Genomic DNA, 113,211 nt, shown 5'->3' with positions numbered 1-113,211 from the left:
AATAGCGCATCGCCACCTGATCGTTTTCGGTCAGGGCGCGATATTGCGCCAGCAGTTCAGCTTCATCCGAACTCAGCCTTCGGCCACGCAAAGACACCCTGCGGGCCAGAAATGACGCCACCACACCCGCTACACCATAGGAACTGGCCATGGACTGCTTCTCCTGATATCCATCAAATACTCCCGTTGCCCATAACTGCCTCCCATGAAGCGCAATGCCTCAGTGAGCAAACCGACTGACTTCCTGGGCCAGAAATCAGACTTACCCTAAGCGTAGAAACCTTCTTGCCGAGCGTGCGACTTTTTTAGAGTAATCACTTAAATATTTTCTTCGGTAACAAATACCTACAGTCATTTCCCACTGTGCAGTCGTAAAAAAACCCACCGGATCAGGGTGGGTTCTGGTGCGACGGTCTAATCCCTCAAGTCAGACTCATGGATCGGCTGATCCCGGTGCGTAGCTCGCTGGTACTGCGCCGGCCAGATAGCCTTGCGTCCGCCCAGGTCATCGTCGGCATGCAGCGGCCAGTACGGATCACGCAACAGTTCTCGGGCCAGGAAGATGATATCGGCCTGGCAGGTACGCAGGATGTGCTCGGCCTGGGCCGGCTCGGTGATCATGCCAACGGTGCCGGTGGCCATGCCCGACTCTTTGCGCACGCGCTCGGCGAAGCGGGTCTGGTAACCGGGGCCGGTGGGGATCTCGGCGTTGGCGGCGGTGCCACCGGAGGAGACGTCGATCAGGTCTACCCCCAAGTCCTTCAGGCGACGCGCCAGCTCCACGGTTTCATCGGGGTTCCAGCCGTCTTCCACCCAATCGGTGGCCGACACCCGCACAAACAGCGGCAGCTCCTGGGGCCAGACTTCACGCACGGCCTGGGTCACTTGCAGCACCAGGCGGATGCGGTTTTCGAACGAGCCGCCGTACTGGTCCTGACGCTGGTTGCTGATAGGAGAGAGAAATTGATGCAACAGGTAACCATGGGCCGCGTGGATTTCCACCACTTCGAAGCCTGCGGTCAACGCGCGCTTGGCGGCGGCGACAAAATCGGCGATCACTTGCTGAATCTGGCCCTCGTCCAATGGCTTGGGCTGGGTGTGCTGAGGGTCGAAGGCAATCGGCGATGGCCCTACCGGCGTCCAGCCGCCATCCTCCGGTTTGACGCTGCCGTGCTTGCCGATCCAAGGCCGATGAGTGCTGGCCTTGCGCCCGGCATGGGCCAGCTGAATGCCGGCCACCGCGCCTTGGGCCGCAATGAAACGTGTGATGCGTTGCAGCGGTTCGATTTGTGCGTCATTCCACAAGCCCAGGTCCTGGGCGGTGATGCGGCCATCGGCAGTCACGGCGGTGGCTTCAGTGAAAATCAACCCGGCGCCGCCGACGGCACGGCTGCCGAGGTGTACCAGGTGCCAGTCATTAGCCAGGCCATCGACGCTTGAGTATTGGCACATGGGCGACACGGCGATGCGGTTGAGCAGGGTCAATTGACGGAGGGTATAAGGTTCGAGCAGCTGACTCATGGCGCACCTCTTCTGGGTTCTGTGGGCACTATTCAAACAGTGCTTAGAGCCTAGTCGACAACGCTGGATTGCACAGGGTTCAGAACGAAAAGCGGGAGCCGATTGCCGGCCCCCGTGTTGCAACAGCTTACATTTCGACCTGGGTGCCCAGCTCGATCACCCGGTTTACCGGGAGTTTGAAGAAGCGCAGGTTGCCGTTGGCGTTCTTCAACATAAAGGCGAACAAGGCTTCGCGCCAACGGGCCATACCCTTGATCCGCGAAGCGATGACCGTTTCGCGGCTGAGGAAGTAGGTGGTGCGCATCGGGCTGAAGTCCAGGTCATCCAGGTGGCACAATTTCAGCGCCTCCGGCACGTCCGGCTCATCGGTGAAACCGAAGTGCAGGATCACGCGGAAGAAACCTTCGCCGTAGGCATCCACCTCGAAACGCCGAGCGGCCGGCACGCGCGGAATATCCTCGTAGACCACCGTCAGCAGCACCACTTGTTCATGCAACACCTGGTTGTGCAGCAGGTTGTGCAACAGCGCGTGGGGCACGGCATCCGGGCGCGCGGTGAGGAACACGGCGGTGCCCTGCACGCGATGAGGCGGCTGCACGCGGATACTGCTGATGAAGATCGGCAGCGGCAGGCCGCCTTCGTCGAGGCGTTCCACCAGCAACTGCTTGCCGCGCTTCCAGGTAGTCATCAACACGAACAGCACGATGCCCGCCAGTACCGGGAAGGCGCCGCCCTGGATGATCTTCGGCACGTTGGCGGCGAAGTACAGGCCGTCCACCAACAGGCAGCAGACCAGGACCGGAACGGCCAGGATCGGCGGCCATTTCCACAGCAACAGCATCACTGCCGACACCAGAATAGTGGTCATCAACATGGTGCCAGTCACCGCCACGCCGTAGGCCGATGCCAAAGCGTTGGACGATTCGAAGCCCAGCACCAGCAGGATTACGCCCACCATCAGCGACCAGTTCACCGCGCCGATGTAGATCTGGCCCTGCTCGGCGCTCGAAGTGTGCTGAATGTGCATGCGCGGGATGTAACCCAACTGGATCGCCTGGCGCGTCAACGAGAACGCACCGGAAATCACCGCCTGGGAGGCAATCACCGTGGCCAGTGTGGACAACACCACCAGCGGGATCAGCGCCCAGCTCGGCGCCAACAGGTAAAACGGGTTGCGCGCGGCTTCCGGGTCACCGAGCAGCATGGCGCCCTGGCCGAAATAATTGAGCACCAGCGCCGGCAGCACTAGCATGAACCAGGCGCGAGCGATGGGTTTACGGCCGAAGTGGCCCATGTCGGCATACAGCGCTTCGGCGCCGGTCAGTGCCAGCACCACCGCGCCCAGGATGGCCACGCCAATGCCAGGATGCGCCTCGAAGAAGCGCACCGCCCACATCGGGTTCATCGCACTGAGTACTTCAGGGTGCAGGGTGATGCCATACACACCGAGGCCCCCCAGCACCAGGAACCAGGTCACCATCACTGGCCCGAAGAGCTTGCCGATGTGGTCGGTACCATGTTTCTGGATCAGGAACAGCGCCACCAGCACCACCAAGGCGATGGGCACGACCCATTTTTCCAGGCCGTCGAAGGCCAGTTCCAGGCCTTCAACCGCAGACAACACGGAAATCGCCGGGGTGATCATGCTGTCGCCGTAGAACAGTGCCGCGCCGCACAGGCCACACACCACCAGGAAACTGCGCAACTTCTTGCGCTCCCCCGCCGCCCGTCGTGCCAGTGCCGTGAGCGCCATGATGCCGCCCTCGCCCTGGTTATCGGCGCGCAGCACGAACAGCATGTACTTGATCGACACCACCCAGATCAGCGACCAGAAGATCAGCGCCAGGATCCCCAGCACGCCGTCATGATTTACTTGAACCCCATAACCGCCGTTGAACACCTCTTTAAGGGTGTAGAGCGGGCTGGTCCCGATATCGCCGTAAACCACCCCGACCGCCGCCACCAGCATGCCAATCGGCTTGGCGTTTGACTGCTCGGCACCTGCTGCCTGATTACTCGCGTGACCCATCAACCACTCCTGCCCTTTGACCTGCGGTCTTTTATTAACAACGCGTCTAAGCTGACCCTAGCATGCGCTGTTTTACTTCTCGTAACAGACGTTTTGTTGACCTTAGGACTTTACCTACGCGCAACGGCGCGAAGCATAGCGCAGCACTCGTCGTATTTCCCTGCTCAAGTGATTCGGGTTAGGTTTTCTGATGCCATTAAAAGAGATCAGGGCATTTTGGCGCCTATTTGCCTGCATTGATCACATCACGGCTGGCCGTATATTTTCTCCCGGCTCAATGTTGCTGCCTTAGCGGCACATGCAGGCAGTCCCCGCTGGCTTATCCGATCAATAAACCATGCTCCTGCATGGCCCGCCCAGTCGATATAGAAACTCAATCATCGACTTGTCTCTTTTAAGGTACAGTCCTCATGTACGAAGTGAAACACGTACTCTCCGTCAATGGCGTGGATATCTACCAAGCTTGGCTAGATACCGTGCAAGACACGCGTTCAAAAGCAAGAATCACCACGAGAGTGGACCGAGCGGCGCTTGGACACTTTGGCATTGCCGAGCCGGTGGGTGATGGGGTGTTTGAGATGAAGCTCGACTTCGGTCCCGGGTTTCGCGTGTATTACGCAATCCAGGATCGAAAAATTGTTTTCCTATTGGGCGGTGGCTCAAAGGCCAGACAGCAGAACGACATCGATCAGGCCAAGGCCCTCTGGAAATCTTACAAGGTGCAGCAAAAATGACTATTCGCACTCGTTCTCATGAAGACAGCGTGCTTGAAATGCTTCGAAACGACGAAGCCTTCGCCCTCGAATACCTTTCTGTCGCGCTTGAGGAAATCGATGAGGCAGGGGGGGAGGATGCATTCCTGGTCGCTGTCCGTCGTGTGGCAGAAGCGCGCGGCGGGATGCTCAGCTTGTCGCAGAATACGGGGCTCAATCGAGCAAATCTCTACAGATCCATCGCCGTTGGCGGCGACCCTAAGCTCTCCACCCTTCTGAAAGTGCTTCAGGCGTTAGGTGTAGGCATGTCTAAAGTTGTATCGCACCGCACGGAGCAAGACGTTCGGGCTTAAGAGCGGAGCAGCGGTTGTGGGAATGCGTCCATGCAGCACTCGTCGCATTTCCCTGCATAAAGCTGGTCAAGTGCGTTGCCCGTCGCTAGAATTGCGCACTTTTTGATCAGAGGCGCACCAAGCGCCCGTCCGCAGCCTTGTCGTGCCCGACTGGCGGCGTCATTCAATACCGAGGTTAGACATGTCCACCACCATCGCAAAAGCCAACCCCAAGGTTGGCTTTGTTTCCCTGGGTTGCCCGAAGGCGCTTGTCGACTCCGAGCGCATCCTTACGCAACTGCGTATGGAAGGCTACGACGTTGTGTCCACTTACCAGGACGCTGACGTGGTGGTGGTCAACACCTGCGGCTTCATCGATTCGGCCAAGGCGGAATCCCTGGAAGTGATCGGCGAAGCGATCAAGGAAAACGGCAAGGTCATCGTGACCGGCTGCATGGGCGTGGAAGAAGGCAATATCCGCAACGTGCACCCGAGCGTGCTGGCGGTAACCGGTCCGCAGCAGTACGAGCAGGTGGTCAATGCCGTGCACGAAGTGGTGCCACCGCGCCAGGACCACAACCCGCTGATCGACCTGGTGCCGCCGCAAGGCATCAAGCTGACCCCGCGCCACTACGCGTACCTGAAGATTTCCGAAGGCTGCAACCACAGCTGCAGCTTCTGCATCATCCCGTCGATGCGCGGCAAGCTGGTCAGCCGTCCGGTCGGCGACGTGCTCGACGAGGCCCAGCGCCTGGTCAAGTCCGGCGTCAAAGAGCTGCTGGTGATCTCCCAGGACACCAGCGCTTATGGCGTCGATGTGAAATACCGCACCGGCTTCTGGAACGGCGCGCCGGTGAAAACCCGCATGACCGAACTGTGCGAAGCCCTCAGCAGCCTGGGCGTGTGGGTGCGCCTGCACTACGTCTACCCGTACCCGCACGTGGACGAGCTGATCCCGCTGATGGCCGCCGGCAAGATCCTGCCGTACCTGGACATCCCGTTCCAGCACGCCAGCCCCAAAGTGCTCAAGGCCATGAAGCGCCCGGCGTTCGAAGACAAGACCCTGGCGCGCATCAAGAACTGGCGTGAGATCTGCCCCGAGCTGATCATCCGCTCGACCTTCATCGTCGGCTTCCCCGGCGAAACCGAAGAAGACTTCCAGTACCTGCTGGACTGGCTGACCGAAGCCCAACTGGACCGCGTCGGCTGCTTCCAATACTCGCCGGTGGAAGGCGCCCCAGCCAACCTGCTGGACCTGGCCGTAGTGCCGGACGACGTCAAGCAGGACCGTTGGGAGCGTTTCATGGCGCACCAGCAGGCCATCAGCTCGGCGCGCCTGCAACTGCGCATCGGCAAGGAAATCGAAGTGCTGATCGACGAAGTCGACGAGCAAGGTGCAGTCGGCCGTTGCTTCTTCGATGCGCCGGAAATCGACGGTAACGTATTTATCGACGATGCCAGCGGGTTGAAGCCGGGCGACAAGGTCTGGTGCACCGTGACCGATGCCGACGAATACGACTTGTGGGCTGAAAAGCGCGACTAAGCCGTAAATAAACCGAAAAAGCCCCGCCTCTGGACAAGATGCGGGGCTTTTTTAGGTCTATCGTTTTGCCCATCGGCGCCAATCATCGGCAAGGGGCAGCGGGCATGCGTCAGCATTCGGTTATCCACACACCTAAAACCAGCGACTACACGCAATTGGCACAAATCTGGGAAGACTCGGTCCGTGCGACCCATGATTTTCTACCGGACAGTTACATCGTATTGCTGAAGAACCTGGTGCTGACGCGTTACTTGGACGCTGTGATGTTGATCTGCACCAAAGACCCGCGTCAGCGTATCACCGGGTTTGCCGGCGTGGCGTCGGGCAAGGTGGAGATGCTGTTCATCGCCCCCAAGCACCGGGGAGAAGGCCTGGGTCGGCAACTGCTGCGCTATGCGATCGAGCACCTGAACGCCGATCAGCTGGACGTCAACGAACAAAACCCCCAGGCCTTGGGTTTTTACTTCAAACAGGGTTTCGAAGTGATCGGACGCACGGAGCATGACGGCTTGGGGCAGCCCTATCCGTTGTTGCATATGCGTTTGCGCCAGGTGCAGCATCAAGCCAGTCAAGGCTAAATGAAATGGGGCCGGGATTAACCGCGCCCACACAGGTACAATAGCCGCCCCCTTTTGCTACGGCCCTTGTCATGACTGACCCCATACGCCTCTCCAAACGCCTTATCGAACTGGTCGGTTGCTCCCGTCGGGAGGCTGAGTTGTTCATCGAAGGCGGCTGGGTCTCGGTGGACGGTGAAGTGATCGACGAACCGCAGTTCAAGGTCACCACCCAGAAGGTCCAACTCGACCCGGACGCCAAGGCCACCGCGCCCGAGCCCGTGACCATCCTGCTGCACGCCCCGGCTGGGGTAGATGCCGAAACGGCCATGGCGTCGATCAGCGCCGATACCCTCTCGGAAGAACACCGCTTCGGCAAGCGCCCGCTCAAGGGCCACTTCCTGCGCCTCACCGCCAGCGCCGACCTGCAAGCCAAGGCCAGCGGCCTGCTGGTGTTTACCCAGGACTGGAAGATCCTGCGCAAGTTGACCGCCGATGCCGCCAAGATCGAGCAGGAGTACGTGGTGGAAGTGGAAGGCGACATGGTTGCCCACGGCCTCAATCGCCTGAACCACGGCCTGACCTACAAAGGCAAAGAGCTGCCGGCGGTCAAAGCCAGCTGGCAGAACGAAAACCGCCTGCGTTTTGCAATGAAAAACCCGCAGCCAGGCGTGATCGCGCTGTTCTGTGAAGCGGTTGGCCTCAAAGTCGTCGCCATCCGTCGTATCCGCATCGGCGGCGTGTCCATCGGCAAGGTACCGGTTGGCCAATGGCGTTACCTGTCCGGCAAAGAGAAGTTCTAAGCCGCTACCCTATTTCCCGACACCGCCTCTATTGCGCGGTGTCCTCAGTTGAATACCAGGATTGCCCACCATGATTCACAACGACGTACTGCGCAGCGTGCGCTACATGCTCGACATCAGCGACAACAAGATGGTCGAGATCATAAAGCTCGGCGGCATGGACGTGACCAAGGACGACCTGCTGACCTACCTCAAGAAAGACGAGGAAGAAGGCTTCGTGTTCTGCCCGGATGAAGTCATGGCTCACTTCCTCGACGGTTTGGTGATCTTCAAGCGCGGCAAGGACGAAAGCCGTCCGCCACAGCCGATCGAGACCCCGGTGACCAACAACATCATCCTCAAGAAGCTGCGCGTGGCCTTCGAGCTGAAAGAAGACGACATGCACGCCATCCTCAAGGCCGCCGAATTCCCGGTGTCCAAGCCTGAGCTGAGCGCGCTGTTCCGCAAGTTCGGCCACACCAACTACCGCACCTGTGGCGATCAGTTGCTGCGCAACTTCCTCAAGGGGCTGACCCTGCGGGTGCGTGCTTAAGCCATGAGCTACAACGTTTCGCCCGTCGGCTTCGTGCGCTCCTGTTTCAAGGAGAAGTTCGCCATCCCACGCCAACCGCAACTGGCGCCTGCCGCCCGTGGTGTGCTGGAACTGGTGGCGCCGTTCGACGGCGGCGAGGCTGTACAGGGCCTGGAGCAGGTCAGCCATGTGTGGCTGTTGTTCCTGTTCCATCAGGCGCTGGAAGACAAGCCACGCCTGAAAGTGCGCCCACCCCGCCTGGGCGGCAACACCTCCATGGGCGTGTTTGCTACCCGTGCGACTCATCGCCCGAATGGCATTGGCCAATCAGTGGTGAAGCTGGACAAAGTGGAGCCGGGACGGCTGTGGATCTCCGGGATTGATCTGCTCGATGGCACACCGGTGCTGGATATCAAGCCCTATGTCCCGTATGCCGACATTCTCGACACGGCGATCAACGACATCGCCAGCGCCGCGCCGCAGCTGATTCCAGTGCAGTGGCTGAAGACCGCCCTGCAACAGGCACAAGGCCATGCGCAGCGCCTGGGCGAGCCGTTGGTGGAACTGATTGATCAGTGCCTGGCACAGGATCCACGGCCGGCGTATCAGACGCCGGGGCCGGAGCGGGAATACGGGGCGCAGTTCTGGGATGTGGACGTGCGCTGGCACTATCCCGAGGCGGGGGTGATTTGTGTGCTGGAAGTGCTTCCCGCCCACTGAAGAAACCGGAAACAAAATGTGGGAGCGGGCAAGCCCGATCCCACATTTTTTAGATCAGTGTTGTTACTGACCCAGCATTACTTCTCGACGAACGCACGCTCGATCAAGTAATCACCCGGCTCACGCATCCGTGGCGAAACTTTCAGGCCGAAGCTGTTCAACACTTCGCTGGTTTCGTCCAGCATGCTTGGGCTACCGCACAGCATGGCGCGGTCGTCCTCGGGGTTGATCGGTGGCAGGCCGATGTCGCTGAACAGCTTGCCGCTGCGCATCAGGTCGGTCAGGCGGCCTTCGTTTTCGAACGGCTCGCGGGTCACGGTCGGGTAGTAGATCAACTTGTCACGCAGGGCCTCGCCGAAGAATTCGTTCTGCGGCAGGTGCTCGGTGATGAATTCGCGGTAGGCGACTTCGTTGACGTAACGCACGCCGTGGCACAGGATCACCTTTTCAAAGCGCTCGTAGGTTTCCGGGTCCTGGATCACGCTCATGAACGGCGCCAGGCCAGTACCGGTGCTGAGCAGGTACAGGTGTTTGCCCGGTTTCAAATCGTCAAGCACCAGGGTGCCTGTCGGTTTTTTGCTGATGATGATCTCGTCGCCTTCCTTCAAGTGCTGCAATTGGGAAGTCAGCGGGCCATCCGGCACCTTGATGCTGAAGAACTCCAGATGCTCTTCCCAGTTCGGGCTGGCAATGGAGTAAGCGCGCATGAGCGGGCGGCCGTTGGGCTGTTGCAGGCCGATCATCACGAACTGACCGTTCTCGAAGCGCAGGCCCGGATCGCGGGTGCACTTGAAGCTGAACAGAGTGTCGTTCCAGTGATGAACACTGAGGACACGCTCGTGGTTCATGTTGCTCATGTACGGGGGACTCCTGGAAATGGGTCTGCGCCAAATGTAGTTGCGCAATTGCACAGCATTCTAATGGCGGCGACAATATCTGTTAACTGGATTATTAAGATAAGGGTTATCGGTTATATCGATATGCGATTTACTCTCCGTCAACTGCAAGTCTTCGTCGCCGTCGCCCAGCAGGAAAGCGTCTCGCGCGCTGCTGGCCTTCTGGCCTTATCTCAATCCGCCGCCAGCACCTCGATTACCGAGCTGGAGCGCCAATCCAGCTGCCAATTATTCGACCGCGCGGGCAAGCGCCTGAGCCTCAACGCCCTCGGTCATCAGCTGTTGCCCCAGGCAGTGGCGCTGTTGGACCAGGCCAAGGAGATCGAGGACCTGCTCAACGGCAAGTCCGGCTTCGGTTCCCTGGCGGTCGGCGCCACCCTCACCATCGGCAATTACCTGGCCACGTTGCTGATCGGCAGCTTCATGCAGCAACACCCCGAGAGCCAGGTGAAACTGCATGTGCAGAACACTGCCCATATCGTGCATCAGGTGGCGCACTACGAAATTGACCTGGGTCTAATCGAAGGCGACTGCAGCCACCCGGATATCGAGGTGCAAACCTGGGTGGAGGATGAACTGGTGGTGTTTTGCGCACCGCAACATCATTTAGCCAAGCGCGGCGTGGCAACCATGGACGAGTTGACCCATGAGGCGTGGATCCTGCGGGAACAAGGCTCAGGCACACGCCTGACCTTTGACCAAGCCATGCGCCATCACCGTAGCGCGCTGAATATTCGCCTGGAGTTGGAGCACACCGAAGCAATCAAGCGCGCGGTGGAGTCGGGGCTGGGGATTGGCTGTATTTCGCGACTGGCCCTGCGCGACGCATTCCGGCGTGGCAGCCTGGTGCCGGTGGAAACCCCAGACCTGGACCTGGCCCGGCAGTTCTACTTCATCTGGCATAAGCAGAAGTACCAGACCTCGGCGATGCGCGAGTTCCTGGAACTGTGCCGCGCCTTCACCGCCGGGGTTCAGCGCAGCGACGAGATCGTGCTGCCGAGCATTGCCTGAGGGTTAGATCAGGATCACGGCCCAGACCAGGGTGATCATGGTCAGCGCAACGAATTGCGCGGCGCTGCCCATGTCCTTGGCGTTTTTCGACAGCGGGTGGCGGTCAAGGGAGATGCGGTCGATTGCCGCTTCGACTGCAGAGTTGAGCAACTCGACGATCAACGCCAGCAGGCACACGGCGATGAGCAAAGCACGCTCGACCCGGCTCACATTCAGGAAAAAGCTCAATGGGATCAGGATCACGTTGAGCAACACCAACTGACGGAATGCCGCCTCGCCGGTGAAAGCCGCACGCAGGCCATCCAGGGAATAGCCCCCAGCATTGAAGATACGTTTGATACCGGTTTGACCCTTGAAAGGCGACATAGACGTAGGCAACTGAACCAAAGAAGTGGGGAAACTAGATCACGCCAAGTCAAAAAAGCGTGAATCGATGACAGCTTAATGCTGCGAAATTGACTCAAGTTGTTGCAAGAGCAACGCCGCCTGGGTGCGGGTACGCACGCCGAGTTTGCGGAAGATCGCCGTGACGTGGGCCTTGATGGTGGCCTCCGATACGCTCAACTCGTAGGCAATCTGCTTGTTCAACAAGCCTTCGCAGACCATGGTCAGCACCCGGAACTGCTGCGGTGTCAGGCTGGCAAGGCCATCGCGGGCGGCCTTGGCTTCGTCGGACACGTTGATTTCTTCAAACGCTTGCGGCGGCCAGGACACATCGCCATCCAGCACAGTGCGTACGGCTTTCTGGATATCTTCCATCGCACTGGACTTGGGAATGAAACCGCTAGCGCCAAACTCCTTGGAGCGCACCACCACGTCGGCTTCTTCCTGGGCCGAGACCATCACCACGGGGATCTGCGGGTACTGCCCGCGCAACAGCACCAAACCGGAGAAACCGTAGGCACCGGGCATGTTCAGGTCGAGCAGCACCAGGTCCCAGTCGGATTTCTCGGTAAGGCGGGCTTCCAGCTCGGCAATGCTGGCCACTTCAACCAGACGGACGTCCGGGCCAAGGCCCAAGGTCACGGCCTGGTGCAACGCACTGCGAAACAGCGGGTGGTCATCGGCTATCAGGATTTCGTATGTGGCCATTGATTAAATGATCCTGTTTTTTAGGGGTGCCCTGATCGGCGCCCAGCATGCCCAGCGTAGCCTGGGGGGTCAAGCGCTACGCCCGTGGGCATTTTAGCGGGTTGCGGGGTTGGGGTGCCATCATGCAAACGTCGTCTGGTTATACCGTCGCAATATAGGGAGCAAGGCGCGTATGAACAGTATCCGTCGGATCCAGCGGCATCTGGAACTTGGCGGCCAGGTAATGGGTGCTGAACACATCCAGGTAGGCGTCCAGGACCTCACTGGCCACCAGGTCATCGGCCAGCTCAAGGCACAGAGCAGCGACTTCGGCGGTGCAGAAGTGGTCGTCGCGTTTGGAACGGCGCAGTTTGTAGCGCGACAGCTGCTCGGGCGCCAGGCTGAGCACCGGCAAATGCTCCAGGTAGGGGCTTTTGCGGAACATTTTGCGCGCTTCGCTCCAAGTGCCGTCCAGCAGGATGAACAGTGGACGCTTGCCCTCCTCTACCTTCACCTCGCTGACGACGCGCTCCGGAGCGACGAATTCGCCGGGGAACACGATATAGGGCTGCCATTGCGGGTCGGCCAGCAGTGTGAGCAGTTCAGGATCGACCTCGGTACGTGACCAGGCGAACGCGGTGGTGTCGTCGATCACATCGGCGATCAGCCAGCCTGTATTGCTGGGTTTCATGGGTTCCACATCATGCATCAGCAGGCACATCGCTGAAGTGGCGGCGACGTTGGGCCGCCAGGCACACAGGCAGTACTCAGGAATGACCCGGCACCCAGGGCAGCGTTCGGCACGCGAACCACGGTTGAGGAACGGCCGGACGGCACGGGCCAGACGCTGGGTACGCAGGCGGGAAACGGCGTGGCTCATCGGATGCGCCGGTGGGACGGGTAGATCGACACGGTGAAAACTCGTGGACGGCTGAAGTGGCGGCAGTTTACCAGCGATACGCCTGGCTGTAGTGGCAAGGGCTCACCTATAATTGCGCGCCACTGAACGCACAGCGCAGTGGCTGGTCTATGCACCAGTAACCGAATCAGGAGAGTTTCATGCTGCGTTCCATGCTGCGCCTTGTCGCCCCATCCGTCGCCCTCGCGCTGGTATTGCCCGTGTGCGCCCAGGCGGCCTCGCTGCTGGAGGCCCAAATGAACCGCAAGCTGCAAAGCGTCGCGGCTGAGAGCAACAAGGACCTGCCCCGGGAAATCGACGAAAAGACCCTGGAAGTGGCCTACACCGTTGAAGGCATGCAACTGATCGATCACCTGAGTGTCCTGCCCGACCGCGCCGAACAGATGCGCGCCAACCCCAAGGCGGTGTACTTCCAGCTCGGTCAGAGCGTGTGTCTGAACAAGGGCTACCGCGAGCTGATGGCCAAGGGCGCGGTGATGCGCTACGAAATCACTGAGAATAAAACCAACCGTCCTGTGGCCTCGGTGAAGTTCGCGGAAGCGGATTGCCCGGCACCGGCTGCGGCAAAAAAGAAAAAGTAACGGCTTGACCTTCGCGTGCTGCCGTTCGGTGGCGCGCACTCCCTCCGCTTCAAGTGCTTCCAGACAGCTAGACTCCGTATTGAGCGACCAATAAGTGGTTGCCAGCCAACGGTTTTCCGGCCCATGATCAAGTCATCCCAACCGTTCATCCACAGCGTTTTTCATGCTGTTCTGTAACATTTTCAGGGCAAAAGAAGGTTGCCCCCTGCGGCGAACAGCGACACAAGCAGTGTCGTCGCCTGCGGCGAAGGTGCCCTGCAAGAAGGAGAAGTTGAATGCCTTACGAACCGAATGACCGCCTGCTCCGACACTTCGAAGAACACGGCACCGACCTCACCCAGCAGGTCGACGCACAACTCCAGCTGATCGCCCCCAACAGCCCGAATATTCCCCTGTATCGCGACATGATCCTCACCGTGCTGCGCATGGCCCAGGACGACCGCAACCGCTGGAACGCCAAGATCACCCTGCAAGCCATTCGCGAGCTGGACAATGCCTTCCGCGTGCTCGAACTGTTCAAGGGCCGCCGCAAGGTCACGGTGTTCGGCTCGGCTCGCACACCGATAGAAAGCCCATTGTATGCACTGGCCCGCGAAGTCGGCGCGGCACTGGCACGTTCGGACCTGATGGTGATCACCGGCGGCGGCGGCGGCATCATGGCCGCCGCCCACGAAGGCGCGGGCCTGGAACACAGCCTGGGGTTCAACATCACCCTGCCGTTTGAACAGCATGCCAACCCGACCATTGATGGCACCGAGAACCTGCTGTCCTTCCACTTCTTCTTTACCCGCAAGCTGTTCTTCGTCAAGGAGGCCGATGCCCTGGTGCTGTGCCCAGGCGGTTTCGGCACCCTGGATGAAGCATTGGAAGTGCTGACCCTGATCCAGACCGGTAAGAGTCCGCTGGTCCCAGTGGTGCTGCTGGACGCGCCGGGTGGCGGATTCTGGCAAGGCGCCCTGGATTTTATCCGCAGCCAATTGGAAGCCAATCGCTACATCCTGCCCACCGACCTCAAGCTGGTACGCCTGGTGTACAGCGCCGAAGAGGCAGTGGAAGAGATCAACCAGTTTTATGCCAACTTCCACTCCACCCGCTGGCTGAAGCGCGTGTTTGTGGTGCGCATGAATCACCCGCTCAGTGAACGGGCATTGGCCCATTTGCAAGGCGAATTCGCCAGCCTGCGATTGAGTGGAGAGTTCCAGCAGCTCGCGTATACCGGCGAGGAACATGATGAACCGAGGTTCAGCCATTTGACGCGGCTGGTGTTCAACTTCAACGGGCGCGATCAGGGCCGGTTGCGGGAGTTGGTGGACTACATCAATTTACCGGAGAACTGGGCACAGGCTCAGGGCAAGGCGCAGCAGCGAGTGGCGCCGGAGCCGGCGTGATTTTCTGAGGGCAAAAAAAAAGACCCACTATTTTCATAGTGGGTCTTTTTGTTTGTTCAGAAGATCAATCATCCATGTCACGGCCGCTCAACAAGCGGCTGATCATTTCCATCGAAAACCCGCGATAGCTGAGGAATCGTCCCTGCTTCGCCCGTTCCTTGGCATCAATCGGCAGATGGCCAGAGAACTTGCGCCGCCAGGTGTCTTCCAACTGCGCCTGCCAACTGATCCCGCACTCACGCAGGGCAAGGTCGATATCCACTCGTTGCAGGCCTCGCTGACTCAGCTCTTCGCGAATACGCGCCGGGCCATAGCCCGAACGAGCTCGGTACGAGACAAAACTTTCGAGATAACGGGCTTCGGAAAGCAGCCCCTCTTCCGTCAAGCGGTCGAGGGCGCTTTCGATCATCTCGGGCTCTGCGCCGCGTTGACGCAATTTACGCGTCAGCTCGACTCGACCATGCTCGCGGCGAGCGAGCAGGTCCATTGCAGTGCGCCGAACGGCAACGAGTGTATCCAATACAACCGTCATCGTTAGATGTCAGTGTCAGCTTCTTCCACTTCTTCAACCGGCTCGCGGTTGGCGGCAGCTTTCACGTCTGGAGCGGCAGTCAGCAGCTTGTCGCGAATCTGCTTTTCAAGCGTGGCAGCGATGTCCGGGTTGTCTGCCAGGAACTTGGCCGAGTTGGCCTTGCCTTGACCGATCTTGCTGCCGTTGTAGGCATACCAGGCACCAGACTTCTCGACGAAACCGTGCAGCACGCCCAGGTCGATCATCTCGCCGTTCAGGTAGATACCCTTGCCGTAGAGAATCTGGAATTCGGCCTGACGGAAAGGCGGGGCCACTTTGTTCTTCACGACTTTAACGCGGGTTTCGCTACCGACAACCTCGTCACCTTCTTTCACCGCGCCGGTACGGCGGATGTCCAGGCGGACCGAAGCGTAGAACTTCAGCGCGTTACCACCGGTGGTGGTTTCCGGGCTGCCGAACATCACGCCGATCTTCATACGGATCTGGTTGATGAAGATCACCAGGCAGTTGGCGTTCTTGATGTTGCCGGTGATTTTACGCAGCGCCTGGGACATCAGACGGGCTTGCAGGCCCACGTGCATGTCACCCATTTCGCCTTCGATTTCAGCCTTGGGCACCAGGGCCGCCACGGAGTCGACCACGATCACGTCGATGGCGTTGGAGCGCACCAGCATGTCGGTGATTTCCAGGGCTTGCTCACCGGTATCCGGCTGGGAAACCAGCAGGTCGTCAACGTTGACGCCCAGTTTGCCGGCGTATTCAGGGTCCAGGGCGTGCTCGGCGTCGACGAACGCACAGGTGGCGCCCATTTTCTGCGCCTGGGCAATCACCGACAAAGTCAGGGTAGTTTTACCGGAAGATTCAGGACCGTAGATTTCAACGATACGGCCTTTTGGCAGGCCGCCAATACCGAGCGCGATGTCCAGACCCAGAGAGCCCGTGGAAATAGCTGGGATCGCCTGACGGTCGTGATCGCCCATACGCATTACGGCACCCTTGCCGAATTGACGTTCGATCTGACCCAGGGCCGCAGCCAAGGCTTTCTTCTTGTTGTCGTCCATTAAAGTCCTCACGTAATCAATAAGGCCGGGGCGGCCAACACCTGTATAAGTAGACAGTATTGTTCCACAAAGATCGGAGATCGCCTACCCCTGATTTTCTATTTCTGCTGCAGCTCGTCGCAACAAGCCCTCTAGCGCGGCCTTTACCGTTTGTCGGCGGACCTCGTCGCGGTTGCCGGTGAAGTGCTCAAGCTCGGCCGTGACCTCCTCGCCGACGCCGAAAGCCAGCCATACCGTGCCCACTGGTTTGTCCGGCGAACCGCCATCCGGTCCCGCCACACCGCTGACCGCAACGGCAAAACGCGCCAGGCTTTTTTCCTGTGCACCACGCACCATTGCCTCCACCACTTCCTGGCTGACGGCGCCGACTTTTGGAAACAACGTTTCCGGCACATTCAACTGGCGGGTCTTCTGGCGGTTGGAATAGGTGACATACCCCGCCTCGAACCAGGCCGAGCTTCCCGGAATCCGCGTGATGGCTTCCGCGATTCCGCCGCCGGTGCAGGACTCGGCAGTGGTGACGTGGGCATTGAGCACCTGCAAACGGCGCCCCAGTTCAGCAGCCAGTTGAGTGATTTCCTTCACGGTCGTCTCCAGTCGTGGGCGGGGGTTCGCCTACCCTACAGGAGCCAATCGCACGCGCAAGTGACGGACTGTCTCAAGACGCAAACGGGCGAAGGCACGCCTGTACAGTTCTCACACGTTTAAGAAACGCAAAACGCCGCCTTCGCCCGTGCCCACAGCCGCAAGCGATCCTCCAGCCCATTGAGCCCACCGTTGATACGCCGCGTGATGGTGGTGAACTGATCCTTGTCAGCCAGTTCATTCAGGCCGTTGCTCTGCCAGAACCAGGCCGCCGACTCGGCCGCCCATTGCGGTTGCTCCAGCAACGTCGGTTCTCGCAACAAACGCTCATCACCGAACAGGGCCTGGCTGCAGGCCAGGTAATTACGGCGCCCGGTAATCTGGATCAGCCCCCTGCCCCGGTACGTCTGGCCGTCGCCGTCCGCTTCGGGGGTGTTACCCAGGCGCACGGCCAATGCGCCGGTGTCGTACTTGCTCAAATAGGCATCACTGCCCAGTTCACGCACGTAGCGCAACTCGCCGGACTCATGACCGACCTGGGCGAGAAACGCCGCGACGCGCTTGGGTTGACCGATCTCAAACCTGGACATCGCCGTGTTCAGCGCGGGCAAAAAAACGCCCGCGCCAAGACGGGCTCCCGGCAGGATTTGAAGCAGTTGAGGCAGTGTTATCAGCATGGTTCCTCACTCGGCCGGGGACAAACCGCTGGCCTTGATCGCACATCGATAGCTCTCTTTGCGCTTGCCACTGGCAATCACACTCTTGATCGACCAACGCCCCTGCATAAAGCCAGGCCAAGACTCGTCCAACAGCAACAACCCTTCGGCGCCGAATGAGGGATTGCCAGGGCAGATCACATTGACCTGCATCCCTTCACGCCCCACCCGACGCATCTCGCCCTCAGCAGCAGTCCTGGCTTCAGCCTCGCTCTGGTAACGCTGCGTCATCACCTTGAACGGCGCGATACCCACGTCTACCACCTGTTGTTTACCGGCAGCGGCATCCCACCAGCGTGCTTGCGCGCCGGAGTAGGTCCCGCGGCTGGATTCAGTGAAGCTGGCAGAAATAAACGCACGATCCCCAGGATGGTTGTCGCGGGTGATCGACAACTGCACATCCGGCAAAACCTTGCCCGACAGCGATTTAATCTGCCCTTTACGACCCAGCACATACAGCTCGTCGACGGGCTTGGCCACCGCATCGAACCGCTTGGCCAACCGCGTCAAAAACGCCATGTCACTTTCGTTGGTCTGGTCGATATGCTGGATCTGCACGTCTTCCAAATCATGTGCCACACGCGGTGAGAAGCCATAGCGCGTGGTCAATTGGCGAAACAGCGCCCCCAGGCTGATAGGCCCGTGGCTGGCGGTTCGTCGTTTCTTGAACTCGGGCTCATCAAAAGGTGCGGCTGTCGCCACCAGCACCACGCGCAGCGGAAACAGCGATGGCGTTCGCTGAGTGATCTTGAACCGCCCTTTATCCACTAGCCCGGATTCCAGGTAGCCAACGCGCAGGCCGATCTGGCCGCCCAGGCTGGGCAGCCCTTCAAGGCCTTCGATGTCGAGGGTCAGCTTCAACTGATCGGACGCAAAACCCGCCAAATCGGTGTGCTCCCATTCCAATAACCGCTCATTGAGCAGCGCGGCATTGGCGCCGTAAATTTCCACCACCGGTGTAAATCCAAGTGTCATGGTGACTCCTTAGTCCCAGGCCGAAACCGGCTGCTTGGCAATAGGTTGTACCGACAGCTCGGGCACCACCACGGTGACGCCTGCCGGCAATACCACGCCCTGCTCGGCGAGTTGAGGGTTCAAGCGCCAGAGCACTTCCTCGGCCGCATCATCACAGCGACCCAGCTCGCGGTAGAGCAACAGGTTCACCGAATCCCCGGCAATACTTCTCACCCTACGCATTGACGAACTCCTCCAGCACCACGGACCAATTGATCACCATCGCCGTCCCGTCATCGATGACGCTGGACTGTTTTTCGTCCACCGACTTGAGGGTCCACAGACCCCAGCTAAGGCCCACGCCGTCGACCAGAGGCAACGGCACACGCAGGGTCTGCAGCGCACGCAATTCGTCCAGCCGCGCCATGCCCTGTGCCCGGGCGGCCTTACCCCCGAAGGTGAGCGTTTCGAGCGCCTGGCCGACCTGGCTGGATTTGGGTTTGCCGGCAATGATCTCCAGGCTGACCCAGCCACCGCTGCTCGCACGGTCAAGGGTGTCGTAGGCAAAACCCCGGGACAGCCCAAAAATAAACGAGCCCAATGCCATCTGTTGTCGCATCACGCCACTCCTGTATCGGTCAGCGCCGAGTCACGTCGCGTCGCCAACAGGCTGTCCATCGACAACGGCGTGAATTGGGCTTCAATCTGTTGCACCACCAGCGCCGCCAGTTGCTGATAGCTGGCCTGCTCAGGTGCGTTGATGGTGATTTGCGGGGCGAATGTCAGTTGGCGATTGTCAGCCTGGGCGTTGCTCAGTTGCTTGCTGACATCGGCGGGCGCGGCCAGGCGGTCGCTTGGCCCGAACAGCTTGTCACCCAGCCAGGCGCCCGCCTCACTGCCCAGCAATCCACCGATCGCGCCGCCGACAGCCGTGCCGACACCGGGTAAAACCAGGGTGCCGATGGCGGCCCCGGCAGAGGCGCCGGCCCAGGCACCACCCGCCGTGCTGAGGCCAGTGCCGACGGCCTTGACGTCACCGTCGCGTACGCCCTGGATCACGCCCAAGGTGGCTTCAGCGGTTCTCAAGGGCGCGAGCCGCCGAATGCCGACGGATCCAAGTGTGACAAATGCATCGGCCAAGGCACCCGCCGGAATGTCTGGCCGGTTGGGCGCTGGCGTTGCGGTGCTCGCCCCCGTAAAGGACTGAAAGCCTTGCGAGGTCGCCCCGCCCTGAAAACTTGCTGACGAGCCGCCCAACGCCTGGCGGCCTGGTTCGATCAGGTTGCGTACTCCTGCAGTTCGCCCGCCGATTTTTTTGCGACCTTTTATTTTTTTTGCAGCCGTATCTATGACTAGATCAATGGCTTTTTCTGCGGCCTTGCTTTTCAGCGCATCCCACAGCTCGCTCCAAACCGCCTTGATGGTACTCACCACCGCACCATCAGCCGGTTCCTTGGGTTCATCCTTCGGCGCGCTCGCGGCAACATCCGCTACCTTGGGCATCAGCGCATCGCTGTTGATGAACAACGTCGTGTTGAGCGTCTCCAACGTCTCGCGCAGTCGCACTTGTTCCTGGGTCAAGGCGTTGATATCCACACTGAGCGTGGCCAACGTGCCGTTCAACGCCCACTGCGGCTGCGAGGCAGCCTCCAGGCTTACAGGTGCCGCAGCGCTGGCGGAAAACGGTGCCAGTACATTGCCAAGGTCTGCGTCGCCGATCATCCAGCGCAAATCCTCCTGGGCGAGTCGGATCCCATAGTTAGTCTCTTGCATCCCGCTCTACTCCTGTTTTACGCCAAGGCGAGTGATCGCAATGTCGTAGCGGCGCAATGCTTTTGCGGCATCCCAATCCAGGATCTCCGCCTCATTGACCGAGTAAACCAGCGGCACCACATCGAGGATCACGTCGATGTCGCGTTGCGAAAGAAGTCCGCCGGTTGATTTAAAAAATCGTCGATGCGCTCCTGCAGCTCGGTCCAGTCAGGCACGGTGAGGTGGGCAAGATCGGGGATCATCAGGCCTGTGCAATGAGCGGTGATGAACTCGGCACGCTCTTTATTAGTGGCGAGTTTTTTCATCACCTTGGTGGCCCGCAGGGCGGGCATTTCCAGGGAAAACTCGGTGAAGACACGGCCGGCAGCGTCGAAAGGCTGCAGCAGTTGGATGGGCTGGTCGTGGGTCGATGCCGCTGGCTTATCGAGGAAGAACGACGCAGGACGTGTCGACATCTCATGTACGTATTGGGCGATGGTCACGTAGTCCGGGCGCTTGAGTTGGTCGAGCTCTTTTTCCGACAGGCCGGTGGCGAGTTTCGCCAGTTCGAAGAACTGGTCGTCCTCGTCCTCACCGGCCCGGGCCAGCGCGTCTTTTTGCGCGGCGTAGTACAGCGGCTTGAGTTGAACCTGCTCGATCGTCGCACCGGTATCGGCAGTGACTGGCGAGAGCAGGCGGTGCAGCGGTGGCATCCAGGCCATGGTGCAGCTCCTTGGTGAAGTATGGGGCGAGCGAACCCGCCCCGGGGGATCACGGCATCAGCACGGCGCGACGCGCATCGCCGAGGATGTCGAGGCCGTTGAGCACGAATTTCTGGGTGCGCACGTCGATGTCGATCACCGGAATGCCGTTTTCCAGGCGGTTGTAGGTGCGGCAGGAGAGTTCCAGGGTGGTAGTGGGCTTATCGCCCATTTTCAGCTTCGCTTCCTCCAGGGATTTGAGCTTGCCGCCCACGGTGTGGTAGGTGAAATAGGTCTTGCCGTCCTGGTCCTGACCGGCCTCGCGCACGTTGAGCAGAATGTCGTCCCCCAGGCGCACGCCCAACGCCAGCATGATTTCCGGGCCCGCACCTTGCAGGATCAACTTGGCACCCAGAACCTTGCCGCTCTTGGCCATTTCCTCGGCAATGAACCGCCCGCCGGACATGGGTTCCATGTCGAATTCAATTTTCGGCGGGGTGAACTCCTCAACCGTCGCGGACAACGGCAGGCCTTGAAGAGTGGCCGCAATGGCCTGTCTGACTCGGTTGATAAACATTAGAGAACGTCCTCCAGGAACTGCTCGATGATTTCATCGCGGGCATTGAGTTGATAAATCATGTGTTCGTTCGGCGCGTAGCGGCCGTAGTCGATGACGATGAACCAGGTGCCGTTCTTGTACTTCTCGACACTGTTCAATTCCGGGTGCAGGTACACGCTGCCGCCGGGGATGGTTTCATCGGCGACCAGGGTTTGCAGCCAGTCGTTGATGCGCTTGACCTCCTGATCCATGAAGGACTTGGTGAGGTTCTTGGCCATGGCTTTCTGCCCGGCCTTGACCAGCTTGCGGCTGATGGCATCTTCCAGGCCGACGTAGCTGATGAACTTGCCGGTGATGGAGCGGTTGCCCAGCAGCGAGAAGCCACCGAGGATGGTGCGGGCGTAGTAGGTCACGCCGTAGCGGTTGAGCAGGTCGCCTTCGGTGGAGGTGTCGAGGATGTTGTACTCGACGACGCGGGAAACGTCCTCGGCGAACGTCACCTGATTGCCTGGGCTTTCCCACTGCTTGACCTTGGCCAAGGCAGCGATAGCCAGGGAAGATGGCGCGAGGAACACGTTTTTCTTCGCCGCCTTGGAGTACACCGACGGCATGTTGTGCACCAGCAGGCAACGGTCAAAACCCAGATCGGCCCCGCCCAGTTCACCGCTGTAGGTCACTTGGTCAGCGACGCTTGCGTCTTTGCCGTCCAGCACCACACGGGCCTTGATGCGCTTGCCGAACGAGGCGAACTCACCAGCCACCGCCTTGGTGCCGGTGAAGCCTGGAGCGCCGATGATAGTCAGGTCTTCCGGCACGCTGGCTAGCGCCGCCAGGCCCAGTTTGCGACCGGTCACCGGCTCGTCGCCGCCGATCACGTTATTGAGCGTGTCCGCCGGGGTAGCGCCCTCTTCCACGATCACCACATAGACCGGCACCTTCACCACTTTGAGGATCTGGTACACCGCCTGGAACAGCGTGCCCGACTCCGTACCGGTCGGGTCCAGCAGCGCCTGGGTGGTGAAGCTGTTGATGCGGAACGGCGCATTCTTCGGGATCGACGCATGGGCCTTCGGCGCAGTGCCGACCAGGCCGATCACGTTATCGCCCAGGCCACCCATGGCCTCGGGGGATTCGGTGGCATTCACGGTGATGCCGTTGTGCTCGAAGTTCAATACCTCAGCCATGGTTAGTCAGCCTTCTTTGGGGTGGAGTTGAGGACGCTGGTCAGTTCCAGGCGGCCGGCGGTGCGCAGGGCGGATGCTTCGACGTCCAGCAGGTCAAGCTCCTCGCCGACGGAGGACCAATGGCCGCCTCCGGTGGGGAATGGGATGAGGACGGTGTAGGTTTGGCGGGTGGGCATGAGAGAGAATCTCCAGGCGAAAAAAAACCGCGGTGAGCGGTTTTGGGTGGGGTTGAAGCTATAAAAACGCCCCGGTGGGCGGGGTGTTTATGGTTTGTGTATTTGAGTGTTGACCGGGCTCGTCAGCGTTGCTTCTGGCCATCCTTCAAGGAGCAATGCTGCGTCAAAATCGCCTTCGGCCAAGATAGTTAGCAGCGCCTTTTCACGCGAATAACAGGCCTGAACATAGTCATCAACAGCCTCCGCAACGCCAAGTATTTGATTGGCTGAAAGTTTTACAAATGTACCGTCGGCCAACTTCCAATCAACGGAGTAATCGTTACTTCGTTGAGCCCTCAAAGCGGAGGCCGTGAGTTTCCCCTGAGTGTCCCGATCAGTCAGGATTTCCATTCCTTGAGTAGTAACTCCAGACACTTCATGACTATAGCGGGCCAATGCTATTTCAGATGGCCAATCGCGTTCTTTCGCTAGAGGATCAGACAATTGCAGCGTTCCAGATGAACTCAAAGTGATCAACTTTCCGAGCGATAGCCCTTCAAGCAGCGCCTCATATTCATTTTGTGAAACCTCAATCGAGTCCTTGGGGATATCTACATGCACGGCGGTGTTATAAAAGCCTTTTGTGCCCGAACTGTAAAAAACCTTCATGTGCTACCTCCCTATCGCAAACCAGCGTGCAGTGGCGAGCGAATCATACGACCCCGAAATTGCATCGAACCAACATACAAACGATGTCAGTGATTGCGTGAAAGAAGTACTGAAAAAGTGGTTAGGATCGCCTACCGCGCCACTGGATCCACGAATGCTTCCACTTATGTGATAAATCTCCTTCGTAAACGCAAGTGGAAAACTGATAGTTGCGGCAGCATCCGCCGGGGACGCTGCGCGAGCGGCTACTCCCCACTGGAGGATGATCCCGCCCAGCCAAGTGGGTAGAGCTAGGTAACCGTTGGCAGCCGCCAAATATGCAACTCCCATTCTGAGCTTCTTAGGCGTGATAAAAGCAGTATCGTCCGCTCCGGTATCTACCTGAGTTTGAGTAGCGACTTTGGCTGTGCCTTGGGTCATTTCAGTCGCCTGAGCAGCCAGTAATGCAAGTGCGGCAACATCGACGTTTCCTTGATTGATCGGCGCGTTCCAAGCCTTGATGCACCACATAACCGCCAGGTTTCGTGCACGCGTTTCCGTCGAAGTTCTTGCCACTCTGGACGCATCAAAAGACAAAGAACTTGCCTGTTTATCCATAACAGGGCCGTCGGCGAATGAGTTTGCGGTACGCTCAACAAGGGCAAATGCGCCACTGGCAGTTACTCCTTCACCGAGGAACTGATAAGCGGGAGATGGACTCGAGTCCATCCGCCCCGAGATATTTTGCAGGGCATCGAGTTGCAACGTTCCAAGCAGCCGGTTGGCATCCACTCCTCGCCCATGATCCCAGCCTCGAAAGAACTCACCACGCGACTCAGGTAACCGGGTATAGCCGGCAGCATCACCAGGCTCGTTGAATTTCTTCGCCAGATACTTCGCAAGGTCAGGATAGACATCGTCCTTGAACAAGCTGTTATCGACTTCCAGAAAACCGGGTGGAACTACGCCCATCGGAAACGGAACCATCACCCCAACGGGAAGTGCCGACGCCTTGGCAATCATCGCTGCGATCTCGGTCTTCGTGTAAGTACTTTTGGCAAGTGCATCAGCGACGTACCCCATCACCCAAGCCCGAGTCGCCTTCACCACCGTGTCATCAATCAACAACGTCACGATTGCAGCATTACTCGTCTCAAAGATCGAGCGAATATAAAACTCCTTCCCTGACCCCGACGTCGCCAGCACCGGCTTATACGACTCCGGATATTTGATGATGGCGTACAAAATCCCGGTATCCGTCCACAGCCCGGCCTCGCGCACGTACCAGCCGCCCACATCCGAGGGGATGGTGACTTCGGCCATCAGCCAGTTGGCGTTTTTCTCATCTTGAAACAACGCATTCAAAGGCCCGCGCCAGACTTCGCGTTTCAGCGCTTTTGCGCTGGCATCAGGGTTATAGACAGCGCCGTTGCCGTCGCCGACGGAAATCTGCGCCAGTTTGATCGGTACGCCCGCGGCCTTGCAGGCGGTTTCGTAGGCGATCCCCGCGTTGGTGAGCAGGGTGTAATAGTCAGCCATTTAGTGCTCCTGTGGATAAAGGGTGGTGGTTTCGACGGTGTAGAGGGCGGCCGCCATAAAGGCGCGACCGGAGGCCTCGACGCCTGCCAGCACGTTGGGGTAGATCGTGGTGAGTTCGCCGCACAGCGTGGCGGCGCCGATGCTGTGGCTTCCAGAAGCGCTAAGGCCGACGGAGATCGAGAGAATGTCGCGCTCGCTTTTGGCGTCGGCCAGGCGGCGGTCGAGTCGGGCATCGATGGTTTCGCTGTAGGGCAATTCGGTCCAGGCCCGCACGGCAAAGCTGTAGGGCACGCCCTTGGGTTTTTGCTCGTACCAGGCGCGTACTTCGGGGCTGAGTTGCAGACCTTTGGCGGCGTTCTCCAGGGCTTGGCGGGTGCCGGCCTGGCGTGCGGTGGGCCAGGCAAGTTTGACGGTCAGGCGCTTCTCGGCCTCGGGGGCCGTGGTGCTCCATTCGTTCACCGCGCGGTCCGCTGCCAGGTAGGGCAAGAAAGCAGCCGGTGTGCGATCCGGATCCATCAACTGTGGGAAAGGAGGCGTTACGCGCTCCAGCAACTGGCCGAAGCCTAGGTCCAGCGCCTTTTCCAGCGGTGAGCTATTGGCCGGCAACAGGCTCGCTTTAGGCTCACTCATAGCGTACGTACCTCCACCTCGACACCCATACAATACGGGGCCTGGAACGCCGTGCTGATGATCGGTTCCAGCGGTTCGAGGATCTGCAGTTGCGCGGCGCCGGCGCTGTGGATGGCATAGTCGATCCAGCTGGGGTCGACACGGCCTTCCAGGCGATGGCAGGAGTCGGCGTAGGTTTGCAGCAATTTTTGCGCTGCGACTTGGGTGAGTCCTGAATCCGGGCCGGCGTTGATCTTGGCGACCACGCGAATCTTGTAGCGCTGAATCTGCGCGCCTTGGACGCTGACCAGATCAGTCTCCGGTCGTACATCCGGCCGTGTGAAATGTCGCCGTACGCCGTCAAGCAAATCGGCGGAAGCCGTGCCATCACCTTCCCTTGAAAGCACGGTGACCATCACTTCGCCGGGGGCGGTGCGGCGACCGTTGCCGTCCTTGACCTGGGCTGCATAGCCGTCCGGGTCAAAGGTGTAGCTGACGGTCACCACACCGGGTGTGGCGCTTTGCACCTTGACCGACGGTCGCTCGCCAAGGGTGAATACCTCACGGCGATATTGCATGCGTGAGCCCGCCGCCGGAGCGTGTGGTGCCAGGTAGTAACGCAGGCGGGCGTCGTCGTCGCTTTCCAGAACAGGTGGCACGGGGGGAAAAGCGGCCGGGTCGCCGGGGTCGAGTACCTGGCGCTCCAGGCCCATGTCAGCCAGCCGCGCGTCCAGGTTACTGCCGGTGGCCCACCATGCCAGCATTTGTTTGATGCGAGCGTTGTACTTGCGTTCGTGGGTTTGCAGGCGCACGCAAAACGCTTCCAGGGCCAGGGTCAGCAGTTCGCTTTCATTGTCGAGGCTGACCTTGAGTTTGGCCGCGCTTTGCGGCGCGCGGGTGGCAACGTAATCAACGACGAAGGCCTTGAACTCGGCCAACAGCGGTTCGAACTCATCGACGGCAATGATGGCCGGTTCCGCCAGTTGGTTCTGGCCTGGGATCAACATGCTCATGTCACGACCTCGAAGGTTTGTTGGCGGTTTTTCCAGGTGCCGGCAAAACGCAGCAACAAACCCGCGCCCTGGCGGGTAGCGACGATGACCTGGGGTTGAAAGTCGGCGATGCCGTTCTGGGTGTTGTAGAACGCCTGGGCGGCGTGGCTTTGGGCGAGGATCAGCACGTCATCGCCCAGGTTCTGGCCGAGCAATTGCGGGATCAACGAGCCGTACAGCGGGCGTTTCTGGCGAGTGCCCACGGGGGTGGTCAGCGCTCGGGTGGCGCGCTGCACGAATTGCAGCCAGTCGTCGACGGCGGCCCCGGTGTTCCTATCGATTCCGATCATGGCAAATCCTTATGCGCTACTGATCACACGGCCCTGGTGATCCACCACCGGGCCGCTCAAATGCACGCCGGCGGCATCCAGCAGCACGCCGGTGGCGCCAAGTTGCAGCGTGATGCTCTGGGCGTTCAGGGTGAGGCTGGCGGCGCCGACGTTGACGTCAACCTGCTCGCGAGAGCCGCTGAACATCGTCGGGCCGTTGACCCAGTTGAAAATGTGGCTGGCGTCGTCGTACTCGCTTTGGGTGCCGTCCTGATGGCGACGCCGTGTCAGTGAAGCGACGCCGGACACAGGCGGAAAAAGACTACTGTTGAGCCCGAATAAGGCGACGGACTGAGCGCCCCCTTCCCCGCCACCGTAATTGAGCAGCAAGCATTGTTCGCCCACGGAGGGAATGCGGGTTTCGGTCTGCGCCCCCGCACTTGGGTTGAAAAACTTGATCGCCGGGCTGAGCAAATCACCGTGGCTGACCTTGCAGGTATTACTCGCGGCGTCGACCTCCTGGCACACGCCAATCCGGCAGAAGCTTTCGGCACGCCGATACAGGTCTTCCAGCTGGGCTTCCATTTCTGCCAGGCGCTCGACAATCGGCCCCAGTTGCATGCGTAGCAATGCATCGAACATGGACTACTCCTGCAGCGGGCGATATTGATCCGGATCGTTGATGTCGGAGACTTCCCAAGTGCGGGCAAACAAGGGCTTGCCTGTGGGATCTTCGAGCAGCAATGGTCCGAGATAGAGGTTTTGGGTGAAGGAAACCATCCAGGTGTCGTAGTCCGTTTCTACACCGCTGAGTGCGGAAGGCGCTGCGACAATCGCGTTGGGCAAATCGCACTGATCAGGCGGCAGGCCCCAGCGGTTATCCAAGGCCAGGTCCATCAATTGGCTGGCCAGGTCGCAGGCATCAAAGGCTGCCGACCCGCTGGCAACCATGGCCTTGAGTGAAACCGACAAGGCGTGCGCCTTGCGCCCTGCAAAAGAGCGCACGCCGGGGCCATTGCGCTCCACGCTGATCAAAATGCCAGCTTTATCGCCTGTTCCGGGAAAGTCATGGTGATTGCCTACGTGCAGCTGTGGGAAAGCGCTCTTCAGCACGTCCCCAATTGCCGCAGGTAGCTGGGAAGGTTTTTCGAGAAGTGTCATCTGCTTGCATCCTTGCAGCGGTTACTGCTGATCCGGGCGAGAGGTTGGGGTCTCGTTGACCCCGATGCGCCTGGCCGCCCAGCGTTCATAAAGGCCGATGGCCACGTCCGCACCGGCCATGGCCGTCAGGCAGCCAATGGCGCCAGCGGTCCAGATCGACATGCCGGCGGCGTAGCACAGCATCAATGCCGAGACTCCGCAGACCATGCATGCCCCGGACCGCAGCGCCAGGCGCCGGATCAGTGACCAACCACGGGCGCCCTCCTTGTCGGCGCGCCACATTTCGCCGGATACACCGCCAATCAGCGCCAGTACGATCACCAGCCAGATAGGCATTTCCGCTAACGCTTGCTGCTCGTTTGTCATGTCACGCCTCCTGGCTGAGCACTACCGGCACGGGGCCGGCTCTTGGGTAAATCCATGGGTAGGTAGGCATTCCAAAAAGCCCGGTTGCCCGGGCTTTTCAGTAATGCGGTCCTCAGTCGATCTTTCGGCGCTACTGGCGCGGTACGGATCTTTCCTCGATGTTTTTCCGACCACGATCCCTGTCTGCCGGATAACTGCTTCTGGTGCTTTACGCTGCACACCCGGGTCAGTTGCCAACCCTCTGAACCGTTAAGGCCGGTTCATCGCTGCCTGTTTGTTAAGCGGTGAAACTAAAGAGCGTCGGCATCCTTGCCGGTGTTGCTGGCGTCCTTGCCATCGCTCGGATGGCGTCCTTGCCGGTGTTGCGTGCCTTCCTTGTGTTGACTGGCAGCATCCTTGCCGCCTCCACCAGGCCTTGTTGGCTGGCTTGAGATGGAGAATATGCATGTATGCATATACAGTCAATGCACAAATGCATTTATTTTCAGCATGCAAATGCACGAATGCATTTTCGTCCTTGTGGACAGCGGGTTTGGTGGTTTTTTCCAGGCGAAAAAAAGCCCGCTCGTTGGCGGGCTTTTTCTTACAGAAGAAGGCTAACGGGCGTACATGCCCCACCAGAACACATGGCCCAGGATGCTGATCTGCTCATCCTGGATATCCTGGAAGCTGTAGTCCTCATCCGGGTGTTCATCGCGATTGAAACTGCGCAGGCGAATCCCGGAAGGCAGGCGGTAGAGCTGTTTCACCCGCAATTGGCCGTTGTGGTTGATGGCATACAAGTCACCATCGACGATATCACCAATGCCGCTTTTGCCCGCGTTCACCCCGACCGTCGCGCCATCACGCAGCACCGGCAACATGCTGTTGCCACGCACCGTCACACACTTGGCCTGGTCGAACTGCACACCGTTATGCCGCAGGCTGCGCTTGCCGAACCGCAGACTGGCCTTCTCGCTTTCCTCGATGACGAATCTTCCTGATCCAGCAGCCAATTCAACCTCGCGCAGAAAGGGGATCGACACCTCGTCGTCATTAACGGGCGTGTCGTCGTCCCACAGGCTTATGTCCTTGAGTTCCGAATGCATCGGGTCGCGCCCGTCCTCCCGCGAAACACCCACCGCCGCGCGCCCGCGCAGTTGGTCGGTGCTCACACGGAAGTACTCGGCGATGCGGGAAATGTGCTTGTCCGACGGATCAACGATCTTGCCGCTGAGGATCCGGGACAACGTGGATTGAGGCACGCCGGTACGCCGGTGAAGCTCCGTGGGGGAGATCCGGTCGCGGTCCAGCAGTTCGCGTAAGACGATAGAAACGTTGCGTTTTTGCATAACGGGGATAGTGACGGGAGATTTTGGGGTTGGCAAATGCTAATTTGCATTATTTATGCAAACTCGATGCATTTCCTGGGCTATTTCAAGTGGGGTGATGTGGACTGCGAACGGCAGACCTCGCGTGTTAACCTTGCGCCCATCGCAAAATCGCAGGGCGGAATGCCCCACCTTTGCCCCACTCCTTTCAACGAATTTGCCTACGACCCAATGAGTAAAACCACTTCAGACCTATCCTCCCACACTCCAATGATGCAGCAATACTGGCGCCTCAAGAACCAGCACCCTGATCAGTTGATGTTCTACCGCATGGGCGACTTCTACGAGATCTTCTACGAAGACGCGAAGAAGGCCGCCAAGCTGCTGGACATCACCCTGACGGCGCGCGGGCAGTCGGCGGGACAGTCGATTCCGATGTGTGGGATTCCTTACCATTCATTGGAAGGTTACCTGGTCAAGCTGGTGAAGCTGGGCGAGTCGGTGGTGATCTGTGAGCAGATCGGCGACCCGGCCACCAGCAAGGGGCCGGTGGAACGTCAGGTGGTGCGCATTATTACGCCGGGGACGGTGAGTGATGAGGCGCTGCTGGATGAGCGTCGTGACAACCTGATTGCAGCAGTGCTGGGCGATGAGCGTCTGTTTGGCCTGTCGGTGCTGGATATCACCAGCGGCAACTTCAGCGTGCTGGAGATCAAAGGCTGGGAGAACCTGCTGGCCGAGCTGGAGCGTATCAACCCGGTTGAGCTGTTGATCCCGGACGATTGGCCGAAGGATCTGCCGGCGGAAAAACGCCGTGGGGCCAAGCGTCGTGCGCCCTGGGATTTTGAGCGTGACTCGGCGCTGAAAAGTCTGTGCCAACAGTTCTCGGTGCAAGACCTTAAAGGCTTCGGTTGCGAAACCCTGACCCTGGCCATCGGCGCCGCCGGTTGCTTGCTGGGCTATGCCAAGGAAACCCAGCGCACCGCCCTGCCGCATTTGCGCAGCCTACGCCATGAGCGTCTGGACGATACCGTGGTGTTGGATGGCGCGAGCCGGCGCAACCTGGAATTGGACACCAACCTGGCCGGCGGGCGTGATAACACCCTGCAATCGGTGGTCGACCGTTGCCAGACCGCCATGGGCAGCCGTTTGCTGACCCGTTGGCTGAACCGCCCGTTGCGCGACTTGAGCGTGCTGCAGGCGCGTCAGACTTCTATTACTTGCCTGCTGGACGGCTATCGCTTTGAAAAGCTGCAGCCACAGCTCAAGGAAATCGGTGATATCGAGCGTATCCTGGCGCGGATCGGCCTGCGCAATGCGCGGCCGCGTGACTTGGCGCGCCTGCGTGACGCCCTCGGTGCCTTGCCACAATTGCAAGCGGCGATGACCGAACTGGACACGCCGCACCTGCAACAGCTCGCGGTCACCGCCGGTACTTACCCGGAGCTGGCGGCGTTGCTGGAAAAAGCCATCATCGACAACCCGCCCGCGATCATCCGCGACGGCGGCGTCTTGAAGACCGGTTACGACAGCGAGTTGGACGAACTCCAAGCCCTGAGCGAAAACGCCGGGCAGTTCCTGATTGACCTGGAAGCTCGCGAAAAAGCCCGTACCGGCCTGGCCAACCTGAAAGTCGGCTACAACCGTGTGCACGGCTACTTCATTGAGTTGCCGAGCAAGCAGGCCGAGTCGGCCCCCATCGACTATCAACGTCGCCAGACACTGAAAGGCGCCGAACGGTTTATCACCCCAGAGCTGAAAGAATTCGAAGACAAGGCACTGTCGGCCAAGAGCCGTGCCCTGGCTCGGGAAAAGATGCTCTATGAAAACCTGCTGGAAGACCTGATCAGCCAGTTGGCACCGCTGCAGGACACCGCCGCCGCCTTGGCTGAGCTGGATGTGCTGAGCAACCTGGCCGAGCGCGCGCTGAACCTTGACCTGAACTGCCCGCGTTTTGTCAGCGAGCCGTGCATGCGCATCGTGCAAGGTCGCCACCCGGTTGTAGAGCAGGTATTGACCACGCCGTTCGTCGCCAATGACCTGTCACTGGACGACGATACCCGCATGCTGGTGATCACCGGTCCGAACATGGGCGGTAAATCCACCTACATGCGTCAGACCGCTTTGATTGTGCTGTTGGCGCACATCGGCAGCTTTGTGCCGGCGGCCAGTTGCGAGCTGTCCCTGGTGGATCGCATTTTCACCCGGATCGGCTCCAGCGATGACCTGGCCGGTGGCCGTTCGACCTTTATGGTGGAAATGAGCGAGACCGCCAACATCTTGCACAATGCCACTGAACGCAGCCTGGTGCTGATGGACGAAGTGGGTCGCGGCACCAGCACTTTCGACGGGCTGTCCCTGGCCTGGGCGGCGGCCGAGCGCCTGGCGCATCTGCGCGCCTACACGCTGTTTGCCACCCACTATTTCGAGCTGACCGTACTGCCGGAAAGCGAACCGCTGGTGGCCAACGTGCACCTGAACGCCACTGAGCACAACGAGCGTATCGTGTTCCTGCACCACGTGCTGCCGGGGCCGGCCAGCCAGAGTTACGGTCTGGCCGTGGCCCAACTGGCCGGTGTGCCGAATGACGTGATCACCCGTGCCCGCGAACACCTCAGCCGCCTAGAAACCACGGCCCTGCCCCATGAAACCGTGGTCGCCAGCCCAGCCAAAGCCTCCAGCAAACCGGCCGCGCCGCATCAGAGTGATATGTTCGCCAGTCTGCCTCACCCGGTGCTGGATGAGTTGGCAAAGCTTGACCTGGATGACTTGACGCCGCGAAAAGCGCTCGAAATGTTATATGCACTGAAGACTCGGATATAACGCTGAGGCTTGCAAGCTGGTAGACTCTCGCGCGGTTTGGGATGCTGCAGGCTATTAGCCTGGCCTGCAGACTATCGCTCCCGAACCTCGCGAGCCCTGCCACAAAGGGTTTCGCTGCCGCCGCCTGAGGAGAAAATTAGAAATGACCTTCGTCGTCACCGACAACTGCATCAAGTGCAAGTACACCGACTGCGTGGAAGTATGTCCGGTGGACTGCTTCTACGAAGGCCCGAACTTCCTGGTCATCCACCCGGACGAGTGCATTGATTGCGCCCTGTGTGAACCTGAATGCCCGGCCGTCGCTATTTTCTCCGAGGATGAAGTCCCGGCAGGTATGGAGCAGTTCATTCAGCTGAACGTCGAGCTGGCTGAAATCTGGCCGAATATCACTGAGCGCAAAGACCCGATGCCGGATGCTGCGGAATGGGATGGCAAGACGGGTAAAATTGCTGACCTCGAACGCTGATAGCGTCGCGTCCAAAAAGGCCCCTTGCGGGCCTTTTTGCGTTTCTGGAAAGTCGGTTTCACTTTCCTACAGGCAAAAAAAGGGGCGGTATGACCCGCCCACATTTTTTCCCTAGTCCCTGTATTCCTTTTCATCATCCTGATGAATCGCATCCTGCGATATTCCCTTAACCATCGTTCCTTGATGGCTGTGTCAATCCGTGGACACAGGGCTGATGTTAGAGAGTTCCAAGGGAAGTTCAACGGGATCCATTTCTGTGGCTGACAGGCTTCGACGCTCAACAGACAATAATTAATTGTTATTTTTCAACAAGATACAAAACCCTTTCACCTAACCGGGACGGACTTGGCGGGTAAAAAACCCAAACGCTTACGAAAAAGTAAGCGAATGCTTACACGACCCATTGCGTAAATGAGAAATAAACCCGCCTTGACCACTGCCCAGACATGAAAAAGCCCCGACAACGTCGAGGCTTTTTCCCTTCAATGCCCTCAGTCGTCGCTGACGGTGATGGTCGGCATCGCTGGCGCAGCGGCTTCCTGCAGCACAATACGCGCGCCTACATGGCGAGCCAGTTCCTGGTAAACCATGGCGATCTGGCCATCAGGGTCCGCCGCGACCGTCGGCTTGCCGCCGTCAGCCTGTTCACGAATAACCATCGACAGTGGCAATGAGGCCAGCAGTTCCACGCCATATTGGGAGGCCAGCTTCTCGCCACCGCCTTCGCCGAACAGGTGCTCGGCGTGGCCGCAGTTGGAGCAGATGTGCACTGCCATGTTCTCCACCACGCCCAATACCGGGATATTGACCTTGCGGAACATCTCCACGCCTTTTCTCGCGTCGAGCAGCGCCAGGTCCTGGGGCGTGGTGACGATCACAGAGCCGGCCACCGGGACTTTCTGTGCCAGGGTCAGTTGGATATCGCCCGTGCCTGGTGGCATGTCGATCACCAGGTAGTCCAAATCGCCCCAGGCGGTCTGGGTGACCAGTTGCAGCAAGGCGCCGGAGACCATTGGCCCGCGCCAGACCATCGGCGTGTTGTCATCGGTCAGGAAAGCCATGGACATCACTTCCACGCCCAAGGACTCAATTGGCACGAACCACTTCTGGTCCTTGACCTTCGGCCGTGTGCCCTCGGCGATGCCGAACATCACGCCTTGGCTCGGGCCGTAGATGTCCGCATCAAGGATGCCCACGCGCGCACCTTCGCGCGCCAGGGCCAGGGCCAGGTTGGCCGCCGTGGTGGATTTGCCTACGCCGCCCTTGCCCGAGGCCACGGCCACCACGTTCTTGACATTGGCCAGGCCCGGGATCTGCGCCTGGGCCTTGTGCGCGGCGATCACACACTGGATGTCGACCTTGGCCGAACGCACGCCGTCGAGGCCTTCAATGGCCATCTGCAGCATCTGCGCCCAACCGCTCTTGAACAGGCCGGCGGCGTAACCCAGTTCCAATTGAACCGACACCTGGTCGCCCTGGACGTCGATGGCACGCACACAGCCGGCACTGACCGGGTCCTGGTTCAAATAAGGGTCGGTGTACTGGCGAAGCACGGCTTCCACCGCTGCGCGATTGACGGCGCTCATGGGCTACTCCCGAAAAAGACTGACTGAAACAGGCGGCTATCCTAACCGTTCCAGCGGCGTTACGGCATGCTTTCGCAGGTTCGGGAGATTCTGAAACAGCGCCACGGGGTGAAATATATTTCCCGGCGCTTTATAGTGGCCGACCTCCGTTTCATCAAGTAGCCGAGCCCCATGTCCGAGCCACGCAAGATCCTCGTCACCAGCGCCCTGCCCTATGCCAATGGTTCCATCCATCTTGGCCATATGCTTGAGTACATCCAGACCGATATGTGGGTGCGCTTCCAGAAGCATCGCGGCAATCAATGCATTTATGTCTGCGCAGACGACGCCCACGGTTCGGCCATCATGTTGCGCGCCGAAAAGGAAGGGATCACCCCGGAACAACTGATCGCCAACGTACAGGCTGAACACAGCGCCGACTTTGCCGATTTCCTGGTGGACTTCGATAACTTCCACTCGACCCACTCCGAAGAAAACCGTGAGCTGTCGAGCCAGATCTACCTGCGCTTGAAAGAAGCCGGGCATATCGACCAGCGTTCGGTGACCCAGTATTTCGACCCGGAAAAGAAAATGTTCCTGGCCGACCGCTTCATCAAGGGCACCTGCCCGAAATGCGGCACCGAAGACCAATACGGCGACAACTGCGAGAAATGCGGTGCGACCTACGCGCCCACCGAGCTGAAGAACCCTAAGTCGGCAATCTCTGGCGCGACCCCGGTGCTCAAGGATTCCCAGCATTTCTTCTTCAAGCTCCCGGATTTCCAGCAGATGCTGCAAACCTGGACCCGCAGCGGCACCCTGCAGGACGCCGTGGCCAACAAGCTCTCCGAATGGCTCGACAGCGGCCTGCAGCAGTGGGACATCTCCCGCGATGCGCCGTACTTCGGCTTCGAGATCCCAGGCGAGCCGGGCAAGTATTTCTACGTGTGGCTGGATGCGCCGATCGGCTACATGGCCAGCTTCAAGAACCTGTGCGACCGCACGCCGGAACTGGACTTCGACGCGTTCTGGAACAAGGATTCCACCGCCGAGCTGTACCACTTCATCGGCAAGGACATCGTCAACTTCCACGCGCTGTTCTGGCCGGCCATGCTTGAGGGGTCGGGCTACCGCAAGCCGACCGCCATCGCGGTGCACGGCTACCTGACGGTCAACGGCCAGAAGATGTCCAAGTCCCGTGGCACCTTTATCAAGGCGCGCACCTACCTGGACCACTTGTCGCCGGAATACCTGCGCTACTACTACGCCTCCAAGCTGGGCCGTGGCGTCGATGACTTGGACCTGAACCTGGAAGACTTCGTACAGAAGGTCAACTCGGACCTGGTCGGCAAGGTCGTCAACATTGCCAGCCGTTGTGCCGGGTTTATCCACAAGGGCAACGCGGGCCTGCTGGTGGCCGAGAACGCCGCTCCGGAACTGACCGACGCGTTCCTGGCCGCTGCGCCAAGCATCGCCGATGCCTATGAAGCCCGCGACTTTGCCCGCGCCATGCGCGAGATCATGGGCCTGGCCGACCGTGCCAACGCCTGGATCGCCGACAAGGCACCGTGGTCGCTGAACAAGCAGGAAGGCAAGCAGGCGGAAGTTCAGGCGATCTGCGCCACGGGCGTCAACCTGTTCCGCCAACTGGTGATCTTCCTCAAGCCGGTGCTGCCGTTGCTGGCCGCCGACGCCGAGGCGTTCCTCAACGTGGCGCCGCTGACCTGGAACGATCACACCACCTTGCTCAGCAACCATCAGTTGAACGAGTTCAAGCCGCTGATGACGCGTATCGACCCGGTCAAAGTCCAGGCCATGACCGACGCTTCGAAAGAAGACCTGGTTGCCAGCCAGACCGATACCGGTTCGGCTGCACCTACAGGCAATGGTGAGTTGGTCAAAGACCCGATCTCCGCAGAAATCGAGTTTGACGCTTTCGCTGCCGTGGACCTGCGTGTCGCGCTGATCGTCAAGGCCGAAGCCGTGGAGGGTGCCGACAAGCTGCTGCGTCTGACCCTGGACCTCGGTGGCGAGCAACGCAACGTGTTCTCCGGGATCAAGAGCGCTTATCCGGACCCGTCCAAGCTTGATGGTCGCCTGACCATGATGATCGCCAACCTCAAGCCTCGGAAAATGAAGTTCGGCGTTTCCGAAGGCATGGTGATGGCGGCCGGCCCTGGTGGGGAAGAGATCTACCTGCTCAGCCCTGACAGCGGCGCCAAGCCGGGCCAACGTATCAAGTAAGCCTGTGAGAAAGCCCTGTCGTTTCGGCGGCAGGGCTTTTCAGCTGGTCCCCTCTTTTCGCTTGCCGGATAATCAGCCTCTGTTTGTTAACCGGCATCCCCATGATCACCCCATGAACCTCATTCAACGTATCGACGCGCTGCTGCCGCAGACCCAATGCGGCAAATGCGGGCATCCAGGCTGCAAGCCTTACGCCGAGGGTATTGCTCAGGGCGAAGCGATCAACAAGTGCCCGCCTGGTGGACAGGAAACCATTGCTGGCCTTGCGCAATTGTTGCGCGTTCCGGTGCTGGAACTGGAGATCAGTCAAGGGGAAGCCCCAGCCCAGATTGCCTATATCCGCGAGGCCGAGTGCATCGGTTGCACCAAGTGCATCCAGGCCTGCCCGGTAGACGCCATTGTCGGCGCCGCCAAGCTGATGCACACGATCATCGTCGATGAGTGCACCGGTTGCGACCTCTGCGTCGCGCCCTGCCCCGTTGACTGCATTGAAATGCGCCCGACAGCCACGATCTTGCCAATCGTCGGTGGCCTGGCGACAAATGATCAGCAACGCCATGAACGCCACCTCAAGCGCGACCGGGCAAGGCGGCGGTATGAGCAACGCAACGCGCGGCTGCAACGAGAGGAAGCGCAAAAAGTCGCCGAACGCCAGGCGCGGGCCAAACGCTCAGTGCCGGTTTTACCCATGCAAGCCGATGCAGCACAGGATGGCGCGATCAAGAAAGCCAAAATCACGGTCGCCATGAGCCGCGCCCAACTGCATAAATCCTTGAAGGCCTTCGGTCACCCGCCAACCTTTGAACAGCAGTCGCAGTTGATCGTCTTGCAGCAGCAGTTCGAAGCGGCAGAACAAGCGCTGACGACGCTAGAGCTGGGCACCGCGCCGAAGACAATGGCAGCAACCGGTAATACTGCCGACCTGAAACGCGCCAAAATCCAGCTGGCGATGCGCCGCGCAGCGTTGAAGAAAGCCCAGGACTTGAACGCCAACCCGCAGCAACTGGCCGAAGCGCAACACAACCTCGACGAGGCGCAACGCCAAGTGGATGCCCACGGCAACGCCTGACCTGCAAAGCCTGTATTGCTACAATCCCGCCGATCGACTGCCAGGAAAAACCCACCGCATGAACGCCGCAAAACGCCTGGAAATTTTCCGTAGGCTCCACGAAGACAATCCAGAACCCAAGACCGAACTGGCCTACACCACGCCGTTCGAGTTGCTGATTGCGGTGATCCTGTCGGCCCAATCCACGGACGTCGGCGTGAACAAGGCCACGGCCAAGCTGTACCCCGTGGCGAATACGCCCGAGGCGATCTATGCCCTGGGTGTGGAGGGGTTGTCGGAATACATCAAGACCATCGGCCTGTACAACAGCAAGGCCAAGAACGTCATCGAAACCTGCCGCCTGCTGGTGGAACTGCACGGCAGTGAAGTGCCGCAGACCCGCGAAGCCCTGGAGGCCTTGCCAGGCGTTGGCCGCAAAACCGCCAACGTGGTACTCAACACCGCGTTCCGGCAACTGACCATGGCCGTGGACACCCACATCTTCCGGGTCAGCAACCGAACCGGCATCGCCCGTGGAAAAAACGTGGTGGAGGTGGAAAAGCAACTGATGAAGTTCGTGCCCAAGCCGTATCTGCTGGATTCGCACCACTGGCTCATCCTTCATGGCCGCTACGTTTGCCAGGCCCGCAAGCCGCGCTGCGGCAGCTGTCGCATCGAAGACCTGTGCGAATACAAGGACAAGACGTCCGACGATTAAGGGATCATTGGTTTTCTCGATCAGTCGATTGAAAAAATCTTTTTTACCGGATCATGGATTATCGTTATAAGGAGCGCCAACGGCAGTCTTAGCCCGGAGTGAACCTTATGAGCACTGGCAAAGAGCAACTGGAAGTGGAAGACGACCTCGTTGAGTCGGACGACGAGGGGGCGGAGACACCTGTGGCAGAGGTCGCCAAGACCAATTTGAGCAAACGCCGCACTATCGACAATCTACTGGAAGAACGACGCTTGCAAAAACAGCTGGCCGATTACGACTTCGATCTCTGATCGAGCGATCGACAGCCGGAAGCCTCCTTCAGGGAGGCTTTTTTCTGCCGGTGACCCGGGCAATACGCTGTGCTTTACCCTCCTCTATACCAAGCCGTTGCGCTGGGCCAGTTCGATCAGGTCCACCAGCGAACGCGCATTGAGCTTGAGCAGCAGACGCGTCTTGTAGGTGCTGACGGTCTTGTTGCTGAGAAACATGCCGTCGGCAATCTCCTTGTTGGTCCTGCCCCGCGCCAACTGCTGCAATACCATCATTTCCCGCCCGGACAGGCGCTCGACCATATCGGCTTCACTGGCATTGCCCATGGTGGAGCGTACCGAGTTGAGCGCCTGGTTGGGGAAATAGCTGTAGCCGGACAAGACCGCCTTGATAGCACTGAGCAGCTCGGTGAGGTCCTGTTGCTTGCACACGTAGCCAGCAGCCCCCGCCTGCATGCAACGCATGGAAAAATGACCCGGGGCCTGGGACGTCAGCACCAGCACCTTGAACGGCGCAGGTTGCTTGGTAGAAGACAGCCGGCAAATAACTTCCAGGCCATCAAGTTTGGGAATCCCGATATCCAGTATCACAATGTCCGGCATATGCTCCCGTGCAAGTTGCAACGCATCGACACCGTTATCAGTCTCGGCAACGACCTCATAACCATGACGTTCCATTAGCATACGCACAGCAAGACGAATGACGGGATGATCATCCACGATCAGCACTTTATTCATAAGAAAGTCCAATTTCGCTGTTCGAATTATTTAGAGCAAGCACAATAGCCTAGTCGTTTCCTAGTTGGCATAGCATTACCCCCCAAGCAACAGCAAGCAGAGACCCACCCCACAGCGATAAAGGAATTGCCCTACAAAAAAACGCCCTCTCGGAGGGATCTGGTTTTGTGGATCCTTTCAGACCTTTCCTGGGACTTACATACTTTGAGTGAAATATCCGTGGCTTATAGGGGTTTGGGTAAACGTGCCGCACATGACTCTCAGGAAATGCCCCTTGCCTCTCACCTGCTGCAGGGGAAAACGACCAGAACGATCCGTCTGTTTTAGTTCCATTTAACATATTCACTTACTTCCTTAATTCCTACAGACTATTCGGCGCTTCGTATCTTCTCCGCACTTGTATGAGTGAATTATCTGTAAGACCAGTTCCTACATAGATGTAAAAAATTCATTCCCCCTACAAACTTTCAACAACAATTCATTCAAACCCCATTTCTGATAAAGATTTTGAGGAAAAACATCCACAGTCGTTTAATCGTTATAAACATTTAACATCTCTACACAATCACAGGACAAAAAAAATGGCCCCTTGTACAAGGGGCCATTCTTCACAACAGGCTGAGACTTAGAACAGCGAGCGACCTTTGTTGGCGGCAATGCGCATGCGCAATGCGTTCAACTTGATAAAGCCTGCCGCGTCTGCCTGGTTGTACGCACCGCCGTCTTCTTCGAAGGTGGCGATGTTGGCGTCGAACAGCGACTCATCGGACTTGCGACCGGTCACGATCACGTTGCCCTTGTACAGCTTCAGGCGCACAACGCCGTTCACGTGAGCCTGGGAAGCGTCGATCATCTGCTGCAGCATCAGACGCTCAGGGCTCCACCAGTAGCCGGTGTAGATCAGGCTGGCGTACTTGGGCATCAGCTCGTCTTTGAGGTGAGCCACTTCGCGGTCCAGGGTGATCGATTCGATCGCGCGGTGGGCGCGCAGCATGATGGTGCCACCAGGGGTTTCGTAGCAGCCACGGGACTTCATGCCCACGTAACGGTTCTCGACGATGTCGAGGCGGCCGATGCCGTGTTCGCCACCGATACGGTTCAGGGTCGCCAGCACGGTGGCCGGGGTCATTTCGACACCGTCCAGCGCGACGATGTCGCCGTTGCGGTAGGTCAGCTCCAGGTACTGCGGCTTGTCGGGCGCGTTCTCCGGGGAGACGGTCCACTTCCACATGTCTTCTTCGTGCTCGGTCCAGGTGTCTTCCAGCACGCCGCCCTCATAGGAGATGTGCAGCAGGTTGGCGTCCATCGAGTACGGGGACTTCTTCTTGCCGTGACGCTCGATCGGGATTGCGTGCTTTTCAGCGTAATCCATCAGCTTTTCACGGGACAGCAAGTCCCATTCACGCCAAGGGGCAATCACTTTCACGCCTGGCTTGAGGGCGTAGGCACCCAGTTCGAAACGCACCTGGTCGTTGCCTTTGCCGGTGGCGCCATGGGAAATGGCGTCGGCGCCGGTTTCGTTGGCGATTTCGATCAGGCGCTTGGCGATCAGCGGACGTGCGATGGAGGTACCCAGCAGGTACTCGCCTTCGTAGACGGTGTTGGCGCGAAACATCGGGAAAACGAAATCGCGGACGAACTCTTCGCGCAGGTCGTCAATGTAGATCTCTTTCACGCCCATGGCTTGCGCCTTGGCACGTGCAGGTTCGACCTCTTCGCCCTGACCCAGGTCAGCGGTGAAGGTCACCACTTCACAGTTATAAGTATCCTGCAGCCACTTGAGGATCACCGAAGTGTCCAGGCCGCCGGAATACGCGAGAACGACCTTGTTTACGTCGGCCATGCCATCACTCCACGGGGTTGTACGGAAAGGCGTCGATTCTACCGACCAAAACCGCGGATTTACAGGGGCGCGACAGCAAATGAAGATAAAGCGACAGATTATGTCGAACGGGCGACCGATGGTCGCACCTCAGGACGTGTGCGCGGGGTTGCTCGGGCCGGTGGCCTGAGGCGCCGGTTTCTCGGGGGCAGCCACGCGTTCAAGCTGGATATTCACGCGACGGTTGCGCGCCCGGTTGGCCGCATTGGTGTTGGGCGCCAGTGGGTAGCTTTCGCCGTGGAAACGCAGGGTGATCTGCGATTCCGGGATCCCGTTGGCCTTGAAGTAGTCCATGACCGCCAAGCCGCGACGGCGCGAAACGTCTCGATTGGTCAGACGATTACCGCTGTTGTCCGAATGGCCGTTCAATTCGATATGGTTGACGGTCGGGTCGGCTTTCATGAATGCCAGAATCACGTCGAGTTTCTTCTTGGCGGCCGCGTCCAGCTCGATTCCGCCACCGGGGAAGCCAACTTCGGTCTGTTTGACCTGGTCGTAATTCATCGGCAACAGCTTGGCGGTGCACAGTTGGTAATCGTTGTAGGCCTTATTGAACTTGACCGGCAGCAGGCGGATCTCCGAATAGCCGCCTTCGCGCCCATAGTGCCGCACGGTCGGGCTACGCCCTTCCAGCAAGCCATTGAACAGACGCCCGGCCTGGGCCTGAGAGCTGTTGAACAACACATCGCCACTGCCGGCACGCACGGCGCCGAGGTTGATATCCCCTCGCCCCGGCTGCCACGGTGCAGCGGCGGCCAGCAAGGTGGCAGAACCGGCGCCCAGCGAGCCGTTGTAGGCCTTCAGACGAAACGTCGCCTGCTCGCCGGCCCGGCGCACGAACTCACCCGAACCGAAATCGGTGATCGGCTGGGTCAGGCGGCACTCGAATTGGTCGCCTTCCACCTTCCACTCAATATTCTCAAGACGCGTCTGGAACGTGAGGGCCATCGCAGGCAGGCTGGCGAACACACTGAGCAGGGCTAGATATTGCTGGCGCACGGGAGGCTCCACTGGTTTCTACAACACTTCAAAGCGTCATACATCGATAAGGCATACCCAAGGCTATCGGTTGCATCCTGCAAAACTTGATAGCGAGTGCCTGAGAGAGTCTTTTCCGGTAGCATTCCCACCAGATTGACCCGCCTGGAATCCCCAATGTCCGACCGCCTGACCCTGCTGCGTCCCGACGACTGGCATATTCATCTTCGCGATGGTGCTGCGTTACCCCACACCGTGGCCGATGTCGCGCGCACGTTTGGCCGCGCCATCATCATGCCTAACCTGGTACCTCCGGTGCGTAATGCCGAGCAAGCCGATGCCTATCGCCAGCGTATCCTCGCTGCACGACCGGCCGGCAGCCGCTTCGAACCGTTGATGGTGCTCTACCTCACCGACCGCACCCAGCCCGAAGAGATTCGTGAGGCCAAGGCCAGCGGTTTCGTGCACGCTGCCAAGCTGTACCCGGCTGGCGCGACCACCAACTCCGATTCCGGCGTAACCAGTATCGACAAGATCCTGCCGGCCATCGAAGCCATGGCCGAAGTCGGCATGCCACTGCTGATCCACGGCGAAGTCACCCGTGGTGACGTGGACGTGTTCGACCGTGAGAAGATCTTCATCGACGAGCATATGCGCCGCGTGGTCGACCTGTTCCCGACCCTCAAGGTGGTATTCGAGCACATCACCACCGCCGATGCCGTGCAGTTCGTCAGCGAGGCCTCGGCCAACGTTGGCGCGACGATCACCGCGCATCACTTGCTGTACAACCGCAACCACATGCTGGTGGGCGGGATTCGGCCACACTTCTATTGCCTGCCGATCCTCAAGCGCAACACCCACCAGGTGGCCTTGCTGGATGCGGCGACCAGCGGCAATCCGAAGTTCTTCCTCGGCACCGACTCGGCGCCTCACGCCCAGCATGCCAAAGAAGCGGCGTGCGGCTGTGCCGGTTGCTACACCGCCTATGCAGCGATCGAGTTGTATGCCGAAGCGTTCGAACAACGTAACGCCCTGGACAAGCTCGAAGGTTTCGCCAGCCTCAACGGCCCGCGTTTCTACGGCCTGCCGGCGAATACCGACCGCATCACCCTGGTCCGTGAAGACTGGACCGCCCCTGCCAGCCTGCCGTTTGGCGAGCTGACTGTTATCCCGCTGCGCGCCGGTGAAACACTGCGCTGGCGCCTGCTGGAGGAAAGCAAGTGAGTGAAGACCATTACGACGACGAACACGAGCACAGTGGTGGCGGCTCCCGTCACCCGATGGCCGAGCGGTTCCGCGGCTATCTGCCGGTTGTCATCGACGTAGAAACCGGTGGTTTCAATTGCGCCACCGATGCATTGCTGGAAATCGCCGCAACGACCATTGGCATGGATGAACAGGGTTTTGTGTTCCCGGAACACACCCACTTCTTCCGCGTCGAGCCGTTTGAAGGCGCCAACATCGAAGCGGCGGCCTTGGAATTTACCGGCATCAAGCTCGATCACCCACTGCGCATGGCGGTCAGTGAAGAAGCGGCATTGACCGATATCTTCCGTGGTGTGCGCAAGGCGTTGAAGGCCAATGGCTGCAAACGCGCGATCCTGGTCGGCCACAACAGCAGCTTCGACCTGGGCTTTCTCAACGCCGCCGTGGCGCGGTTGGACATGAAGCGCAACCCGTTCCACCCTTTCTCCAGCTTCGACACGGCCACCCTCGCAGGCCTGGCGTATGGCCAGACCGTGTTGGCGAAAGCCTGCCAGGCCGCCGGTATCGATTTTGACGGCCGTGAGGCTCACTCGGCTCGCTACGACACCGAGAAGACTGCCGAGCTGTTCTGCGGCATCGTCAACCGCTGGAAAGACATGGGCGGCTGGGAAGACTTCAATGATTGAGGTCATATCCCGCGCATAAAAAAACCGGCCTTCTCAGGCCGGTTTTTTTGTACCTAGAACCTGGCTTACAGCTTGCCAGCGTTCTCGGTCAGGTAAGCCGCAACGCCTTCTGGCGAAGCGTTCATACCTTTGTCGCCTTTTTTCCAGTTGGCAGGGCAGACTTCGCCGTGCTCTTCGTGGAATTGCAGGGCGTCGACCAGGCGGATCAGCTCTTCCATGTTACGACCCAGTGGCAGGTCGTTGATGATCTGGGAGCGGACAACGCCCTTGTCGTCGATCAGGAACGCGCCACGGAACGCCACGCCGCCTTCGGACTCAACGTCGTAGGCCTTGGCGATGTCGTGCTTCATGTCGGCAGCCATGGTGTATTTGACTTTGCCGATGCCGCCATCATTGATGGCAGTGTTGCGCCAGGCGTTGTGGGTGAAATGGGAGTCGATGGAAACGGCTACCACTTCAACGTTGCGCGCCTTGAAATCGTCCATGCGGTGGTCCAGAGCGATCAGCTCCGAAGGGCAGACGAAGGTGAAGTCCAGCGGGTAAAAGAACACCAGGCCGTATTTGCCTTTGATGGCCTCAGACAGTTTGAAGCTGTCTACGATTTCGCCATTGCCGAGGACGGCTGGGACGTCGAAATCCGGGGCTTGTTTGCCGACGAGTACGCTCATTGGGTATCTCCTGATGTGAGGGTGACGATTGAAGTAAAAGGACCGGCCCCGAGTCTGCCGCATTCAAGCGACAGCCCTGTGACGCAGTCACGCTTCGTGAAGACCGACCATCATACACTGAAAAAACCGTTCGTCAGTGCGGGCGCGGTGCCAGCAAATACCCTACGAATCTACTTTGACAATCATTCTCGTTAACATTAAGATCCATCGCACTTAAGCCTTAAACCCGCGACGGTTCTCCCTTATGTATGTGTGCCTCTGTACTGGCGTCACCGACGGACAAATCCGCGAAGCAATCTATGAAGGTTGCTGCAGCTACAAGGAAGTGCGTGAAACCACCGGCGTTGCCAGCCAGTGCGGTAAATGTGCTTGCCTCGCCAAGCAAGTGGTACGGGAAACCCTGACGCAGCTGCAGACAGCCCAGGCCGCGCTCCCCTATTCAGCAGAATTTACACACGCCTGAATGGCGTGTTTTAAAGAACCGGACTTAGTGTCCGGTTTTTTTATGCCCGCAATTCAATAAGTTAGCGCTAAGACGCGGAACACAAACATTCTTATTCCGATTAATTTTCATTTATTATTCAATAACTTAGGTTTGACACTAGGGATTTCGCCGCTCAAACTCCGCCTTATACACAGCTATTACAGGGCAGGACCCCAGTCATGAAAGGCGACATCTCAGTCATCCAGCAACTCAACAAAATCCTTGCCAATGAACTGGTCGCGATCAATCAGTACTTTCTGCATGCGCGCATGTATGACGATTGGGGCCTGGAAAAGCTGGGCAAGCGTGAATACAAAGAATCCATCAAGGCCATGAAAGATGCGGACAAGCTGATCAAGCGCATCCTGTTCCTGGAAGGCCTGCCGAACGTGCAGGACCTGGGCAAGCTGAACATCGGCGAGCACACCCAGGAAATGATCAGCAGCGACCTGAAGTTCGAACACAAGAGCCACAGCGACCTCAAGGCCGCCATCGCTCATTGCGAAACCAAGGGCGACTTCGGTAGCCGCGAACTGCTGGAAGATATCCTCGAAGACCAGGAAGAACACATCGACTGGCTTGAAACCCAACTGGGCCTGATCGACAAAGTCAGCCTGGAAAACTACCTGCAATCGCAGATGGGCGAAGAATAAGCCCCCCGCAAGCAGGTACAAAAAAGCCCCGCTCTCTCACGAGAAGCGGGGCTTTTTATTGCAAGCGCATCAAGCGTCGGTCTTTGCCGCCGCGTTGGCTGCTGCTTCTTTGACCAGCGTTTGCAGCGAACCATCAGCCGCCATCTCAACGATGATGTCGCTACCGCCGACCAGCTCACCGGCCACCCACAGCTGTGGGAAAGTCGGCCAGTTGGCGTATTTCGGCAGGTTGGCGCGGATTTCAGGGTTTTGCAGGATATCCACGTAAGCGAATTTCTCGCCGCACGCCATGATGGCCTGGGACGCCTTCGCGGAGAAACCGCACTGAGGAGCGTTTGGCGCGCCCTTCATGTAAAGCAGAATGGTGTTGTTGGCAATCTGCTCTTTGATCGTTTCGATGATATCCATGGAACACCTCGGCTGGAACTTTGCGACTCACAGGTCGGCACGGTGGCGCATTGTAACGCAAAATTCCAGCGCAGTGCTCAGGCGGCTGCTACCTGCACGGGGACGCCGTTCAATGCCGCATTGCCCGACAGCTCATCCAGTTGCCGTTCGTCGGTCAAATCGTTGGCGCTCGCCCCTGGCTGCCCACTGGCGATCGTCATCTGTACCCCAGGACGCCCGTGGCCCCAACCGTGGGGCAGGCTGACCACGCCGGGCATCATGTCCAGGCTGGCCACCACTTCCACTTCGATCATGCCGATGCGCGAACTGACACGGACCCGCTGACCATCGCTCAATTGCCGACTGGCCAGATCATCCGGATGCATCAGCAATTGATGGCGCGGCTTGCCCTTCACCAGCCGGTGATAGTTATGCATCCAGGAATTATTGCTGCGCACGTGGCGGCGGCCGATCAACAGCAGTTCATCAGCCACCGGCACCGGTTGCGCGGCAAAGCGCGCCAGGTCGGCGAGGATCACCGCTGGCGCCGCTTGCACCTTGCCATCAGCGGTTTTCAAACGCGCTGCAAGGTTGGGTTGCAGCGGACCAAGGTCGACGCCGTGGGGATGATCCGCCAGCATGGCCACGGACAACTTGTGGCTGGATGCATCACCGTAGACGCCCGCACGCAGACCGAAATCAATCATGTGTGCCGGGGGCATCGTCGGCTTGAGCGCGACACCGTTCTGGGCTGCGAAGGCGTTGGCCAGACCGACGAAAATCTCCCAGTCATGCAACGCGCCTTCCGGCTTGGGCAAGATCGCCCGATTGAAGCGGGTGACATTACGCACCGCGAACATATTGAAGGTGGTGTCGTAATGATCGTTTTCCAGCGCCGACGTAGACGGCAGGATCAGGTCGGCATAGCGCGTGGTTTCGTTGATATAAAGGTCGATACTGACCATGAACTCCAGGCCATCAAGGGCCTGTTCCAACTGCCGTCCGTTGGGCGTCGACAACACCGGATTACCCGCCACCGTGACCAACGCGCGGATTTGCCCTTCGCCCTCGGTCAGCATTTCCTCAGCCAACGCCGACACAGGCAACTCGCCACCGTACTCCGGACGCCCGGATACCCGACTCTGCCAGCGATTGAAATGCCCGCCACCGGTCGACGCCACCAGATCCACCGCCGGCGTGGTGCACAGTGCACCGCCAACACGATCCAGGTTGCCGGTCACCAGGTTGATCAACTGCACCAGCCAATGACAGAGCGTGCCGAATGCCTGGGTCGACACGCCCATGCGCCCGTAGCACACAGCCTTGTCCGCAGCGGCAAAATCCCGCGCCAACTGGCGGATCTGCTCGGCAGGCACCGCACATTGGCGGCTCATGGCCTCGGCGGAAAACCCGGCGATAGCGCGCCGTACGTCCTCAAGGCCTTCAATCGGTAAATGGCTGTCGCGGGTCAGGTTCTCGCTGAACAAGGTGTTGAGCACGCCGAACAACAACGCCGCATCACCGCCTGGGCGCACGAACAGATGCTGGTCGGCCATTGCTGCCGTTTCACTGCGCCGTGGGTCGACCACCACCACTTTGCCGCCCCGCGCCTGGATCGCCTTGAGGCGTTTCTCCACGTCGGGCACGGTCATGATGCTGCCGTTGGACGCGAGCGGATTGCCCCCCAGGATCAGCATGAAGTCGGTGTGGTCGATGTCCGGGATCGGCAACAACAGGCCGTGGCCGTACATGAGGTAACTGGTGAGGTGATGGGGCAACTGGTCCACAGACGTCGCGGAAAACCGATTGCGCGTCTTCAACTGGCCAAGGAAGTAGTTGCTGTGGGTCATCAGCCCATAGTTGTGCACGCTGGGGTTGCCCTGGTACACCGCCACCGCATTCTGCCCGTGCCGCGCCTGAATGCCTGACAGACGCTCGGCGACAAGCGCGAAGGCGTCTTCCCACGCAATCGGCTGCCATTCGCTGCCGACCCGCAACAGGGGTTGGTGCAGGCGGTCGGGATCGTTCTGGATATCCTGCAACGCGACGGCCTTGGGGCAGATATGCCCACGGCTGAACGTATCCAGCGCATCGCCCTTGATCGAGGTGATCGCCAGGCTGCCGTCGTCGGCTTGGGTGGTTTCCAGGGTCAGGCCACAAATGGCTTCACACAGATGGCAGGCACGGTGGTGGAGAGTCTTGGTCATAGCCAGTCTCTTTTATAGGGGCTTTGATCCCACTATGGGCCGCGACGCGTGCAGGCGCTACCAACGTTCGCCCCGTGAATCGACCTGCATCAGGCCAGGCCATGGCCAAGCGTGAGCAAATGTTTCGAAACCCGGCATACCGCCTCTGAAACCGACGCAGCCTGGCCTGCGCACGCCCCCGCACGTTGCAAAAAGTCTCGGCGCCAGTGTACAAATGGCTCGCTGCTGTCTGGAAATTGTCTTCAAAAGCGCGTTGGCGCCCTTCTTGAACACCCTTAAAAACCGTAGCCCTATTGGTAAGACGCGACATTTAATTATAAGATCGCGCCTTCCCCTATTTCGTCGCCCCGTGCGGCTTTCGCCGCAGGTCTCGCCCGTTGTCACAATAAACAAGGCTTTGAGTATCTGCGGTCTGTTGCAAAAAGGTAGTTAATGATGAGCGCAAGGCACTTTCTCTCCCTGATGGATTGCACGCCCGAAGAGCTGGTCAGCGTGATCCGTCGAGGCATTGAGCTTAAAGACCTGCGTAACCGCGGCGTACTGTTCGAGCCTTTGAAAAACCGCGTACTCGGCATGATCTTCGAGAAGTCGTCGACCCGCACCCGCGTGTCATTCGAAGCCGGCATGATCCAACTGGGTGGCCAAGCCATCTTCTTGTCCTCGCGCGACACCCAACTGGGCCGTGGCGAGCCAATCGCCGACAGCGCGAAGGTGATGTCGAGCATGCTCGACGCCGTGATGATCCGTACCTTTGCCCACAGCACCGTGACCGAATTTGCCGCCCACTCCCGCGTACCGGTGATCAACGGCCTGACCGACGACCTGCACCCGTGCCAGTTGCTGGCCGACATGCAGACCTTCCTTGAACACCGCGGCTCGATCCAGGGCAAGACCGTGGCCTGGATCGGCGACGGCAACAACATGTGCAACAGCTATATAGAAGCGGCGATCCAGTTTGACTTCCAACTGCGCGTTGCCTGCCCGGAAGGCTATGAGCCTGACGCGCGCTTCCTGGCCCAGGCCGGCGACCGCGTGACCCTGGTTCGTGACCCACGTGACGCGGTAATCGGCGCGCACCTGGTGAGCACCGACGTCTGGACCTCCATGGGCCAGGAAGAGGAAACCGCCAAACGCCTGGCCCTGTTCGCCCCGTATCAGGTGACCCGCGCCCTGCTCGACCTGGCCGCGCCCGACGTGCTGTTCATGCATTGCCTGCCGGCCCACCGTGGCGAAGAGATCAGCAACGACCTGCTCGACGACCCACGCTCGGTCGCCTGGGACCAGGCTGAAAACCGCCTGCATGCGCAAAAAGCCCTGCTCGAATTCCTCGTCCCGCCGTCGTACCACCACGCATGAGCCAGCCATTACTGCTGAACCTGCGCAATCTGGCATGCGGCTATCAAGATCAACGGGTGGTACAGAACCTCAACCTGCACCTCAACGCCGGCGACATCGGTTGCCTGCTGGGCTCTTCGGGTTGCGGCAAGACCACCACGTTACGTGCGATTGCCGGGTTTGAGCCGGTGCACGATGGCGAGATCAGCCTGGCGGGCGACGTGATCTCCAGTGCCGGCTTCACACTGGCTCCGGAGAAACGTCGTATCGGCATGGTGTTCCAGGACTACGCACTGTTTCCGCACCTCAGCGTGGCCGACAACATTGCCTTCGGCATTCGCAAGCACCCGCAGAAAGACCGCGTGGTGGCTGAGTTGCTGGAGCTGGTCAATTTGAAGAACCTCGGCAAGCGCTTTCCTCACGAACTCTCCGGCGGCCAACAACAACGCGTCGCCCTCGCCCGCGCTTTGGCGCCGGAACCGGCCCTGTTGCTGCTGGATGAACCCTTCTCCAACCTGGACGGCGAGTTGCGCCGCAAGCTCAGCCACGAGGTGCGCGACATCCTCAAGGCACGCGGCACCAGCGCGATTCTGGTGACCCATGACCAGGAAGAAGCCTTTGCCGTCAGCGACCAAGTCGGGGTTTTCAAGGAGGGTCGTCTGGAGCAGTGGGACACGCCCTACAACCTCTATCACGAACCGCAGACGCCCTATGTCGCCAGCTTTATCGGCCAGGGTTACTTCATCCGTGGCCAATTGAGTTCGCCGGAGTCGGTCAGCACCGAACTGGGTGAGTTGCGCGGCAACCGCGCCTACACCTGGCCGACCGGCGGCGCGGTGGATGTGCTGCTGCGCCCGGATGACATCGTCTACGCACCGGACAGCGCGTTGAAAGCGCGGATCGTCGGCAAGACCTTCCTCGGCGCGTCGACCTTGTATCGCCTGCAACTGCCGACCGGCGCGCAATTGGAGTCGATTTTCCCGAGCCATGCCGACCATCAGGTCGGCGCGGATGTGGGGATCCGTGTAGCGGCCGAACACCTGGTGTTGTTCCAGGCCTCAGGCAGCACCGCCGCGCAGATTCCTCAAGCCGAATCCGGCGTCCGCCGCTACAGCCCGGTATAACGCCCGGTCATACCCGGCCAATTTCTGCGAATTTGGCCTGGGTATGTTCAGCCAGCACCGCCGCTGGCAGTTCAACCTCCAAGCCCCTCCTGCCCGCACTCACAAAAATCGTCGCAAACGGTTGTGCTGTTGCATCGATAAACGTGCGCAGGCGTTTCTTTTGCCCCAACGGGCTGATGCCCCCCAGCAGGTAACCGGTTGAACGCTGCGCCGCCGCCGGGTCGGCCATTTCGACTTTCTTGACGCCTGCCGCTTGAGCCAGAGCCTTGAGGTCCAGACTTCCGACGACCGGCACCACCGCCACCAACAATTCGCCCTTCTCGCTGCACGCCAACAAGGTCTTGAACACCTGTGCCGGGTCGAGGCCCAATTTTTCCGCGGCCTCCAGCCCATAGGACGCCGCCTTGGGGTCGTGTTCATAACTGTGGATACGATGTTCGGCGCGAACTTTTTTCAACAGGTCCAATGCGGGGGTCATGACGTCTCCGGGCGTGGCAAACAGATGGCCAATTCTAGGCCAAGCCCACACAAAACGCTCTAGTACGCCCACTCTTAAGGTGCACACACAATGTGACAAGCGTGATCATTCACCAGACCAATAGTTTGAAAGTGACTGACAGTTCACTTTCGACCTTTGACAGCCGTCATTCTTGTCTATATTTTTTCGTTTCCGAATACTGTAGGAATAGACCAACAGCATTCAAGCAGTAAGCCGTGACCGGGATGGGGATCCTTGCCACGGTGAAAATCGCGCAACAATCCGTTGAGGTTGTGCGCCAGACAAGAACAACAACTGAGGTTTTCCATGACAACTGCTCTTCAACAGCCTTCACTTTCGAGCCAATGCATGGCCGAATTCCTGGGGACTGCGCTTCTGATCTTCTTCGGTACAGGATGCGTCGCTGCGCTCAAGGTCGCGGGAGCCAGCTTTGGCTTGTGGGAGATCAGTATCATCTGGGGGGTCGGCGTCAGCATGGCGATCTACCTGAGCGCCGGGATTTCCGGGGCCCACCTCAACCCCGCCGTCAGTATTGCCCTGTGTATTTTCGCTGACTTCGAAAAGCGCAAACTGCCCTTCTATATCCTCGCCCAGATCGCCGGTGCCTTTTGCTCGGCGGCCTTGGTGTACACGCTCTACAGCAACCTGTTTTTCGATTACGAACAAACCCACCACATGGTGCGCGGTTCCCAGGCCAGCCTGGAATTGGCGTCGGTGTTCTCCACCTACCCCCATGCGCTGCTGAGCACCGCCCAGGCGTTCCTGGTGGAAATGGTCATCACCGCGATCCTGATGGGCGTGATCATGGCCCTCACCGATGACAACAACGGCCTGCCACGCGGCCCGTTGGCCCCGCTGCTGATCGGCCTGCTGATCGCGGTGATTGGCAGCGCCATGGGCCCGTTGACCGGCTTTGCGATGAACCCGGCGCGGGATTTCGGGCCCAAGCTGATGACCTTTTTCGCGGGCTGGGGTGAAATGGCTTTCACTGGTGGCCGTGATATCCCTTACTTCCTGGTACCGATTTTCGCGCCGATCGTCGGCGCATGCCTCGGTGCTGCGGCCTATCGCGGGCTGATTGCCCGCCATCTGCCGAGCGCCGCACCTGCTATAGATGAAGCAACACCTGACACGGCTGTCAACGGCAAGACCCGTATTTCCTGATAGCGCCAGCCTGGGCACCTGCCCTTTGTAGCCCAGGCTGATTACCGATTTTCTTATTTTCCAAGGCATTCGACATGACCGATATTCAGAATAAGAACTACATCATTGCCCTTGACCAAGGCACCACCAGTTCCCGGGCGATCATCTTCGATCGTGACGCCAACGTGGTCTGCACCGCCCAGCGTGAATTCGCACAGCATTACCCACAGGCTGGCTGGGTCGAGCATGACCCGATGGAAATCTTCGCCACCCAGAGCGCGGTGATGGTCGAGGCCCTGGCCCAGGCCGGCCTGCACCATGACCAGGTCGCCGCCATCGGCATCACCAACCAGCGTGAAACCACCGTGGTGTGGGACAAAGTCACCGGTCGCCCGATCTACAACGCCATCGTCTGGCAGTGCCGCCGCAGCACCGAAATCTGCCAGCAACTCAAGCGCGACGGCCACGAGCAGTACATCAGCGACACCACCGGCCTGGTTACCGACCCGTACTTCTCCGGCACCAAGCTCAAGTGGATCCTCGACAACGTCGAAGGCAGCCGCGAGCGTGCGCGCAATAGCGAACTGCTGTTCGGCACCGTCGACAGCTGGCTGATCTGGAAATTTACCGGCGGCAAGACCCACGTCACCGACTACACCAACGCCTCGCGCACCATGCTCTTCAACATCCACACCCTGGAATGGGATGCGAAGATGCTGGAGATCCTCGACATTCCGCGCGAGATGCTGCCGGAAGTTAAGTCGTCGTCCGAAATCTACGGCCGCACCAAGAGCGGCATTGCCATCGGCGGTATCGCCGGCGACCAGCAAGCCGCCCTGTTCGGCCAGATGTGCGTCGAAGCCGGCCAAGCCAAGAACACCTACGGCACCGGTTGCTTCCTGCTGATGAACACCGGCGACAAAGCCGTGAAATCCAAGCACGGCATGCTCACCACCATCGCTTGCGGCCCGCGTGGCGAAGTGGCCTACGCCCTGGAAGGTGCGGTGTTCAACGGCGGCTCCACCGTGCAATGGCTGCGTGATGAGCTGAAAATCATCAACGACGCCCACGACACCGAATACTTCGCTGGCAAGGTCAAGGACAGCAACGGCGTGTACCTGGTGCCGGCCTTCACCGGCCTGGGCGCCCCGTACTGGGACCCGTACGCCCGTGGCGCACTGTTCGGCCTGACCCGTGGCGTACGCGTGGACCACATTATTCGTGCGGCCCTGGAGTCGATTGCCTACCAGACCCGCGACGTACTCGACGCCATGCAACAGGACTCGGGCGAACGGCTCAAGGCCCTGCGCGTGGACGGCGGCGCGGTGGCTAACAACTTCCTGATGCAGTTCCAGGCCGACATCCTCGGCACCCAGGTCGAGCGCCCGCAAATGCGCGAAACCACCGCATTGGGCGCCGCCTACCTGGCCGGCCTGGCGTGCGGCTTCTGGGGCAGCCTGGAAGAGTTGCGCGGCAAGGCAGTGATCGAGCGCGAATTCGAACCGCAACTGGACGAAGCGGCCAAAGAGAAGCTCTACGCCGGCTGGCAAAAAGCGGTCAGCCGCACGCGCGACTGGGAGCCCCACGAAGGCGCTGAATAAGCCAACGTCCGGTTGTAACTGGCAGGGAGCGGATTCCTGCGTCATCATGGGCCACTTTTGTATGGCAGCCCAAAGGACGCCCCATGAATCTGCCTCCCCGCCAACAACAAATCCTTGAGCTGGTCCGCGAACGCGGCTACGTCAGCATCGAGGAAATGGCGCAGCTGTTCGTTGTCACCCCGCAAACCATCCGCCGCGATATCAATCAGCTGGCGGACGCCAATCTGCTGCGCCGCTACCACGGCGGCGCGGCCTATGACTCCAGTGTCGAAAACACCGCCTACGCCATGCGCGCCGACCAGATGCGCGACGAGAAACAGCGTATCGGCGAAGCCATCGCTGCGCAGATCCCCGATCACGCCTCGCTGTTCATCAATATCGGCACCACCACCGAATCCATCGCCCGTGCGCTGCTCAACCACAATCACCTGAAAATCATCACCAACAACCTCAACGTCGCCACCATGCTCAGTGCCAAGGACGACTTCGACGTGTTGTTGACCGGCGGCAACGTACGGCGTGACGGCGGTGTGGTGGGTCAGGCGAGTGTCGACTTCATCAACCAGTTCAAGGTCGACTTTGCCCTTGTGGGCATCAGCGGTATCGATGAAGACGGCAGTCTGCTGGACTTCGATTACCAGGAAGTTCGGGTTTCCCAGGCGATCATCGCCAATGCACGCCAGGTGATCCTGGCAGCGGACTCCAGCAAATTCGGGCGCAATGCCATGATTCGCCTGGGGCCGATCAGCCTGGTGGATTGTTTGGTCACGGATCAGCAGCCGGTGCCGGCGTTGGTGCAGTTGTTGAGTGACCATAAGGTGCGGCTGGAAGTCGTCTGAGGCTCTCCACTCCTCACTCTGGCGAGCGGGCTTGCCACAAACGCGCCTTTAAACCGAACATAATGTTCACAAATCTTCCTTTCCCAGCCCTTCGATGAGTTTTTTCAATCGAAGTCGGCTGGCTGCGCGCGTGTTTATCAGCTACCATTTTCGCAAATGAACATTAATGTTCGAATTCCAAGACGAAAAATCGCGAGGCCAGCCGATGAACCCTTCCACCTTGCCTGCTCCACCGCTTGCCGAAGTCTATGACGTTGCCGTTATCGGTGGCGGTATCAATGGCGTCGGCATTGCAGCAGACGCAGCCGGTCGCGGGTTGTCGGTATTCCTTTGCGAAAAGGACGATCTCGCCAGCCACACCTCGTCCGCCAGCAGCAAGCTGATCCACGGCGGCCTGCGCTACCTCGAACATTACGAATTCCGCCTGGTGCGCGAGGCCCTGGCCGAGCGTGAAGTACTGCTGGCCAAGGCCCCGCATATCGTCAAGCAAATGCGCTTCGTATTGCCGCATCGCCCGCATCTGCGCCCGGCGTGGATGATCCGCGCCGGTCTGTTCCTGTACGACAACCTGGGCAAGCGCGAAAAACTCGCCGGTTCGAAAAGCCTCAAGTTCGGCCCCGACAGCCCGCTGAAAAGCGAAATCACCAAAGGCTTCGAATACTCCGACTGCTGGGTGGATGACGCCCGCCTCGTCGTGCTGAACGCCATGGCCGCCCGTGAAAAAGGCGCGCACATCCACACCCAGACCCGTTGCATCAGCGCCCACCGCAGCAACGGCATGTGGGAAATGAACATGGAACGTGCCGATGGCAGCCTGTTCTCGATCCGTGCCCGTTCACTGGTGAACGCCGCGGGCCCATGGGTCGCCAAGTTCATCAGGGACGACCTGAAGCTGGATTCGCCCTACGGCATCCGCCTGATCCAGGGCAGCCACCTGATCGTGCCGAAACTGTACGAAGGCGACCATGCGCACATCCTGCAGAACGAAGACCAGCGCATTGTTTTCACCATTCCGTACTTGAACCACCTGACCATCATCGGCACCACCGACCGCGAATACACCGGTGACCCGGCTGCCGTTGCGATCACCGAGGGTGAAACGGACTACATGCTGAAAGTGGTCAACGCGCATTTCAAAAAGCAGTTGAGCCGCGACGACATCGTCCACACCTACTCCGGCGTGCGTCCACTGTGCAATGATGAATCGGACAACCCGTCGGCCATCACCCGCGACTACACACTGGCGTTGTCCGGTGGCAAGGGCGAAGCGCCGATCCTGTCGGTGTTTGGCGGCAAGCTGACCACGTATCGCAAGCTCGCTGAATCGGCGATGGCACAACTGGCGCCGTATTTCACCCAGATGCGCCCAAGCTGGACCGCCAAGGCCAGCCTTCCGGGCGGCGAAGACATGACCACGCCGCAAGCCCTGGCCGAGGCCATCCGCAGCAAGTTCGACTGGGTGCCGACTGAAATCGCACGCCGTTGGTCCACCACCTACGGCAGCCGTACATGGCGCCTGCTGGAAGGCGTGCAGTCGCTGGCCGACCTGGGGGAGCACCTGGGGGGTGGCTTGTATACCCGCGAGGTTGATTACCTGTGCGCCGAAGAATGGGCGACCCAGCCTCAGGACGTGCTGTGGCGTCGCACCAAGCTGGGTCTGTTCACCACCCCGGAAGAACAGGCCAACGTGCAGCGCTACCTGTCCACCGTTGAGCAGAACCGCAGCAAGATTGAAGCGGCCTGACAGACCGGTATTACAAAAGCCCCTGCGCCGAAAGGCTCAGGGGCTTTTTTTTGCATTCGGTTTTCCGAACGCCACACTGCCATCTATTCGGTTTGCCGGACCCAAGCCCCGAAAAAACGCCGTCATATAAAGTTAATTACCCTATAAATCATGGAGTTAACCTTTTATATCGAGCCTGGCACGACTCATGCTCTACACTCTTGGACGATTGCCTGGGACGCCTCAGGAGCCGTCACGGGCATTCGCTGTACAAGAGAGCCGTTTAGCCGGCTTCATAAAAAAAACAAATGTCGAGGAAGTATTGATGCGCATCGTTCCCCATATTCTGGGCGCAGCTATCGCTGCTGCTCTGATCAGCACTCCAGTTTTCGCCGCCGAACTCACCGGCACGCTGAAGAAGATCAACGACTCCGGCACCATCACTCTCGCTCACCGCGACAGCTCCATTCCGTTTTCCTACATCGCGGATGGTTCGGGCAAACCTGTGGGCTACTCCCACGACATTCAGTTGGCCGTCGTCGAGCAACTGAAAAAAGACCTGAACAAACCCGACCTGAAGGCCAAGTACAACCTGGTCACTTCGCAAACCCGTATTCCGCTGATCCAGAACGGCACCGCGGACCTCGAGTGCGGCTCCACCACCAACAACGCCGAACGCGCCCAGCAAGTTGATTTCACCGTCAACATCTTCGAAATCGGCACCCGCCTGCTGGTCAAGAAAGACAAGGAAGGCAAGCCGTCCTACGCTGACTTCGCTGACCTGAAAGGCAAGAACGTCGTGACCACCGCGGGCACCACGTCCGAGCGCATCATCAAAGCGATGAACGCCGACAAGCAGATGGGCATGAACGTCATCTCCGCCAAAGACCACGGCGAATCCTTCCAGATGCTGGAAAGCGGCCGTGCCGTTGCCTTCATGATGGACGACGCTCTGCTGGCCGGTGAAGAAGCCAAGGCCAAGAAGCCGGACGACTGGGTCATCACCGGTACTCCGCAATCTTTCGAAGCCTACGCGTGCATGGTGCGTAAAGACGACCCAGCCTTCAAGAAAGCGGTGGATGACGCCATCGTTGCCCTGTACAAATCCGGCGAAATCAACAAGATCTACAGCAAGTGGTTCGAGAGCCCGATCCCACCAAAAGGCCTGAACCTGAACTTCCCGATGAGCGACAAGGTGAAGGAGCTGATCGCCAACCCAAGCGACAAGCCAGCGCCTGACGTAAAAATCTGATACCTGACTAAGCTTATCTCCTGAGGGAGCCAACCTCCCTCAGGCGTCTGTTACTACCTGCTGGCTTTAATGTGGAACACTCGACCTGGCGGTTTTCGAGCCGATCGCGTGTGCCTGACGTTCACCGTCAGGCGGGAAAGGATCTTCCCCAAGCGGGTGCTTGTACATCGATCGACTTCGAGGGGAGACCCTAATGAATTACAACTGGGACTGGGGCGTGTTCTTCAAGTCCACTGGCGTGGGCAGCGAGACTTATCTCGACTGGTACATCGCCGGCTTGGGCTGGACCATCGCCATCGCTGTCGTGGCATGGATTATCGCCTTGCTGCTGGGGTCCATTCTGGGCGTCATGCGCACCGTGCCAAACCGCATCGTATCGGGCATCGCGACCTGCTACGTGGAACTGTTTCGTAACGTGCCGCTGCTGGTTCAGCTGTTCATCTGGTACTTCCTGGTACCCGACATGCTGCCGCAGAACCTGCAGGACTGGTACAAACAAGACCTCAACCCGACCACCTCGGCCTACCTGAGCGTTGTCGTGTGCCTGGGCCTGTTCACCGCCGCCCGTGTGTGTGAGCAAGTGCGTACCGGCATCCAGGCGCTGCCACGCGGCCAGGAATCCGCCGCGCGTGCCATGGGCTTCAAGCTGCCGCAGATCTACTGGAACGTGCTGCTGCCACAGGCCTACCGGATCATCATTCCGCCGCTCACCTCGGAATTCCTCAACGTCTTCAAGAACTCCTCCGTGGCGTCCTTGATCGGCCTGATGGAACTGCTGGCGCAAACCAAACAGACCGCCGAGTTCTCGGCCAACCTGTTTGAAGCCTTCACCCTGGCCACGCTGATCTACTTCACCCTGAACATGAGCCTGATGCTGCTCATGCGCCTGGTCGAGAAGAAAGTCGCAGTGCCCGGCCTGATCTCCGTGGGGGGTAAATAATGGACTTCGATTTCAGCGGCATCATCCCCGCTATTCCAGGCCTGTGGAACGGCATGGTCATGACCTTGCAGTTGATGGTCATGGGCGTGGTCGGCGGCATTGCGCTGGGTACGGTCCTGGCGCTGATGCGCCTGTCGTCCAGCAAACTGCTGTCGCGCGTTGCCGGCGCTTATGTGAACTACTTCCGCTCGATCCCGCTGCTGCTGGTGATCACCTGGTTCTACCTGGCGGTGCCGTTCGTGTTGCGCTGGATCACCGGCGAAGACACGCCGATCGGTGCGTTCACCTCCTGCGTCGTGGCCTTCATGATGTTCGAAGCCGCGTACTTCTGTGAAATCGTACGGGCCGGCGTGCAGTCGATCCCCAAAGGCCAGATGGCGGCGGCACAGGCGATGGGCATGACCTATGGCCAGACCATGCGCCTGATCATCCTGCCCCAGGCGTTCCGCAAGATGACCCCGTTGCTGCTGCAACAGTCGATCATCCTGTTCCAGGACACCTCGCTGGTCTACACCGTGGGCCTGGTGGACTTCCTCAACTCCGCCCGCTCCAACGGCGACATCATCGGCCGCTCCAACGAATTCCTGATCTTTGCCGGTGTCGTCTACTTCATCATCAGCTTTTCCGCCTCGCTGCTGGTCAAGCGTCTGCAAAAAAGGTTTGCCGTATGATCTCTATCAAGAATATCAACAAGTGGTATGGCGACTTCCAGGTGCTGACCGATTGCAGCACCGAGGTTAAAAAAGGCGAAGTGATCGTGGTGTGCGGGCCGTCCGGCTCGGGCAAATCCACCCTGATCAAGTGCGTCAACGCGCTGGAACCGTTCCAGAAGGGCGACGTTGTAGTGGACGGCACCTCGATTGCCGACCCGAAGACCAACCTGCCGCAGCTGCGTTCGCGCGTGGGCATGGTGTTCCAGCACTTCGAACTGTTCCCGCACCTGACCATCACCGAGAACCTGACCATCGCGCAGATCAAGGTGCTCGGCCGCAGCAAGGAAGAAGCCACCAAGAAAGGCCTGCAACTGCTCGACCGCGTCGGCCTGTCGGCACACGCCCACAAGCACCCTGGCCAACTTTCCGGTGGCCAGCAACAACGTGTGGCGATTGCCCGCGCCCTGGCCATGGACCCGATCGTCATGCTGTTCGACGAACCGACCTCGGCGCTGGACCCGGAAATGGTCAACGAAGTGCTCGACGTGATGGTGCAACTGGCCCACGAAGGCATGACCATGATGTGCGTGACCCACGAAATGGGCTTCGCCCGCAAAGTGGCCGACCGCGTGATCTTCATGGACGCCGGCAAGATCATCGAAGACTGCCCGAAAGAAGAGTTCTTCGGCGACATCAGCGCCCGCTCCGAACGCGCGCAGCACTTCCTTGAGAAAATCCTGCAGCACTAAGCACTGCCCAGATGTGGTGAAGGGCCCAATCCCCTTCACCACAACTGGTTGACCCAAGGCATCTGTGATGAAATGCGACCCCAACCAATTTCGCGCCGCACCGCCATCACTTGCCGTGAAACCACGTCTGATCCGCCAACTGTTCCTGCCGCCGTTGATCATCGCCCTGATGATCGGCCTGGGTTATATCGGCTTCTGGGTCAGCGAGTACTACGGCATCCGCACCCTCAGCGATACCGGAGAACGCCAGCTGGAGCTGCATGCCCGCACTGTCGAAAGTGAACTGAGCAAATACACCTACCTGCCGAGCCTTCTGGAATTGGAATCCAGCGTCTCCACGCTGCTGGCCGATCCGAACCAGGAAACCCGCAAGACCGTCAACGATTACCTCGAAGGCCTGAACCGACGCAGTCGCAGTCGGGCCATCTATGTGATGGACACCACCGGCCGCGTACTGGCCACCAGTAACTGGCGCGATGCCGACAGTTATCAGGGTGAAGACCTGTCCTTCCGCGCCTATTTCCAGAACGCCGTGCGCGGCCAGCCTGGCCGTTTCTATGGCATCGGCAGCACCAACGGCGAACCCGGCTACTACCTGGCCCACGGCCTCGAAGAGCACGGCAAGATCATCGGCGTCGCCGTGGTCAAGGTGCGCCTCGAAGCCCTGGAAGAACGCTGGCAGCGTGCGCGCCTCGAAGCCTTTGTGAGCGACGAGAACGGCATCATCATCCTCTCCAGTGACCCGGCCCGCCGCCTCAAGGCCGTGCGCCCGCTGAGCGATGACACCAAGGATCGCCTGGCCCACAGCCTGCAATATTACTGGGCGACGCTCAACGAGCTGGAACCCCTGGCCCGCGAGCGTCTCAACGAAGGCACCGAGAAACTGACCTTCCCGGCCAACAGCGAAGTGGTCAACGACGAGCACGAAGTCAGCTACCTGGCGCAAACCCGCCCGCTGAATGACACGCCGTGGAATTTCACCCTGCTCACGCCGCTCAACGATCTACGCCGCGCCGCGATCAACCAGGGCATTTTGGTGGCCGTTGCGTTTGGCCTGGTGGCGTTTTTGCTGATCGCCTGGAACGAGCGGCGCAAGGTCATCGCCACCCGCCTCGCCGCGCGGGAAGCCTTGCAGGAAGCCAACAGCCAGTTGGAACGGCGGATCGCCGAGCGCACCGCCGACCTGCGCGCCAGCAACGAACGGCTCAAGGGCCAGATCCGCGAACGACGCCAGGCCGAAGAGACGCTGCGCCGCGCCCAGGATGAGCTGGTGCAGGCCGGCAAACTGGCGGCCATCGGCCAGATGTCCACCAGCATCGCCCACGAATTGAACCAGCCACTGGCGGCGCTGCGCACCTTGTCCGGCAATACCGTGCGCTTCCTGGAGCGCGGTGCCCTGGACACCGCCAGCGCCAACCTCAAGACCATCAACGAACTGATCGACCGCATGGGCCGCATCACCGCCAGCCTGCGCTCCTTCGCCCGCCGCGGCGATGACCAGGGCGAGGCCAGCCTGGCCAAAGCGGTCGACGCGGCTTTCCAGGTTCTCGGCGCACGCCTGGACAGCTTGCCACTGACCCTGCACCGCGACTTTTCCCCCGCCCAATTGCAAATCGACCAGACGCGCCTGGAGCAGATCCTGGTCAACCTGATCGGCAATGCCCTCGACGCCATGCAGGCCCAACCCACGCCCGAGCTGTGGCTGGAAGGCAGCAGCAGCGAGGGCAAATACCGCCTGCACGTGCGTGATAATGGTCACGGTATCGACGCCGAGGCGCGCAAACATTTGTTTGAACCGTTCTTCACCACCAAGCCCGGCGAGCAAGGCCTGGGCCTGGGCCTGACGCTGTCCGCCAGCCTCGCGGCCGCCACCGGCGGCAACCTTGCCGTGGAGCACCCGGTCAGTGGTGGAACGGCCTTTGTCTTGTGCCTGCCGTTGGCGGGCGCTCAAAAAGCTGAGTCGACATGAATACAGACGCTAAAGCCATCAAAGACGAGCTCACCGTGCTGATCGTCGAGGACGATCCCCATGTGCTGCTCGGCTGCCAGCAGGCCCTGGCCCTGGAAGACATTCCCAGCGTCGGCGTGGGCAGCGCTGAAGAAGCGTTGAAGCGCATCGGCGAGAACTTCGCCGGCATCGTGATCAGCGACATCCGCTTGCCAGGCATTGACGGCCTGGAACTGCTCACCCGCCTCAAGGCCCTGGATAAAAGCCTGCCGGTGGTGCTGATCACCGGGCATGGCGATATCTCCATGGCCGTCGGCGCCATGCGCAACGGCGCCTATGACTTCATGGAAAAACCCTTCTCCCCCGAACGCCTGGTCGACGTGGCGCGCCGCGCCCTGGAGCAGCGCGGGCTGGCGCGGGAAGTCTGGTCGTTGCGCCGCCAACTGGCCGAGCGCGATTCGCTGGAAGGCCGCATCATCGGCCGCTCGCCGGCCATGCAGAACCTGCGCGAACTGATCGCCAACGTGGCCGACACCTCGGCCAACGTGCTGATCGAAGGCGAGACCGGCACCGGCAAGGAACTGGTCGCGCGCTGCCTGCATGATTTCAGCCGGCGTCACGCCCACCAGTTCGTCGCCCTGAACTGCGGCGGCCTGCCGGAGAACCTGTTCGAAAGCGAGATTTTCGGCCACGAAGCCAACGCCTTTACCGGTGCCGGCAAGCGCCGCATCGGCAAGATCGAACATGCCCACGAAGGCACGCTGTTCCTCGATGAAGTGGAAAGCATGCCGATCAACCTGCAGATCAAACTGCTGCGGGTGTTGCAGGAGCGCACCCTGGAGCGCCTGGGTTCGAACCAGAGCGTGGCGGTGGATTGCCGGGTGATCGCCGCCACCAAGTCCGACCTCGACGAACTGAGCCGTGCCAACCAGTTCCGCAGCGACTTGTACTACCGCCTCAACGTAGTGACCCTGGAGCTGCCGCCGCTGCGCGAGCGCCGTGAAGACATCCTGCAACTGTTCGAACATTTCCTGCAGCAGTCGTCGCTGCGTTTCGACCGCAGTGTGCCGGAGCTGGACAACCAGACCCTGTCGAGCCTGATGAGCCACGACTGGCCGGGCAACGTGCGTGAGCTGCGCAACGTCGCCGAACGCTTCGCCCTCGGCCTGCCGGCGTTCAAGAAAAGCGGCGCCAGCAGCGGCAGCCAGGGCCTGGCCTTCACCGAAGCGGTGGAAGCCTTCGAACGCAACCTGCTCAACGATGCCTTGCAACGCAGCGGCGGTAACCTGACCCAGGCCAGCCAGGAACTGGGGATGGCCAAGACCACGCTGTTCGACAAAGTCAAAAAATACGGGTTGAGCCACTGATGGATCTGCTATTGAAAGCCGCCCTGGGCGCGGCCGTGGTATTGATTCTGGCCGCGCTGGCCAAGACCAGGAATTACTACATCGCAGGCTTGGTGCCGCTGTTTCCGACCTTTGCCTTGATCGCCCATTACATCGTTGGCAAAGGCCGTTCGGTGGACGACTTGAAGACCACGATCCTGTTCGGGATGTGGTCGATCATTCCGTATTTTGTGTATTTGGCGACGTTGTATGTGATGGTCGATCGGATGCGGTTGGAAGCGTCACTCGCCGTGGCGGCGGTGGCGTGGTTGATGGCCGCAACGGTGCTGGTCAGCGTGTGGGTCCGCGTTCACGCCTGATCAGCGCACGATCTTGTCGACCTGGATGCCCAACTTCTTCAGGCGATACCAGAAACTCCTCTCCGAAATGCCGATCTTCGCTGCCGCCGCTGCCTGCACACCATTGCTCTCCTGCAACGCCGCGAGTATGTAGGCCTTCTCCACCTCCGCCAGCGCCGCATCCAGGTCCTGGGGAATGCCCGGCCCGTCGCTGAGGATCGCCGTCACACCGTCCTCGCTTGGCTTGGAAGCAAACAGGTAACCCGGCAAATCGATGTCCTCGATCACCGGCGACGCCGCCACGATGGTCGCGCGCTCCACGCAGTTTTGCAGTTCTCGGATATTGCCCGGCCAGTGATACGCCGCCATGGCCTGCAACGCCTCCGGGCTGAAGCCGGTGATGCGTTTACCCGCTGTAGCGCTGAGGGTCTGGGCGAAGTGGCGGGCCAAGGGGCCGATGTCTTCCACCCGTTCGCGCAAGGACGGCAGGGGAATCGGGAACACGTTGAGGCGGTAGTACAGGTCTTCGCGAAATTCCTTATTGGCCACCGCTTCCAACAGGTTCTTGTTGGTGGCGGCGATCACGCGCACATCGACCTTGCGTTCGCGGGGATCGCCCACCGGTTCGATCACCCGCTCCTGCAACGCGCGCAGGATCTTGGCCTGCAACGCCAGGGGCATGTCGCCCACTTCATCGAGAAACAGCGTGCCCTTGTCGGCCTGTTGGAAGCGCCCTACCCGGTCAGCCACGGCGCCGGTAAACGCGCCTTTGCGATGGCCGAACATTTCGCTTTCCAGCAACCCTTCCGGGATGGCCGCGCAATTGACCGCCACGAAGGGTTTGTCGGCGCGACTGCCATGCTTGTGGATGGCACGGGCAACCATTTCCTTGCCGGTGCCGCTTTCGCCGGTCAGCAGGATAGTGGCGCTGCTGTCGCGCACCGAGTCCACCGCTTGCAGCACTTTGCGAAACGCCGGGCTGTCGCCCACCAGGCTGTCGAACTGGGCGTGTTCGTCCAGCTCGGCGCGCATGCGTGCGTTGTCGCGCATGATGTCGCGAAATTGCAGGGCCTTGGCCACGGTGATGTCCAGCTCGTCGATATCGAACGGCTTGGCGATGTAGTCGTAGGCGCCGTTGCGCATCGACTGCACGGCGTTTTTCACCGTGCTGTAGGCGGTCATCACGATCACCGGCACATGGGGGTAGCGCACCTTGATCTCGGCCAGCAGCGCCGGCCCGTCCATGCCTGGCATGCGCCAGTCGCTGATCACCAGGTCGATGTCTTCCTGCTCCAGCACCTTGAGCGCGTGCAGGCCGTTACCGGCGACAAACACCTGCACGTCGTTCTGGCCCAGGGCCGAGGCCAACAGGTCGCAGAGTTTGGGTTCGTCGTCGACTACCAGAATGTTATGCGTCATGACTGTCCTCGTCGTCTTCGCCACTCGCCGGAATGTACAGGCTGAAGGTGGCGCCGGCATCTTTCTCACTGGCACATTCGATGCTGCCGTCGTGACTTTCCATGATCGAATAGACTTTGGCCAGGCCCAATCCGGTGCCCGACGCCTTGGTGGTGACAAATGGCGTGAAGATGCGCTCGATCATGTCCGCCGGAATGCCTTGGCCGGTGTCAGTAATGCTGATCAGCGTGTTCTCGCCTTCCGTACGAATGCCCAGGGTCAAGCGCCCGCCTTCGGGCATCGCGTCGATGGCGTTGAGGATCAGGTTGAGGCACGCCTGCTTGAGCTGTTTGGCATCCGCGTAAATTGTCGCTCCGGGTGCCTGGTCGTCGATGTGCGCGTCGATGTTATGGGTGGCCAGTTCCGGCGCGCAGAAGCCGAGGATTTCCTCCACCAGCGGGCGCGCCGGCAGCAACACGCGCAACGGCGGGTTGGGCTTGGCAAAGTCGAGGAATTCGGTGATCAGGTCGTTGATACGGCTGACCTCGCTGACCACATATTCCAGATGACGCTTGTCGGTTTCCGCCAGGTCGGCGCGGCGGTGCAGCAGCTGCGTTGCCGTTTTGATGATGCCCAGCGGGTTGCGGATCTCATGGGCCAGGCCCATGGCGACTTCACCCAGGGCATGCAAGCGATCACGTCGACGTAGCTGGGCTTCAAGGTGATGCAACTCGCCAAGCCGCTCGGTCATGTGGTTGAAGGTGCTGCTCAACTGCGCCAGTTCGTCGCCACCGCTGACCACCACGCGGTGCGCGTAGTCGCCGGAAATCACCGCGCTCACGCCTTGGGACAGGTCCCGCAGCGGCTTGGTCAGCCGCCGCGATACCAACACCCCCGCCGCCAGTGACAGCGCCGAACTGAGCAGGAAAATCAGCACGAACAGATTGCTCTGGTTTACCAGCCCCACCAGGCTGGTGTGGCGCAGCAAGCCACTGAAGATCACACCTTGCAGCTCACCGGCATCGTTGAAGATCGGCCAATACAAGCCGCTGTAGTTGTTGGTGAACTGTTCGCTCGGCTGCTTGGTGCTGCGCATGGCGATTTCGACGTTCTTGGGGATGCGCGACGGGTGGTCTTCAAAGCGTTGGGTCGAGAAAATCTCTGAGAAGCCATTGGGGTTGGCCAGGTACAGGCGCAGGTCGAGGGAATGCACATCGGCCACGCTGGTGAGGAAACTGCTGTCCAGGTAAGTGGCGACCAACAGCAGGTAATCGACACCGTCCTGGGTGGTTTCAAAAGTCGACACCACAACGCCCGTGCTTACCCCGGCCACCTGCACGGTCTGCAACACCGCGTTGCTGGTCAGGCTGATCTGCTTGACGATGTCGTCAGAGGCGGTGCTGAACACCAGCTTGTGGTCGCTCATACGGATCAGCGCCACCACGTCGATGTCGGTGGCGTCGGCAATGTCGGCGGTCAGGCGGTCGTGCTTGGCGGCTTGCCGGCTCGACGGCGGGCTGGTGTAGCGCAGGAACAACTTGGCCATGCGCGCGTTGTCATGAAGGATGTCGCCGATCTCATCCTTGACGATCTTGGTCGACTCCTGCAGCCAGATGCGCACGTTGCTGTCGAAGATCTGCGACAGCGTGGTGGCCGCCAGTTCGGCGGCGATCATGGTAGGGATCACGCTGACCAACCAGAACGCCAGCACCAGCTTGCGCTGGACGCTCCAGCGCGAAATGGCAAAGGGGCGGGCTTTCTGGCGGGTCTTGGTGATCATCAGGTTTCGCTTATCGCAGCAGCCATGGCAGGGTCGGAACGATCCGGTCGAATAAACAGTTTCACAAGCTTGAGCAGGCCGTTGACCAGCCGGTTGCGGTGGCGGAAAAACACGCTGTTGCCCTGGAACTCGCAGCCCAGGCGCAGCTTACTGGCATACCCGGCCTGGCCGCACTCATACACGGCAATATTGTGTTGAATACAGTAGTCGACATTGGTCAGCCAGCTACGGAAGTACAGGTTGTAGTCGCGGGTGAATTCCACGTCATGCCCGAAAAATTTGTCCACCAGCCGGTGCTCGTCCACCAGGATCAGGTTGAACGCCACCAGTTGCTCGTCCACCCAGTAAAGAACACAGACCGCCCGCTCATCAAGGCGTTCGAGCACACCGGTGAAGTAACCGGCGGGCAGCCGCTCGAACTGCAACTCGGCACGCGTGAGCGTGGCCTCGTACAGGCGCATGACCTGGGGCAGCACGTCGTCGATATTGCGCCGCCATTCCACCCGTGGCCCCGGCGCGCGCAGTTTGCGGCGCAGGTCCTTGCGTGTGGATTTGCCCAGGGACCCCAGGTAGGCGTCCACCGAGCCGTAGGGCAGCGGCAACACGCCCGTGGGCAAGCTCGGCATGCTCTGGAAGCCCGCCGCGCGGCAACTTTCGACCCAGTGCGGGTCTTTGCTCGGTGCGTCCTTGACCGCTACCAGGCCGATACCGAAGTCATCGGCATCCTGGCGCGCGGCTTCCAACAGGTGCTTGAGCAGCAGCGGACGTCGTGTATCCGCCACACTGCTGGCAAAACCAACGTCGCAGCGCTCCGCCACCGGGGAGCCGAGGGCATACAGGCCCAGTTGCAAAAGCCCCGGCCACAGTCGCTCCACACGCTCGGTCAAGCGTTTTCCGGCGCCCGACACCGTGGTGTCGAGGCGATAATGGGTGATGAACGCGGCCGCCACAGCCACCAGCGTTCCATCGTCGTAAACCGCCAGGTAACGCCACTGAAAATCATCGATAGCGGCGTTTTCCACGGCGACGTAATAGTCCCAGTCCTCCAGGGCACCCGGGAAACAGTCGTTCCAGGCACTGCGCTGGAGGGCCCGGATGGTCGGGAAGGCTTGGGCGGTAATCACAAGGGTTTCCTTAAGGCTCAAGCCCGCTGTCGATAATCTTGGGGGGCCGGAATGGACTCGGCATGCTGCCCGACAAACTCCGCGCTCAACTCGATCACCCGGCGGTATTGCAAGTCGACGGTGATCATGTGGTAGCAGTTGTCCAGCAGGATCTTGGTCACCGGGCCACCGAGGTGGCGTTCCACATAGTCAGCGTTCCAACGGCTGGTGATGTCGTCCTCGATGGAGTGCAACACCAACGCCGGCACCTTGACCTGCGGCATGCGCTTCTTGACCACGGCGTTCATCCGGTGCAGCTCGCGCACGGTGATGCCCTCCATGGTTAGCAAGCCCGCCTCGCTGCTCTCGCCCTCTTTCATCTGCCGCTCGACGATGCCGCGCAGGCGTTCATTCTTGATGCCGTACGGCGGCTTCTCTTCGAAGCGGCAGATGTGCACGCCGAAGGGGATTTTCATCAGCAACGGCGTGAGGAACGCCAACTTGTTGATGCTCCAACCGTCGTACTTCAGGGTGGTGGAATACATCAGCAGCCCGGCGACTTGCCCAGGATGCTCGGCGGCCACGTACATCGACATCACCGCGCCCATGGACAAACCACCGACAAACACCTGTTCATGGCGCTGTTTCACACCGACGAACGTCTTGCGCACGCCTTCGTACCAGTCGCGCCAGCCGGTGGCTTGCAGGTCGCTGTTATCACCGCAGTGCCCGGCCAGGGTAGGCACGTACACCGTACAATTGCCCACCTTGGCCAGGCCCTTGGCGACCTGGCGCAATTCCGTCGGGGTGCCGGTCAGGCCGTGGATCAACAGGATCCCGACCGGACCATCACCGAGAACGAAGCCGGCAGTACCTTCACCGAGGTCGATCTCTGCCGTTTTCACCGGTTGGTCGCCCGCACCAGCAGTTGCTCAAGCAGCTTCAGGCCCAGTTCGATTTCCGGGTAGCTGATTTCCAGGGACGGTGCCAGGGTGATCACGTTTTTGTAGTAACCGCCCACGTCGAGGATCAGGCCGAGTTTCTGACCGTCCACCACCATGTCGCCCTTCATGCCTTCTTCGACCATGTAGTCCAGGGTTGCCTTGTCCGGCGTAAAACCATCCGGGCCGCAGATTTCGCAGCGCAGGGCCAGGCCCAGGCCGTCGACGTCGCCGATGATCGGGAAACGTTTCTGCAGATCTTGCAGGCCTTCGAGGAAGAACTTGCCCTTGGCCATGACCATCGCGCCGTAGTCGACTTCGTTGGTCATCTTGAACATTTCCAGGCCTACCGCCGTGCCCAATGGGTTGGAGGCGAAGGTGGAGTGAGTCGAACCTGGTGGGAAGATCTTCGGGTTGATCAACTCTTCACGGGCCCAGATGCCGCCCAGTGGGTTGAGGCCGTTGGTCAGCGCCTTGCCGAACACAATCACGTCCGGTTGCACGTCGAAGTGCTCGATCGACCACAGTTTGCCGGTGCGGTAGAAGCCCATCTGGATCTCGTCGGAGACCATCAGGATGCCGTGCTGATCCAGCACATGCTTCAACTCACGGTAGAAGTTCATCGGCGGGATCACGTAGCCGCCGGTGCCCTGGATCGGCTCGACGTAGAACGCAGCGTATTCGCTGGAACCGACTTTCGGGTCCCACACACCGTTGTATTCGGTCTCGAACAGGCGGGCGAATTGCTGCACGCAGTGGCTGCCGTACTCTTCCTTGGTCATGCCTTTAGGGCCACGGAAGTGATACGGGAACGGGATGAACTGCGCGCGCTCGCCGAAGTGGCCGTAGCGGCGACGGTAGCGGTAACTGGAGGTGATCGACGACGCGCCGAGAGTACGCCCGTGGTAGCCGCCTTCGAAGGCGAACATCAGGCTCTTGCCGTTGGTGGCGTTACGCACCACCTTCAGGGAGTCTTCGATGGACTGCGAACCGCCGACGTTGAAGTGCACGCGACCGTCGAGGCCGAACTTCTTCTTGGCGTCGACCGCGATCATTTCCGACAGCTCGATCTTGCCCTTGTGCAGGTACTGGCTGGCGATCTGCGGCAGGGTGTCGATCTGCTGTTTCAGCGCGTTGTTGAGGCGCGGGTTGGCGTAGCCGAAGTTGACCGCCGAGTACCACATCTGCAGGTCGAGGTAGGCCTGGTCTTCGGTGTCCCACACGTAGGAGCCTTCGCAACGGCTGAAAATGCGCGGCGGCTCGATGTAGTGGACGGTGTCGCCGTAGGAGCAGTATTTGGCTTCTTTATCCAGAAGGATCTGGTCTTCGGCGGTAGCGATACGGATATCAGACATGGTGGAAGAGTTCCTGATTGTCAGCAGCAGTAAAGGAGGTGGCGTTGGCGGCGATGCCTTGTGGCAGTCGGGCCAGCAGCGCAGGCAATTCGGCAAAGGTGTCGAAGCGTGCGTGAGGAATGTTGTTGGCTTCGCAGTACTTGGCGAGGCTGCCCTTGGCGAACACGAAGTCGGCGGTGGACGCCACGCACATGTCGGACTTGCCGTCGCCGATCACCAGCACGCGCTTGTTGCGCGGCGTGGACTTGCACTTGCAGTTGCCGGAGGCGGCGCGGCAGGCGTCGCTGGAATACGGGAAGTCGATGCGCCAGCTGTTCTGGTCGACTTGGCGCAGGCGGTTGGCGAGGATCGGCAGCAAGGTCACGTAGTTGCGCGAAAGGATCCGCGCAATGCCCTGCTCGATGCCGTCGCTGACCACTTCGATGGTTGCGCCCAGGCCCATGACGTGGTCGACGAAGTCCGGGAAGTCCGGGTCGATCTCGACGCTGTCGAAATACGCCAGCAGTTCGGAAGGCGTCGCCTTGATCAGCGCCAGTTGGCGGCTCAGGCATTCGCGTGAACCGATATGCCCATCCAGCCATTCCTGTTCGATGGTTTCCCACTCGGGGCCGGCGAAGCGTTGGAGGACGTTGTCGATGACATCGGTGGGGGTAATGGTCCCGTCGAAGTCACACACGATATGCCACTGGATCATCGTTGTTTACCTTGGAGGAGCGCGCTGTGTGCGCTTGCAACAAGGGGTAGAGCAGGGAGTGTGCCAACTGGCCATCGCCCAGCGGGGCTGGGGCTTTGCTCGATTTACCGTGGGATTTGTGTCGTGGGAGCTACAATTTTTGTAGCTCGCTACAAACAAGATGAGTGCTTGCACACGAGCGGCCCTTCGCGCGTTCATGCGCACGTATTCAATCAAGGAACCGTGACCATGTTCAGGATCACATGCGCTGCATTCGCCGGTTTGCTTGGCCTGTGGAGCTTTTCCAACGCTGCCACGGCCGAAGGCATCACCGGTGAAGTGGGCGCAGGCGTCAGCTACCAACCTCATGACCCCACCGGCAGCCGCTACGAAACGCGGCCCGTGCCCTATTTCGACCTGGACTGGGGCGATGTCAGCCTGAGCACCGATGACGGCCTGACCTGGAGCGCGCTCAACACCCAGGGCCTGACCGCCGGCCCCTACATCAATTACCTGTCGGGCCGCACGTCCAATGGCGATCTCCAGGGCCTGCGCAATGTGTCGGACATGGCGGAAGTCGGTGGTTTTATCCAATACGCCCCGGCTGATTTCTGGCGGGTCTACGCACAATTGGGGCAAGCCGTGGGCGGGGGGCATTCGCAGAGCGGTGCCCTGGGCAAAGTCGGCGGCGAACTGGGCTACCCCCTGGGTGGCGGGATTATCGGCAGCAGCGGCCTGGTCGCGCATTTCGCCGATGCGCGCCAGACCAACACGTTTTTCGGCGTGGATGACAACGAGGCCGCCGCCACCGGCTTTCGCCCCTACAACGCCAGCGGCGGCTTCCAGAACCTGACGCTGACCCAGAGTTTCGAGTTTCCCCTGGCCGAAAAATGGTCGCTGCTGGCCAGCGCCAGCTGGGTTCACCTGGTCGGCTCGGCGGCCGACAGCAGCATCGTGCGGCAGACCGGCGACGTGAACCAGGGCCAGGTGCAGACGGCCATCAGCTACAAGTTCGATTAGGTTGGTCTGGGGTTTGCAATGAGGTCCTGGAATCCATTTTTCCAGGACACTCTTCATGGCTCGCCCCGCTTACCGCCTGCTGCACCACTCGCTCTGGGACCTGGTGCCCATCGCCCTGGGCCTGGCGCATTTCGCTTTTGTCATCTGGCTGGTCACCGCGTTCCACAGCCTGAGCTGGTGGGCGCTGGTGCCCCTGGCGCTGGTCTACGCGGTGAGTCTGTCGTGGAGCATCAACAGCATCTCCCACAACCAGATCCACAACGCCTACTTCACCCATCGTGCGATGAACCGGGCGTTCGATTTGCTGCTGTCGGTGACCATCGGCTTTTCCCAGACGCTCTACCGCGATATCCACAACCGCCATCACCGTGGCAATGCCGACCTGCCTGGGCCGGACGGTAAAACCATCGACCCGCTGTCGATCTACCAGCGCGGCCACAATGGCCAGCCGGAAAACCCGTGGGCTTATACTTTCCTGAGTTTTTTCCGCGACGATCCCAAGCCGTTCTATGACGAGATGAAGCGCAAGCGCCCTGCGGATGCGCGTTGGGTCAAAGTCGAGATCGGCGTGACGGTGGCGTTCTATATCGCCCTGGCGTTCTACAACTGGCAGGCGGTGTTGTGGCTGTTGCCGTTCTGGTACCTGGGCCAGTGCCTGTCATCGCTCAATGGCTACTACGAACACTTCGGCGGCAACCCGGACCTGCCGATCGCCTGGGGCGTGAGTTCCTACAGCGTGCTATACAACCTGATCTGGATGAACAACGGCTATCACGCCGAGCACCACTACCGGCCGAAAATGCACTGGACGAAAGTGAAGGCGTTTCATCGGGAGATTGCCGAGCAGCAGCGTGAGGCGGGGGTCAAGGCGATTTCGGTGTCCCATGGCTTAGGGTTTTTGGTGGCACACCGCAAACCCTAGACACTCAGCTTTCTTCGCCTTCCGCCAGGAGGGCGATACCGCCGATAATCACCGCCACCCCCACCCAGTGCAGCGGGCTGATATGTTCCCCCAGCCCCAGCCACGACCCCAGCAACACCACCACAAACACCAGTGAACTCAGCGGAAACGCCAGGGACAGGCTGCTGCGCCGCAGGATCAGCATCCACACGAAAAACGCGCCGATGTAGCTGGCGATAGCCGCCAGAATCCCAGGGTTGCGCGCCACGTCCGCCAGCCATTGCCAGCTCAAATCCATCTGCCCCAGTTGATCCCCGGCCACTTTGGTAAACAACTGGCCGGCGCTTTCGGTACAGATCAACAAGGCCCACAGCACCACCGTGCCGAGGCGCCCATGCAGCCATCCATTATTCATCGTTTGCGTACTCATGCCTGACTCCCTGCAATGGCTACCAACATCACGCCTAAGGTAATCACCAGCGTGCCCAGCCAGCGGCGGCGGCTGACGGTTTCGCCCAGCACCACCTTGCCCGCCAGCACCACGCCGCAATAAGCCAGCGCAGCGGCCGGGAACAACAGGCTCAACGGCGCACGGGACAAGGCTTCGAGCCACACGAAGAACTCAATGGCATAGGCACCGATCCCGGCCCACAACAACGGCGCATTGAACACCTGGCCCCAGAACGCATTCAGGCGAAAACCGCCGTCCAGTTCAGGCAAACGGTCGAGGCCGATCTTGAAACACAACTGGCCGATCACATCGAGCACGATGGAAAACGCTACCAGCAACACCACGGTCAACGTCACGGGAACAGCTCCTCAAACAGGTCGATCAAGGCTTCATTGGTGGCCGCGTTGCGCTGCAGATCTTCCGCGCTCCAACGCTCAGGCGGTGGCTGGTCGGACTTGGCCTCCCAACGCTTGAACGCGTTGCTGAAGGCGGGCGTGGCGAACTCGCCGCACACGTCGATGCCGATAATGCGTTTGCGCGCTGCCAAGGCCCGCAGGGCTTGCAGCAGATGGGTCAGGCGCATGCCACCCTGGTCCCAGTTGGTGGCCGCGTCTTCGCTGGCGAGCACGTCTTTGTCGATGGTGATCCAGATCGCTTCGGTGGGCAGGCTGGTGATCATCTGATCGAGGAATTGCGCCCAATCCAGCTCGGCCAGGTTGCGCCAGTACAGGTGGTTTTCCTGCTGCTGGTGACCGGCGCCATCCCCTACCCGGCCCCAGACTTTCGACGGTGGATGCTGCCAGGGAAACAGCTGCAAGTGCCCACGCTTGAGCGCGCCGAGGTTGCCGCCGCGCAGTTGCGGGTTGTGCAGGTCGTCGCTGCACGGGCCAAGGGTGACGATGCGTTTGATCGCCGGCATCTTCAGCGCGCGGTTGACCCACGAACCACAGTGACGCTTGGGCGCAAAGCGCACCCAGTCGGGGTGATTGTCGAAGTGGATCAGGCTGATGGGTTCTTTCAGGTCGGTGAGAAAGGCTGGCGTGAGGTGGTGATAGTCGCCGGAGCCGACAAACAGGATTTCCGGGCGCGCATCGGTGGGTCTGGGCCGTTGGGCCAGGCGTGCGGCGAAGCGCTTCCAGGTTTTTTCGGTGGACCACAGGCGCAGCTTGGGGCCCAGGTCCAGCAGGTCGATACGCGTGGCACGGCCGCTGGCCAGACGCCGGGCAATCGGTGCCTGGCCGGTGAGGCTGTGGTCGAGGTCAAGAATGTTCAAGGTAATGTTTCACCCCTAATGGCAGCGCCCATCCGGTACCGGATGGGCTTTAGGGGGTCAATGCAAGGGACGGGCCAGCGCTTAGCCTTTGGCCTCTTGGATGATCTGGCGGATCGCCCCCACAAAGGCTTCCGCCGGCTGGCCGCCGCTGACGGCGTACTGGTCGTTGAACACGATGGTCGGCACCGAGGTCACGCCACGGGAGATCCACAGTTGCTCTTGCTCGCGCACTTCAGCGGCGTATTCATCGGAGGCGAGAATCTCGGCCGCACGCTGGATATCCAGGCCGACGCTTTCGGCGATCATCGCCAGGGTGGCGTGATCGGACGGGTCCTGGCCATCAGTGAAATACGCCTTGAACAGCGCTTCCTTGAGGTTGTACTGCAAGCCTTCCAGCCCGGCCCAATGCAGCAGGCGATGCGCGTCGAAGGTGTTGTAGATGCGGCTTTGGCCGTCAGTGCGGAACGCGAAGCCCAACCCGGCGCCCAGGTCGCGGATACGCTCGCGGTTGGCCTGGGATTGCTCGGCGGTGGAACCGTACTTTTCGGTGATGTGCTCGACGATGTTCTGACCGATGGCAGGCATGTTCGGGTTCAACTCGAACGGCTGGAAATGGATCTCGGCCTGCACCTCGGCGCCCAGTTGGTCGAGGGCCTCAGTCAGGCCACGCAGGCCGATGATGCACCAGGGGCAGGACACGTCGCTGACGAAATCGATTTTCAGGGGAGTACTCATGACAGGCAACCTCGCAGGCGCAAATGGGCCACAAAGGTTGCACGATACACCAATGTCACAACACCTTCGAAGGCTCGCCCAGGTCAATCTGCGCCCAATGCGCCGCGTCTTCGCGATGGGCTTGCAGGTACGGCAACACCGCCGTCAGCAGCGGTGCCTTGAACGCTTCCTGGAAACGATGGGCCATGCCGGGAATCAGCTTCAACTGGCTGCCCTGGATATGCGCCGCGAGGTGCACGCCATGCATCACCGGCAACAGCGGGTCGGCGGTGCCGTGCACCACCAGGGTTGGCACGCGCAGTTGGTTAAGCAAGGGCACGCGGCTGGGTTCGGCGAGGATCGCCATGATCTGGCGCTTCACGCCGTCCGGGTTGAAGGCGCGGTCGTAGGACAGCGCCGCCTGGTGCAACAGCGCCTGGCGGTCATCCGTCACGTTCGGGCTGCCCAGGGCCGCCAGCAGATCGGCCTGCTGTTCCAGGGCCACTTCACGGTTTGGAGCGCTGCGCCGCGACAGCAGTTGTACCAACGCCGCATTCGGCGCCGGCAAGCCTTCGGCGCCGGAGCTGGTCATGATCAGCGTCAGGCTCTCGACCCGCTGCGGCGCCATCGCCGCCAGGTGCTGGGCGATCATGCCGCCCATGCTCGCGCCCAGCACGTGGAACTGCTGGATCTGCAGGGCGTCCATCAAGCCGATGGCGTCGTCAGCCATGTCGGTCAGCGTGTAAGGCGCCGCCACCGGCAGGCCGAGCTTGTAGCGCAGCACTTCAAAGGTCAGGTTGGCATTGGCCGGTGCCTGGCGCCAGGTGGACAGGCCGACGTCACGGTTGTCGTAGCGGATCACCCGAAAACCCTGTTGGCACAAGGCGACCACCACTTCATCCGGCCAGTGGATCAACTGCCCGCCCAGGCCCATCACCAGCAGCAACGCCGGATCGGACGCACGGCCGATGCTCTGGTAGGCGATGCTCACCTGAGCCAGGTCGACCGTTTGGGTCGGGACATTGACGTCACATCGAGAAGCCGCAAAAGACGGCAGGCCGAACAATAGAGCGGCCAGTAAAAGCAACACGCGCATGAAAAACACCGAAACGCAGAACCCCAGTAGAGCGCGAGTCTGATGAAGTTTGTTCAAGCGCGCTGCCACAGTTGCGTGACAGTTTGATGAAGAGTGCCCAGCGGTCATTGTCGACCTGCTTATCGACAGGCAGGCCAACATGAGACAAACTCACGCCATTCGAATTCGTCACAAATTATATTCATGGAGACCCCGTGCTCGAGATCCGTCACCTCAAGACCCTGCACGCCCTGCGCGAAGCCGACAGCCTGGTGGAAGCCGCCGAGCGCCTGCACCTGACGCAGTCGGCGCTGTCCCACCAGTTCAAAGAGTTGGAAGAGCGCCTGGGCATGCCGCTGTTCGTGCGCAAGACCAAGCCGCTGCGCTTCACCAGCGCCGGCCTGCGCCTGCTGCAACTGGCCGACGCCACCCTGCCCCTGCTGCGCGGCGCCGAGCGTGACATAGCGCGACTGGCCGGCGGCACCGCCGGACGCCTGCACATGGCCATCGAGTGCCACAGCTGCTTCCAATGGCTGATGCCGACCATCGACCAGTTCCGCGATGCCTGGCCGGAGGTGGAGCTGGACCTGGCCTCCGGCTTCGCCTTCGCCCCGCTGCCGGCCCTGGCCCGTGGCGACCTGGACCTGGTGGTGACCTCCGACCCGCTGGAACTGCCAGGCATCACCTACGTGCCGCTGTTCACCTACGAAGCCATGCTCGCCGTCGCCAACCAGCATGCGCTGGCAACCAAGGCGTACATCGTGCCCGAAGACCTGTTGACCGAAACCCTGATCACCTACCCGGTGGAACGCGACCGCCTGGATATTTTCACGCGTTTCCTCGAACCCGCCGATATGGAGCCGGCGCAGGTGCGCACGTCCGAGCTGTCAGTGATGATGATGCAGCTGGTGGCCAGCGGCCGTGGCGTGTGCGGCATGCCCCATTGGGCGCTGCATGAGTACAGCTCGCGTGGCTACGTGAAGGCCAAGCGCCTGGGTGAGAAAGGTTTGTTTGCCACGCTGTATGCCGGGATTCGTGCGGACATGCTGGATGCGCCCTACATGCGCGACTTCCTGCTGACGGCCAAGGACACGTCGTTTTCCACCCTGGATGGGGTCAGCGCAGTGCGCTAGCGCGTCAGCTCACGCCACATGTGGATCTTGTCGAAATAATCCACACCGACCCGCACCGCCAGCGGCTCCAGGCCGTACTGGATGAAGCCGCAGCGTTGGTACAGGGCGAAGGCGGCGTCATTGCCGGCGGTGACCGTCAGTTGGATCACTTTGAGGCGCGGCTGTTTGCGCGCTTCATCCAGTGCCGCTTCCACCAGTTGCCGGCCCAAGCCTTGTTGTTGGTGGCCTGCATTCACGTACATGCCGAACAGGGTCACCTTGTGCCGCGCTTTCTCTCGCGGCTCAAACGCCAGGCCGACAATGCCGACCAGCTCATCCTCGGCAAACGCACCGAGCAAGCAATCCAACGGACTGCTCAAGCGTTTTTCCCACCAGCTCAGCGGCATGGCTGCACGCTCCGCCACGCTGGAAGTGAACGCCTGGGGATAGACGCCATAGGCTTCCAACATCAACGCCCGATACGCCTCGGCATCGCTGGCCACCAGCGGGCGAATGATCATGCCGTCAGCGAGGCACGGTAAAACGGCAGGATCAGGTCCCGCGTCAACGGGGCCAATTGCAGGCCGCCGTCACCGGCCGGGTCGATCCAGCGCACTTCTTCAATCTCGGCGGCAGGCGTGACCGCCACATCGATCTGCACCTGGAACAGCTCGGCTTCCACGGTAAAACCCGGCTCGTTGACCGCAGGTGCGGAAAACTTGCCGAGATAGACGGCGGCGCTGGGCTCGATACGCAGGTTCAGCTCTTCGTGCAGCTCACGGGCCAGGGCATGCGCAGGCTGCTCGCCAGCGTCGATCTTGCCGCCAGGTTGCATGAAGGCCTGGGTGCCGCGCTTGCGCACCAGCAGGGTCTGGCCGTCAGCGCCGATCAGGAGGGCGGCGGCGATGCGGATGGTGGAGGGCATGAGCGATCTTCCTTGGCTGCAAAAGGCGCAAGGATCACATGAAGTGGCTCAGCCGCAAAGCAGTGCATCGCCGTTGTCCTTGATGAAGACACTGTAGCGCGCACCCTCCATGGTTTCGAAGGCAATCAATTTATCCACCAATGGCAGGTTCAACACCTTGCCGGCGTTGAGCAACAACATGCCGTTGTCGGCATTGAGGTTGCGCGCCAGCACCATGCCCTCTTCCAGCTCACGGGTGCCGAGGACTTTGACGTTGGGGTCGCCCAAGGTCACGTCATTGAGATAGGTGGCGCAGACCAGCACAAAGTCTTCGACCATCACCGGGTCATACAGCCGACCGGCGTATTTGCGGATGTACAGCAGCGCTTCGTCGCTGTTCATCTGCCGCTCCAAGATCAAGCCCTTTTGCAACTCGATGAAATCCACCGCCAGTTTGAGCAAACGAGAACCGGCGGGAATCGCTTCGCCTTTGAGGTGATCGGGGAAACCGCTGCCATCCCAACGTTCCTGATGATGGCGGATCAGGCGCGCGGCGTCTTTCATCGGTTCCAGAGTCATCAGCAACGATTCGCTCTGGGTGGCGTAGGCGCGATAGCGTTCGCGGTCGCTGCTGTGCAGCAGGTCCGAGGGCGAGGCCATCATGCTGTCGCTCCAGCTCAGTTTGCCGATGTTGTAGAGCGCGGCGGCCATGGTCAGGTCGCGGTTGCTGGCCTCGTCTACGCCATGAGTCACACACCAGGTGCGCACTAACTCGATAATCTGCCGGTTGGTCTGCTTGGCTCGCGGCAGTCGCAGGTTGGCCAACAGCGAGAACACCTCGGTGCCGGTGGCGTAGCTGTGTTTGAGTTCTTCGTAGGCCAGGTCGAGCATGTCGGCGGTCTGCTGCAACTCGCTGGTGCGCGAGGCCACGCGTTTTTCCAGGCTGGCGTTGAGCTGCTTGAGTGCTTCGTTCTGCTGCTGAATCAGTTGTTCAAGGCGCAGGCGTTCGCGCTCGGAATGCTGATGGGCCAGGGATTGGCGCAAGGCCAGCAGCAATTCTTCGTCCTTCCAGGGTTTGCTCAGGTAGCGGTAGATCTCACCTTCGTTGATGGCTTTGACGATCAGGGTCAAGTCAGTTTCGCCGGTCAGCAGAATGCGCACGGTGTGAGGGTAGTGTTGGTGGATATGCGCCAGCAGCGAGGCGCCGTCCATGTCCGGCAGGCGCGCGGCGCTCATCACCAGGTCGACGGTTTGGCTGGCGAGAATGGCCAGGGCATCGGCAGCGCAGGTGGCGCTGTGCAGGTCGAAGGGTTCCAGCCGCAACAGTTGGGTGAGGCTATTGAGGACGTCCGGGTGGGCATCGATCAACAGCACCACGGCACGTTCGGCATCGGTAAAACTGACTGACTCTCCCATGGGACACCTCGGATCGTCGGTGTGCGGTCCTTATGGTCGGGGTCTGCCTCCCTGGCGATTACTGATTTGCCTATTACTGAGTAGCTTAGTCGGTTTTTCGGAAAATGATGGCCTTACGACATCAATGCATAAAAAAAGCCGCTCCAGATTCCGGAGCGGCCTTCGAGGTGAAACCTGTAAACCTCACGCGTCTGCTTTTTTCGGGCTTGATCCGAACGAAGCGAAACGCTTGTTGAACCCGGCGATGCGGCCTTCGACCTGGGTCTTGCGCTGTTGGCCGGTGTAGATCGGGTGTGAGGCACTGGAAACGTCCAGTGGGATATACGGGTAAATGTTGCCGTCGCTGTGTTTATGGGTGCGGTCGCTGTCGGCGGTGGAGCCGATCAGGAAGAACACGTCGGCGGCAGTGTCGTGGAACAGCACGGTGCGGTAGTCGGGATGGATACCAGCTTTCATAAGGCCTCCGGGGCGTCTGGGTGCATTTGATGTGTTATACAGTAACACAAATCATGCGCCCAAACGAGAACCGATTGCAATAAGAATAGGCCCGTCGCTTCTATACGGCTTCCTGGAAGTCCATCTCCGGTGGCTGCTGTGAGAACCCGCGAGTCAGCACGCCCAGGTAAACCAGGCCGATCGCCAACCACACCAGGCCCAGATAGATCGCCAGATGATCGAGGCTGACCATCAACCACAGGTCCGCCAGCAGGCCAATGAACGGGAACACCAGGAACAGGATCAACTCACGCAGGCCGCGCTGCTTGGCGCCGATCCAGTAATGGAAGATCACCGACAGGTTGACCAGGCTGAACGCCAGGAAAGCACCGAAGTTGATGAACGAGGTGGAGGTGGTCACGTCCAGCTTCAACGCCAGCAGCGCCACCACCGCGCACAACAGGATGCTGTTGACCGGCGTGCCGAAGCGCGTATGCAAAGCGCCGAAGAACGACTTGGGCAACACACCGTCGCGGCCCATGGCGAACAGCAAGCGCGAACCACTGGCCTGGGCCGACAGCCCCGAGGCGAACTGGCCGACAATCAGGCCGATCAGGAAGATCGACACGAACAGGTCGCCACCGATATTGCGTGCGATTTCATACGCCGCCGAATCCACATTGGCGAACTCGAACGACGGATGGGCCACCTGCACAAAGTAGGACACCGCCACGAAGATCAGGCCGCCAATCAAGGTAATCAACATGATCGCCCGTGGGATGGTGCGGCGTGGGTCGCGGGTTTCTTCGGTCAGCGTACTCACCGCGTCAAAGCCCAGGAACGAGTAGCAGGCGATGGCCGCACCGCTCATGATCAACGGCATGTGCATCTGGCCGTTGAAGAAGGGGGCGATGGTCCACAGCGGCTTGCTTGCGTCACCGCCGATGTAGTGGATGCACAGCGCCACAAACGCAATCAGCACCAGGAATTGCACCAGCATCAGCAACGCATTGATGCCGTTGGCCAGCTTGAGGCCGACGATGTTGATGGCGCTGGTGATGCCGATAAAGGCCAGTACCCAGATCCACTGCGGCACCGCCGGGAACGCTGAATTGAGGTACGCCGCACCGATCAGCCAGATAGCCATGGGCAAGAACAGGTAGTCGAGCAACACCGCCCAACCCGCGATAAAGCCCAGTTTGGGGCTGATGGCCTTGCGCACATAGCTATAGGCGGAACCGGCCACCGGAAACGCCGAAGCCATGCGCCCGTAACTCATGGCGGTGAAAAACATCGCCACCAGGGCGGCCAGGTAAGCGGCGGGGACCATGCCCGCAGTGGATTGCGCCAGGATGCCGAAGGTGCCGAGCACGATGATCGGCGTCATATAGGCGATGCCAAACAGCACCACCGACCCTAACGACAGGGTGCGTTGCAAACGAGCCATGGGTGATTCTCCGCGCAATTATTAGATTTATGGCAGAACTGAAATAGGTGTTGCGAATGTCATTTTTCTTATGGGCAAGGCTGTTTAGTGTGGCGATGCACAAAGGGAAATCAGTGCTGTGGGATCAACAACTCGCGCGTCCCATCGCTGCGCTCGATCACCTCACCCGGCAATTTCATGCGCTGGTCATCCAGGTAGCGGTAATCCTTGCGCGCCGCCGCCAGTCGGTCGAGATCCAGCTCAACCGTGTATTGCCCTTCCTCACGCCCGGCTTCAAACAGCAGCGTGCCAAACGGGTCCACCAACGCACTGCCGCCAGCGAACACCAGGTCGCCATCGCCCTCTTGCACCCGGTTGACCATCAGCGCAAACGCCTGGTTTTCCTGGGCACGGGCCATGATCGCGGTGCGGTGGGTAGGCCCGTAGGGGTCCATGTTGCCGTTGGTGACAATCAGCAACTCGGCGCCCAATTGCGCCAGGGCACGGGCAGTTTCAGGGAACTCGATGTCGTAGCAGATCAACAGGCCGACGCGCAGACCGTTCCACATACCAGTGGGGTAACGGTCGCCAGGATTGAACACACCGCGCTCCAACGGCCACAGGTGGGTCTTGCGGTACTTGAGGGCGATACCTTCGGGAGTGATCAACAAGGTGGCGTTATAGAACTGGCCGCCATCATTTTCAGCGATGCCGATGACCACGGCGACGTTGCGCGCGTGGGCGGCCTGGATAATCGCCTGCACGGTGGGGCCATCCAGCGGCTCGGCAATGGCCGCGACGGTCTCGGCCGTGGGGAACCCGGTCAGGTGGGTTTCCGGGAATACGATCAGTTGCGTATCGTCGGCGCAGGCGGCAATGGCCGCCAAGGCGCGCTCAAGGTTGTAAGCTGTATCGTTATCACGACCGGCCAACTGGGCAAATTCGACCTTCATGGGTATTCCTTGTTCTTTAGCTGTGCCGCAGTATGCGCAGCCTCAACCCACCAGGGAATCACGCGGCGGGGGTAACCCGATAGGGGTAGATCAATGACCATGTCGCTGCAAGACATCGCCTGGCACCGTGCGGTGGGGCAAATGATAGACGCGCTGGACCAGCCCAACTTCTGGACCCAGCTTGTCCGGTTGCTGGACCAATACGTGCCGTCCGACAGCTGGGTGGCGCTGCTGTTCAGCAGCGAACACCGCCCGCTGGTGTTCGCCGAATGCCCAGGCGCCGACGGCACGCCGGACCACCTGTTCCAGGACTACCTCAACGGCCTGTACTTGCTCGACCCCTTCTACATTGCCAGCCGCGAACACGCGCGCACCGGGCTTTTGCGTCTGGCCGAAGTCGCGCCGGAACACTTCGAACTCACCGAGTACTACCAGCGCTACTTCCGCTTGAACGTGGTGGCCGATGAAATCCAATTCAATTGCCACCTGCCGGATGGGCGTACCCTGTGCCTGTCGCTGGGCTCGAAGCAGCGCTTTGACCCGCAGCAGATCGCCCTGCTATCGCTGATTCAACCCTGGGTCGTGAGCCTGCTGCGCCAACGCCTGCCCCATGAACTCAACCAGGTCAGTACGCCGCAGCCAATCCAGAATGATGACTGGGGCGCGCAACTCACTGCCCGCGAGCTGGATGTAGGCCGCTTGATGCTCAGCGGTTGCTCCAGCAAGGAAATCGCTCGTAAGCTGGAAATCTCTGTTGAAACCGTGAAAGTCCATAAGAAACACATCTACAGCAAGCTAGGGATCAAATCCCAGTCAGAGCTGTTCTCGATCTTTCTACAGGCGCAAAACGCCTAGCCGATGAGTCCGAACCAAGGAAAACCGTATGAGCCTGTCGTTATTAAGCCGTTACGCCTTCTTTGCCGTGTGCGTCATTTTCACCCTCGCCAGCCTCCCCTTTATCGAACATGAATGGCTGTGGCCGATCACCCTGGTCACGGGCGTGTTGAGCCTGATCGGTGTGTTCGACCTGCTGCAAAGCCCTCACGCCGTGCGCCGCAACTACCCGATCCTGGGTAATATACGTTACCTGGTGGAAGCCATCCGCCCGGAAATCCGCCAGTACCTGCTGGAATCCGACAGCGACGCCCTGCCCTTCTCCCGCGCCCAGCGCTCGCTGGTCTATTCGCGGGCCAAGAATGAAACCGCCGACAAACCGTTCGGCACCCTGATCGATGTGTACCAGTCGGGCTTCGAATTCATCGGCCACTCCATGCGCCCGGCACCGCTCAGCGACCCCAGCGCATTTCGCGTGATGGTCGGCGGCCCGCAGTGCACCCAGCCGTACTCGGCGTCGGTGTTCAATATCTCGGCGATGAGCTTTGGCTCGCTGAGCGCCAACGCGATCCGCGCGCTCAACCAGGGCGCCAAGCTTGGCAACTTTGCCCATGACACCGGCGAAGGCAGCATCAGCCCCTACCACCGTGAAAACGGCGGCGACCTGACCTGGGAGCTGGGCAGCGGCTACTTCGGCTGCCGCACCAGCGACGGCCGCTTCGACCCGGAACGCTTCGCCGTGCAGGCGCAGAACCCGCAAGTGCGCATGATCGAAATCAAGATGAGCCAAGGCGCCAAACCCGGCCACGGCGGCATCCTGCCCAAGCACAAAGTCACCCAGGAAATCGCCGAGACCCGCGGCATCCTGATGGGTGAGGACTGCATCTCGCCGTCACGCCACAGCGCGTTCTCCACGCCGATTGAACTGATGCAGTTCATCGCGCAACTGCGTGAACTGTCCGGCGGCAAACCGGTGGGCTTCAAGTTTTGCCTGGGCCACCCGTGGGAATTCATGGGCATCGCCAAGGCCATGCTCGAAACCGGCATCCTCCCGGACTTTATCGTGGTGGACGGCAAGGAAGGCGGCACCGGTGCCGCGCCGGTGGAGTTCACCGACCATATCGGCGTGCCGCTGCGTGAAGGCTTGCTGTTCGTGCACAACACCCTGGTGGGCCTGAACCTGCGCGACAAGATCAAGCTCGGCGCCAGCGGCAAGATCGTCAGCGCATTCGACATCGCCAGCGTACTGGCCATCGGCGCCGACTGGGCCAATTCGGCGCGGGGCTTCATGTTTGCCATCGGCTGCATTCAGTCCCAGAGCTGCCATACCAACAAATGCCCGACCGGCGTGGCCACCCAGGACCCACTGCGCCAACGTGCGCTGGTGGTGCCGGACAAAGCCCAGCGCGTGTTCAACTTCCACCGCAACACCCTCAAGGCCCTCGCCGAAATGCTCGCGGCAGCGGGCCTGGATCATCCGTCGCAGTTGTCGGCCAAGCACTTGGTACGACGCATGTCGGCGACCGAGATCAAGCTGTTCTCGCAGTTGCATGTGTTCCTCAAGCCAGGTGAGTTGCTGACCGGCGAGGTAAATGGCGAGTTCTATTCGCGCATGTGGCAGATGGCACGGGCGGATAGCTTCGAACCCCATGAAGTGGTCGCCGCCTGATACACGCCTTCCGAGCCTGCCTTTCACCGGGCAGGCTTTCGAGACATCCAGTAATACCCAACCTTTGCAATTACTTACAAATACCGCCAACCTGCGCCCGCCCGACGTGCGGCGTACGACAACACGCGCATTCGCCTGTCATTACTAAACCTTTTGCTCAAGAGCCCGCTGCCATGCTGAACGGACGCGACCCGCGCATCGATTTTTTTCGGGGCCTGGCGTTGATCTTCATTTTCTGGGATCACGTCCCCCACAACCCCCTCGGCCAGATCACCCTGCGCAACATCGGTTTCAGCGATGCAGCGGAGGTGTTTGTGTTCCTCGCCGGTTACGCCGCCGTATTGGCCTACGGCAAGATCCTTCAACGTGATGGCTACTGGATTGCCACACTGAAAATCCTGCGTCGTACCTGGGTGTTGTACGTGGTGCATATCTTCTTGCTGGCGATGCTGATGGGCATCGTGTTCTTCGCCAATAGCCACGTGGAAACCCGCGACCTGGTTGAAGAGATGGGCCTGACGCACTTCGTCACCCATCCGCAACAGGCCCTGACCGATGAGTTGCTGCTGCGCTTCAAGCCCAACCTGATGGACCCGTTGCCGCTGTATATCGTGCTGCTGGCCGGCTTGCCGCTTGTGCTGCCACTGATGCTGCGCAAGACCTGGATGGTCGTGCTCGGGTCAGCAACGATTTACCTGCTGGCACCCTGGATGGGCTGGAACCTGAGGGCAATTGCCGATGGCGTGTGGTACTTCAACCCGGTCACTTGGCAATTCTTGTTTGTGCTCGGCGGCGCCGCGGCTATCCAGGCGGGGAAGACACGTCCTGTGGACACGCGCCCGCTCGCGCAGCAACCCTTGTTCGTGGCGGCGGCCCTGTACGCGGTGGCCGCAGGTATTCTGACGCTATCGTGGCGCTGGCCCGAGGTGCATGACGCGTGGATGCCCGCGCCGCTCAGCGACCTGCTCTACCCCATCAGCAAAACTGACCTGTCGCCCGTGCGCCTGCTGCATTTTCTCGCGTTGGCCTATGTCACGGCAAAGTTGCTGCCAGGCCGCGCATGGACCGAAAACTGGTTGGCGCAGCACACCTGTCGCATGGGCCGTTACTCGCTGGAGGCGTTTTGCCTTGGCGTGGTACTCGCGCCACTCGCGGACATGATCAATGCCTTGGCAGGCGATAGCTTCGCCATGCAAATACTGACGGCGATGGCCGGCGCGGCCTTGATGGTGATGCTGGCGATGTGGCTGGAATTCAACAAGCGACTGGATCAGTCGCTCAAATTGGCGACACGGACGCAATAGACCCAAGGGCCCGTTGCACGCAACGGGCCCTTCCAGGCATCAGGCCGAACGCGCCGAAGGCGAGGCCAGGTTGGTCGGTTGCAGCTTGAAGGCGTAGAACAATACCGTCAGCAATACCAGGAACGCCGGGCCCACATACAGCGCCACGCGGGTATCCGGGAAGTACGCCATCAGGCCCACCACCAGCACCAGAAATGCCAGGGCCAGGTACGAACTGACCGGGTACAGCCACATGCGGTACTTGAGCCCCGCCTGTTCGGCCGGGCTCAGGCCTTTGCGGAATTTGAGCTGGGCCAGCAGGATCATCAGCCAGGTCCAGATCGCGCCGAAGGTGGCGATGGACGTCACCCAGACAAACACCTGATCCGGCACCAGATAGTTGAGCAACACGCCCAGCAGCAACGCGAAGATCGACAACAGCAGCGCCTTGCGCGGCACGCCGTTGCTGGAGGTGGTGCCGAAGGTGGCCGGAGCCTGGCCGTTCTGTGCCAGGCTGTAAAGCATGCGCCCGGTGCTGAAGATGCCGCCGTTGCACGACGACAGCGCCGCAGTGATCACCACGAAGTTGATGATGCCGGCGGCGGTCTTGATGCCCAGGCGCTCGAAGGTCATCACGAACGGGCTGCCCTGGGTGCCGATTTCATTCCACGGGTAGATCGACAGGATCACGAACAACGCACCGACGTAGAACAACAGGATGCGCCAGAACACCGAGCCGATCGCACTGGGGATGGTCTTCTGCGGGTTGCGCGCTTCACCGGCGGTGAGGCCGATCATCTCGACGCCCAGGTAGGCGAACATCACCATTTGCAACGACATCAGCACGCCCTGCACACCATTGGGCATAAAGCCGCCGTGAGCCCACAGGTTGGAAATACCCAACGCCACGCCGTCATTGCCAAAGCCGAACGCGATGATGCCGACGCCACCGATAACCATGGCAATGATCGTGACGATCTTGATCAGCGCGAACCAGAATTCGAATTCACCGAAGGCTTTCACCGCGATCAGGTTGATGGTGCCCATGCTGATCAACGCCGCCAGGGCCCAGATCCAGCGAGGCGTGTCGGGGAACCACACGCCCATGTACACCGCCACGGCGGTGATCTCCGCCACGCAGGTCACCAGCCACAGGAACCAATAGTTCCAGCCAGTGAGAAAACCCGCCAACGGGCCGAGGTAATCCTGGGCATAACGGCTGAACGAACCGGCGACGGGGTTATGCACCGCCATCTCGCCAAGGGCGCGCATGATCACCAGGATCGCCAGGCCGCCGATGATGTACGACAGCATGATCGCCGGACCGGCCATCTCGATGGCCTTGGCCGAGCCGAGGAACAGGCCGACACCGATACAGGCACCGAGGGCCATGAGGCGAATGTGCCGTTCGCCGAGTTCGCGTTTGAGCGGGCCGCCTTGAGCGGTCTCGCCATGGGGCAGTGGGTTGCCGACTGGCATAGGGGTACAACCTCATTTTGTTATTGGATTGTCCGTTGAGTTTCAAGGGAACAAGCCGGTGAGCCTGCGCCCTTGCCGAAACCGGAGCCGCCTCATGGGCGGGCCCTTCTTGCCAGGCAAGATCAGCGGGCATGCAGTATAAAAAGCTCTACATAGGTTCTTTCACCATAAAATCCATTCTATTTAGTGAAAGCAGCTGCTAAAAGCACAAACAACAGGAGCATATACCCTATGTTCATGCCAATAAACAGCTAGCGAATCGTTGGGAGGTGTTGCATGGCAGCAGCGCTGGCCGCTTCCTCTATCGCGCCCTGGGCAGCTCTATCTCAAGCCGTTCAATCAACGTTGAGTTTCCCCATGGATAAATCGGAAAGCTCGCGATGAAGGTCACGCACCCAACGGGCAGGCTGGTGTTTTTCCAGCAGGACGCTACGAATGGAGACCCTTCAACGCCAACAGGCCGACCGCGAGCTGATCAACGGCCTGATCGATCATCTTGCCAGCGACGCCCCTGAGGCGACGCTGCACATCCCGGCGCACAGCTCGGTGGACAGCTGGCTGCAGCGCTACCGCAAGGCGCATGACGCCCCCTGGCGCAAACAGCAGCTGGTTTGGATCATCGACCCCGACGCCCAAGGCCTACCGACCCTGAGCCCTGGGCAGATCCTGCGTTTCTACGGCTACCCACAACCGCGCACGCCAGCCGAACGGGGCGTACTGTTGGATGCCTTGCGTACACACCAGGGTTTCGCCGATACGCCCGGGACCCCAACACTGCACAGCGCTTTCGAGCAGCTTCACCAAGACACGCAAACCCTGGCGCGTGAACTGCGCGCACTGGTCAGCCATCATGATTTGGCCGATGACCCCTTCAACTTACTCGCCTTGTACCGAACGCGATGCCGGCTGACGTCGAATTCGTTCTGGGCCCGAGCCATGGGCCAAGCTGCCACCCTGTTGCAAGCCCTGATCGAACATCCACGCTTTATTGCCCTGGCACCCGCGAGTGACGTTTACACCTTTGATCCCACCGCAGGCACCCTCAGCGGCACGTCAGTCGAGATCAGCCATGCACAGCTCTTGGCGCTCCCGCCGCAAGCCCGGTTTGACGAGCTCATGGCCGTCGCCGGGCGCCTGCAAACCTTCATTCATCAGGACGGCCGCTTCAGCCTGGCGCAGCTGCTCCACCTGCATCAACTGCCACTGCCCGCCAGCCGCGAGGATGCCTGGGATGTGATCGAGCAACTGCAACAGGCTGAACCGCTGGCGGTGCCGCCCGCCTGCGACTTCGCCAACTCCGACGTAGCATTGTTGCACTACGACCAGCCCCTCGCTGCCCACGCTAAACCGCGCTGGGGCAATTACTGGGAAACCCTGGGGTTGCCCAAGCCGAGCGCGCTGACGCTCTCGGCGCAGCAACGCACCGCAGTCAGGGAGGTGGTCGCGGCTTTTCTGCCCGACTCAATCAATGGGCTGCTGACCACGTTGTTGGGCCCCTTGGAACCTTCTGAACCTGATGAAAGCCTGCATCAATTACTCAACAGCCCACGCGCGCAGGCACTGGCGGACCGCCTGATCCGCGCGGTCGGCTGGTACGGCCAGGGGCCCGATGAACCGACCAACCGCGCCAGCCGTGACGCGCTGGTACTGGGCGCACTGATACTCAGCCTGGACCCCCACGCCGGCGAAGTTCGCTATCGCGTGGCCGGGCTCGACCTCAATCACAGCGACTTCTGGGGGCGCGATTACGTCGAGCTGCGTCAAACGGTCGAATTACACCTGATCGACCGGGGTGTCGCCACCGCGCGCACTACGGCCCTTGCCGCCCACCTGCTACTGGCAGGTGTAGCGCCCGAATGCGTGGTGCGCGACATTCCAGCCTCGTTGTACTTCATGAGTTCCTACGCCTGGATGATCTTCAAGCAAGGCGTTCTACAGGCCGAGGCGCTGGCCAGTGGCGCAGTGCGACACATGACATTTATCGAGGTCATGACCCTGGCGACCCAGGAGGCCGCCGCCGATGAACAGCTGTGGTACGAACACTGCGCCACCACCAGCCTGATTGATTGGGGCGTTGCCCGGAATCTGCTGCACCCTGTGCCCGAAGGTCTGGCCTATTCGCTCGCCGCCATCGAGGCGTTGAAACAGCAACTGGCACCGCGCATGCAAGCCCTCAGGTCCGCCAGCCAACAATTGACCACTGCGCTGGTGACGCGTCGCGCCATGGCCCTGGCCGATTTGCAACGCGTCTTTCCCAAGCACCCCTTGCTGGAAAAACAATGCCTGCAATGGGTCAAGGGCGTCGGCAAAGCCCCGCCGTTTCGGCACGCCCACCCTTCCCCCCAAAGCCTGGTGGACCTGCACATCAGCGGAGACCTGGCGCCGATCCGCCCAGAATGGCACTCGACCGACCGACAACTTGATCTCGCGCGGCTCAAACCCGGTTTCAAATACCTGAACAACATCAGTGCCCAGTTCAACCACGCCGCCGACGCCTACATGACACGCCTTAAAAGCGCCTATACCCACGCCATACAGTACCTGTTGTCGCAACTGCCCCTGGCTGACAGGCAACTGCTGCTGCACGGCGAACTGCAACTGTGGGTGCTTCGCCAGCCGGCCAAGGTGCCTCTGGACCAGGAGTCAGTCGTGGATAAAATGGCGCGCACCGGGCGTTACGGGATCCTGCTGCGCTGCGAGCAGCGTCCGGTGGTGACGTATTACGAACTGTTCCCCCTGCTCAACCAAGTGCGCAAGAACCCACGCCTGCCCATCACGCTGCAAGCAGGCGGGCAGCCGTTTTCCTTTAGTACCGGCAGCGCCAACAGTACCCGTCCGCACAATCAGTTGTTTATCGGTAGCCGCTTGGCCATTGACTGGACCGCATACGCCACCGGCGCCCCTCCAAAGGCAGAGCAATGGGCTACGGTGATCACCGACCGGTTGAACCTTGATATTCCCCAGGCCAGCGACGCACCTTTTGATTTCGATGCGCCCCGCAGCCAGGCAATCGCCCAGGCGATCACCCGCCACCACTTGTTTCTCGATATTGATGCGCTGCTCGTGCAGGCACGAGGATCCAACATCCTTGAGGATCAACAACGCATCAACGATGCCCTGGTGGGCCACTTACTGAACCTGATCCCATTTTGGTCATGCGTTAGAGGCCTGACCTCGGGAGATACCCGCCAAGCCATCGAGGGCGCATGGAGCTGTTTTTTCGATGTGCTGGGGGTGTTTGCCCCGACTCAAGTGTTTGCCTCGCGCACCCTCTCCACCTTGAGCAAGACCTTGCCGGCGAGCCGTAAGCTGCTGCAACTGGCATCACTCAGTGCCCGCTATGTGAATGCAACGTTCAATCCACTCGACGGTTTGCCATCGTTGCTGCGTCTCGGTATCCACGGCTGGGTTAGGCTGAACAAAGCCGGGCACCACTTGATGGACACTGCACTGGGGCACGCGCGGCAACGCTTGGCCAAGGGCAGTGGCCTGGACTACAGCCGCCTGCTCGAACGGGCCGATGTGGACAACGCGCGCCTGTTTCATGCCGAGACGGTAACCCACCTGCCGGTCATCCATCGTCCCGCAGCCTGGTATGGCTTCGACCCTTTCAGCAGCCGGCCCTATGGCCCGCCACTGGGTGACCTGCGCCTGGATTCGGCGCTGGTCACCCACCCGATGCGCAGCGTCGACGGCTTTCAGGCCCGTGTGGTGAAGCGCCTGTTTGAAACGCCGCCGTTGATCATCCCCCGTGCCGACGCCATCGACCTTCTTGATCATCACCGGCTCTGGCGCCTCGACCCACGCAACCCGGCGCAGTTGAACGACATCACCGGCGCCGCCTATATCCGCCTCAGCGATGCCCTTGAGAGCACCTGCCCGCTCGGCCGGGCAAAACGCAGCCCGGTGCCCATTGTCTGCTTCAGCAAAAAACTCTATCCCTTCCTGGGCTCCATCCATAAACGCCGGGTCCAGGCCCTGGACCATATCCGACTGATTCCAGGGCCGGTCATCGGGGGCGCCAACCGCCGGCTGGTGTTGCACCGCCGGGTATACGAGGTCGTCGTGACGCTGAACGACTTCGAACTTCGACCGCTGCGGCCCCGCACGCCATTGAGGTACAAGCAACAGGTCAGCGCCCAACGGATAGACAATGAACCTCAGTTCGGCCTGCCTGGAGACGAGCTGGATAACCTGCTGAACCGCCAGACCCAGGTCGTGCGCCTCGCCGGCATTCACGACGCGATAGAAGACAGCCGCACCCTACGCGCGGCGGCCATCACGTTGCCAAACAACCCGATCGGCACACAGTGGGTCGTCGAAGCCGACACCGGCCTGTTTTATGCGACCGCTGCCGCACCCACAGGACCGTTACACCTCCAGCAATTGGATTACAGCCTGGGCGGTGACGACAGCGCACTGATCCAGGCTTTCTGCGATTGGCGCAACCAGTACTTGAAAGCGGGAGGATTGATCCCGGACCAGCCGCTGGTCGCCCTGCCCACCCTGGAAACCCTTTATCGCCAACTGACACGCCGCGGTTTCGATGCCGAGCGCCTGGCTCGGCTACGCACCCAGGCCAGCCGGCTGAGCGTACTCAAACAACGGGAGTTATTGCTGAACGCCTCCGACCAGGGACGGCGCCTGGACATCCAAGTGGTCAACCAACCGCTCCAACTGGACATCTGGCCACCCCGCCCGAATGTGCCCGGTGGCGCCAACGCCCAACAGATCAATCGCTATTTGGCGGAACGGGCTAGAGAGAGCACTTTGGCCGTGGTGGAAAAAACCGGCGTTGGCTCAGCCAACACCCTCGGCATGGGCGCCGCCGAAATCCAGCGTTGGCGGGTAGCCGAGCCCGTCGTGATGTGGGAGTACAACAAAATGGGCCATCCCAATTACACCGAAGTCATCCTCAAGACAGGCGCAGGCAATTGCGACCAAATGGCCCACATCGCCTGCCAGATGATCCGCACAAACGGCGGTACCGCGCGTGTCTGGGGCACACGGCCGGCTGGGCATGCGTTTGTCGTGGTGGGCACACCACCGCCAGGCTTGGTACAAACCATCAACTTCGGTGAAGTCGGGTGGGACGACGTGTGGATCTGCGACCCGTGGTCGACGGTCACCAGCGCCGCGGCTGACTACATCCACGCACTGAATATCAAAATGATCGAATGGGACCTGCTGGATATCTCGGTGTTTTTCAACGATGCCGGGGCTTATCGATGGGCGCGAGCCAATGATCCGGCCTGGCTCGCACGCCTGACCCTCAGCGATAAACTGCCAATACCTTAAAACGCCAGGATCGCCGCCATCGACTAAGCTTGCAGCAAGTCCGATCAATCTGCGTGCAGGATCAATCGACTATGGGCGCACTGTGGCAAACCGAATCGAGCAAGGCTGCGAAAGTACAAGGCAGTTCGGACCCAGCGCCGTCACCCGAAAACAAACCCCGGCCCCGTTACGCCCGCCGCCTGTTCTGGCTCATTGTGCTGATGGGCCTGATTGCCCTGGGGTTTGCAGCCGCCAAAGAAATGCGCACCTCACGCCTGCAGGCCCAGGAACTCAGCCGCCTGGCCCGCGACCTGACCTATCAGGTCAAACCCGGCCCCAGTGACGCCATTGCCTACCCCGGCACCGGCCCATTCGACCGCCGCCTGGGCTACAGCGACCTCGATAGTTTCCTGCCGCGCTTGCTCAAGCGCGGGTATGTGATCGAGGCCCAGGCACGTTTCTCGCCTGAATTGATGGACTACAGCGCCAAGGGATTTTTTGTGCCCTATGCGGAAAAAATCCAGGCGGGATTGTCGATCACCGATTGCCGTGCAGTGCCGTTGTATCAGTACAACTACCCGCAACAGCTGTACGCCAGCTTCGCCGCGATCCCGCCGTTGGTGACCCACAGCCTGTTGTTTATCGAAAACCGCGACCTGCTCGATCCCGCCCAACCCCAGGCCAACCCTGCCGTGGACTGGCCGCGGTTTGCCAAGGCGGCGTGGTCGCAAGTGGCCAAGCTGTTACACCTGCCGGGCCAGAGTGCCGGCGGCAGTACCCTGGCGACCCAGTTGGAAAAATACCGCCATTCGCCGGATGGCTTGACCCTGTCGGGCGGCGAGAAACTGCGGCAGATGTTTTCCGCCGCCGTGCGCGCCTATCACGATGGGCCGCAGACCCTGCCTGCACGGCAGAATATCCTGCGCGACTACCTCAACAGCGTGCCGCTGTCCGCCGTGCCCGGCCATGGAGAAGTGCATGGCATGGCCGAAGGTTTACGGGTGTGGTACGGCGCCGATTTCAACCAGGTCAACCAGGCGCTGACCGGGCCGGTCAACGCGGCGCAAGGCTTGGCGTTGCGCCAGGTGCTGTCGCTGATCATCGCCCAGCGTCGACCGTCGCATTACCTGGCCAGAGGCCGCGAAGAACTCGCCCAACTCACCGATAGCCACCTGCGCCTGCTGGCCCAGAATGGCGTGATCGAACCGGCGTTGTTGCAGGCCGCACTGGCGAGCCAGGTCACTTATCGCGACTGGGCGCAACAGCCCACGATCCAGCCGATCGAAACCAACAAGGGCATCAGCGTCGCACGCAGCCGCCTCGCCGCGCTGCTCGACCGCCCGCTGTATGACCTGGACCGCCTGGACCTGTCCGCGACCTCCACCCTGCAAGCCGAACTGCAAAGCCAGGCCACCGACTACCTCAAGCACCTTGCCGACCCTGAATACGCGCGCCAGGTCGGCCTGCTCGGTGAGCGCCTGCTCACCCCTGCCAGCACCGCGCAAGTGCGCTACAGCTTCACCCTGTTCGAACTGACGCCGGACGGCTCGCGCGTGCGTGTGCAGACCGACAACACCGACCAACCCTTTGACATCAACGAAGGCAGCAAACTGGAACTGGGTTCCACGGCAAAGCTGCGTGTGCTCACGACTTACCTGCAAATCATCAGCGAACTGCACGACAAGTACGCGGCAAAGGCACCCGCCGAACTGAAGAGAGTCGCCGTGGACGACCAGGACCGCTTGAGCCGCTGGGCCCTCGACTACCTGCTCCAGGCACCGGACAAATCCCTGGCAAAAATGCTCGATGCGGCCCTCGACCGCACGTATTCAGCCAACCCCGGCGAACGCTTTTTCACCGGCGGCGGCCTGCACACCTTCCACAACTTTCGCAGCCAGGACAACGGCCGCAAACCGACCTTGCGCGACGCCCTGCGCGAGTCGATCAACCTGCCGTTCATTCGCCTGATGCGCGATGTGGTGCGCTATGTCACCTACTCCGGTGAAAACAACAGCGCCGAACTGCTCAAGGACGATAGCGACCCGCGCCGCCAGGAATACCTCGCCGGGTTTGCCGACCGTGAAGGCACAACCTTCCTGCGCAAGTTCTGGAAGAAGTACCAGAAAAAAGACACCCAGGCGCGCCTGGAAACCTTCCTCGACAGCCTGCGCCCCACGCCGATCCGCCTGGCTGCCGTACACCGTTATTTGCTGCCGAATGCCAGCCAGGCGAGCTTCAACCTGTTCGTGCGCGCCCACATGACCGGCGTAAAAACCACGGTCAAGCTCACCGATGAACGCCTGGAAAAACTCTACAAGGATTACGGCCCCGGCACCTACGACCTGCCCGACCAAGGCTATATCGCCAAGGTGCACCCGCTGGACCTGTGGCTGCTGGGTTACCTGCTCAACCATCCTGAAGCGACCTTTACCGACGCGGTCAAGGCCAGCCAGTTCGAACGCCAGGAGGTTTACAGCTGGCTGTTCAAGAGCCGCCATCAAAGCGCACGGGACAGCCGCATCCGCACCATGCTGGAGATCGAGGCGTTCCTCGATATTCACCAGCGCTGGCGAGACGTGGGCTACCCCTTCGACCACCTGGTGCCGTCGCTCGCCACCGCCATCGGCAGCTCCGGCGACCGCCCTGCCGCGTTGGCGGAGCTGATGGGGATCATCCTCAATGACGGCGTGCGGCCCCGCGTGTTGCGCATCGACAGCCTGCACTTCGCCGCCGATACTCCCTACGAAACCCGCATGGTCAACGACCCGGCACCGGGCAAGCGGGTGATGCCGGTCGAGGTGGCCCAGGCCTTGCGCGGCGCGCTGTCCCAGGTGGTGGATGCCGGCACCGCCAAACGCGTCGCCGGCAGTTTCAAACTGGCCGACGGCACGCCCCTGGCCATGGGCGGCAAGACCGGCACTGGTGACAATCGTATCGAGGCGATTGGGGCGGGTGGGCGGATTCTCAGCTCGAAATCCATCAACCGCACCGCGACCTTTGTGTTCTACCTAGGCGAGCACCACTTCGGCACGTTGACCGCGTTTGTACCCGGCCAGTCCGCCGAACACTTCACCTTTACCTCGGCGTTGCCGGTACAGGTGCTCAAGGGCATGGCGTCGATCCTGCTGCCGTACTTGCAGCCTGGCGAGCACACGCAATGCGTGCCCGGCCCATTAGTCGACGCTGAAAAACACCCGCCGCGCCAGGGGTAGTCCAATGGCCGAGCGATGAATCTCCAGCGCCCTGCCTCCCGCAGACTCGGCACGCGCCTGGGCTTTTCGCCCCAGACGGTTCTGTTCGGGGGTTTTCAGATGGCCGGCACTGAAATGGTCGTCCAGCGCCTGAGCTCGCGCGTAATGGAAGTGGGCATAGGCCAACACTTTTGGGGGCTGCACAGCGTCCACTCGGTACACCTGCAAGTAATCCACAGGCGGCCCCTTGAGCATGACCCGTGGCCCCTCCCGCACAATGCGGACTTGATTGTGCTGATGCAGAAACACCAGGCCGTCCAGGGTCAACACGTTGTCGCACGTGGCGCGAATCCGCACAGCCAGCCCTGCCTCGTTCAGCCGCGTCACCGCCTTGCGCAGACCCGCTTCGGCCGTGCGGGCATTGGCTTGCTGCACCGCTGCCAAACGAGGCGTGCCCTCGCGGTTCAATTTGTCGCGGATTCTGTTGGCCAGCCAAAGGTGTCGACGCGCTTCGGCTTCGAGCAGGTCTTGCAGGGAGGCCAGGTCATTGGCGCGGGCGGCTAATTTGTCGACGTTGGCGATGGTGCTTTCGACCTCCTGCAACAGCGTGCCGGCGCTCTTCAACAGGCTGCCCAATTCGGGGTCGGGACGTGGCACCCGCGTTGGCGGCGCCTCTTCCCAGACGCCGTCATCAGCCTCGTTGAAGGTGCCGATCACACTCCCACTGGCATCCGTCAGCTGTGCCGCGGTGCTGTTCTGCGACTCCGTACGGGCCACCAGCAGATCACGGTTGCGCATACGAATGATCTTCTTGTTGCGCTGAACAGGAGCGGGCTTGGGCTTGGGCACGTCAGGTGACACAGGCCGCAGTAATGCCGTCAGGTCACGTTCCACCTGCACATGCAGCGTGGTGAGCAGTTGCTGAAGTTTTCCAAGATAATCCAGCTCGAACTTTTCCGGTTCCATCGCGCGCCAGAATTCGATCTGGTCATCAGTCTGGGCGAAGACGTGGTCGATGCTGTCGAGCAGCTCAATCCGTTCGGCATCGCTCGCCTGCACCTGCGCCAACTCTGCCAGCGAACGGCTGGCCCAACGTGCGCGCACGATGGTTTCGGACATGCGCTCAAACAGATTGTCCTCAAACACAGGCCCCGGCACGTCGATGGCCAGCCCCCACAAGGTACTCAATTGCAGGGACTGCAGGTCCAGCAAAGAGGGCCGTACTGGCGTTTCGGCGATCAGCGCAGCCGCCTTATCGCGTCCAAACCGAGGTACCTGCTGCAGCGCGTTCAGGTAGCGGTCTTCCTGGCTGCGCCAGTGAATCGCCTGATCATAACTGGCCGCCAGCGTGCGCATGCCCTGGTTCAGCGCGGCATGGGCCTGGGCGTCGCCGCCTTCGTCGGAACGTTTGAGCAACGGGACTACCCGAGCGTTGGCCTGTCGCACCTCGGTGCTCATCTGGATGTCGATCAATTGCAGGGTGAGCACGATGGACTCCAACAGTTGACTCAGCTCCGCTTCATAACGTGGTCGTGGTGCCAGCTCGCGCAAGCGCCGCAGCATGCCCAACTCGGCTATGGATTGCCGGGCCTTGTCCTCCAGCGCCTTGCGGTAGCGGGCCTGAGCCTGATTGCGTTGCTGTTCGTCGCCCGTTTCCTGGAGGTGCTGCAATAGATTGCGTGCAATTTCCATGGCGCGTTGCAACCGCGTACGTTCAACAACGGCTTGCTGGTACTGGGCTTCCAGCTGTTGGCGGTCAACCGGTGTGGCGTGCACTGGGTCGGCGCCGCCGCTCAAGCGCAGTTGCAGATCGAGATCCCAGCTTGCGCCACCTTCGGCTTTAAGCCACGGCCCCTGGCGGCTGCCATCGGCGCTGATGATCCGCACCCGCCCCTGTTCTATGCGCACGCGAAAAAGCTGACCCCGTACCAGCGCCTGCCACTGTTGCTGAACCCGCAGCAAGCCTTGCCAAGCGCCACTTTGCTGAGCGCCCGGCAGCGTCTTGGGCCAAGGTTTTTGGAACGTGCGCAGGCTCAATGCGTCCAGGCGAGTTTGCATAGGCTGTGTCAGCACATCACGGGCATTGGCCCAGGCGGCAGGGGCGACAAATCGCGCGGGCGTCGGAATCCGCCTGAACGGCACGCTGGGGGGGTCATCCTTGGGTTCGAATACCGCGTGCTCGAGGTCCAGATGCTGCTGCACATCATGGGGCGTGGCCTGGTGCGCGATGATCACCATCAGGTTCACCAGTACATCCAGCATCGCCGCACTGCGAGTTTGTGGATCGCTGCTTTGCAACCCGGCGATGTCTTTCCCTGCACTGTCCATCACCTGCACCAGCCAACCGACGAGCATCAGCGGGCCGCTCAACAGGGGTTGCAGCGTGCCGAACAGCAGCCAGCCGATGCGCTTGATACTGGCCCAGCGTTGCTCGGCATTCGACACCGACTGACGGTCGGCCAGTGCCACCAACGCCTGGGCAGTGGCGGTAAACAGCTGCCAGGCCGGGTCGCCGCTGGAGACGGTTTTGCTCAACTGGGCGGGTGCAGGTGTGTCATAACGGCTGAACTCGTCGCCCGGCAGAAAGTGCCGTACATGCGGCTCGCGAAAACCACCATTGGCGTATATCGCCTGGCGCCGAGGTTCTATCCAGGTCAACACGCTCTCCTGCACCGCGCCCGGTTGTTTGATCGCTTCGAACAGGGCGTCGAGCGTGGCAAATTCCAGTAACGGCGGCTCGAACAATGGCCGGTACAGCAAGTGGCAGCCGCCGGCACCTTGTTGCGGGCCAACGATGAACACATTCGCCACCGTGTCCGCCATCGACCGAGCCGTGGCCTTGAATGCCAACGGCCACAACGCCATGCCTTGACGTGCCGCGGCTGTGGCTTGCAGTGCCGCGCGCAGCCGGCGAAAGCCTTCGTGGGTAAGGCCATGCTCGCCTTTGATCTGCCACTCCAACGCTTGCATCGGCAGCTGAATGCGCAGTTGCTGGCCGAAACGCTGGCGACGGCGGGCCGCTTCGGCCAGGTCATCGATCAGGTGTTTTTTCAGCAAGGCCGGGTAGGTCTGGCCGACGTCGATGCGCGTCACACAAGCCTTGAGCTTGTCATAACTCAAGCCGGCCGGGCTGATGGCCTTGGCGGTGTAGGGAAACCCGGCCAGGTTTTCCAGGGCCAACTGCGTCAGGCTCACCTCGACACGCTCGACCTCGCCCGCTACGAAGCCGCCGGGCACCGGTACTGCGGCGGCGATCACGCGCTCGAAGGTCAGGGTGATGTCGTCCGGTTTGAGGTGGGCCGCCTTGGGTTCATTGCGCAGGCAGGTTTGCAGCTGCTCGCTGGCGTACCCTTTCAGGGTGGGGATAGCGTCCAGAAAATGCGCTGTGCCGTGCTGCTGGCGGTCGAGTATCAAGGCCTGCAGCAACTGCGCATAGGCGATGCTCGCGTCAGCATCGGCATGCAGCAGCCACAGCGGCAACTTGTCTTGCAGGTCGTGCTGGCGATCACTCAGCGGGCGCACAAACCAACGCTGGCTGTCGGTGATCATGCCCAACTGCGTTTGATAGTCCTCCAGCAGGCGTGGCACCTGGGAGTTGAGGCTGGCAATGTCGTGCAATTGGCGCTGCAAATAACTGGCGGCCAAGGCATCAAAGGGATCGCCCTGGACCTCGGCGGTAAACCACGCCCCCCTCTGGCCGGTGTAAGCCGGCAACAACGCTTGCAACGCATCGAGGTCAGCCAGCGCCTGCACGCCGCTGGCCGGGCTGAACAGCCAATAGCTCGTTTGGGACGGTTGACTGAACAACAACAGCGGCAACATCTGCGCCCGCTGCTGCAGATGCACGGTTTGCACACGCAGCGTCGGGCTGCGGGCACTCCACAGGCGATCGGGTCGACGTGCGTGCAGTTGTGCCCTGGGGAATGTCGCGTCAAAGCGTTGCCGGGCCATGCCCGGTGGGGGGGAGGAATCGAAAAGCAACTCCAACAGCTCGTCCGATAGATAGCCCCAGCGCGTCATCTCCACCGGCAGCGCTTCACGCCACCAGGCTTGCAGGCGCTGACCATAGAGCGTCAGCAGCGTGGCTCCGCAATGATTGATCAACGACTCAATCTCGGCAAGGCTCGGACCGACCGACACGTAGCTCTCGCGCACACGCTGGAACACCTGATGATACTGCTCCACCAGCAGCGTCGGACGTGCGGCGGCCAGGCGCTGCAATACCCAGTCAGGCAGTGATCGATAAGGCCCGCTGGGTGCCGCGACAACCAGGTGGTCAGCAGCATAGTGACGCCCGGCGAAATGCAGGTCCAGGTAGGCCTGGACACTGTCGTTAGCGACGTCGTTCAGGGCCGGAGGATCACTAAACAGCGCCAGCACCTCCTGGATACGAAGGTGTCGCAAGGACGTAGCGGAAACGGTCATCAACTCAGTTCTCGGTGACATTCAAACCGCCACCCTAACGCTGTCGCCTCCCTACCCCGCACTACACAATTACCTCACCGCAAGCTTACCGATGCTGGCGTGGAACTCCCACACACAGCAGCAACTTGGCCGATGGCGCTCCCCCGCCCGGGTTTCTAGATTGAGTCCACATCCCTCCTATCAGAGACCCTCCATGGATATCCGGATCAACCATCGCAATATGACTCGCGAGCAAAAAACCACGTTAGTCGAAGCCGTGCTGCGCTTGAAAAACGACACCGCCAGTGTGCTGCGCCCCGGTCAGCAAAACCGTTACGACGACTTTGTACAGGTGCACAAAAACGCCATGGGCGGCGCCGACCAGTTCCAGCCCATGCCGCACCGCAGTCCCTTGTTTTTCCCCTGGCATCGGGTGTTCCTGCGCCAGTTCGAACGCGCCCTGCAAACGGCGGCCAATGACACCAGCATCACCCTGCCATTCTGGGACTGGACGTTGAACGGTCCTAACGATCCCTTCACCCCGACCTTTCTCGGTGGCAATGGCGACCGTGAGCAGAACTTTCGCGTGGTCACCGGCCCCTTCGCGGCACAGGCTGGTCAGTTCCAGGTCAGGGTATGGGACGAGGATGCAGGCGACCCCGGTTTGCGCCGTGATTTTGGCAACGAAGCCGGCGCGCACCTGCCCGATAACGAACAGGTCACCGCCGCCCTGTCCAAAACCCCTTACGCCAGCGGCCCCGATACCTGGCTGAATTTCTGCGAAGGCATGCTGCACGACCCGGTGCATCGCTGGGTGGGCGGCAATATGGGGTTCAACAGTTCGCCGAATGACCCGGTGTTCTTCCTGCATCACTGCTACCTCGACCTGCTGTGGGAACGCTGGAAACGCCAGCACCCGACCATTGAGCCGTACCTGCCGCAAGCCGGCTGGCCGGACCTGGACCTGGAGGCCAGGCTGGTGTTTCACGCCGCGGATAAAACCGCGCCCTGGACCGAGACCTGGACCGTGGGCGACGTGCTGACCACCGAAGCGCTGGACTACACCTACGGGCAGTTCACCGCACTCGCGCCGAACTGCCCGGTGACCCCGCCGCCCTCTGGGCCAACGGTTCAATTGGTTGAAGACGACCTAACTATCTAATCCCTGGTACCTTCCGGCCAGCCATAGGCTGATGGCCTTGACTACAACACAAGGTCATCCGCCAAGCTTAAAGGCCCGCACGATTCACTGATCGAACGCCGTTTGCCCGACTGGCTGGCGACCACCGCCTGAAGGAAGAAAACCTCCCAGCCCATTCGTAGGCCTCTACGGCGCGATCGCATCAAACACCATGTGCACCGTGCCGGAGTAATGGCCCGGACGATAATCGTCAGCCGGCTTGATCGCGGCGATTTCGAGGCCGACGCGCTTGCCCGGCCGCGCGTCGGCGGTGGACACCACTTCGGATTGCGCCAGCCCCAGCACCACCTCATTGAACGTCACGCGCAGGTCGACGCGATCCGTGCCGTTGAACAGGTAAGCCTCCTGGTCCAGCCGCGCGCCGATCGCGCCGCCGACGTTCTTCACATCGAACGGTGCGCGCAACGTGGCCAGTTGCGAACTCACCGGGTTGTAGGCCAGCTTTTGCTCGCGCTGCACCAGTTGCGGGTCCACGGGCAGTACGTAGAAGTCGGCGGTGGGAATAGTCACCGAGACCTCGAATGTCTCGCGCTCGACGGCGGCTTCCAACCGGGATATCGACAAGCCCAGCACCATCACCAGAACGACCAGCGCAATTATTCTGTACATGGCTTCACCCCTTGACCTCGATTTTGCGGGTTGCCTCGCCTTCGACCAGGCTGAAGCGGTATTCGCGGCCCGGTTGCTTGTCGAACCCGTATGAGCGCCCGGCGCGGATGTGATGGCGAATGGTCGGCCGGCAGTCTTGCGGCGACGCGGCGGCGCAGTCCTTGAATTCATCGACCACCACCACGCTGTTGCCGTCGTTGCGCAGGGTGTAGCGCTTGCCGTCGTCCTGCAGTTGGGTGTTGAACTGAGTGTGCTTCGGTCGCACGAAAAATACCGTGCCGTAACCGGCCAGCACGCGAACGCCGGCCGCGAGGCTTTCCTTATATTCAGCACGTTCGTCTGCGGTGACGGCAAAGTCATCCTCAGCCTGGGGCACCACCGGCACAAAACGTACGCGGAAATAACGCTCTTTATCGCGGTTGCCCATGAACAGCAGCCGTGTGCCCTGGGTGCCGTTGGCCGGCACGATCAGCCGGGCCGGGCTGGCCATCAAGCCATCGCGGGCGGTGGCGCCGGCCTGGTTTTGCAGGGGCACTTCGCGGTAGCTGCCGTCTTCGTCGTAAATCATCTCGAGGATATTGACCTTGACGAAGGCAGTGGACGTGCCGCCGTTGAACACCCGTTTCATGTAAGTACTTTTATCGCCGGCGAGGTAGTCGTACACCACCCCCACATTGATCTGCGGGCCGGCCAGGGCGCCGAGGGAACACAGCGACAAGGCGCACAGCATCAACAAACGTTTCATTCACTCAACCTCATGTAAAAGCGCTTCAAACTTGTGAATCCCAGACCACGGTGACGGTGCCGGAGAAGGTGCTGCCGGGGTGGTCGAGCATCTGCTCGACAGCGTCGGCCTTGATTTCGAAATGCAGGGTGCTGGGTTTGCGGTCAACGTAGTGCGTGGGCTGGAACAGCTCCGTGCCGCTGCCATCGAGCCGCAACGGCAGGCGGTTGACCGGGCGCCCTGCGGCGTCGCTCATGCCATTGGGCAGCGTCACCGCAATGTCCAACGGCACCTGCACGCCCGCGGCATTGCGCACGCTGCAGGTGTTGCCCAGGGGCTCGGGGCATTCGAGGGTCATCTTGAAGGCCGAACTGGTCCACAGGTTGATGTTCTGGTCGCGGAACAGCCGGCTGGGTTTTCGCCCGTTCTGCAGCCAGGCCTGCCAACCGCCCTGGGGTTCGAGCAGGATACGGTTGCCACCGGGGGGGATTTCGACTTTGAGGATATGGTCGACGTCCAGCACGAAGTCGATTACGGCCAGGTTCTCTTTAGGCAGTACGTTGTCGCCAAAATCGAAGTCCATGCCAGGGCCGACGGTGTACATATGGCTGCCGCGATACGTCCCCGTAGGCATGGCCAATGGGTTGGGGGTACGCAGCTCGTAGGCGAATTCGAGGTGGGCGTAATCGAACTGCGTCAGGTCGAACTTGGCTTGAGTGGCACACGCGCCGGCGTTTTCCGGCACCAGCCAGAAAAACCACACCCAGTAACTGGTGCCGTTGAGGCCACCGGTATGCTGGCAAGGCGGCGGCGCGCTGCTCCAGCGGCCGTAACTCCACAAATGGGTGTAATTGCCACCGCCGGTAATCTGCACAACATCACCATAATGGTCTGCCCGACCGCCAATCCCCGCTATGCGCACTTCCAACTGCGTGGCGTCGCCCTGATCATTGGTAACCGTGACGTTGCGCCAGTCCGAGGGCACCTTCAGATACGCACCCTGGCGCGGGTCAGGATGATTGGCCAGCACCGGCCCGCCAATGGTCTGGCGGGCCGGTCCTATTGGCATAATCAGGCTGAACAACCCACTCGGATCACAGAAGTAGGCGAAATAGGCGCAGTAACCGGCACTGGGCGTCACATTCTTGAAGCGGTTGACCATCGGGTTGGCGGGGTTGGGCCGGAATTCGGCGCGCACCTCCACGTTCCCCGCGTACACCTGCGCCGCCGACAGCGCCAGCAACGCGCCTGCTAAAAACCGAAAAAGCGTATTCACTGAGTGGCTCCAAAACATGTGATCAACCCGCCGCACGTTGGGCGACGGCGATATCCGCCAGGGTGTCCGGCGTGCAACGCAGATCGCCGATCATCAACACATCGCTTTCCTGCCGCGCGGTGCTCGGGTCCAGGCGGAACTGGCACAGCAACTGGTTGGCGTGACGCACTTCCAGGGTGGGCGCGCCGGCGGTCATTTCCATCGAGAAGAAACCATCCACCTCACTCACCGCGCGGCTGGCGTGGTTGATCACCTGGTGGCCCCGCAGCGGCTGGCCGGTTTCATCCACCAGGCGCCCGAGCACGGTCACCGTCTGCATCACGCTGACCTTGCGGTATTCCACGCCGCCTTTGTTCAGGTGGTAGTTGCTGCGTGGCGGCTGAATGTTGGCGGCCGGCGGGTGGTTGCCGTCGAAGTCGAACGCGAGGGTGCTGCTCTTGTAGGCGGTGATCGGCACAAAGTTGCGCCCCGGTCGCAGGCGTGTGCTGCCGCCGGTGAGGTCGTCGGCACGCAGGGTGATGTCGTCGAGGTCGGTCTCGACGTCGACGATCATGCCCGCGCCACCATTTTGTGGCTGGCTGCTGAGCACCACGTTGTTGCCGCCCACCGCCACGGTGCTGCTGAGGTTCAGGCCACCGGACAGGCGACCGTTGAAGGACGACCGCTGTGCGTAGGTGTCACCGTAGAGCGCATCATTCTGAAAGCTGGCGCGACCGGACAAACCTACGCCGTAGGTATCGGCCAGCACCGTGCCGGAGACGCTTTGCAGCAGGTGGTCTTCAAGGGTCTTGGTATAGGTGAGCGAGCCGTTATGGTCGCGGGTACCATCGCGTGCGGTGCGGGTGCCGATACTGGCCGACCACTGCTCGCCCGGTGAACCGAGGGCCACGCTGACACTGAGGTCGACGCCACGGTTGCGGTTGTCACCGGTGCTGGCAGTAGCGGGCCGGTCGAACAGCGACAGGCGCCAGTTGGCATCGCTGCCAAAGAGCGTGCCGCGCTCGGTCCAACCGAGGTCGAGACCGATCCCCTCGATGTTGCCTTGGCTGTAGGACAACCGCGAGTTGATCGAACTCGTGTTGCTCAAGCGATGGTTAAGGGACAACGACGTATTACTGGTCTGGCCGATAAACACGTTGCGCTGACGCACGCGCGTACCGTCCGGCAGCACGTCATAGGTATTGGTGGTGTCGAGCCAGCTGCGGTTGTGGCTGAACACCACGCTGCCGGCGCCATAGCTATACAGGGTTTGCAGGTCCAGGCCGGTGCCGTGGTTTTGGGTCTGGTAGACGTTGGCATACAGGCTGAGGCTGTTGCCCAGGGTCCAGTCGATGGAGGTGCCGTATTGCATGGCTTCGCGCACTTTGCGCGTGGACAGGCCGAGGATCACCCGTGGGTGCGCCAAGTAATTGAGGCCGGCGCCGTAGGTCAGGAAACCGCTGGACTGCTCGTCCCAGTTGCTCAGCAGTTTGCTTTCGCGCCCGACAAAAGTGTTATAGCGCCAGCGCTCGTCGAGGTTGCGCCAGTTGTTGGGTTTGTAGATCAGCTCCTGGGTGGTGGAGGTGGTGAGGCCATCTTCGATCAGGCGCACTTCCACTTCGTAGATACCGCCGGGCAAGGGCCGCGTATCCAGGGTTTGCAGGCCGGCGGCGACCGGCTGCGTATTGATCAGCAGGCCGGCGCGGTAGATCTCCACCGAGGCCTGGCGGCTGGCGGTGACGTACACCGGGTATACGCTGGGCTTGGGATTGTTGATCACCAGGCTGTCGGAGCTGCCATACATCAGCCCCATGGCGGTATCGGGGTTGGCGCCGAACGAGCGGATCTGCCGGGTGAGGCCGTTGGAGCCGGGAGTGAAATAGCCCAGGCGCACGAAGTTGCCTTCGAGTTCGCGCTGGGTGTAGAGCTCGTGCATGGCGTGGTACAGCGTGGTGTCGGTGCCACCGATACGGGACAACTGCAGGTTCATCGCCTGGGTCCAATTGCCGAGGCTGGAGCTGGCGACAAGGCCATAACGACCGCCGACAGCTTCGTTCTCGCCGCCGGTAACGTTCAGTTGGTTATTGACGATCAGGCCAAGACTGCCGGTGTCCGGTTGATCATAAAACTGTTTGATCTGGGCGTTGCGCTCGACGTTCTCGGTGAAAATCGACACCAGTGAGTTTTCCAGGCTGTAGTGCACGGCCAACAGTTGCGACGGGCAACTTTGTTGGCAACTTCCCAGCAGCAAACCTTGTTGCAGAAGTTGCTCCCAAGTTGCACGGGTGGTGGCAGAGACGGAGCTATCGCCGATATCATTGAATTGCAGCAGGGTAATACGATCATCGCGTCCTAATACAATCATGGCTTCGCCCAGAAACTGTTGATCCAGTTCCACGCGCACTGCCAATGGCACATCGAAAAAGTGTTGTTCAAAATCTTCTGGCAGTCCCTTGGACTGCGATAACAAACTGCCGGGCGTGGTGCCGGGGGTCGCTGGCGCGGCCAGCGCACTGGCGCACAGCAAGAGCGCAAGCGCGCCCGCAATTGGCGTCATCGAAAACATGGACGGAATACTCGTCGGTACGGACAGTCGGGACGGTTGAACCAGGCCGGCGTTCGGGGAGGAAGGCGCCGGCCGGTCTTTTCATACCCCCATGGCCAGGGCGGCCTGGGGGTTACACACCCGCCGGAATCAACGTGGTACTGCGTCGAAGATCACGGTGTAGCTGGCGGTGTACAGGCCGTTCTGGGTGTCTGCCGGGCGAGCCGGAGCGATCACCAGGTCAGCCTGGGTACCGGGCGTAGACTGCGGATCATCGACCACTTCCTGCGAGGTGCCCGTCAGAACCACGCCGTTGAAGGTGTTGGTCAGGGCAATGCTGTCCGAACCGTTGTACAGCGCAGCGGCGGTTGGGCCGCCTTCGATGTACGCATTGACCGAACCGTCGGTGTTTTTCACATCGAAGGTTGCCCGCAGGGAACTGAGTTCACCGCTGACAGGGTTGTAGTTCATGGTCTCGTCTTTACCGAAGTTCGGGTCACGAGGCTGGGCGTGGAACTGCTTGGTTGGAATATCGGCCGTGATGCTGATGGACGAACGTGCGTCATCGGCAGCGATGGCGATGGAGGAACTCAGGGCGACCGCAACGAAGGGGACAGCTACGGCGAGTGTCTTGAACATGGTGATTACCTGTCATCTAAAGAGGGGTTCTTAGAAGCAGTTGAAAAACGACATATTTTCCAACTATTTGCATTGCAAGTCAGCGACTTGTTCAACGCCAGGCAAGTATCCAGCTCACGTTCTTTAAAGTAAGCAGGCGAATTCACTAAGTTGCGTAGCCTTGTAACACTACAACTGATAGGAAAGTTATGGCATTTTGCCAAAACTTAAAATATAGCTGTAAGACATAGACTACGCGAGACTAAATGAGAATGCTTTAGTTGCGTGCTTATCCGTAAGAATAGGATTACACCCAATAAAAAACAACCGTATCTATTAGACTTAACCCACTCAACGCTTAACTTGAGTAGTTGCTCTAGCTTATCTCGCCGTCACGCGCGAGCGACCTGAGTGACGGAATGCCGTCCGTCGGACGCTCTTGCCAGCCACTTAAGATATATCTTAAGTTATATCTAGACACACACAGAGGCGCCTACCCATGCGAGACCATCCTCACCAACGCGACGGTTTTGACCCGCGCTCCGGCCGCGGTCGCGGCCCCCGTGTATTTGCACCCGGCGATTTGAAACTGCTGCTGCCGGCACTAATCGCCGAACAGCCTTGCCACGGCTACGACTTGATTCGCCAGATCGAAAGCCTGTTCGACGGCGCGTACACCCCCAGCCCCGGCGTGATCTACCCGACCCTGACTTTCCTGGAAGAAAGCGATTTGATCCAGGGCGACGCCGATGGCGGAAAAAAACGCTACACAATCACCGACGCCGGTCGTCTCTTCTTAAGCGAGCAAGCGGTCGCCCTGGACGGCGTACGCATGCGCATCGATGTAAGCAAGCGTTCACTGCGCGGCCATGACCGCCCACCGGAGATCCACGAGGCGGTGCACAACCTGCGTCATGCCCTGCACTCGCACCACGGGCGCTGGAGCCCGGAAGAAATCGTTCGTGTCGCGGCGCTGCTCAATCGCACCGCTCAAGCCATTGCCGACGGGAAAGACCAATGAATACTCAAGTCATCCATCGCGTTACCCACGAAATCAAACGTCGCCGCCTGCAAGTGCTGCGGGTGGTCGATATCACGCCACGCATGCGTCGCATCACCCTGGGCGGGCCTGAGCTGGCGGGGTTCGTCAGCCTGGGGGCCGACGATCACATCAAGCTGCTGTTCCCACAGAACGCCGCCGAGCAGGCTGCGCTGGAAAGCCCGACCTTCACCATCAAGGGCGACGGCCCGCAGCCGGCCATGCGCGACTACACGCCACGTCGCTTTGACCTGAGCATCGGCGAACTGGATATCGACTTCGTGCTCCACGGCGATGGCCCCGCGTCCACCTGGGCCGAGCAGGTGCAGGTCGGCCAGCACCTGTACATCGGCGGGCCACGGGGCTCGTTGATCGTGCCGGATATCTTCGACAGCTACCTGCTGATCGGCGATGAAACCGCCCTGCCCGCCATCGCGCGGCGCCTGGAAGAATTGTCGGCAGGGCGTAAGGTGCTGGCGGTGGTCGAGATCGCCAACGCGCAAGAAAAGCAGACGCTGCAAAGCGCTGCCGATGTTGAAGTGATCTGGGTGATCCGTGGCCAGGACGACCTGCTCGAAACCGTGCAGAAACTGACGCTGCCGAGTGGCTCGCTATACAGCTTCGTGGCGACCGAAACCAAGTTGTCACGTCGTGTTCGCCGTGTGCTGCTGGACACGCATCAGGTCAATGAGGACTACCTCAAGGCCGTGGGTTACTGGCGCGCCGACGGCAGCGAAGAGGAATGATCAGCGCCGGGGCTTGATCAGCTTATCCAGCCCCACCACCGCCAACGCGATCAGCACAAAGCCCAGCAAAATCCCCCCGGCATTCACAAACACCTGTGGATAGCCGAGGGTGCTCACGTCAATGAACGGGTACTGATACTGCCCGAGCAGATCCCCCCGCAGCAGTGCGTAAGCGAAGTACACCAGCGGGTAAATCACCCAACCGCCGATGTGCTTCAAGCGTAAATCACCCTTGGGCACACACCGCCACCAGAAGATGAAAAACAGCACCGGCATCACGTCGTGCAGCAGCTCATCGGCAATGAACTGGAAGCCCTCGGGCTGCCACAAATGGCGCAGCAGCAGGTTGTACGCCAGACCTACCACCAGGATGCTCACGGCGATGCCGCTGCTGATCACCGGCGCGAGGAAAAACCGCTTCGCGGCGGAATCACGGCTCACCCGCGCATAGCTCAACACCACCACCGCCAGGGTGTTGGTGAGGACGGTGAAGAAGCTGAAAAAGTTGATCAACCCACCCAACAGGCTGGCACCGGATTCCCAGCGCGAATAGAAAATCAGGTATTGCTGGATCGCCAACCCCGCCCAACCGGCCAGCGCCGCTGCAGCCACGAACCGCTTCATCGAATCAATCCAGCGGGCGTTTGGTGCGCATCAGTTTCACGTACAGGCCTTCCACTTTCTCCCGCGCCCAGGGGGTTTTGCGCAGGAACGTCAGGCTCGACTTGATGCTCGGATCGCTCTTGAAACAGCGGACATCAATGCGCTCGGCGAGGCCTTCCCATTCGTAGTGTTCCACCAGAGTGGTGAGGACGTGCTGCAGGGTCACGCCGTGGAGTGGGTCATTGCTTGTCGCGGTCATGCCGGGCCTTTTACAAAAAGTAGAAATACAGCCGCTCACTTTAGCACGAAGAAAAAAGTTCCCGTTCCCAACGAAAAAGAGATGTTATATTGTAACAACAACTTTCAAATCTTTTAGTCGTTTTGCCAAGGAATGTGTCCGATGTCCCTCTCTTCTCTCTGGCGCTTGTCCCCGCTTGCCGCCGCCCTGTTGATCGGCTCCGAAGCCCACGCGCTTGAGCTGCAACCCCAAGTCATCACCGGCAACCCGTTGGGCAGCGAACAGCTCGCCTCGCCCACCACCGTGCTGGAAGGCGATGACCTGACCCTGCAACAAAAAGGCAGCCTCGGCGAGACCCTCAACAAGCAGCCGGGTGTGTCCTCTTCGTACTTTGGCCCAGGCGCCAGCCGGCCGATCATCCGGGGCCAGGACGGCGACCGCATTCGTATTCTGCGCAATGGTGTGGGCGCGCTGGATGCGTCGTCGCTGTCCTACGACCACGCAGTGCCGCTGGACCCGGTCAACGTCGACCGCATTGAAATCGTGCGCGGCCCAGCCGCGTTGTTGTACGGCGGCAGCGCCATCGGCGGTGTGGTCAACACCTTCGACAACCGTATCCCTACCGAAGCCATTGAAGGCATCCACGGTGCCGGTGAACTGCGCTACGGCGGCGCCGACACCACCCGCAGCAGCGCGGGCAGGCTGGAAGCCGGTAACGGCACCTTCGCCCTGCACCTGGATGCCAATGCGCGGGAATTCAACGACCTGAAAATCCCCGGCCAGGCCCGCAGCCGTCACGCCCCGGAAAGCGACGACGCACCGGGCAAAAACGGCCGCCTGGGTAACAGCGACGGGCGCCAGGACGGCGGTGCCGTGGGCGGTTCCTACACCTGGGACGACGGTTATGCCGGTTTGTCCTACAGCAATTACGACGCGAACTACGGCTCCCCGGCCGAGCAGGACGTGCGCATCCGCATGAAGCAGGATCACTACGCGTTCGCGTCAGAGATCCGCAACCTGCAAGGCCCGTTTACCTCGGTGAAACTCGACGCGGGTTACACCGATTACGAACACCGCGAAATCGAAGGCGGCGAGACCGGCACGATCTTCAAGAACAAAGGCTACGAAGCCCGCGTTGAAGCCCGTCACCAGCCGATTGGCCCGCTCGATGGCGTGGTCGGTGCCCAAGTCACCCGCAATGAATTCTCGGCCCTTGGTGAAGAAGCCTTCGTACCGCAGACCGACACCACGGCCGGCGCGCTGTTCATCCTCGAAGAAATGCAAGCCACCGAACGCCTGAAACTCAGCCTCGGCGGCCGCCTGGAACACACCAGCGTCGACCCGGACGCCAAGGGCAACGCACGCTTTGCCGGTGCCGACAAATCCAACGATTTCACCGCCGGCAGCCTGTCTTCCGGTGCGGTCTACACCCTCACGCCGGTCTGGTCCCTGGCCGCGACTCTGGGTTACACCGAACGCGCACCGACCTTCTACGAGCTGTACGCCAACGGCGCCCACGTCGCCACCGGCACCTACGAGCTGGGCGATGCCAACCTGAAGAAAGAAAAAGCCGTGTCCAGCGACCTGGCACTGCGCTTTGACAATGGTACTCACAAGGGCAGCTTCGGCGTGTTCTACAGCCGCTTCTCCAACTACATAGGCCTGCTGGGCAGCGGTCGCACGCTGAACGATGAAGGTGAAGAAGACGCAGGCGGCATCCCTGAGTACAAATACTCCGGCGTGCGTGCACGTTTCGCCGGCTTCGAAGCCCAGGATCACTGGAAACTTGGCGAAAGCGCCTACGGTAAGTTCGCGCTGGAGTTGTCGGGCGACTACACCCGCGCCACCAACCTGGACACCGGCGAAGCGTTGCCGCGTATTGCACCGCTGCGCTTGAACAGCGGTTTGCTGTGGGAACTGGACCGCTGGCAGGCGCGCATTGACGTGGAACATGCAGCGGGCCAAGGCCGAGTGCCGGACAACGAGAGTGGCACCGATGGCTACACCACGTTGGGGGCGAGCGCGGGTTATCACTTCAACATGGGTGGCAGTCAGTGGTTGGCGTTCGTGAACGGTGAAAACCTGACCAACCAGACTGTGCGGTATGCCAGCTCGATCTTGCGCGACATTGCACCGGCGCCGGGTAGAAGTGTGCAGTTCGGCGTTCGAACCACCTTCTAAAAACACCGCAATTCTAACCTGTAGGAGCCGGCTTGCCGGCGATGGCGTCCTTGAAACCCCCCAACCCCGCCAACCCGCAACAGCAGGTTTTGCAGGGCCCCATTCAGCGAAGTTATGTCACAGGT

108 protein-coding genes (1 of these 108 cut by a window edge) are annotated in these 113,211 nt (G+C 60.4%); 45 read left to right on the top strand and 63 right to left on the bottom strand.

Annotated elements, in window-relative coordinates; genetic code table 11:
* The 3 genes from ACP7EW_RS11075 to ACP7EW_RS11065 form a co-directional block, all read right to left on the bottom strand.
* Positions 1-151: the 5' portion of a hypothetical protein gene (locus tag ACP7EW_RS11075; RefSeq protein WP_133074470.1), read on the bottom strand. Its footprint begins 35 nt before the window's first position; only the first 151 of its 186 coding nucleotides appear in the window; it begins with the start codon at positions 149-151; its stop codon lies beyond the left edge, outside the window.
* Positions 152-414: 263 nt separating this feature from the next.
* Complete coding sequence (locus ACP7EW_RS11070) at positions 415-1,521, bottom strand: NADH:flavin oxidoreductase/NADH oxidase (RefSeq protein ID WP_033899937.1); 1,107 nt, start codon at positions 1,519-1,521, stop codon at positions 415-417.
* 127 nt (positions 1,522-1,648) lie between these two features.
* The gene (locus ACP7EW_RS11065) at positions 1,649-3,550 is read right to left on the bottom strand and encodes a potassium transporter Kup (RefSeq protein WP_033899936.1); all 1,902 of its coding nucleotides are present in this window, start codon (positions 3,548-3,550) and stop codon (positions 1,649-1,651) included.
* A 410-nt stretch (positions 3,551-3,960) separates the two neighbouring features.
* Between ACP7EW_RS11065 and ACP7EW_RS11060 the strand changes: the two genes are divergently transcribed.
* The 7 genes from ACP7EW_RS11060 (at position 3,961) to tsaA (ending at position 8,729) form a co-directional block, all read left to right on the top strand.
* On the top strand, positions 3,961-4,284 hold the full coding sequence (locus ACP7EW_RS11060; RefSeq protein WP_177111003.1) for a type II toxin-antitoxin system RelE/ParE family toxin: 324 nt from the start codon (positions 3,961-3,963) through the stop codon (positions 4,282-4,284).
* Positions 4,281-4,616, top strand: a complete 336-nt coding sequence (locus ACP7EW_RS11055; RefSeq protein WP_133074474.1) for an addiction module antidote protein — start codon at positions 4,281-4,283, stop codon at positions 4,614-4,616. The genes ACP7EW_RS11060 and ACP7EW_RS11055 overlap by 4 nt, the downstream gene beginning before the upstream one ends.
* Positions 4,617-4,797: 181 nt before the next feature.
* Positions 4,798-6,138 carry a 30S ribosomal protein S12 methylthiotransferase RimO gene (gene rimO, locus ACP7EW_RS11050; protein ID WP_003231334.1) on the top strand — a complete coding sequence of 447 codons (1,341 nt, stop codon included), beginning with the start codon at positions 4,798-4,800 and terminating at the stop codon, positions 6,136-6,138.
* A gap of 104 nt (positions 6,139-6,242) precedes the next feature.
* On the top strand, positions 6,243-6,716 hold the full coding sequence (locus tag ACP7EW_RS11045) for a GNAT family N-acetyltransferase (RefSeq protein WP_033899933.1): 474 nt from the start codon (positions 6,243-6,245) through the stop codon (positions 6,714-6,716).
* 71 nt (positions 6,717-6,787) lie between these two features.
* Positions 6,788-7,498, top strand: a complete 711-nt coding sequence (locus tag ACP7EW_RS11040; RefSeq protein WP_426217019.1) for an rRNA pseudouridine synthase — start codon at positions 6,788-6,790, stop codon at positions 7,496-7,498.
* Between the two features lie 70 nt (positions 7,499-7,568).
* Positions 7,569-8,030 carry a DUF1456 family protein gene (locus ACP7EW_RS11035; protein WP_032893248.1) on the top strand — a complete coding sequence of 154 codons (462 nt, stop codon included), beginning with the start codon at positions 7,569-7,571 and terminating at the stop codon, positions 8,028-8,030.
* A 3-nt stretch (positions 8,031-8,033) separates the two neighbouring features.
* The gene (tsaA, locus tag ACP7EW_RS11030; protein WP_426217017.1) at positions 8,034-8,729 is read left to right on the top strand and encodes a tRNA (N6-threonylcarbamoyladenosine(37)-N6)-methyltransferase TrmO; all 696 of its coding nucleotides are present in this window, start codon (positions 8,034-8,036) and stop codon (positions 8,727-8,729) included.
* 77 nt (positions 8,730-8,806) lie between these two features.
* Here the strand turns inward: tsaA and fpr are convergent, their stop codons facing one another.
* Positions 8,807-9,586 (bottom strand): ferredoxin-NADP reductase, encoded by a 780-nt coding sequence (gene fpr, locus ACP7EW_RS11025; protein ID WP_003189055.1) that lies wholly within the window; start codon positions 9,584-9,586, stop codon positions 8,807-8,809.
* A gap of 123 nt (positions 9,587-9,709) precedes the next feature.
* Between fpr and ACP7EW_RS11020 the strand changes: the two genes are divergently transcribed.
* Positions 9,710-10,636, top strand: coding sequence for a LysR family transcriptional regulator (locus ACP7EW_RS11020; protein ID WP_003189054.1), 927 nt, complete (start codon positions 9,710-9,712; stop codon positions 10,634-10,636).
* A 3-nt stretch (positions 10,637-10,639) separates the two neighbouring features.
* On the opposite strand, the gene ACP7EW_RS11015 is transcribed toward ACP7EW_RS11020, so the two are convergent.
* From ACP7EW_RS11015 to ACP7EW_RS11005, 3 genes are all read right to left on the bottom strand, one after another.
* The gene (locus ACP7EW_RS11015; protein ID WP_003172176.1) at positions 10,640-11,002 is read right to left on the bottom strand and encodes a diacylglycerol kinase; all 363 of its coding nucleotides are present in this window, start codon (positions 11,000-11,002) and stop codon (positions 10,640-10,642) included.
* Between the two features lie 75 nt (positions 11,003-11,077).
* Entirely contained in the window at positions 11,078-11,728 is a 651-nt protein-coding gene (gene erdR, locus ACP7EW_RS11010; RefSeq protein ID WP_003189050.1) for a response regulator transcription factor ErdR, read from the bottom strand.
* A gap of 139 nt (positions 11,729-11,867) precedes the next feature.
* Positions 11,868-12,587, bottom strand: a complete 720-nt coding sequence (locus tag ACP7EW_RS11005) for a tRNA-uridine aminocarboxypropyltransferase (RefSeq protein WP_426217013.1) — start codon at positions 12,585-12,587, stop codon at positions 11,868-11,870.
* Between the two features lie 179 nt (positions 12,588-12,766).
* On the opposite strand from ACP7EW_RS11005, the gene ACP7EW_RS11000 reads away from it, so the two are divergent.
* Positions 12,767-13,207: a PA3611 family quorum-sensing-regulated virulence factor gene (locus tag ACP7EW_RS11000; protein WP_426217011.1), complete on the top strand. Its 441-nt coding sequence runs from the start codon at positions 12,767-12,769 to the stop codon at positions 13,205-13,207.
* 275 nt (positions 13,208-13,482) lie between these two features.
* Positions 13,483-14,595 (top strand): TIGR00730 family Rossman fold protein, encoded by a 1,113-nt coding sequence (locus ACP7EW_RS10995; RefSeq protein WP_426217009.1) that lies wholly within the window; start codon positions 13,483-13,485, stop codon positions 14,593-14,595.
* A gap of 64 nt (positions 14,596-14,659) precedes the next feature.
* Here ACP7EW_RS10995 and recX read toward each other — a convergent pair whose 3' ends face one another.
* The 22 genes from recX to ACP7EW_RS10885 form a co-directional block, all read right to left on the bottom strand.
* A complete protein-coding gene (recX, locus tag ACP7EW_RS10990) occupies positions 14,660-15,127 on the bottom strand; it encodes a recombination regulator RecX (protein WP_178954681.1) in 468 nt (155 codons plus the stop codon).
* 2 nt (positions 15,128-15,129) lie between these two features.
* On the bottom strand, positions 15,130-16,188 hold the full coding sequence (recA, locus tag ACP7EW_RS10985; RefSeq protein ID WP_003189042.1) for a recombinase RecA: 1,059 nt from the start codon (positions 16,186-16,188) through the stop codon (positions 15,130-15,132).
* An 84-nt stretch (positions 16,189-16,272) separates the two neighbouring features.
* A complete protein-coding gene (locus ACP7EW_RS10980) occupies positions 16,273-16,773 on the bottom strand; it encodes a CinA family protein (RefSeq protein WP_033899920.1) in 501 nt (166 codons plus the stop codon).
* Between the two features lie 119 nt (positions 16,774-16,892).
* Positions 16,893-17,450: a glycoside hydrolase family 19 protein gene (locus ACP7EW_RS10975; protein WP_426217005.1), complete on the bottom strand. Its 558-nt coding sequence runs from the start codon at positions 17,448-17,450 to the stop codon at positions 16,893-16,895.
* A 6-nt stretch (positions 17,451-17,456) separates the two neighbouring features.
* Entirely contained in the window at positions 17,457-18,464 is a 1,008-nt protein-coding gene (locus tag ACP7EW_RS10970; RefSeq protein WP_426217003.1) for a phage late control D family protein, read from the bottom strand.
* Positions 18,465-18,473: 9 nt separating this feature from the next.
* The gene (locus tag ACP7EW_RS10965) at positions 18,474-18,686 is read right to left on the bottom strand and encodes a tail protein X (protein ID WP_133074481.1); all 213 of its coding nucleotides are present in this window, start codon (positions 18,684-18,686) and stop codon (positions 18,474-18,476) included.
* A complete protein-coding gene (locus ACP7EW_RS10960) occupies positions 18,679-19,062 on the bottom strand; it encodes a phage tail protein (protein ID WP_426217001.1) in 384 nt (127 codons plus the stop codon). Before ACP7EW_RS10960 ends, ACP7EW_RS10965 begins: the two co-directional genes overlap by 8 nt.
* On the bottom strand, positions 19,062-20,216 hold the full coding sequence (locus ACP7EW_RS10955; RefSeq protein WP_426216999.1) for a hypothetical protein: 1,155 nt from the start codon (positions 20,214-20,216) through the stop codon (positions 19,062-19,064). Before ACP7EW_RS10955 ends, ACP7EW_RS10960 begins: the two co-directional genes overlap by 1 nt.
* A 6-nt stretch (positions 20,217-20,222) precedes the next feature.
* Positions 20,223-20,348 carry a hypothetical protein gene (locus ACP7EW_RS10950; protein ID WP_010212704.1) on the bottom strand — a complete coding sequence of 42 codons (126 nt, stop codon included), beginning with the start codon at positions 20,346-20,348 and terminating at the stop codon, positions 20,223-20,225.
* The gene (locus ACP7EW_RS10945) at positions 20,345-20,917 is read right to left on the bottom strand and encodes a phage tail assembly protein (RefSeq protein WP_426216997.1); all 573 of its coding nucleotides are present in this window, start codon (positions 20,915-20,917) and stop codon (positions 20,345-20,347) included. Before ACP7EW_RS10945 ends, ACP7EW_RS10950 begins: the two co-directional genes overlap by 4 nt.
* 49 nt (positions 20,918-20,966) lie before the next feature.
* Entirely contained in the window at positions 20,967-21,473 is a 507-nt protein-coding gene (locus tag ACP7EW_RS10940; protein ID WP_426216995.1) for a phage major tail tube protein, read from the bottom strand.
* The gene (locus ACP7EW_RS10935; protein WP_426216993.1) at positions 21,473-22,639 is read right to left on the bottom strand and encodes a phage tail protein; all 1,167 of its coding nucleotides are present in this window, start codon (positions 22,637-22,639) and stop codon (positions 21,473-21,475) included. The genes ACP7EW_RS10940 and ACP7EW_RS10935 overlap by 1 nt, the downstream gene beginning before the upstream one ends.
* Positions 22,640-22,641: 2 nt before the next feature.
* Positions 22,642-22,815 carry a hypothetical protein gene (locus ACP7EW_RS10930; protein WP_426216990.1) on the bottom strand — a complete coding sequence of 58 codons (174 nt, stop codon included), beginning with the start codon at positions 22,813-22,815 and terminating at the stop codon, positions 22,642-22,644.
* A gap of 87 nt (positions 22,816-22,902) precedes the next feature.
* Positions 22,903-23,463: a DUF4376 domain-containing protein gene (locus ACP7EW_RS10925; protein ID WP_426216988.1), complete on the bottom strand. Its 561-nt coding sequence runs from the start codon at positions 23,461-23,463 to the stop codon at positions 22,903-22,905.
* Positions 23,464-23,466: 3 nt separating this feature from the next.
* Entirely contained in the window at positions 23,467-24,981 is a 1,515-nt protein-coding gene (locus ACP7EW_RS10920) for a phage tail protein (RefSeq protein ID WP_426216986.1), read from the bottom strand.
* Positions 24,982-25,611: a phage tail protein I gene (locus ACP7EW_RS10915; RefSeq protein ID WP_426216984.1), complete on the bottom strand. Its 630-nt coding sequence runs from the start codon at positions 25,609-25,611 to the stop codon at positions 24,982-24,984.
* A complete protein-coding gene (locus tag ACP7EW_RS10910) occupies positions 25,608-26,603 on the bottom strand; it encodes a baseplate J/gp47 family protein (protein WP_426216982.1) in 996 nt (331 codons plus the stop codon). The genes ACP7EW_RS10915 and ACP7EW_RS10910 overlap by 4 nt, the downstream gene beginning before the upstream one ends.
* Positions 26,600-26,932 carry a phage baseplate protein gene (locus ACP7EW_RS10905; protein WP_426216980.1) on the bottom strand — a complete coding sequence of 111 codons (333 nt, stop codon included), beginning with the start codon at positions 26,930-26,932 and terminating at the stop codon, positions 26,600-26,602. Before ACP7EW_RS10905 ends, ACP7EW_RS10910 begins: the two co-directional genes overlap by 4 nt.
* A 9-nt stretch (positions 26,933-26,941) precedes the next feature.
* Positions 26,942-27,553 (bottom strand): phage baseplate assembly protein V, encoded by a 612-nt coding sequence (locus tag ACP7EW_RS10900; RefSeq protein ID WP_426216978.1) that lies wholly within the window; start codon positions 27,551-27,553, stop codon positions 26,942-26,944.
* Between the two features lie 3 nt (positions 27,554-27,556).
* Complete coding sequence (locus tag ACP7EW_RS10895) at positions 27,557-28,072, bottom strand: hypothetical protein (RefSeq protein WP_426216976.1); 516 nt, start codon at positions 28,070-28,072, stop codon at positions 27,557-27,559.
* 21 nt (positions 28,073-28,093) lie between these two features.
* Complete coding sequence (locus ACP7EW_RS10890; RefSeq protein ID WP_426216974.1) at positions 28,094-28,438, bottom strand: phage holin family protein; 345 nt, start codon at positions 28,436-28,438, stop codon at positions 28,094-28,096.
* A 596-nt stretch (positions 28,439-29,034) separates the two neighbouring features.
* Positions 29,035-29,769, bottom strand: coding sequence for a LexA family transcriptional regulator (locus ACP7EW_RS10885; RefSeq protein WP_010212723.1), 735 nt, complete (start codon positions 29,767-29,769; stop codon positions 29,035-29,037).
* Between the two features lie 210 nt (positions 29,770-29,979).
* Between ACP7EW_RS10885 and mutS the strand changes: the two genes are divergently transcribed.
* Positions 29,980-32,571: a DNA mismatch repair protein MutS gene (mutS, locus tag ACP7EW_RS10880; protein ID WP_016977945.1), complete on the top strand. Its 2,592-nt coding sequence runs from the start codon at positions 29,980-29,982 to the stop codon at positions 32,569-32,571.
* A 142-nt stretch (positions 32,572-32,713) separates the two neighbouring features.
* Complete coding sequence (gene fdxA, locus ACP7EW_RS10875) at positions 32,714-33,037, top strand: ferredoxin FdxA (RefSeq protein ID WP_033899812.1); 324 nt, start codon at positions 32,714-32,716, stop codon at positions 33,035-33,037.
* A 491-nt stretch (positions 33,038-33,528) separates the two neighbouring features.
* Here the strand turns inward: fdxA and apbC are convergent, their stop codons facing one another.
* On the bottom strand, positions 33,529-34,623 hold the full coding sequence (apbC, locus tag ACP7EW_RS10870) for an iron-sulfur cluster carrier protein ApbC (protein WP_426216971.1): 1,095 nt from the start codon (positions 34,621-34,623) through the stop codon (positions 33,529-33,531).
* Between the two features lie 171 nt (positions 34,624-34,794).
* Between apbC and metG the strand changes: the two genes are divergently transcribed.
* The 4 genes from metG (at position 34,795) to ACP7EW_RS10850 (ending at position 38,902) form a co-directional block, all read left to right on the top strand.
* Positions 34,795-36,846 carry a methionine--tRNA ligase gene (gene metG, locus ACP7EW_RS10865; RefSeq protein WP_426216969.1) on the top strand — a complete coding sequence of 684 codons (2,052 nt, stop codon included), beginning with the start codon at positions 34,795-34,797 and terminating at the stop codon, positions 36,844-36,846.
* A 112-nt stretch (positions 36,847-36,958) separates the two neighbouring features.
* Positions 36,959-37,915, top strand: coding sequence for an electron transport complex subunit RsxB (gene rsxB, locus ACP7EW_RS10860; protein ID WP_426216967.1), 957 nt, complete (start codon positions 36,959-36,961; stop codon positions 37,913-37,915).
* A gap of 58 nt (positions 37,916-37,973) precedes the next feature.
* Positions 37,974-38,612, top strand: a complete 639-nt coding sequence (nth, locus tag ACP7EW_RS10855) for an endonuclease III (protein WP_038847851.1) — start codon at positions 37,974-37,976, stop codon at positions 38,610-38,612.
* A gap of 107 nt (positions 38,613-38,719) precedes the next feature.
* Positions 38,720-38,902, top strand: a complete 183-nt coding sequence (locus tag ACP7EW_RS10850; RefSeq protein WP_033899805.1) for a PA3496 family putative envelope integrity protein — start codon at positions 38,720-38,722, stop codon at positions 38,900-38,902.
* A gap of 84 nt (positions 38,903-38,986) precedes the next feature.
* Here ACP7EW_RS10850 and ACP7EW_RS10845 read toward each other — a convergent pair whose 3' ends face one another.
* The 3 genes from ACP7EW_RS10845 to ACP7EW_RS10835 form a co-directional block, all read right to left on the bottom strand.
* On the bottom strand, positions 38,987-39,619 hold the full coding sequence (locus tag ACP7EW_RS10845) for a response regulator transcription factor (RefSeq protein ID WP_010212736.1): 633 nt from the start codon (positions 39,617-39,619) through the stop codon (positions 38,987-38,989).
* Positions 39,620-40,244: 625 nt separating this feature from the next.
* Positions 40,245-41,462, bottom strand: a complete 1,218-nt coding sequence (locus tag ACP7EW_RS10840) for an argininosuccinate synthase (protein ID WP_038847848.1) — start codon at positions 41,460-41,462, stop codon at positions 40,245-40,247.
* Positions 41,463-41,591: 129 nt separating this feature from the next.
* Entirely contained in the window at positions 41,592-42,500 is a 909-nt protein-coding gene (locus ACP7EW_RS10835) for a flagellar protein MotY (protein ID WP_095014902.1), read from the bottom strand.
* Between the two features lie 156 nt (positions 42,501-42,656).
* Between ACP7EW_RS10835 and pyrC the strand changes: the two genes are divergently transcribed.
* Both pyrC and rnt read left to right on the top strand, forming a co-directional pair.
* Positions 42,657-43,703 carry a dihydroorotase gene (pyrC, locus tag ACP7EW_RS10830; RefSeq protein WP_426216964.1) on the top strand — a complete coding sequence of 349 codons (1,047 nt, stop codon included), beginning with the start codon at positions 42,657-42,659 and terminating at the stop codon, positions 43,701-43,703.
* On the top strand, positions 43,700-44,371 hold the full coding sequence (gene rnt / locus ACP7EW_RS10825) for a ribonuclease T (protein ID WP_010212742.1): 672 nt from the start codon (positions 43,700-43,702) through the stop codon (positions 44,369-44,371). Before pyrC ends, rnt begins: the two co-directional genes overlap by 4 nt.
* Positions 44,372-44,436: 65 nt before the next feature.
* Here the strand turns inward: rnt and ACP7EW_RS10820 are convergent, their stop codons facing one another.
* Positions 44,437-45,039, bottom strand: coding sequence for a peroxiredoxin (locus tag ACP7EW_RS10820; protein ID WP_003172097.1), 603 nt, complete (start codon positions 45,037-45,039; stop codon positions 44,437-44,439).
* A 244-nt stretch (positions 45,040-45,283) separates the two neighbouring features.
* Here ACP7EW_RS10820 and ACP7EW_RS10815 point away from each other — a divergent pair, with 244 nt between their 5' ends.
* Complete coding sequence (locus ACP7EW_RS10815) at positions 45,284-45,502, top strand: bacterioferritin-associated ferredoxin (RefSeq protein WP_010564137.1); 219 nt, start codon at positions 45,284-45,286, stop codon at positions 45,500-45,502.
* A 200-nt stretch (positions 45,503-45,702) separates the two neighbouring features.
* Positions 45,703-46,176: a bacterioferritin gene (bfr, locus tag ACP7EW_RS10810; protein ID WP_033896414.1), complete on the top strand. Its 474-nt coding sequence runs from the start codon at positions 45,703-45,705 to the stop codon at positions 46,174-46,176.
* Positions 46,177-46,245: 69 nt separating this feature from the next.
* On the opposite strand, the gene grxD is transcribed toward bfr, so the two are convergent.
* Positions 46,246-46,584, bottom strand: coding sequence for a Grx4 family monothiol glutaredoxin (gene grxD, locus ACP7EW_RS10805; RefSeq protein ID WP_033896413.1), 339 nt, complete (start codon positions 46,582-46,584; stop codon positions 46,246-46,248).
* Between the two features lie 77 nt (positions 46,585-46,661).
* Complete coding sequence (locus ACP7EW_RS10800; protein ID WP_426216961.1) at positions 46,662-48,770, bottom strand: molybdopterin oxidoreductase family protein; 2,109 nt, start codon at positions 48,768-48,770, stop codon at positions 46,662-46,664.
* 435 nt (positions 48,771-49,205) lie between these two features.
* On the opposite strand from ACP7EW_RS10800, the gene argF reads away from it, so the two are divergent.
* Complete coding sequence (gene argF, locus ACP7EW_RS10795; protein WP_426216959.1) at positions 49,206-50,126, top strand: ornithine carbamoyltransferase; 921 nt, start codon at positions 49,206-49,208, stop codon at positions 50,124-50,126.
* Entirely contained in the window at positions 50,123-51,229 is a 1,107-nt protein-coding gene (locus tag ACP7EW_RS10790) for an ABC transporter ATP-binding protein (protein ID WP_314525216.1), read from the top strand. The genes argF and ACP7EW_RS10790 overlap by 4 nt, the downstream gene beginning before the upstream one ends.
* Positions 51,230-51,236: 7 nt before the next feature.
* Here the strand turns inward: ACP7EW_RS10790 and ybaK are convergent, their stop codons facing one another.
* Positions 51,237-51,707: a Cys-tRNA(Pro) deacylase gene (gene ybaK, locus ACP7EW_RS10785; protein WP_426216957.1), complete on the bottom strand. Its 471-nt coding sequence runs from the start codon at positions 51,705-51,707 to the stop codon at positions 51,237-51,239.
* Positions 51,708-52,034: 327 nt separating this feature from the next.
* Between ybaK and ACP7EW_RS10780 the strand changes: the two genes are divergently transcribed.
* The 11 genes from ACP7EW_RS10780 to ACP7EW_RS10730 all read left to right on the top strand — a co-directional run bounded on the left by ACP7EW_RS10780 (position 52,035) and on the right by ACP7EW_RS10730 (position 64,281).
* The gene (locus ACP7EW_RS10780) at positions 52,035-52,892 is read left to right on the top strand and encodes an MIP/aquaporin family protein (RefSeq protein ID WP_133074501.1); all 858 of its coding nucleotides are present in this window, start codon (positions 52,035-52,037) and stop codon (positions 52,890-52,892) included.
* A gap of 74 nt (positions 52,893-52,966) precedes the next feature.
* Complete coding sequence (gene glpK, locus ACP7EW_RS10775; protein ID WP_426216955.1) at positions 52,967-54,472, top strand: glycerol kinase GlpK; 1,506 nt, start codon at positions 52,967-52,969, stop codon at positions 54,470-54,472.
* Positions 54,473-54,555: 83 nt separating this feature from the next.
* Positions 54,556-55,311: a DeoR/GlpR family transcriptional regulator gene (locus ACP7EW_RS10770; protein WP_061435475.1), complete on the top strand. Its 756-nt coding sequence runs from the start codon at positions 54,556-54,558 to the stop codon at positions 55,309-55,311.
* Between the two features lie 205 nt (positions 55,312-55,516).
* A complete protein-coding gene (gene glpD, locus ACP7EW_RS10765; RefSeq protein WP_426218049.1) occupies positions 55,517-57,055 on the top strand; it encodes a glycerol-3-phosphate dehydrogenase in 1,539 nt (512 codons plus the stop codon).
* A 304-nt stretch (positions 57,056-57,359) separates the two neighbouring features.
* Positions 57,360-58,286, top strand: coding sequence for a glutamate/aspartate ABC transporter substrate-binding protein (locus ACP7EW_RS10760; RefSeq protein ID WP_133074503.1), 927 nt, complete (start codon positions 57,360-57,362; stop codon positions 58,284-58,286).
* A gap of 193 nt (positions 58,287-58,479) precedes the next feature.
* Positions 58,480-59,226 (top strand): amino acid ABC transporter permease, encoded by a 747-nt coding sequence (locus ACP7EW_RS10755; RefSeq protein ID WP_010212762.1) that lies wholly within the window; start codon positions 58,480-58,482, stop codon positions 59,224-59,226.
* On the top strand, positions 59,226-59,897 hold the full coding sequence (locus ACP7EW_RS10750) for an amino acid ABC transporter permease (RefSeq protein ID WP_010212763.1): 672 nt from the start codon (positions 59,226-59,228) through the stop codon (positions 59,895-59,897). Before ACP7EW_RS10755 ends, ACP7EW_RS10750 begins: the two co-directional genes overlap by 1 nt.
* Positions 59,894-60,628 carry an amino acid ABC transporter ATP-binding protein gene (locus ACP7EW_RS10745; protein ID WP_038847832.1) on the top strand — a complete coding sequence of 245 codons (735 nt, stop codon included), beginning with the start codon at positions 59,894-59,896 and terminating at the stop codon, positions 60,626-60,628. Before ACP7EW_RS10750 ends, ACP7EW_RS10745 begins: the two co-directional genes overlap by 4 nt.
* A 67-nt stretch (positions 60,629-60,695) precedes the next feature.
* Positions 60,696-62,597 carry a sensor histidine kinase gene (locus ACP7EW_RS10740; RefSeq protein WP_033896403.1) on the top strand — a complete coding sequence of 634 codons (1,902 nt, stop codon included), beginning with the start codon at positions 60,696-60,698 and terminating at the stop codon, positions 62,595-62,597.
* Complete coding sequence (locus ACP7EW_RS10735) at positions 62,594-63,943, top strand: sigma-54-dependent transcriptional regulator (RefSeq protein ID WP_016977477.1); 1,350 nt, start codon at positions 62,594-62,596, stop codon at positions 63,941-63,943. Before ACP7EW_RS10740 ends, ACP7EW_RS10735 begins: the two co-directional genes overlap by 4 nt.
* Complete coding sequence (locus ACP7EW_RS10730; RefSeq protein WP_033896402.1) at positions 63,943-64,281, top strand: GlpM family protein; 339 nt, start codon at positions 63,943-63,945, stop codon at positions 64,279-64,281. The genes ACP7EW_RS10735 and ACP7EW_RS10730 overlap by 1 nt, the downstream gene beginning before the upstream one ends.
* On the opposite strand, the gene ACP7EW_RS10725 is transcribed toward ACP7EW_RS10730, so the two are convergent.
* From ACP7EW_RS10725 to ACP7EW_RS10700, 6 genes are read right to left on the bottom strand one after another with little or no spacing between them, the layout of a single operon-like run.
* The gene (locus tag ACP7EW_RS10725) at positions 64,282-65,679 is read right to left on the bottom strand and encodes a sigma-54-dependent transcriptional regulator (protein WP_426216951.1); all 1,398 of its coding nucleotides are present in this window, start codon (positions 65,677-65,679) and stop codon (positions 64,282-64,284) included.
* Positions 65,669-67,438 (bottom strand): sensor histidine kinase, encoded by a 1,770-nt coding sequence (locus ACP7EW_RS10720; protein ID WP_038847825.1) that lies wholly within the window; start codon positions 67,436-67,438, stop codon positions 65,669-65,671. The genes ACP7EW_RS10725 and ACP7EW_RS10720 overlap by 11 nt, the downstream gene beginning before the upstream one ends.
* The gene (locus tag ACP7EW_RS10715; RefSeq protein WP_426216948.1) at positions 67,438-68,562 is read right to left on the bottom strand and encodes a GNAT family N-acetyltransferase; all 1,125 of its coding nucleotides are present in this window, start codon (positions 68,560-68,562) and stop codon (positions 67,438-67,440) included. Before ACP7EW_RS10715 ends, ACP7EW_RS10720 begins: the two co-directional genes overlap by 1 nt.
* A gap of 17 nt (positions 68,563-68,579) precedes the next feature.
* Complete coding sequence (locus ACP7EW_RS10710) at positions 68,580-69,446, bottom strand: alpha/beta hydrolase (protein WP_033896398.1); 867 nt, start codon at positions 69,444-69,446, stop codon at positions 68,580-68,582.
* Positions 69,443-70,837: an aspartate aminotransferase family protein gene (locus tag ACP7EW_RS10705; protein WP_016977483.1), complete on the bottom strand. Its 1,395-nt coding sequence runs from the start codon at positions 70,835-70,837 to the stop codon at positions 69,443-69,445. The genes ACP7EW_RS10710 and ACP7EW_RS10705 overlap by 4 nt, the downstream gene beginning before the upstream one ends.
* On the bottom strand, positions 70,830-71,531 hold the full coding sequence (locus tag ACP7EW_RS10700) for an MtnX-like HAD-IB family phosphatase (RefSeq protein WP_016977484.1): 702 nt from the start codon (positions 71,529-71,531) through the stop codon (positions 70,830-70,832). Before ACP7EW_RS10700 ends, ACP7EW_RS10705 begins: the two co-directional genes overlap by 8 nt.
* A 228-nt stretch (positions 71,532-71,759) precedes the next feature.
* On the opposite strand from ACP7EW_RS10700, the gene ACP7EW_RS10695 reads away from it, so the two are divergent.
* Complete coding sequence (locus ACP7EW_RS10695; RefSeq protein ID WP_426216946.1) at positions 71,760-72,530, top strand: MipA/OmpV family protein; 771 nt, start codon at positions 71,760-71,762, stop codon at positions 72,528-72,530.
* A 55-nt stretch (positions 72,531-72,585) separates the two neighbouring features.
* Complete coding sequence (locus ACP7EW_RS10690; protein WP_426216943.1) at positions 72,586-73,452, top strand: fatty acid desaturase family protein; 867 nt, start codon at positions 72,586-72,588, stop codon at positions 73,450-73,452.
* Positions 73,453-73,456: 4 nt separating this feature from the next.
* Here the strand turns inward: ACP7EW_RS10690 and ACP7EW_RS10685 are convergent, their stop codons facing one another.
* From ACP7EW_RS10685 to ACP7EW_RS10665, 5 genes are all read right to left on the bottom strand, one after another.
* Positions 73,457-73,861 (bottom strand): EamA family transporter, encoded by a 405-nt coding sequence (locus ACP7EW_RS10685; RefSeq protein ID WP_426216941.1) that lies wholly within the window; start codon positions 73,859-73,861, stop codon positions 73,457-73,459.
* Complete coding sequence (locus tag ACP7EW_RS10680; RefSeq protein ID WP_010212789.1) at positions 73,858-74,238, bottom strand: transporter; 381 nt, start codon at positions 74,236-74,238, stop codon at positions 73,858-73,860. Before ACP7EW_RS10680 ends, ACP7EW_RS10685 begins: the two co-directional genes overlap by 4 nt.
* Positions 74,235-75,155 carry an arginase gene (locus ACP7EW_RS10675; protein ID WP_426216939.1) on the bottom strand — a complete coding sequence of 307 codons (921 nt, stop codon included), beginning with the start codon at positions 75,153-75,155 and terminating at the stop codon, positions 74,235-74,237. Before ACP7EW_RS10675 ends, ACP7EW_RS10680 begins: the two co-directional genes overlap by 4 nt.
* Positions 75,156-75,236: 81 nt before the next feature.
* Positions 75,237-75,890, bottom strand: a complete 654-nt coding sequence (locus ACP7EW_RS10670) for a DsbA family oxidoreductase (protein WP_061435466.1) — start codon at positions 75,888-75,890, stop codon at positions 75,237-75,239.
* Positions 75,891-75,945: 55 nt separating this feature from the next.
* Positions 75,946-76,965, bottom strand: a complete 1,020-nt coding sequence (locus ACP7EW_RS10665; protein WP_061435465.1) for an alpha/beta fold hydrolase — start codon at positions 76,963-76,965, stop codon at positions 75,946-75,948.
* A 194-nt stretch (positions 76,966-77,159) separates the two neighbouring features.
* On the opposite strand from ACP7EW_RS10665, the gene metR reads away from it, so the two are divergent.
* The gene (metR, locus tag ACP7EW_RS10660; protein ID WP_426216937.1) at positions 77,160-78,077 is read left to right on the top strand and encodes a transcriptional regulator MetR; all 918 of its coding nucleotides are present in this window, start codon (positions 77,160-77,162) and stop codon (positions 78,075-78,077) included.
* Here the strand turns inward: metR and ACP7EW_RS10655 are convergent.
* From ACP7EW_RS10655 to ACP7EW_RS10630, 6 genes are all read right to left on the bottom strand, one after another.
* Positions 78,074-78,577, bottom strand: a complete 504-nt coding sequence (locus tag ACP7EW_RS10655; RefSeq protein WP_426216934.1) for a GNAT family N-acetyltransferase — start codon at positions 78,575-78,577, stop codon at positions 78,074-78,076. The genes metR and ACP7EW_RS10655 overlap by 4 nt on opposite strands.
* Entirely contained in the window at positions 78,574-78,981 is a 408-nt protein-coding gene (locus tag ACP7EW_RS10650; RefSeq protein WP_426216932.1) for an NUDIX hydrolase, read from the bottom strand. The genes ACP7EW_RS10655 and ACP7EW_RS10650 overlap by 4 nt, the downstream gene beginning before the upstream one ends.
* 48 nt (positions 78,982-79,029) lie before the next feature.
* On the bottom strand, positions 79,030-80,376 hold the full coding sequence (locus ACP7EW_RS10645; protein WP_426216930.1) for an HD domain-containing phosphohydrolase: 1,347 nt from the start codon (positions 80,374-80,376) through the stop codon (positions 79,030-79,032).
* A gap of 183 nt (positions 80,377-80,559) precedes the next feature.
* Entirely contained in the window at positions 80,560-80,832 is a 273-nt protein-coding gene (locus ACP7EW_RS10640) for a type B 50S ribosomal protein L31 (RefSeq protein WP_133074517.1), read from the bottom strand.
* A 100-nt stretch (positions 80,833-80,932) separates the two neighbouring features.
* Entirely contained in the window at positions 80,933-82,258 is a 1,326-nt protein-coding gene (locus tag ACP7EW_RS10635) for an APC family permease (protein ID WP_426216928.1), read from the bottom strand.
* A 110-nt stretch (positions 82,259-82,368) separates the two neighbouring features.
* Positions 82,369-83,190: a carbon-nitrogen hydrolase family protein gene (locus ACP7EW_RS10630; protein ID WP_426216926.1), complete on the bottom strand. Its 822-nt coding sequence runs from the start codon at positions 83,188-83,190 to the stop codon at positions 82,369-82,371.
* Between the two features lie 93 nt (positions 83,191-83,283).
* On the opposite strand from ACP7EW_RS10630, the gene ACP7EW_RS10625 reads away from it, so the two are divergent.
* From ACP7EW_RS10625 to ACP7EW_RS10615, 3 genes are all read left to right on the top strand, one after another.
* Positions 83,284-84,045: a response regulator transcription factor gene (locus ACP7EW_RS10625; RefSeq protein WP_426216924.1), complete on the top strand. Its 762-nt coding sequence runs from the start codon at positions 83,284-83,286 to the stop codon at positions 84,043-84,045.
* A 28-nt stretch (positions 84,046-84,073) separates the two neighbouring features.
* Positions 84,074-85,693, top strand: coding sequence for an FMN-binding glutamate synthase family protein (locus ACP7EW_RS10620; protein ID WP_426216922.1), 1,620 nt, complete (start codon positions 84,074-84,076; stop codon positions 85,691-85,693).
* 173 nt (positions 85,694-85,866) lie between these two features.
* Complete coding sequence (locus tag ACP7EW_RS10615; RefSeq protein WP_426216920.1) at positions 85,867-86,997, top strand: OpgC family protein; 1,131 nt, start codon at positions 85,867-85,869, stop codon at positions 86,995-86,997.
* 39 nt (positions 86,998-87,036) lie between these two features.
* Here the strand turns inward: ACP7EW_RS10615 and ACP7EW_RS10610 are convergent, their stop codons facing one another.
* Positions 87,037-88,455 carry an amino acid permease gene (locus ACP7EW_RS10610; protein WP_038846010.1) on the bottom strand — a complete coding sequence of 473 codons (1,419 nt, stop codon included), beginning with the start codon at positions 88,453-88,455 and terminating at the stop codon, positions 87,037-87,039.
* A 435-nt stretch (positions 88,456-88,890) separates the two neighbouring features.
* Between ACP7EW_RS10610 and ACP7EW_RS10605 the strand changes: the two genes are divergently transcribed.
* Together ACP7EW_RS10605 and ACP7EW_RS10600 are read left to right on the top strand one after the other, a co-directional pair.
* Complete coding sequence (locus ACP7EW_RS10605) at positions 88,891-93,753, top strand: hypothetical protein (RefSeq protein ID WP_426216917.1); 4,863 nt, start codon at positions 88,891-88,893, stop codon at positions 93,751-93,753.
* 71 nt (positions 93,754-93,824) lie between these two features.
* Positions 93,825-96,944: a transglycosylase domain-containing protein gene (locus tag ACP7EW_RS10600; RefSeq protein WP_426216915.1), complete on the top strand. Its 3,120-nt coding sequence runs from the start codon at positions 93,825-93,827 to the stop codon at positions 96,942-96,944.
* Here the strand turns inward: ACP7EW_RS10600 and ACP7EW_RS10595 are convergent.
* On the bottom strand, positions 96,906-101,348 hold the full coding sequence (locus ACP7EW_RS10595) for a hypothetical protein (RefSeq protein ID WP_426216913.1): 4,443 nt from the start codon (positions 101,346-101,348) through the stop codon (positions 96,906-96,908). The two genes, ACP7EW_RS10600 and ACP7EW_RS10595, sit on opposite strands and share 39 nt — an antisense overlap.
* Positions 101,349-101,541: 193 nt before the next feature.
* Between ACP7EW_RS10595 and ACP7EW_RS10590 the strand changes: the two genes are divergently transcribed.
* On the top strand, positions 101,542-102,489 hold the full coding sequence (locus tag ACP7EW_RS10590; RefSeq protein ID WP_426216911.1) for a tyrosinase family protein: 948 nt from the start codon (positions 101,542-101,544) through the stop codon (positions 102,487-102,489).
* Positions 102,490-102,654: 165 nt separating this feature from the next.
* Here ACP7EW_RS10590 and ACP7EW_RS10585 read toward each other — a convergent pair whose 3' ends face one another.
* The 5 genes from ACP7EW_RS10585 to ACP7EW_RS10565 all read right to left on the bottom strand — a co-directional run bounded on the left by ACP7EW_RS10585 (position 102,655) and on the right by ACP7EW_RS10565 (position 108,300).
* Positions 102,655-103,137: a CS1 type fimbrial major subunit gene (locus tag ACP7EW_RS10585; RefSeq protein WP_426216909.1), complete on the bottom strand. Its 483-nt coding sequence runs from the start codon at positions 103,135-103,137 to the stop codon at positions 102,655-102,657.
* 4 nt (positions 103,138-103,141) lie between these two features.
* Positions 103,142-103,882: a molecular chaperone gene (locus ACP7EW_RS10580; RefSeq protein WP_426216907.1), complete on the bottom strand. Its 741-nt coding sequence runs from the start codon at positions 103,880-103,882 to the stop codon at positions 103,142-103,144.
* Between the two features lie 25 nt (positions 103,883-103,907).
* Complete coding sequence (locus ACP7EW_RS10575; RefSeq protein WP_426216905.1) at positions 103,908-105,137, bottom strand: hypothetical protein; 1,230 nt, start codon at positions 105,135-105,137, stop codon at positions 103,908-103,910.
* Between the two features lie 22 nt (positions 105,138-105,159).
* Positions 105,160-107,682, bottom strand: a complete 2,523-nt coding sequence (locus tag ACP7EW_RS10570; RefSeq protein ID WP_426216903.1) for a CS1-pili formation C-terminal domain-containing protein — start codon at positions 107,680-107,682, stop codon at positions 105,160-105,162.
* A 129-nt stretch (positions 107,683-107,811) separates the two neighbouring features.
* Positions 107,812-108,300: a CS1 type fimbrial major subunit gene (locus ACP7EW_RS10565; RefSeq protein ID WP_426216902.1), complete on the bottom strand. Its 489-nt coding sequence runs from the start codon at positions 108,298-108,300 to the stop codon at positions 107,812-107,814.
* Positions 108,301-108,778: 478 nt separating this feature from the next.
* On the opposite strand from ACP7EW_RS10565, the gene ACP7EW_RS10560 reads away from it, so the two are divergent.
* Positions 108,779-109,300, top strand: coding sequence for a PadR family transcriptional regulator (locus tag ACP7EW_RS10560; RefSeq protein ID WP_426216901.1), 522 nt, complete (start codon positions 108,779-108,781; stop codon positions 109,298-109,300).
* Positions 109,297-110,064 (top strand): siderophore-interacting protein, encoded by a 768-nt coding sequence (locus ACP7EW_RS10555; RefSeq protein ID WP_426216899.1) that lies wholly within the window; start codon positions 109,297-109,299, stop codon positions 110,062-110,064. Before ACP7EW_RS10560 ends, ACP7EW_RS10555 begins: the two co-directional genes overlap by 4 nt.
* On the opposite strand, the gene ACP7EW_RS10550 is transcribed toward ACP7EW_RS10555, so the two are convergent.
* Both ACP7EW_RS10550 and ACP7EW_RS10545 read right to left on the bottom strand, forming a co-directional pair.
* Positions 110,065-110,688 carry a Pr6Pr family membrane protein gene (locus tag ACP7EW_RS10550; RefSeq protein WP_426216897.1) on the bottom strand — a complete coding sequence of 208 codons (624 nt, stop codon included), beginning with the start codon at positions 110,686-110,688 and terminating at the stop codon, positions 110,065-110,067.
* Positions 110,689-110,692: 4 nt separating this feature from the next.
* On the bottom strand, positions 110,693-110,926 hold the full coding sequence (locus tag ACP7EW_RS10545; RefSeq protein ID WP_016977534.1) for a VF530 family DNA-binding protein: 234 nt from the start codon (positions 110,924-110,926) through the stop codon (positions 110,693-110,695).
* A 141-nt stretch (positions 110,927-111,067) separates the two neighbouring features.
* Between ACP7EW_RS10545 and ACP7EW_RS10540 the strand changes: the two genes are divergently transcribed.
* Entirely contained in the window at positions 111,068-113,086 is a 2,019-nt protein-coding gene (locus ACP7EW_RS10540) for a TonB-dependent receptor (protein ID WP_426216894.1), read from the top strand.
* The last annotated feature ends 125 nt before the right edge of the window (positions 113,087-113,211 follow it).

Origin of the sequence: Pseudomonas sp. DWRC2-2, assembly GCF_049897885.1 — a bacterium.
Classification (GTDB): domain Bacteria; phylum Pseudomonadota; class Gammaproteobacteria; order Pseudomonadales; family Pseudomonadaceae; genus Aquipseudomonas; species Aquipseudomonas azotoformans_A.
The sequence above is the reverse complement of the archived record's forward strand: the minus strand, read 5'-3'. Positions and strand labels throughout refer to the sequence as shown.

Bases quoted from the DNA above. Each gene is read 5' to 3' on its own strand.
- ACP7EW_RS11070 (WP_033899937.1), bottom strand. From the start codon at position 1,521: ATGAGTCAGCTGCTCGAACCTTATACCCTCCGTCAATTGACCCTGCTC.
- ACP7EW_RS11065 (WP_033899936.1), bottom strand. From the start codon at position 3,550: ATGGGTCACGCGAGTAATCAGGCAGCAGGTGCCGAGCAGTCAAACGCC.
- ACP7EW_RS11060 (WP_177111003.1), top strand. From the start codon at position 3,961: ATGTACGAAGTGAAACACGTACTCTCCGTCAATGGCGTGGATATCTAC.
- ACP7EW_RS11055 (WP_133074474.1), top strand. From the start codon at position 4,281: ATGACTATTCGCACTCGTTCTCATGAAGACAGCGTGCTTGAAATGCTT.
- rimO (WP_003231334.1), top strand. From the start codon at position 4,798: ATGTCCACCACCATCGCAAAAGCCAACCCCAAGGTTGGCTTTGTTTCC.
- ACP7EW_RS11045 (WP_033899933.1), top strand. From the start codon at position 6,243: ATGCGTCAGCATTCGGTTATCCACACACCTAAAACCAGCGACTACACG.
- ACP7EW_RS11040 (WP_426217019.1), top strand. From the start codon at position 6,788: ATGACTGACCCCATACGCCTCTCCAAACGCCTTATCGAACTGGTCGGT.
- ACP7EW_RS11035 (WP_032893248.1), top strand. From the start codon at position 7,569: ATGATTCACAACGACGTACTGCGCAGCGTGCGCTACATGCTCGACATC.
- tsaA (WP_426217017.1), top strand. From the start codon at position 8,034: ATGAGCTACAACGTTTCGCCCGTCGGCTTCGTGCGCTCCTGTTTCAAG.
- fpr (WP_003189055.1), bottom strand. From the start codon at position 9,586: ATGAGCAACATGAACCACGAGCGTGTCCTCAGTGTTCATCACTGGAAC.
- ACP7EW_RS11020 (WP_003189054.1), top strand. From the start codon at position 9,710: ATGCGATTTACTCTCCGTCAACTGCAAGTCTTCGTCGCCGTCGCCCAG.
- ACP7EW_RS11015 (WP_003172176.1), bottom strand. From the start codon at position 11,002: ATGTCGCCTTTCAAGGGTCAAACCGGTATCAAACGTATCTTCAATGCT.
- erdR (WP_003189050.1), bottom strand. From the start codon at position 11,728: ATGGCCACATACGAAATCCTGATAGCCGATGACCACCCGCTGTTTCGC.
- ACP7EW_RS11005 (WP_426217013.1), bottom strand. From the start codon at position 12,587: ATGAGCCACGCCGTTTCCCGCCTGCGTACCCAGCGTCTGGCCCGTGCC.
- ACP7EW_RS11000 (WP_426217011.1), top strand. From the start codon at position 12,767: ATGCTGCGTTCCATGCTGCGCCTTGTCGCCCCATCCGTCGCCCTCGCG.
- ACP7EW_RS10995 (WP_426217009.1), top strand. From the start codon at position 13,483: ATGCCTTACGAACCGAATGACCGCCTGCTCCGACACTTCGAAGAACAC.
- recX (WP_178954681.1), bottom strand. From the start codon at position 15,127: ATGACGGTTGTATTGGATACACTCGTTGCCGTTCGGCGCACTGCAATG.
- recA (WP_003189042.1), bottom strand. From the start codon at position 16,188: ATGGACGACAACAAGAAGAAAGCCTTGGCTGCGGCCCTGGGTCAGATC.
- ACP7EW_RS10975 (WP_426217005.1), bottom strand. From the start codon at position 17,450: ATGCTGATAACACTGCCTCAACTGCTTCAAATCCTGCCGGGAGCCCGT.
- ACP7EW_RS10970 (WP_426217003.1), bottom strand. From the start codon at position 18,464: ATGACACTTGGATTTACACCGGTGGTGGAAATTTACGGCGCCAATGCC.
- ACP7EW_RS10965 (WP_133074481.1), bottom strand. From the start codon at position 18,686: ATGCGTAGGGTGAGAAGTATTGCCGGGGATTCGGTGAACCTGTTGCTC.
- ACP7EW_RS10960 (WP_426217001.1), bottom strand. From the start codon at position 19,062: ATGCGACAACAGATGGCATTGGGCTCGTTTATTTTTGGGCTGTCCCGG.
- ACP7EW_RS10955 (WP_426216999.1), bottom strand. From the start codon at position 20,216: ATGCAAGAGACTAACTATGGGATCCGACTCGCCCAGGAGGATTTGCGC.
- ACP7EW_RS10945 (WP_426216997.1), bottom strand. From the start codon at position 20,917: ATGGCCTGGATGCCACCGCTGCACCGCCTGCTCTCGCCAGTCACTGCC.
- ACP7EW_RS10940 (WP_426216995.1), bottom strand. From the start codon at position 21,473: ATGTTTATCAACCGAGTCAGACAGGCCATTGCGGCCACTCTTCAAGGC.
- ACP7EW_RS10935 (WP_426216993.1), bottom strand. From the start codon at position 22,639: ATGGCTGAGGTATTGAACTTCGAGCACAACGGCATCACCGTGAATGCC.
- ACP7EW_RS10930 (WP_426216990.1), bottom strand. From the start codon at position 22,815: ATGCCCACCCGCCAAACCTACACCGTCCTCATCCCATTCCCCACCGGA.
- ACP7EW_RS10925 (WP_426216988.1), bottom strand. From the start codon at position 23,463: ATGAAGGTTTTTTACAGTTCGGGCACAAAAGGCTTTTATAACACCGCC.
- ACP7EW_RS10920 (WP_426216986.1), bottom strand. From the start codon at position 24,981: ATGGCTGACTATTACACCCTGCTCACCAACGCGGGGATCGCCTACGAA.
- ACP7EW_RS10915 (WP_426216984.1), bottom strand. From the start codon at position 25,611: ATGAGTGAGCCTAAAGCGAGCCTGTTGCCGGCCAATAGCTCACCGCTG.
- ACP7EW_RS10910 (WP_426216982.1), bottom strand. From the start codon at position 26,603: ATGAGCATGTTGATCCCAGGCCAGAACCAACTGGCGGAACCGGCCATC.
- ACP7EW_RS10905 (WP_426216980.1), bottom strand. From the start codon at position 26,932: ATGATCGGAATCGATAGGAACACCGGGGCCGCCGTCGACGACTGGCTG.
- ACP7EW_RS10900 (WP_426216978.1), bottom strand. From the start codon at position 27,553: ATGTTCGATGCATTGCTACGCATGCAACTGGGGCCGATTGTCGAGCGC.
- ACP7EW_RS10895 (WP_426216976.1), bottom strand. From the start codon at position 28,072: ATGACACTTCTCGAAAAACCTTCCCAGCTACCTGCGGCAATTGGGGAC.
- ACP7EW_RS10890 (WP_426216974.1), bottom strand. From the start codon at position 28,438: ATGACAAACGAGCAGCAAGCGTTAGCGGAAATGCCTATCTGGCTGGTG.
- ACP7EW_RS10885 (WP_010212723.1), bottom strand. From the start codon at position 29,769: ATGCAAAAACGCAACGTTTCTATCGTCTTACGCGAACTGCTGGACCGC.
- mutS (WP_016977945.1), top strand. From the start codon at position 29,980: ATGAGTAAAACCACTTCAGACCTATCCTCCCACACTCCAATGATGCAG.
- fdxA (WP_033899812.1), top strand. From the start codon at position 32,714: ATGACCTTCGTCGTCACCGACAACTGCATCAAGTGCAAGTACACCGAC.
- apbC (WP_426216971.1), bottom strand. From the start codon at position 34,623: ATGAGCGCCGTCAATCGCGCAGCGGTGGAAGCCGTGCTTCGCCAGTAC.
- metG (WP_426216969.1), top strand. From the start codon at position 34,795: ATGTCCGAGCCACGCAAGATCCTCGTCACCAGCGCCCTGCCCTATGCC.
- rsxB (WP_426216967.1), top strand. From the start codon at position 36,959: ATGAACCTCATTCAACGTATCGACGCGCTGCTGCCGCAGACCCAATGC.
- nth (WP_038847851.1), top strand. From the start codon at position 37,974: ATGAACGCCGCAAAACGCCTGGAAATTTTCCGTAGGCTCCACGAAGAC.
- ACP7EW_RS10850 (WP_033899805.1), top strand. From the start codon at position 38,720: ATGAGCACTGGCAAAGAGCAACTGGAAGTGGAAGACGACCTCGTTGAG.
- ACP7EW_RS10845 (WP_010212736.1), bottom strand. From the start codon at position 39,619: ATGAATAAAGTGCTGATCGTGGATGATCATCCCGTCATTCGTCTTGCT.
- ACP7EW_RS10840 (WP_038847848.1), bottom strand. From the start codon at position 41,462: ATGGCCGACGTAAACAAGGTCGTTCTCGCGTATTCCGGCGGCCTGGAC.
- pyrC (WP_426216964.1), top strand. From the start codon at position 42,657: ATGTCCGACCGCCTGACCCTGCTGCGTCCCGACGACTGGCATATTCAT.
- ACP7EW_RS10820 (WP_003172097.1), bottom strand. From the start codon at position 45,039: ATGAGCGTACTCGTCGGCAAACAAGCCCCGGATTTCGACGTCCCAGCC.
- ACP7EW_RS10815 (WP_010564137.1), top strand. From the start codon at position 45,284: ATGTATGTGTGCCTCTGTACTGGCGTCACCGACGGACAAATCCGCGAA.
- bfr (WP_033896414.1), top strand. From the start codon at position 45,703: ATGAAAGGCGACATCTCAGTCATCCAGCAACTCAACAAAATCCTTGCC.
- grxD (WP_033896413.1), bottom strand. From the start codon at position 46,584: ATGGATATCATCGAAACGATCAAAGAGCAGATTGCCAACAACACCATT.
- ACP7EW_RS10800 (WP_426216961.1), bottom strand. From the start codon at position 48,770: ATGACCAAGACTCTCCACCACCGTGCCTGCCATCTGTGTGAAGCCATT.
- argF (WP_426216959.1), top strand. From the start codon at position 49,206: ATGAGCGCAAGGCACTTTCTCTCCCTGATGGATTGCACGCCCGAAGAG.
- ACP7EW_RS10790 (WP_314525216.1), top strand. From the start codon at position 50,123: ATGAGCCAGCCATTACTGCTGAACCTGCGCAATCTGGCATGCGGCTAT.
- ybaK (WP_426216957.1), bottom strand. From the start codon at position 51,707: ATGACCCCCGCATTGGACCTGTTGAAAAAAGTTCGCGCCGAACATCGT.
- ACP7EW_RS10780 (WP_133074501.1), top strand. From the start codon at position 52,035: ATGACAACTGCTCTTCAACAGCCTTCACTTTCGAGCCAATGCATGGCC.
- glpK (WP_426216955.1), top strand. From the start codon at position 52,967: ATGACCGATATTCAGAATAAGAACTACATCATTGCCCTTGACCAAGGC.
- ACP7EW_RS10770 (WP_061435475.1), top strand. From the start codon at position 54,556: ATGAATCTGCCTCCCCGCCAACAACAAATCCTTGAGCTGGTCCGCGAA.
- glpD (WP_426218049.1), top strand. From the start codon at position 55,517: ATGAACCCTTCCACCTTGCCTGCTCCACCGCTTGCCGAAGTCTATGAC.
- ACP7EW_RS10760 (WP_133074503.1), top strand. From the start codon at position 57,360: ATGCGCATCGTTCCCCATATTCTGGGCGCAGCTATCGCTGCTGCTCTG.
- ACP7EW_RS10755 (WP_010212762.1), top strand. From the start codon at position 58,480: ATGAATTACAACTGGGACTGGGGCGTGTTCTTCAAGTCCACTGGCGTG.
- ACP7EW_RS10750 (WP_010212763.1), top strand. From the start codon at position 59,226: ATGGACTTCGATTTCAGCGGCATCATCCCCGCTATTCCAGGCCTGTGG.
- ACP7EW_RS10745 (WP_038847832.1), top strand. From the start codon at position 59,894: ATGATCTCTATCAAGAATATCAACAAGTGGTATGGCGACTTCCAGGTG.
- ACP7EW_RS10740 (WP_033896403.1), top strand. From the start codon at position 60,696: ATGAAATGCGACCCCAACCAATTTCGCGCCGCACCGCCATCACTTGCC.
- ACP7EW_RS10735 (WP_016977477.1), top strand. From the start codon at position 62,594: ATGAATACAGACGCTAAAGCCATCAAAGACGAGCTCACCGTGCTGATC.
- ACP7EW_RS10730 (WP_033896402.1), top strand. From the start codon at position 63,943: ATGGATCTGCTATTGAAAGCCGCCCTGGGCGCGGCCGTGGTATTGATT.
- ACP7EW_RS10725 (WP_426216951.1), bottom strand. From the start codon at position 65,679: ATGACGCATAACATTCTGGTAGTCGACGACGAACCCAAACTCTGCGAC.
- ACP7EW_RS10720 (WP_038847825.1), bottom strand. From the start codon at position 67,438: ATGATCACCAAGACCCGCCAGAAAGCCCGCCCCTTTGCCATTTCGCGC.
- ACP7EW_RS10705 (WP_016977483.1), bottom strand. From the start codon at position 70,837: ATGTCTGATATCCGTATCGCTACCGCCGAAGACCAGATCCTTCTGGAT.
- ACP7EW_RS10700 (WP_016977484.1), bottom strand. From the start codon at position 71,531: ATGATCCAGTGGCATATCGTGTGTGACTTCGACGGGACCATTACCCCC.
- ACP7EW_RS10695 (WP_426216946.1), top strand. From the start codon at position 71,760: ATGTTCAGGATCACATGCGCTGCATTCGCCGGTTTGCTTGGCCTGTGG.
- ACP7EW_RS10690 (WP_426216943.1), top strand. From the start codon at position 72,586: ATGGCTCGCCCCGCTTACCGCCTGCTGCACCACTCGCTCTGGGACCTG.
- ACP7EW_RS10685 (WP_426216941.1), bottom strand. From the start codon at position 73,861: ATGAGTACGCAAACGATGAATAATGGATGGCTGCATGGGCGCCTCGGC.
- ACP7EW_RS10670 (WP_061435466.1), bottom strand. From the start codon at position 75,890: ATGAGTACTCCCCTGAAAATCGATTTCGTCAGCGACGTGTCCTGCCCC.
- ACP7EW_RS10665 (WP_061435465.1), bottom strand. From the start codon at position 76,965: ATGCGCGTGTTGCTTTTACTGGCCGCTCTATTGTTCGGCCTGCCGTCT.
- ACP7EW_RS10655 (WP_426216934.1), bottom strand. From the start codon at position 78,577: ATGATCATTCGCCCGCTGGTGGCCAGCGATGCCGAGGCGTATCGGGCG.
- ACP7EW_RS10650 (WP_426216932.1), bottom strand. From the start codon at position 78,981: ATGCCCTCCACCATCCGCATCGCCGCCGCCCTCCTGATCGGCGCTGAC.
- ACP7EW_RS10645 (WP_426216930.1), bottom strand. From the start codon at position 80,376: ATGGGAGAGTCAGTCAGTTTTACCGATGCCGAACGTGCCGTGGTGCTG.
- ACP7EW_RS10640 (WP_133074517.1), bottom strand. From the start codon at position 80,832: ATGAAAGCTGGTATCCATCCCGACTACCGCACCGTGCTGTTCCACGAC.
- ACP7EW_RS10635 (WP_426216928.1), bottom strand. From the start codon at position 82,258: ATGGCTCGTTTGCAACGCACCCTGTCGTTAGGGTCGGTGGTGCTGTTT.
- ACP7EW_RS10630 (WP_426216926.1), bottom strand. From the start codon at position 83,190: ATGAAGGTCGAATTTGCCCAGTTGGCCGGTCGTGATAACGATACAGCT.
- ACP7EW_RS10625 (WP_426216924.1), top strand. From the start codon at position 83,284: ATGACCATGTCGCTGCAAGACATCGCCTGGCACCGTGCGGTGGGGCAA.
- ACP7EW_RS10620 (WP_426216922.1), top strand. From the start codon at position 84,074: ATGAGCCTGTCGTTATTAAGCCGTTACGCCTTCTTTGCCGTGTGCGTC.
- ACP7EW_RS10615 (WP_426216920.1), top strand. From the start codon at position 85,867: ATGCTGAACGGACGCGACCCGCGCATCGATTTTTTTCGGGGCCTGGCG.
- ACP7EW_RS10610 (WP_038846010.1), bottom strand. From the start codon at position 88,455: ATGCCAGTCGGCAACCCACTGCCCCATGGCGAGACCGCTCAAGGCGGC.
- ACP7EW_RS10605 (WP_426216917.1), top strand. From the start codon at position 88,891: ATGGAGACCCTTCAACGCCAACAGGCCGACCGCGAGCTGATCAACGGC.
- ACP7EW_RS10600 (WP_426216915.1), top strand. From the start codon at position 93,825: ATGGGCGCACTGTGGCAAACCGAATCGAGCAAGGCTGCGAAAGTACAA.
- ACP7EW_RS10595 (WP_426216913.1), bottom strand. From the start codon at position 101,348: ATGACCGTTTCCGCTACGTCCTTGCGACACCTTCGTATCCAGGAGGTG.
- ACP7EW_RS10590 (WP_426216911.1), top strand. From the start codon at position 101,542: ATGGATATCCGGATCAACCATCGCAATATGACTCGCGAGCAAAAAACC.
- ACP7EW_RS10585 (WP_426216909.1), bottom strand. From the start codon at position 103,137: ATGTACAGAATAATTGCGCTGGTCGTTCTGGTGATGGTGCTGGGCTTG.
- ACP7EW_RS10580 (WP_426216907.1), bottom strand. From the start codon at position 103,882: ATGAAACGTTTGTTGATGCTGTGCGCCTTGTCGCTGTGTTCCCTCGGC.
- ACP7EW_RS10570 (WP_426216903.1), bottom strand. From the start codon at position 107,682: ATGTTTTCGATGACGCCAATTGCGGGCGCGCTTGCGCTCTTGCTGTGC.
- ACP7EW_RS10565 (WP_426216902.1), bottom strand. From the start codon at position 108,300: ATGTTCAAGACACTCGCCGTAGCTGTCCCCTTCGTTGCGGTCGCCCTG.
- ACP7EW_RS10560 (WP_426216901.1), top strand. From the start codon at position 108,779: ATGCGAGACCATCCTCACCAACGCGACGGTTTTGACCCGCGCTCCGGC.
- ACP7EW_RS10555 (WP_426216899.1), top strand. From the start codon at position 109,297: ATGAATACTCAAGTCATCCATCGCGTTACCCACGAAATCAAACGTCGC.
- ACP7EW_RS10550 (WP_426216897.1), bottom strand. From the start codon at position 110,688: ATGAAGCGGTTCGTGGCTGCAGCGGCGCTGGCCGGTTGGGCGGGGTTG.
- ACP7EW_RS10545 (WP_016977534.1), bottom strand. From the start codon at position 110,926: ATGACCGCGACAAGCAATGACCCACTCCACGGCGTGACCCTGCAGCAC.
- ACP7EW_RS10540 (WP_426216894.1), top strand. From the start codon at position 111,068: ATGTCCCTCTCTTCTCTCTGGCGCTTGTCCCCGCTTGCCGCCGCCCTG.